Origin of the sequence: Rhizobacter terrae (assembly GCF_003852895.1) — a bacterium.
GTDB lineage: Bacteria > Pseudomonadota > Gammaproteobacteria > Burkholderiales > Burkholderiaceae_C > Albitalea > Albitalea terrae.
Genome location: NZ_QUSW01000011.1, coordinates 1 through 115,343, shown reverse-complemented (window position 1 = coordinate 115,343; position 115,343 = coordinate 1). Strand labels below are relative to the sequence as shown.

94 protein-coding genes are annotated in these 115,343 nt (G+C 66.3%); 48 read left to right on the top strand and 46 right to left on the bottom strand.

The features are described 5' to 3' along the window. Positions 1-4 precede the first annotated feature (4 nt). Positions 5-1,834 (bottom strand): ABCB family ABC transporter ATP-binding protein/permease, encoded by a 1,830-nt coding sequence (locus tag DZC73_RS28245; RefSeq protein ID WP_124543740.1) that lies wholly within the window; start codon positions 1,832-1,834, stop codon positions 5-7. A 41-nt stretch (positions 1,835-1,875) separates the two neighbouring features. Between DZC73_RS28245 and DZC73_RS28240 the strand changes: the two genes are divergently transcribed. Together DZC73_RS28240 and DZC73_RS28235 are read left to right on the top strand one after the other, a co-directional pair. After that, positions 1,876-2,313 carry an acyl-CoA thioesterase gene (locus DZC73_RS28240; protein ID WP_198415028.1) on the top strand — a complete coding sequence of 146 codons (438 nt, stop codon included), beginning with the start codon at positions 1,876-1,878 and terminating at the stop codon, positions 2,311-2,313. Between the two features lie 47 nt (positions 2,314-2,360). Next, a complete protein-coding gene (locus DZC73_RS28235) occupies positions 2,361-3,005 on the top strand; it encodes a phosphoribosyltransferase (RefSeq protein WP_124543739.1) in 645 nt (214 codons plus the stop codon). A 4-nt stretch (positions 3,006-3,009) separates the two neighbouring features. Here the strand turns inward: DZC73_RS28235 and DZC73_RS28230 are convergent, their stop codons facing one another. The 9 genes from DZC73_RS28230 to DZC73_RS28190 all read right to left on the bottom strand — a co-directional run bounded on the left by DZC73_RS28230 (position 3,010) and on the right by DZC73_RS28190 (position 13,005). Beyond that, the gene (locus DZC73_RS28230; RefSeq protein ID WP_124543738.1) at positions 3,010-3,846 is read right to left on the bottom strand and encodes an SDR family oxidoreductase; all 837 of its coding nucleotides are present in this window, start codon (positions 3,844-3,846) and stop codon (positions 3,010-3,012) included. Beyond that, on the bottom strand, positions 3,843-4,559 hold the full coding sequence (locus DZC73_RS28225) for an SGNH/GDSL hydrolase family protein (RefSeq protein ID WP_124543737.1): 717 nt from the start codon (positions 4,557-4,559) through the stop codon (positions 3,843-3,845). Before DZC73_RS28225 ends, DZC73_RS28230 begins: the two co-directional genes overlap by 4 nt. Before the next feature lie 13 nt (positions 4,560-4,572). Then, entirely contained in the window at positions 4,573-5,337 is a 765-nt protein-coding gene (locus DZC73_RS28220; protein ID WP_124543736.1) for an enoyl-CoA hydratase, read from the bottom strand. Beyond that, entirely contained in the window at positions 5,334-6,209 is an 876-nt protein-coding gene (locus DZC73_RS28215; RefSeq protein ID WP_124543735.1) for an alpha/beta hydrolase family protein, read from the bottom strand. Before DZC73_RS28215 ends, DZC73_RS28220 begins: the two co-directional genes overlap by 4 nt. Before the next feature lie 129 nt (positions 6,210-6,338). Further along, the gene (locus DZC73_RS28210) at positions 6,339-7,535 is read right to left on the bottom strand and encodes an acetyl-CoA C-acyltransferase (RefSeq protein WP_124543734.1); all 1,197 of its coding nucleotides are present in this window, start codon (positions 7,533-7,535) and stop codon (positions 6,339-6,341) included. A 26-nt stretch (positions 7,536-7,561) separates the two neighbouring features. Next, the gene (locus DZC73_RS28205) at positions 7,562-9,946 is read right to left on the bottom strand and encodes a 3-hydroxyacyl-CoA dehydrogenase/enoyl-CoA hydratase family protein (RefSeq protein ID WP_124543733.1); all 2,385 of its coding nucleotides are present in this window, start codon (positions 9,944-9,946) and stop codon (positions 7,562-7,564) included. 36 nt (positions 9,947-9,982) lie between these two features. Next, positions 9,983-10,414 carry a DUF2147 domain-containing protein gene (locus tag DZC73_RS28200; RefSeq protein ID WP_198415026.1) on the bottom strand — a complete coding sequence of 144 codons (432 nt, stop codon included), beginning with the start codon at positions 10,412-10,414 and terminating at the stop codon, positions 9,983-9,985. 34 nt (positions 10,415-10,448) lie between these two features. Further along, entirely contained in the window at positions 10,449-12,239 is a 1,791-nt protein-coding gene (locus tag DZC73_RS28195; protein WP_124543732.1) for an acyl-CoA dehydrogenase C-terminal domain-containing protein, read from the bottom strand. 52 nt (positions 12,240-12,291) lie between these two features. Next, on the bottom strand, positions 12,292-13,005 hold the full coding sequence (locus DZC73_RS28190) for a TetR/AcrR family transcriptional regulator (protein ID WP_235835321.1): 714 nt from the start codon (positions 13,003-13,005) through the stop codon (positions 12,292-12,294). A gap of 280 nt (positions 13,006-13,285) precedes the next feature. On the opposite strand from DZC73_RS28190, the gene DZC73_RS28185 reads away from it, so the two are divergent. The 3 genes from DZC73_RS28185 (at position 13,286) to DZC73_RS28175 (ending at position 20,820) form a co-directional block, all read left to right on the top strand. Beyond that, on the top strand, positions 13,286-13,843 hold the full coding sequence (locus DZC73_RS28185; RefSeq protein ID WP_124543731.1) for an HNH endonuclease: 558 nt from the start codon (positions 13,286-13,288) through the stop codon (positions 13,841-13,843). 73 nt (positions 13,844-13,916) lie between these two features. Further along, positions 13,917-14,393, top strand: a complete 477-nt coding sequence (locus tag DZC73_RS28180) for an outer membrane lipoprotein (RefSeq protein ID WP_124543730.1) — start codon at positions 13,917-13,919, stop codon at positions 14,391-14,393. Between the two features lie 454 nt (positions 14,394-14,847). Next, the gene (locus DZC73_RS28175) at positions 14,848-20,820 is read left to right on the top strand and encodes a DUF7379 domain-containing protein (RefSeq protein ID WP_124543729.1); all 5,973 of its coding nucleotides are present in this window, start codon (positions 14,848-14,850) and stop codon (positions 20,818-20,820) included. A gap of 12 nt (positions 20,821-20,832) precedes the next feature. On the opposite strand, the gene DZC73_RS28170 is transcribed toward DZC73_RS28175, so the two are convergent. The 4 genes from DZC73_RS28170 to DZC73_RS28155 all read right to left on the bottom strand — a co-directional run bounded on the left by DZC73_RS28170 (position 20,833) and on the right by DZC73_RS28155 (position 25,334). Then, entirely contained in the window at positions 20,833-21,315 is a 483-nt protein-coding gene (locus DZC73_RS28170; protein ID WP_407924137.1) for an FxDxF family PEP-CTERM protein, read from the bottom strand. Between the two features lie 152 nt (positions 21,316-21,467). Then, complete coding sequence (locus DZC73_RS28165; protein WP_124543728.1) at positions 21,468-22,262, bottom strand: SDR family NAD(P)-dependent oxidoreductase; 795 nt, start codon at positions 22,260-22,262, stop codon at positions 21,468-21,470. A gap of 37 nt (positions 22,263-22,299) precedes the next feature. After that, the gene (locus DZC73_RS28160) at positions 22,300-24,681 is read right to left on the bottom strand and encodes a penicillin-binding protein 1A (RefSeq protein ID WP_124543727.1); all 2,382 of its coding nucleotides are present in this window, start codon (positions 24,679-24,681) and stop codon (positions 22,300-22,302) included. An 80-nt stretch (positions 24,682-24,761) separates the two neighbouring features. Then, the gene (locus DZC73_RS28155; RefSeq protein ID WP_124543726.1) at positions 24,762-25,334 is read right to left on the bottom strand and encodes a flavin reductase family protein; all 573 of its coding nucleotides are present in this window, start codon (positions 25,332-25,334) and stop codon (positions 24,762-24,764) included. Positions 25,335-25,393: 59 nt separating this feature from the next. Between DZC73_RS28155 and DZC73_RS28150 the strand changes: the two genes are divergently transcribed. Further along, entirely contained in the window at positions 25,394-26,173 is a 780-nt protein-coding gene (locus DZC73_RS28150; protein WP_124543725.1) for a crotonase/enoyl-CoA hydratase family protein, read from the top strand. 12 nt (positions 26,174-26,185) lie between these two features. Here DZC73_RS28150 and DZC73_RS28145 read toward each other — a convergent pair whose 3' ends face one another. Further along, positions 26,186-26,857 (bottom strand): pyridoxamine 5'-phosphate oxidase family protein, encoded by a 672-nt coding sequence (locus DZC73_RS28145; RefSeq protein ID WP_124543724.1) that lies wholly within the window; start codon positions 26,855-26,857, stop codon positions 26,186-26,188. Between the two features lie 95 nt (positions 26,858-26,952). Between DZC73_RS28145 and pdxR the strand changes: the two genes are divergently transcribed. Continuing rightward, on the top strand, positions 26,953-28,428 hold the full coding sequence (gene pdxR, locus DZC73_RS28140) for a MocR-like pyridoxine biosynthesis transcription factor PdxR (RefSeq protein ID WP_124543723.1): 1,476 nt from the start codon (positions 26,953-26,955) through the stop codon (positions 28,426-28,428). Here the strand turns inward: pdxR and DZC73_RS28135 are convergent. Further along, complete coding sequence (locus DZC73_RS28135) at positions 28,410-29,597, bottom strand: diguanylate cyclase domain-containing protein (protein ID WP_124543722.1); 1,188 nt, start codon at positions 29,595-29,597, stop codon at positions 28,410-28,412. The two genes, pdxR and DZC73_RS28135, sit on opposite strands and share 19 nt — an antisense overlap. 159 nt (positions 29,598-29,756) lie before the next feature. Further along, positions 29,757-32,969, bottom strand: a complete 3,213-nt coding sequence (locus DZC73_RS28130) for a glycoside hydrolase family 3 N-terminal domain-containing protein (RefSeq protein ID WP_124543721.1) — start codon at positions 32,967-32,969, stop codon at positions 29,757-29,759. A gap of 293 nt (positions 32,970-33,262) precedes the next feature. Here DZC73_RS28130 and DZC73_RS28125 point away from each other — a divergent pair, with 293 nt between their 5' ends. The 7 genes from DZC73_RS28125 to DZC73_RS30410 all read left to right on the top strand — a co-directional run bounded on the left by DZC73_RS28125 (position 33,263) and on the right by DZC73_RS30410 (position 40,804). Further along, positions 33,263-34,570, top strand: coding sequence for a GH1 family beta-glucosidase (locus DZC73_RS28125; protein ID WP_124543720.1), 1,308 nt, complete (start codon positions 33,263-33,265; stop codon positions 34,568-34,570). Positions 34,571-34,607: 37 nt separating this feature from the next. Beyond that, positions 34,608-35,837 (top strand): ABC transporter substrate-binding protein, encoded by a 1,230-nt coding sequence (locus DZC73_RS28120; RefSeq protein WP_124543719.1) that lies wholly within the window; start codon positions 34,608-34,610, stop codon positions 35,835-35,837. A 15-nt stretch (positions 35,838-35,852) separates the two neighbouring features. Continuing rightward, on the top strand, positions 35,853-36,752 hold the full coding sequence (locus tag DZC73_RS28115; RefSeq protein WP_124543718.1) for a carbohydrate ABC transporter permease: 900 nt from the start codon (positions 35,853-35,855) through the stop codon (positions 36,750-36,752). A gap of 85 nt (positions 36,753-36,837) precedes the next feature. Further along, positions 36,838-37,722, top strand: coding sequence for a carbohydrate ABC transporter permease (locus tag DZC73_RS28110; protein ID WP_235835320.1), 885 nt, complete (start codon positions 36,838-36,840; stop codon positions 37,720-37,722). A 42-nt stretch (positions 37,723-37,764) separates the two neighbouring features. Beyond that, complete coding sequence (locus tag DZC73_RS28105; protein ID WP_235835325.1) at positions 37,765-38,811, top strand: ABC transporter ATP-binding protein; 1,047 nt, start codon at positions 37,765-37,767, stop codon at positions 38,809-38,811. A 60-nt stretch (positions 38,812-38,871) separates the two neighbouring features. After that, a complete protein-coding gene (locus tag DZC73_RS28100) occupies positions 38,872-39,894 on the top strand; it encodes a LacI family DNA-binding transcriptional regulator (RefSeq protein WP_124543715.1) in 1,023 nt (340 codons plus the stop codon). Positions 39,895-40,021: 127 nt separating this feature from the next. Then, positions 40,022-40,804 carry a PEPxxWA-CTERM sorting domain-containing protein gene (locus tag DZC73_RS30410; protein WP_235835319.1) on the top strand — a complete coding sequence of 261 codons (783 nt, stop codon included), beginning with the start codon at positions 40,022-40,024 and terminating at the stop codon, positions 40,802-40,804. Positions 40,805-40,808: 4 nt separating this feature from the next. Here DZC73_RS30410 and DZC73_RS28090 read toward each other — a convergent pair whose 3' ends face one another. Next, a complete protein-coding gene (locus DZC73_RS28090) occupies positions 40,809-42,206 on the bottom strand; it encodes an aminotransferase-like domain-containing protein (protein ID WP_124543714.1) in 1,398 nt (465 codons plus the stop codon). Positions 42,207-42,390: 184 nt separating this feature from the next. Between DZC73_RS28090 and glyA the strand changes: the two genes are divergently transcribed. From glyA to DZC73_RS28055, 7 genes are all read left to right on the top strand, one after another. Beyond that, positions 42,391-43,638, top strand: a complete 1,248-nt coding sequence (gene glyA / locus DZC73_RS28085) for a serine hydroxymethyltransferase (protein WP_124543713.1) — start codon at positions 42,391-42,393, stop codon at positions 43,636-43,638. A gap of 10 nt (positions 43,639-43,648) precedes the next feature. Next, complete coding sequence (locus DZC73_RS28080) at positions 43,649-44,866, top strand: benzoate/H(+) symporter BenE family transporter (protein WP_133309069.1); 1,218 nt, start codon at positions 43,649-43,651, stop codon at positions 44,864-44,866. Between the two features lie 26 nt (positions 44,867-44,892). Next, the gene (locus DZC73_RS28075; RefSeq protein ID WP_124543712.1) at positions 44,893-46,050 is read left to right on the top strand and encodes an NAD(P)/FAD-dependent oxidoreductase; all 1,158 of its coding nucleotides are present in this window, start codon (positions 44,893-44,895) and stop codon (positions 46,048-46,050) included. Between the two features lie 106 nt (positions 46,051-46,156). Beyond that, positions 46,157-46,609: a Rid family detoxifying hydrolase gene (locus DZC73_RS28070; RefSeq protein ID WP_124543711.1), complete on the top strand. Its 453-nt coding sequence runs from the start codon at positions 46,157-46,159 to the stop codon at positions 46,607-46,609. Positions 46,610-46,776: 167 nt separating this feature from the next. Continuing rightward, positions 46,777-47,955 carry a threonine synthase gene (thrC, locus tag DZC73_RS28065; RefSeq protein WP_161974789.1) on the top strand — a complete coding sequence of 393 codons (1,179 nt, stop codon included), beginning with the start codon at positions 46,777-46,779 and terminating at the stop codon, positions 47,953-47,955. 171 nt (positions 47,956-48,126) lie between these two features. After that, positions 48,127-48,369: a hypothetical protein gene (locus tag DZC73_RS28060; RefSeq protein ID WP_124543709.1), complete on the top strand. Its 243-nt coding sequence runs from the start codon at positions 48,127-48,129 to the stop codon at positions 48,367-48,369. A 66-nt stretch (positions 48,370-48,435) separates the two neighbouring features. Next, entirely contained in the window at positions 48,436-48,786 is a 351-nt protein-coding gene (locus DZC73_RS28055) for a nucleotide pyrophosphohydrolase (protein WP_124543708.1), read from the top strand. 13 nt (positions 48,787-48,799) lie between these two features. Here DZC73_RS28055 and DZC73_RS28050 read toward each other — a convergent pair whose 3' ends face one another. Continuing rightward, positions 48,800-49,639, bottom strand: coding sequence for a MipA/OmpV family protein (locus tag DZC73_RS28050; RefSeq protein ID WP_124543707.1), 840 nt, complete (start codon positions 49,637-49,639; stop codon positions 48,800-48,802). A 280-nt stretch (positions 49,640-49,919) separates the two neighbouring features. Between DZC73_RS28050 and DZC73_RS28045 the strand changes: the two genes are divergently transcribed. After that, positions 49,920-51,056, top strand: a complete 1,137-nt coding sequence (locus tag DZC73_RS28045; protein WP_124543706.1) for an ABC transporter substrate-binding protein — start codon at positions 49,920-49,922, stop codon at positions 51,054-51,056. A gap of 15 nt (positions 51,057-51,071) precedes the next feature. On the opposite strand, the gene DZC73_RS28040 is transcribed toward DZC73_RS28045, so the two are convergent. Next, positions 51,072-51,980 (bottom strand): LysR family transcriptional regulator, encoded by a 909-nt coding sequence (locus DZC73_RS28040; RefSeq protein ID WP_124543705.1) that lies wholly within the window; start codon positions 51,978-51,980, stop codon positions 51,072-51,074. A 134-nt stretch (positions 51,981-52,114) separates the two neighbouring features. On the opposite strand from DZC73_RS28040, the gene DZC73_RS28035 reads away from it, so the two are divergent. The 4 genes from DZC73_RS28035 (at position 52,115) to DZC73_RS28020 (ending at position 56,723) form a co-directional block, all read left to right on the top strand. Beyond that, positions 52,115-53,113 carry a zinc-dependent alcohol dehydrogenase family protein gene (locus DZC73_RS28035; protein WP_198415020.1) on the top strand — a complete coding sequence of 333 codons (999 nt, stop codon included), beginning with the start codon at positions 52,115-52,117 and terminating at the stop codon, positions 53,111-53,113. A 78-nt stretch (positions 53,114-53,191) separates the two neighbouring features. Beyond that, a complete protein-coding gene (locus DZC73_RS28030) occupies positions 53,192-54,301 on the top strand; it encodes an S-(hydroxymethyl)glutathione dehydrogenase/class III alcohol dehydrogenase (RefSeq protein ID WP_124543704.1) in 1,110 nt (369 codons plus the stop codon). A 7-nt stretch (positions 54,302-54,308) separates the two neighbouring features. After that, positions 54,309-55,148 (top strand): S-formylglutathione hydrolase, encoded by an 840-nt coding sequence (gene fghA / locus DZC73_RS28025; RefSeq protein ID WP_124543703.1) that lies wholly within the window; start codon positions 54,309-54,311, stop codon positions 55,146-55,148. 63 nt (positions 55,149-55,211) lie between these two features. After that, entirely contained in the window at positions 55,212-56,723 is a 1,512-nt protein-coding gene (locus tag DZC73_RS28020; protein WP_235835318.1) for an alkaline phosphatase family protein, read from the top strand. A gap of 10 nt (positions 56,724-56,733) precedes the next feature. On the opposite strand, the gene DZC73_RS28015 is transcribed toward DZC73_RS28020, so the two are convergent. Beyond that, a complete protein-coding gene (locus DZC73_RS28015; protein WP_124543702.1) occupies positions 56,734-57,966 on the bottom strand; it encodes a hypothetical protein in 1,233 nt (410 codons plus the stop codon). Between the two features lie 225 nt (positions 57,967-58,191). Here DZC73_RS28015 and prpC point away from each other — a divergent pair, with 225 nt between their 5' ends. The 6 genes from prpC to DZC73_RS27985 all read left to right on the top strand — a co-directional run bounded on the left by prpC (position 58,192) and on the right by DZC73_RS27985 (position 66,347). Then, on the top strand, positions 58,192-59,346 hold the full coding sequence (gene prpC, locus DZC73_RS28010; protein WP_124543701.1) for a bifunctional 2-methylcitrate synthase/citrate synthase: 1,155 nt from the start codon (positions 58,192-58,194) through the stop codon (positions 59,344-59,346). Between the two features lie 34 nt (positions 59,347-59,380). Continuing rightward, entirely contained in the window at positions 59,381-62,011 is a 2,631-nt protein-coding gene (acnD, locus tag DZC73_RS28005; protein WP_124543700.1) for a Fe/S-dependent 2-methylisocitrate dehydratase AcnD, read from the top strand. Beyond that, positions 62,008-63,201 (top strand): 2-methylaconitate cis-trans isomerase PrpF, encoded by a 1,194-nt coding sequence (gene prpF / locus DZC73_RS28000; protein WP_124543699.1) that lies wholly within the window; start codon positions 62,008-62,010, stop codon positions 63,199-63,201. Before acnD ends, prpF begins: the two co-directional genes overlap by 4 nt. 44 nt (positions 63,202-63,245) lie before the next feature. Further along, positions 63,246-64,121 (top strand): isocitrate lyase/PEP mutase family protein, encoded by an 876-nt coding sequence (locus tag DZC73_RS27995; protein WP_124543698.1) that lies wholly within the window; start codon positions 63,246-63,248, stop codon positions 64,119-64,121. A gap of 313 nt (positions 64,122-64,434) precedes the next feature. Further along, a complete protein-coding gene (locus tag DZC73_RS27990; protein WP_124543697.1) occupies positions 64,435-65,451 on the top strand; it encodes a sensor histidine kinase in 1,017 nt (338 codons plus the stop codon). A gap of 329 nt (positions 65,452-65,780) precedes the next feature. Beyond that, the gene (locus DZC73_RS27985; protein WP_124543696.1) at positions 65,781-66,347 is read left to right on the top strand and encodes a DUF3459 domain-containing protein; all 567 of its coding nucleotides are present in this window, start codon (positions 65,781-65,783) and stop codon (positions 66,345-66,347) included. Positions 66,348-66,372: 25 nt separating this feature from the next. On the opposite strand, the gene DZC73_RS27980 is transcribed toward DZC73_RS27985, so the two are convergent. The 18 genes from DZC73_RS27980 to DZC73_RS27900 all read right to left on the bottom strand — a co-directional run bounded on the left by DZC73_RS27980 (position 66,373) and on the right by DZC73_RS27900 (position 80,710). Beyond that, entirely contained in the window at positions 66,373-67,041 is a 669-nt protein-coding gene (locus DZC73_RS27980; protein WP_198415018.1) for a lytic transglycosylase domain-containing protein, read from the bottom strand. Then, positions 67,038-67,688 (bottom strand): type III secretion system export apparatus subunit SctR, encoded by a 651-nt coding sequence (sctR, locus tag DZC73_RS27975; RefSeq protein ID WP_407924134.1) that lies wholly within the window; start codon positions 67,686-67,688, stop codon positions 67,038-67,040. Before sctR ends, DZC73_RS27980 begins: the two co-directional genes overlap by 4 nt. A gap of 9 nt (positions 67,689-67,697) precedes the next feature. After that, a complete protein-coding gene (locus tag DZC73_RS27970; RefSeq protein ID WP_124543694.1) occupies positions 67,698-68,846 on the bottom strand; it encodes a FliM/FliN family flagellar motor switch protein in 1,149 nt (382 codons plus the stop codon). After that, positions 68,843-69,406 carry a type III secretion HpaP family protein gene (locus DZC73_RS27965; RefSeq protein WP_124543693.1) on the bottom strand — a complete coding sequence of 188 codons (564 nt, stop codon included), beginning with the start codon at positions 69,404-69,406 and terminating at the stop codon, positions 68,843-68,845. Before DZC73_RS27965 ends, DZC73_RS27970 begins: the two co-directional genes overlap by 4 nt. After that, positions 69,403-69,894, bottom strand: coding sequence for a hypothetical protein (locus DZC73_RS27960; RefSeq protein WP_124543692.1), 492 nt, complete (start codon positions 69,892-69,894; stop codon positions 69,403-69,405). The genes DZC73_RS27965 and DZC73_RS27960 overlap by 4 nt, the downstream gene beginning before the upstream one ends. After that, a complete protein-coding gene (locus tag DZC73_RS27955) occupies positions 69,891-71,240 on the bottom strand; it encodes a FliI/YscN family ATPase (RefSeq protein ID WP_407924133.1) in 1,350 nt (449 codons plus the stop codon). The genes DZC73_RS27960 and DZC73_RS27955 overlap by 4 nt, the downstream gene beginning before the upstream one ends. Next, entirely contained in the window at positions 71,237-71,905 is a 669-nt protein-coding gene (locus DZC73_RS27950) for a FliH/SctL family protein (RefSeq protein WP_124543691.1), read from the bottom strand. Before DZC73_RS27950 ends, DZC73_RS27955 begins: the two co-directional genes overlap by 4 nt. Next, positions 71,887-72,564: a SctK family type III secretion system sorting platform protein gene (locus tag DZC73_RS27945; RefSeq protein WP_124543690.1), complete on the bottom strand. Its 678-nt coding sequence runs from the start codon at positions 72,562-72,564 to the stop codon at positions 71,887-71,889. Before DZC73_RS27945 ends, DZC73_RS27950 begins: the two co-directional genes overlap by 19 nt. Next, a complete protein-coding gene (sctJ, locus tag DZC73_RS27940; RefSeq protein ID WP_124543689.1) occupies positions 72,561-73,409 on the bottom strand; it encodes a type III secretion system inner membrane ring lipoprotein SctJ in 849 nt (282 codons plus the stop codon). The genes DZC73_RS27945 and sctJ overlap by 4 nt, the downstream gene beginning before the upstream one ends. A gap of 5 nt (positions 73,410-73,414) precedes the next feature. Beyond that, positions 73,415-73,813: a hypothetical protein gene (locus DZC73_RS27935; RefSeq protein ID WP_124543688.1), complete on the bottom strand. Its 399-nt coding sequence runs from the start codon at positions 73,811-73,813 to the stop codon at positions 73,415-73,417. Positions 73,814-73,836: 23 nt separating this feature from the next. Beyond that, a complete protein-coding gene (locus DZC73_RS27930; protein ID WP_124543687.1) occupies positions 73,837-74,283 on the bottom strand; it encodes an HrpB1 family type III secretion system apparatus protein in 447 nt (148 codons plus the stop codon). Between the two features lie 18 nt (positions 74,284-74,301). Beyond that, positions 74,302-74,457, bottom strand: coding sequence for a hypothetical protein (locus DZC73_RS29870; protein WP_161974788.1), 156 nt, complete (start codon positions 74,455-74,457; stop codon positions 74,302-74,304). A 154-nt stretch (positions 74,458-74,611) separates the two neighbouring features. After that, complete coding sequence (locus DZC73_RS27925) at positions 74,612-75,058, bottom strand: HrpB1 family type III secretion system apparatus protein (RefSeq protein ID WP_124543686.1); 447 nt, start codon at positions 75,056-75,058, stop codon at positions 74,612-74,614. A gap of 95 nt (positions 75,059-75,153) precedes the next feature. Continuing rightward, positions 75,154-75,315, bottom strand: coding sequence for a hypothetical protein (locus DZC73_RS29865; protein ID WP_161974787.1), 162 nt, complete (start codon positions 75,313-75,315; stop codon positions 75,154-75,156). 308 nt (positions 75,316-75,623) lie between these two features. Beyond that, on the bottom strand, positions 75,624-76,742 hold the full coding sequence (locus DZC73_RS27915) for an FHA domain-containing protein (RefSeq protein ID WP_161974786.1): 1,119 nt from the start codon (positions 76,740-76,742) through the stop codon (positions 75,624-75,626). Beyond that, complete coding sequence (gene sctC, locus DZC73_RS27910) at positions 76,739-78,415, bottom strand: type III secretion system outer membrane ring subunit SctC (RefSeq protein WP_124543683.1); 1,677 nt, start codon at positions 78,413-78,415, stop codon at positions 76,739-76,741. Before sctC ends, DZC73_RS27915 begins: the two co-directional genes overlap by 4 nt. 11 nt (positions 78,416-78,426) lie before the next feature. Further along, positions 78,427-78,708 (bottom strand): type III secretion system export apparatus subunit SctS, encoded by a 282-nt coding sequence (sctS, locus tag DZC73_RS27905; protein ID WP_161974785.1) that lies wholly within the window; start codon positions 78,706-78,708, stop codon positions 78,427-78,429. A 4-nt stretch (positions 78,709-78,712) separates the two neighbouring features. Continuing rightward, positions 78,713-80,710 (bottom strand): flagellar biosynthesis protein FlhA, encoded by a 1,998-nt coding sequence (locus tag DZC73_RS27900; RefSeq protein ID WP_161974784.1) that lies wholly within the window; start codon positions 80,708-80,710, stop codon positions 78,713-78,715. A 357-nt stretch (positions 80,711-81,067) separates the two neighbouring features. Here DZC73_RS27900 and DZC73_RS27895 point away from each other — a divergent pair, with 357 nt between their 5' ends. Both DZC73_RS27895 and DZC73_RS27890 read left to right on the top strand, forming a co-directional pair. Continuing rightward, a complete protein-coding gene (locus DZC73_RS27895; RefSeq protein WP_235835317.1) occupies positions 81,068-81,757 on the top strand; it encodes a response regulator transcription factor in 690 nt (229 codons plus the stop codon). Then, positions 81,757-82,629 carry a sensor histidine kinase gene (locus DZC73_RS27890; RefSeq protein ID WP_124543680.1) on the top strand — a complete coding sequence of 291 codons (873 nt, stop codon included), beginning with the start codon at positions 81,757-81,759 and terminating at the stop codon, positions 82,627-82,629. Before DZC73_RS27895 ends, DZC73_RS27890 begins: the two co-directional genes overlap by 1 nt. A gap of 37 nt (positions 82,630-82,666) precedes the next feature. On the opposite strand, the gene DZC73_RS27885 is transcribed toward DZC73_RS27890, so the two are convergent. Together DZC73_RS27885 and DZC73_RS27880 are read right to left on the bottom strand one after the other, a co-directional pair. Beyond that, positions 82,667-87,568: a hypothetical protein gene (locus DZC73_RS27885; protein ID WP_124543679.1), complete on the bottom strand. Its 4,902-nt coding sequence runs from the start codon at positions 87,566-87,568 to the stop codon at positions 82,667-82,669. A gap of 106 nt (positions 87,569-87,674) precedes the next feature. Further along, positions 87,675-88,748: a sigma-70 family RNA polymerase sigma factor gene (locus DZC73_RS27880; RefSeq protein WP_161974782.1), complete on the bottom strand. Its 1,074-nt coding sequence runs from the start codon at positions 88,746-88,748 to the stop codon at positions 87,675-87,677. Positions 88,749-88,972: 224 nt separating this feature from the next. Here DZC73_RS27880 and DZC73_RS29860 point away from each other — a divergent pair, with 224 nt between their 5' ends. The 3 genes from DZC73_RS29860 to DZC73_RS27870 are packed head-to-tail and all read left to right on the top strand — an operon-like array spanning position 88,973 to position 91,754. After that, positions 88,973-89,875: a hypothetical protein gene (locus DZC73_RS29860; protein WP_161974781.1), complete on the top strand. Its 903-nt coding sequence runs from the start codon at positions 88,973-88,975 to the stop codon at positions 89,873-89,875. After that, entirely contained in the window at positions 89,872-90,678 is an 807-nt protein-coding gene (sctT, locus tag DZC73_RS29855) for a type III secretion system export apparatus subunit SctT (RefSeq protein ID WP_161974780.1), read from the top strand. Before DZC73_RS29860 ends, sctT begins: the two co-directional genes overlap by 4 nt. Before the next feature lie 11 nt (positions 90,679-90,689). Beyond that, positions 90,690-91,754 (top strand): EscU/YscU/HrcU family type III secretion system export apparatus switch protein, encoded by a 1,065-nt coding sequence (locus tag DZC73_RS27870; RefSeq protein ID WP_124543676.1) that lies wholly within the window; start codon positions 90,690-90,692, stop codon positions 91,752-91,754. A gap of 39 nt (positions 91,755-91,793) precedes the next feature. On the opposite strand, the gene DZC73_RS27865 is transcribed toward DZC73_RS27870, so the two are convergent. Further along, a complete protein-coding gene (locus DZC73_RS27865) occupies positions 91,794-92,564 on the bottom strand; it encodes a sensor histidine kinase (RefSeq protein WP_161974779.1) in 771 nt (256 codons plus the stop codon). A gap of 454 nt (positions 92,565-93,018) precedes the next feature. On the opposite strand from DZC73_RS27865, the gene DZC73_RS27860 reads away from it, so the two are divergent. The 4 genes from DZC73_RS27860 to DZC73_RS27845 all read left to right on the top strand — a co-directional run bounded on the left by DZC73_RS27860 (position 93,019) and on the right by DZC73_RS27845 (position 99,215). Further along, positions 93,019-93,576 carry an ECF-type sigma factor gene (locus DZC73_RS27860; protein ID WP_161974778.1) on the top strand — a complete coding sequence of 186 codons (558 nt, stop codon included), beginning with the start codon at positions 93,019-93,021 and terminating at the stop codon, positions 93,574-93,576. 16 nt (positions 93,577-93,592) lie between these two features. After that, a complete protein-coding gene (locus tag DZC73_RS27855) occupies positions 93,593-96,613 on the top strand; it encodes a serine/threonine-protein kinase (protein ID WP_124543673.1) in 3,021 nt (1,006 codons plus the stop codon). Between the two features lie 233 nt (positions 96,614-96,846). Beyond that, positions 96,847-98,238, top strand: a complete 1,392-nt coding sequence (locus DZC73_RS27850; RefSeq protein ID WP_124543672.1) for a tyrosine-type recombinase/integrase — start codon at positions 96,847-96,849, stop codon at positions 98,236-98,238. 236 nt (positions 98,239-98,474) lie between these two features. Next, on the top strand, positions 98,475-99,215 hold the full coding sequence (locus DZC73_RS27845; RefSeq protein WP_124543671.1) for a PEP-CTERM sorting domain-containing protein: 741 nt from the start codon (positions 98,475-98,477) through the stop codon (positions 99,213-99,215). Positions 99,216-99,305: 90 nt separating this feature from the next. Here DZC73_RS27845 and DZC73_RS27840 read toward each other — a convergent pair whose 3' ends face one another. Then, the gene (locus DZC73_RS27840; protein ID WP_124543670.1) at positions 99,306-100,604 is read right to left on the bottom strand and encodes a hypothetical protein; all 1,299 of its coding nucleotides are present in this window, start codon (positions 100,602-100,604) and stop codon (positions 99,306-99,308) included. 22 nt (positions 100,605-100,626) lie between these two features. After that, positions 100,627-103,785 (bottom strand): hypothetical protein, encoded by a 3,159-nt coding sequence (locus DZC73_RS27835; RefSeq protein WP_124543669.1) that lies wholly within the window; start codon positions 103,783-103,785, stop codon positions 100,627-100,629. Between the two features lie 203 nt (positions 103,786-103,988). Here DZC73_RS27835 and DZC73_RS27830 point away from each other — a divergent pair, with 203 nt between their 5' ends. Beyond that, on the top strand, positions 103,989-106,493 hold the full coding sequence (locus DZC73_RS27830; RefSeq protein ID WP_124543668.1) for an ATP-binding protein: 2,505 nt from the start codon (positions 103,989-103,991) through the stop codon (positions 106,491-106,493). A gap of 188 nt (positions 106,494-106,681) precedes the next feature. Here DZC73_RS27830 and DZC73_RS27825 read toward each other — a convergent pair whose 3' ends face one another. Then, positions 106,682-106,906: a hypothetical protein gene (locus DZC73_RS27825; RefSeq protein WP_161974777.1), complete on the bottom strand. Its 225-nt coding sequence runs from the start codon at positions 106,904-106,906 to the stop codon at positions 106,682-106,684. On the opposite strand from DZC73_RS27825, the gene DZC73_RS30750 reads away from it, so the two are divergent. The 6 genes from DZC73_RS30750 to DZC73_RS27795 all read left to right on the top strand — a co-directional run bounded on the left by DZC73_RS30750 (position 106,857) and on the right by DZC73_RS27795 (position 114,543). Next, positions 106,857-107,213, top strand: coding sequence for an SEC-C metal-binding domain-containing protein (locus tag DZC73_RS30750; RefSeq protein ID WP_124543666.1), 357 nt, complete (start codon positions 106,857-106,859; stop codon positions 107,211-107,213). The two genes, DZC73_RS27825 and DZC73_RS30750, sit on opposite strands and share 50 nt — an antisense overlap. Before the next feature lie 104 nt (positions 107,214-107,317). Continuing rightward, complete coding sequence (locus DZC73_RS27815) at positions 107,318-107,653, top strand: hypothetical protein (protein WP_124543665.1); 336 nt, start codon at positions 107,318-107,320, stop codon at positions 107,651-107,653. Between the two features lie 287 nt (positions 107,654-107,940). Then, complete coding sequence (locus tag DZC73_RS27810) at positions 107,941-109,668, top strand: adenylate/guanylate cyclase domain-containing protein (RefSeq protein ID WP_161974775.1); 1,728 nt, start codon at positions 107,941-107,943, stop codon at positions 109,666-109,668. Positions 109,669-109,723: 55 nt separating this feature from the next. After that, positions 109,724-110,836, top strand: a complete 1,113-nt coding sequence (locus DZC73_RS27805; RefSeq protein ID WP_124543663.1) for a phosphatase PAP2 family protein — start codon at positions 109,724-109,726, stop codon at positions 110,834-110,836. Positions 110,837-110,862: 26 nt separating this feature from the next. Further along, positions 110,863-112,821, top strand: a complete 1,959-nt coding sequence (locus tag DZC73_RS27800; protein WP_161974774.1) for a S8 family serine peptidase — start codon at positions 110,863-110,865, stop codon at positions 112,819-112,821. A 720-nt stretch (positions 112,822-113,541) separates the two neighbouring features. Continuing rightward, entirely contained in the window at positions 113,542-114,543 is a 1,002-nt protein-coding gene (locus DZC73_RS27795; protein ID WP_124543816.1) for an IS110 family RNA-guided transposase, read from the top strand. Between the two features lie 306 nt (positions 114,544-114,849). On the opposite strand, the gene DZC73_RS27790 is transcribed toward DZC73_RS27795, so the two are convergent. Next, positions 114,850-115,191, bottom strand: coding sequence for a hypothetical protein (locus DZC73_RS27790; RefSeq protein ID WP_198415016.1), 342 nt, complete (start codon positions 115,189-115,191; stop codon positions 114,850-114,852). Positions 115,192-115,343 lie beyond the last annotated feature (152 nt).

Here is a 115,343-nt window from a genome sequence, read left to right as displayed (position 1 = left end):
CAACTCACCCGGCGTCATCCCCCGCCTGCTGCAAGCGCCACATGTCAGCATAGCGCCCGTTGAGCGCCAGCAGTTCGGCATGCGTGCCGCGCTCGATGATCCGCCCCAACTCCATCACGAGAATCTGGTGCGCGTCGACCACGGTGGACAGCCGGTGGGCGATGACCAGCGCCGTCTTGTTGCGCGCCACGCCCTGCAGCTCGGCCTGGATGGCACGCTCGTTGGCCGAGTCCAGCGCCGAGGTGGCCTCGTCGAAGATCATGATGGGCGGGTTCTTCAAGAGCGTGCGGGCGATGGCCACTCGCTGCTTCTCGCCGCCTGACAGCTTGAGCCCGCGCTCGCCCACCATGGTCTCGTAGCCTTTTGGCGTGGCGGTGATGAAGTCGTGGATGCGCGCCGCCTTGGCCGCCGCCTCGACCTCGTCCTGCGAGGCCCCGGCCCGGCCGTAGGCGATGTTGTAGGCCACCGTGTCGTTGAAGAGCACCGTGTCCTGCGGGACGATGCCGATGGACTGCCGCAGGCTGGCCTGCGTCACCTGCCGGATGTCCTGCCCGTCGATGCGCAGCGCGCCGCCGGTCACGTCGTAGAAGCGGTACATCAGCCGCGCCAGCGTGCTCTTGCCGGCGCCCGACGGCCCCACCACCGCCACCGTCTTGCCGGGCGGGATCTCGAAGCTGAGGTCATGCAGGATGGGCCGCGCCGGGTCGTAGGCAAAGCTGACGTGGTCGAAGGTGACGCGGCCTGCGCTGACCTCCAGCGGCTTGGCATCGGGCGCGTCGTCCACCTCGCGCTCGCGCTCCATCAGCGTGAACATCTTGTCCAGGTCGGTCAGCGACTGCTTGATCTCGCGGTAGATCACGCCCAGGAAATTGAGCGGGATGTACAGCTGGATCATGAAGGCGTTGATCATCACCAGGTCGCCCAGCGTCATGTGGCCGGCCACCACGCCGTTCGTGGCGCGCCACAGCATGAGCACCAGCCCGCCGGCAATGATGAGTTGCTGGCCGGTATTGAGGATGCTCAGCGTGGTCTGCGACTTCAGCGCCGCCTTTCGCAGCCGCTCCAGGCTCTCGTCGTAGCGCCTGGCCTCGTAGGCCTCGTTGTTGAAGTACTTGACCGTCTCGTAGTTCAGGAGCGAGTCGATGGCCTTGGAATGCGCCGTCGAGTCGAACTCGTTCATCTGCTTGCGGAACTGCGTGCGCCAGTTGGTCACCGTCACGGTGAAGGTGATGTAGATCACCAGCGCGCCCAGGGTGATCCAGGCGAACCACGGGTCGAACTTCACGCCCAGCAGCGTGAGCACGATGCCCACCTCGATGAGCGTGGGGATGATGCTGTACAGCGAGTACGAGATGAGCGACTGCACGCCTCGGGTGCCACGCTCGATGTCGCGCGTCATGCCGCCGGTCTGGCGTTCGAGGTGGAAGCGCAGGCTGAGCGAATGCAGGTGCCTGAAGACCTCCAGCGAGATGCTGCGCGCCGCGCCTTCAGTCGCCTTGGCGAAGACCAGTTCGCGCAGCTCGGTGAAGAGCGAGGTCGACAGCCGCAAGCCGCCGTAGGCCACCAGCAGCCCGATGGGCACGACCAGCACGGCGCGAACATCGCCCGGCGGAATCGTCAGGTTGTCCACCAGCTTCTTGAGCAGCAGCGGCACGCCCACGTTGGCCAGCTTGGCACCCACCATGAAGGCCAGCGCCAGGATGACCCGCACCCGGTAGCGCCACAGGTAGGGCACCAGCTTGCGCAGGGTCTGCCCATCGGTGTGGGCGCGCGCGGGCGCGGCAGCCGCCGGGGCGGCGGCGATGGAAGAAGAATCGGCTGTGGCGCGGCGCATCGTGAAAGAATCGGGCAGGTTTCCGAGCCCAAGTGAAGCACATGTCCGAGATTACAAGCCCTGCCCCCAACCTCGTCCCCGACTCGCTGGCGCCGCTGAAGCTGCCCGACGACCGCGAGCTGGTCATGCGCGTCATGCCCATGCCGGCGGATGCCAACGGCAACGGCGACATCTTCGGCGGCTGGATCATGGCCCAGGTCGACCTGGCCGGCTCCGTGCTGCCGGCACGCATCGCCAAGGGGCGCATCACCACGGTGGCTGTGAACCAGTTCGTGTTCAAGCAGCCGGTGTCGGTGGGCGACCTGCTCAGCTTCTACGCCAAGGTCGAGCGCATTGGCCGCACCTCGGTGACCGTGCATGTGGAGGTCTACGCCGAGCGCAACCCGGCCAACCTGCACGTGGTGAAGGTGACCGAAGCCAACCTCACCTTCGTGGCCATCGACAAGGACGGCCAGCCGCGCACGATCCCGCGCTCCTGACAGGGCGACTCCGCGGCCGCAGAATGGGCCCGTCGCGGGAGACAGCGATGGACCTACCGATCTCCACCCGAGAGGACGCCGGCCGGCAACTGGCCGCACGGCTGGAAAGCCACCGCGGGCGCGATGCGGTGGTGCTGGCGCTGCCGCGTGGCGGCGTGCCGGTGGGCGCCGAGATCGCCCGCGCGCTGGACCTGCCGCTGGACCTGCTGTTCGTTCGCAAGATCGGCCTGCCCTGGCAGCCGGAGCTGGCCTATGCCGCCGTGGTGGACGGGAATCCGCCGGAGGTGGTGATCAACGAGGACGTGGCCCGCATCGATCCGATGAGCTCGACCGAACTGGCCTCGGCGATGCAGCGGGAAGTGGCGGAAATCGAGCGGCGGCGGACCGTGTACATGAATGGCCGGGCGCCGATGGAGGTGACCGGGCGCGAGGTCATCCTGGTGGACGACGGCCTGGCCACGGGCACCACCGCCAAGGCCGCACTGGTGGCGCTGCGTCGGCGGGCGCCGTCCACGCTCATCCTCGCGGTGCCGGTGGCACCGGAGGACACGGTCAACGAGATGCGATCGCTGGTGGACGTGGTGGTGTGCCTGGCGATGCCGGAGCCCTTCCACGCCATCGGCATCCACTACCGGGACTTTCACCAACTGGAGGACGACGAAGTGCTCGGCATCCTCGCAGCAGTCGCCTGAGTGCTCAATCCACGAAGAAGTCGGGAATGAAGTCCTTCGTGCCCGGCACGACGCTGTACTTGTCCAGGTCGGTCACGCCATGCGAGGCGAGCACCTCGTCGTCGATGAAGAAGTTGCCCGTCGTGGCCTTCGCGTCACTGGTGAGGATGAGGTAGGCCGCATCCGACAGGATCTCCGCCGTGCGGCACTTGTTGACATCCACACCCGGGATCATCTGCAAGGCCGCCGTCGCAATCGCGGTGCGCGGCCACAGCGAGTTCACCGCGATGCCCAGCGGCTTGAACTCGCCCGAATGCCCGAGCGTGCATTCGCTCATGCCGTACTTGGCCATCGTGTAGGCCACGTGGTTCTTGAACCAGTGCTGCTTCATCGACAGCGGCGGCGACATGTTCAGCACATGCGGGTTGCGTCCGGCCTGTGCCGCCTTGACGAGGTGCGGCAGGCAGGTCTGCGTGCACAGGTAGGTGCCGCGCACGTTCACGCCGAACATCAGGTCGAAACGCTTCATGGGCGTGTCGGTCGTGGGCGTGAGGCTGATCGCGCTGGCGTTGTTCACCAGGATGTCGATGCCACCGAACTCCGCCACCGCCTGCGCCACGGCCGCATGCACGCTGGCCTCGTCGCGGATGTCGGTCTGGATGGGCAGGGCCTTTCCGCCGGCAGCCACGATCTCGGCCGCCGCCGAATGGATGGTGCCTGGCAGCTTCGGGTTGGCATCGGTGGTCTTGGCCGCGATGACGATGTTGGCGCCGTCCTGCGCAGCCCGCTTGGCGATCGCCAGTCCGATGCCGCGCGAGGCACCCGTGATGAAGAGGGTCTTGCCCGAAAGGGTGTTGCTCATGTCGTCTCCAGTCTTGTCGTGGCGATGTGTCGGGCGAGTGCCTCGCCGCAGGTGCGGTACACCGGCTCGCCCGGATGGAACCCGTCGGACGCCATGCAGCCCGCGTCCAGTCTCAACTCGATGGGCACGTGCGCGACGTCGCGCCGCGTGGCCGCCCAGCGCGCCATGGCCTGGTCATGCCGGCGCGCATCGCTGCCCATGATCCACCTCAGGGGCTGGGGCAGCAAGGGAAACTGATGCACCGGCGGCAAGGGTGCGAAGGCCACGTGCTTCACACCGGTGTGGGCCAGCAGCCAGTCGGCGAGCGCCTCGCGATGCTGCACGGCACGGTGCGACGGCACCTGGTCGATGACGTCGTTCACGCCGAGCACGACCACGGCCACGTCGGCCGGGCCAGGCTTTTCCTGCCGGACCAGATCGAGCGCCTGCGCCGAGGTGATGCCCGACTTGGCGACCAGGTGCCAATGCACCTCGGCGCTCGCCGCCTCGGCCAGCGTGCGCGTGAGGTGGCCGGCCAGTGCGATGTCCTGCGTATCGACCCCGACGCCGGCACCGGAGGAATCGCCCACGATGAGCACACGCAGCACCGGCCCCTGGCCGAACACGCCGCGGCGCTCGCCCGCCGCTTCCGGCAAGGTCGGCGCGCGGCGCCGCGTCATCACGGCCTGCACGATGAGCAGGGGCGACAGCAGCAGCTTCGCGACCAGGCTCATCAATGGGCCTGCATCAGGAGAACTGCGAGAAATCAGGCTTGCGCTTCTGGAAGAAGGCCGTGAAGGCCTCGCGCGCCTCGGGGCTCGTGAGCCGCTCCTGGAACACGCCGCCTTCGACGGCGATGGTCTCCAGCACCGCGGCCGAGCTCGCACGGCGCATGAGCTTCTTGCTTTCGCGCACGGCGCCCGGCGGCAGCGCGTTGAAACGCTCGGCCATGCGGCGCGCGTGGTTCACCACCTCGGTAGCAGGCAGCACGGCATTGGCCAGGCCCAGGTCGACGGCGTCCTGCGCGGTGAACGGATCGCCCAGCAGCAGCTTTTCGGCCGCCTTCACGTGGCCGACGAGCTGCGGCAGCACGAGGCTGGAGGCGAACTCCGGCACCAGGCCCAGGCTGGTGAAGGGCATGGCCAGGCGCGCTTCATCCGACACATAGACCAGGTCGCAATGCAGCAGCAGCGTGGTGCCGATGCCGATGGCCGCGCCCGTCACGGCCGCCACCACCGGCTTCTCGCTGGTGGTCAGGGCCTTCATGAACTGGAACACCGGCGAGTCCATGCCCTGCTTGGGGCGGTGCATGAAGTCTTCGAGGTCGTTGCCCGAAGTGAAGATGCCGGGCTGGCCGGTGATGAGCACCGCGCGCACGGCGGCATCGCTGTTGGCGCTGCGCAGGGCCTGTGCCATGGCGGCGTACATGTCGACGGTGATCGCGTTCTTCTTTTCCGGCCGCGCGATCTCGATGGTGGTGACGCCATTCAGGGTGGCGGTCTTGATGCTCATGCTGCTGTCTCCTGCGAAAGTTGGAATCCCTGGAGCAGCGCCAGCGTGCGCGTCCAGAGCGATGTCTTGAATTGGTCCCTGAAGAATCCGAAGTGCCCGATGCGCCTGGCCTGCACGTCCGCCGGCGCGATGCGTTCGACCCGGCGCGGCGCGTTGGCGTAGCAGTCCACGAGCACGCGGGTGCCGCGTTCGGTCATGAGCTCGTCGTCGGTGATGGACAGTGCAACGAGCGGGAAGCGGGCGGACTCGAACTTCTCGCGCACTGCATCGCCTTCGGCGCCCACGTGGTAGCGCGGGTTCAGGCACCACTTGCGCCATTGCATCACGACCCCGGCCGGAAGATTGCCCACCTTGCGGAATCTGCGCCCCGGGAAGTAGCCGAAGAGGCGGGTGGCCAGCGGAACCAGCACGTACCAGAAGTACAGCACCATGCGCTTGAGTTGCGGCGCGTTGTCGCGCCAGTAGCCGCTGCCTGCTGCAATGGACACGAGTCCCGCGATGCGGTCGCGGTGCTTGAGCATGCCCGGCAGTTGCGCGCCCAGGCTGTGGCCGATGACGTAGACCGGCAAGCCATGCGCGCGGCGCACGGTCTCGGCGATCACCGCGTCAAAGTCGTCGGCCCAGTCGAAGAGATCGGCCTGCAACCTGTTCAGCGGCGTGCGCTGCGAGTCGCCCATGCCGCGGTAGTCGAAGCTCGCGACGAGGTAACCCTGCGAGGCGAGCCACTGCGCGAAGGCCGCGTAGTAGTCCTGCTTCACGCCCATGGCGCCGCCGATCACGACCGCGGCGCGCGGCGTGTCCAGCGGCTCATAGAAGCGGGTGGCGACGAGGGCGTCGCCCGTGGAGGCAAGGTCAAGCTGGCGCGCACGCATGGCTACTCCTTCCACCAAAGCCGAAAACGCGAAGGGCGCCACGTTTCACATTTCACCCTTCACGTTCCACGCAAATAGAGGCCGCTTGTGGCGGCCGGCAAGGCCGCGTTGGTAGCGACCCTGCGTAACTCAGACGCGTTCGAAGATGCCCGCCGCGCCCTGGCCGGTGCCGACGCACATCGTCACCATGCCGTACTTCAGGTTGTGGCGGCGCAGGGCGTGCACCACCGTGGCCGCGCGGATCGCGCCGGTCGCGCCCAGCGGGTGGCCCAGGGCGATCGCGCCGCCCATCGGGTTCACCTTGGCCGGGTTCAGGCCGATGCTGTTGATCACCGCGAGGGACTGCGCCGCGAAGGCTTCGTTCAGCTCGATCCAGTCGATCTGGTCCTGCGTGAGGCCGGCGTACTTCAGCGCCGCGGGAATCGCCTCGATCGGGCCGATGCCCATGATCTCCGGCGGCACGCCGCGGGCGGCGAAGCTCACGAAACGGGCCAGCGGCTTCAGGTCGTACTGCTTGATGGCCTTCTCGCTGGCCAGGATGAGCGCACCGGCGCCATCGCTGGTCTGCGAGCTGTTGCCGGCGGTGACGCTGCCCTTGGCGGCGAACACCGGCTTGAGCTTGGCCAGGCCTTCGAGCGAAGTGTCCTTGCGGGGACCTTCGTCGAGGTTGACGGTGCGGGTCTTGGTGATCTGCTCACCGGTCTCCAGGTTCGGGAAGCGGTCCACCACGTCGATCGGCGTGATCTCGTCGGTGAACTCGCCAGCCGCCTGCGCCTTCAGGGCGCGCAGATGCGACTCGAGGGCGAAGGCATCTTGCGCTTCGCGCGAGACCTTCCACTTCTCGGCGACCTTCTCGGCCGTCAGGCCCATGCCGTAGGCGATGCCCACGTTCTCGTCCTTGGCGAACACCTCGGGGTTGAACGACGGCTTGTTGCCGCCCATGGGCACGAGGCTCATGGACTCGGCGCCACCGGCGATCAGCACGTCGGCCTCGCCCACGCGGATGCGGTCGGCGGCCATCTGGATGGCGGTCACGCCCGAGGCGCAGAAGCGGTTCACGGTCACGCCGCCCACGGGGTGCTGGAAGGCCAGCGCCATCGCGATGCGGGCCATGTTCATGCCCTGCTCGCCCTCGGGGAAGGAGCAGCCGATGATCGCGTCCTCGATGGCCTTGGGGTCCAGCGAGGGCACTTGCAGCATCGCGCTCTTCACCGCGGCGACCAGCAGGTCGTCGGGGCGCGTGTTCTTGAAGTAGCCGCGGCCGGAGCGGCCGATGGGCGTGCGGGTGGCGGCGACGATGTAGGCGTCTTGAACTTGCTTGCTCATTGCTTTGTTTCCTTCAAAGTGCCGAATCAGTTGCGCACCGGCTTGCCGGTCTGCAGCATGCCCATGATCCGTTCCTGGGTCTTGGGGTTGTCCAGCAGCGCGCAGAAGTGCTTGCGTTCCAGCGCCATCAGGTATTCCTCGCTCACCAGCGAGCCGGCGTCCACGTCGCCGCCGGTCACGACGTCGGCGATCAGCGTGCTGATGTGGAAGTCGTGCTGGCTGATGAAGCCGCCGTCGCGCATGTTGGCCAGCTGGCCCATGACGGTCGCCTTGGCGTTGCGGCCGGCCACGGGGAACAGCTTCTTGTGCGGTGCGCGGTAGCCGGCGTCGTACATGGCCTTCGCTTCGGTGATCGCGACGTACAGCAGCTCGTCCTTGTTGGCGACGATGGTGTCGCTATCGAGGATGTAGCCCAGCTTGCGCGACTCGATGGCGCTGGTGCCCACCTTGGCCATGGCAGCGTTGGTGAAGCCGTCCTTCAGGAAGGCGAAGATGTCGGCGTTGGCATTGCCGGCCGCGGCCATTTCAGCGGCGCGGCGGGCGATGTAGGTCAGGCCGCCGCCACCGGGGATCAGGCCCACGCCGACTTCGACCAGGCCCACGTAGGTTTCCATCGCCGCGACGCGCTTGGCCGAGTGCACCGAGATCTCGCAGCCGCCGCCCAGCGCGATGCCGCGCATGGCCGAGACCACCGGCACCGTCGCGTAGCGCAGGCGCAGGAAGGCGTCCTGCAGCTTCTTGACCTCGGGCAGGATGCCCTTGCCGCCCGACTTCATGAAGACGGGCATCAGCGCCTCGAGGTTGGCGCCGGCGGAGAACACGTCGTCCGGCGACCAGATCACCACGCCCTTGTAGGACTTCTCGGCGATCTCGACGGCCTTGAGCAGGCCCTCGGTGACCAGCGGGCTGATCAGGTGCAGCTTGGCGGTGATGCTGGCGATGACGACTTCATTGTCCAGCGTCCACACGCGCACTTCGTCGTTCTTGAAGAGCTCGGTGCCCGACTTCAGCGGCTCGACCGAGCCGTCGCCCACGAGGGACTCGGGGAAGAACTGGCGCGCGTACACCGGCAGCTTGCTGCGCGGGATGTACTTGCCTTGCGATGCGCTCCACGAGCCTTCGGCAGTGTGGACACCGTCGCGGCCGTCGAACACCCAGGCGGGCAGCGGAGCCTCGGAGAGCGCCTTTCCGGCATCGATGTCGGCCTTGACCCACTCGGCCACCTGCTTCCAGCCGGCTTGCTGCCACAGCTCGAAGGGGCCTTGGCTGGTGCCGAAGCCCCAGCGCATGGCGAAGTCCACCTCGCGGGCGGATTCGGCGATGTCGGCCAGGTGCACGGCGGCGTAGTGGAAGCCGTCGCGCAGGATGGCCCACAGGAACTGCGCCTGCGGGTTGGTCGATTCACGCAGCAGCTTCAGGCGCTCGGCCGGGGCCTTCTTGAGCATGCGGGCGACGATCTCGTCGGCCTTCTTGCCGGCGGGCACGTAGTCGCCGGTGGCGGCGTCGAAACGCTGGATGTCCTTGCCGACCTTCTTGTAGAAGCCCGCGCCGCTCTTCTGGCCCAGCGCTCCCGCGCCGATCAGCTTGGTGACCACGGCCGGCGTCGCGTACGACGGGAAGAACGGGTCATCGGCCAGGTTGTCCTGCAGCGTCTTGATGACGTGCGCCATCGTGTCCAGGCCCACCACGTCGGCGGTGCGGAAGGTGCCCGAGCTGGCGCGGCCCAGCTTCTTGCCGGTCAGGTCGTCCACCACGTCGTAGCTGAGGCCGAAGGTCTCGGCTTCCTTCATCGTGGCCAGCATGCCGGCGATGCCCACGCGGTTGGCAACGAAGTTCGGCGTGTCCTTGGCGCGCACCACGCCCTTGCCCACGGCGCTGGTCACGAAGGCTTCGAGCTGGTCGATGACTTCAGGCTGGGTGGTCGGCGTGGCGATCAGCTCGACCAGGTACATGTAGCGCGGCGGGTTGAAGAAGTGGATGCCGCAAAAACGCGGCTTGATCTCTTCAGGCAGCACTTCCGACAGCTTGGTGATCGACAGGCCCGAGGTGTTGGATGCGACGATCGCGTGCGGCGCGAGGCTCGGAGCGATCTTCTTGTACAGGTCCAGCTTCCAGTCCATGCGCTCGGCAATGGCCTCGATCACGAGGTCGCAATCCTTGAGCAGGTCCAGGTGTTCTTCGTAGTTCGCCTGCTGGATCAACGCCGCGTCTTCGGGCACACCCAGGGGAGACGGCTTGAGCTTCTTCAGGCCATCGACCGCCTTCGTGACGATGGCGTTCTTCGGACCTTCCTTGGCGGGCAGGTCGAACAGCACCACGGGCACCTTGACGTTGACGAGGTGGGCGGCGATCTGCGCGCCCATCACGCCGGCGCCGAGAACGGCCACCTTGCGCACGGGGAATCGGGTCATGGTCTTTCCTTGGTTGAATTTATGAAGGCTTTCGGGTCACTCGACCCGAATCCACGTTTGCGTTCTGTAGAAGGGGCCGATGTAGCCGCGCATCTGCAACTGCTTGCCGCCTTCGAGCGTGCGGACCTTGGCGCGATAGACCTTGCCGTTCTTCGGGTCGGTCACGTCGCCGCCTTCGTACCACTCCTCATCGCCCTTCTTGAGGTTGCGCAGGATGGTCAGGCCCACGAGCGGCTTGCCGGCGCGCTCGTCCTTGCACTCGTCACACACGGCGTTGGGCTTGGCGCTGGGGTCGAGGATCTTCTCGATCTTGCCCGTGAGCACGCCAGCGGTCTCGCTGATGCGCACCAGCGACTTCTCGGTCTTGCCGTCGTCGTCGATGGTCTTCCACAGGCCCACCGGCGTCGCCTGGGCGAACGCCAGCGAGTGGGCCACGAATGCAACTGTTGCGAGCGCGATCTTCAGCATGCTGTGCCTCCTGTTGTCGGATCGGCGCATTGCATCAGAACAGGGATTCCTCAACGTCCATCATGGGCTTGGCGCCAGCGCGGGCCGTGCGGATGAGCGTCGCGGTCTCGGGCAGCAGCTTGGCGAAGTAGAAGCGCGCCGTGTGCAGCTTGGCCTTGTAGAACGGGTCGCCGCCGTCCACCTTGGCCAGCGCGATCTTGGCCATGCGGGCCCAGAAGTAGCCGAACACCAGGTGGCCGCAGACGCGCAGGTAGTCAACAGCCGCAGCGCCCACTTCGTCGGGGTTCTGGAAGGCCTTCATGCCGATCTCGGTGGTCAGCTTGGTGACCTTCTCGCCCAGCTCGGCCAGCGGGTTCACGAATTCCTGCATGGCTTCGTTCGTGCCTTCTTCTTCCACGAAGTCGCGAACGATCTTGCCGAACTTCTTCAGCTTGGCGCCGTTGTCGGCGAGCACCTTGCGGCCCAGCAGGTCCAGCGACTGGATGGTGTTGGTGCCTTCGTAGATCATGTTGATGCGGGCGTCGCGCACGAACTGCTCCATGCCCCACTCGGCAATGTAGCCGTGGCCGCCGAACACCTGCATGCAATGCGAGGTGGAGATCCAGGCGTTGTCGGTGAGGAAGGCCTTGACGATCGGGGTCAGCAGGGCCACGAGGTCGGCAGCATCCTTGCGCTCGTCCTCGTCCTCCGAGGACAGTTCCTTGTCCAGCAGCAGCGTGGTCCAGATTGACAGCGCACGGCCGCCTTCGGCGTAGGCGCGGGCGGTCAGCAGCATCTTGCGCACATCGGGGTGCACGATGATGGGGTCGGCCGGCTTGTCGGCCGCCTTCACGCCCGACAACGAACGCATCTGGATGCGGTCCTTCGCATAGGCCACGGCGTTCTGGTAGGCCACTTCGGTCAGGCCCAGGCCCTGCATGCCCACGCCCAGCCGGGCGGCGTTCATCATCACGAACATCGCGGCCAGGCCCTTGTTGGGCTCGCCCACCAGGGTGCCGACGGCGCCGTCGAGCACCATCTGCGCGGTGGCGTTGCCGTGGATGCCCATCTTGTGCTCCAGGCCGCCGCAGTAGATGCCGTTGCGCGAGCCGATCTTGCCTTCGGGCGTCACGTTGTACTTGGGCACCACGAAGAGCGAAATGCCCTTGGAGCCTTGCGGTGCATCCGGCAGGCGGGCCAGCACCAGGTGAACGATGTTCTCGCTCATGTCGTGCTCGCCGGCGGAGATGAAGATCTTGTTGCCGGTGATCTTGTAGGTGCCGTCCGCTTGCGGTTCAGCCTTCGTGCGCAGCAGGCCGAGGTCGGTGCCGCAATGCGGCTCGGTCAGGCACATCGTGCCGGTCCACTGGCCGCTGGTGAGCTTGGGCAGGTACAGCTTCTTCTGCTCGTCGGTGCCATGCGCATGCAATGCCTCGTAGGCGCCGTGCGAGAGGCCCGGGTACATGGTCCAGGCCTGGTTGGCCGAGTTCATCATCTCGTACATGCACTGGTTCACCACGTGCGGCAGGCCCTGGCCGCCGAAGGCCGGGTCGCAGCTCAGCGCGGGCCAGCCGCCTTCGACGTACTGCAGGTAGGCTTCCTTGAAGCCCTTGGCGGTGGTCACCTCGTGCGTGGCCTTGTCGAGCTTGCAGCCTTCCTGGTCGCCGATCTGGTTCAGCGGGGCGATGACCTGCGAGGCGAACTTGCCACCTTCCTCCAGCACCGCGTTGATGGTGTCGGCATCGACATCGGCATGCGCGGGCAGCTGCTTGAGTTCGTCCACGACGTTGAGAAGCTCGTGCAGCACGAATTGCATGTCGCGCAGCGGAGGGGTGTACTGGGCCATCGTGAAACTCCTTCAGTGGAATCGAGGTGCGTGAATCGTTGTGGACTGCCGGTCAGCCGCGTGCCTTGGCACGGGTTGCCCGAGGGGGAGCGCTCTTCGCGCCATGGAGGATCTGTTGGCCGACCGGCGTGGCGTAGTGCCCCACCAGCCGTTCGAATGCGGTGCGCACGCGCTCAAGGGCGCCCGGGTTGCGCAGGAATCGCGCATCGTGGTGAAGCGCGAGGATGAGGCCGTGCAGCTCGAACACGAGCTGCAGCGGATCGATGTCTTGTTGCAGGTGGCCTTCGTCGACGGCGATGCGAACCGACTTCTCGAGCGCCGACTGCCAGGCCAGGACCATCACCGCCAGCGCGTCGCGCACGGGGCCGGGACGGTCGTCGAACTCCACCGCGCCGCTGATGTAGATGCAGCCCGAGTCCAGCTCCATGGACACGCGGTGCACCCAGCGCTGGAACAGCGCACGCAGGCGAGGCAGGCCGCGGGCTTCACGCATGGCCGGAAAGAACACTTCTTCCTCGAACTTGCTGTGATACTCGCGGATGACGGAGATCTGGAGTTCCTCGCGGGAGCCGAAGTGGGCGAAGACGCCCGACTTGCTCATCTGCGTGACTTCGGCGAGCGCGCCGATGGACAATCCCTCCAGCCCCATGTTGGCGGCCAGCGCCAGGGCGGCATCGAGGATCGCGGCGCGCGTCTGCTGGCCCTTGAGCAGCGTGCGCTGCGGGGCGGCGGATTCGCGGATCGGTGATACGTTGCTGTCTGACACGGCGTTGGGTGGTTGTCTCGGGCCACGGAATCGAACGGTCGTTCTATTTTGCAGATTTCCGAGGGAGACGGGGTGGCCGTGCGAGCCTTTTTCTAGGCTGTTGCGCCTAGACCCCGCAACATCGCGATATCCGTCACGGGTTTTCCCGTGGGTCGGACACACATCCAAGCACGTTGAAACGACGCCGAGATGACGTCGTGGCGGGCGCGCCTCTGCAAGCTTCGCGCCTATTGAGTCATTCCCCTGGATTGGCTAATCTCCCAGGAAGGAGTGTTTTCGCGTGGAAGTGCTTCAACTCGACGTTTCCGGCCGGCCTCAATCCTGGATTTCCGCAAAGGAAGCTGCCTGCATCTATGCCAGCGATGGCGTCGCCTGGACGCTGGGGGCGCCCTTTCACGTCATGCGAGGCGGCATGCAGCGCACCACCGGGCTGCAGTCGCGCATCGAGGTCCACCCGATCATCGCCGTGCGCGGCGCGGTGCCCAGCCGGGCCTGGCGCCAGACGCCGGCGCTGTCCAACCCCAAGCTTTTCGTGCGCGACCGCCACGTCTGTGCGTACTGCGGCGGCAACTTCCACGCCGACGACCTGACCCGCGAGCACATCACGCCCACCTCGCGCGGCGGCCACGACACCTGGATGAATTGCATCACCGCCTGCCGGGGCTGCAACGGCCGCAAGGGAAACCGCCTGCCCGAAGAGGCGCACATGTCGCTCATGTACCTGCCCTACGTGCCGAGCCTGCACGAGGACATGATTCTTCGCGGCCGGCGCATCCTGGCCGACCAGATGGAATTCCTCCTGGCCAGCGTGCCCCGGCACAGCCGGTTGCACGGCTGAGGTTGCCACTGGGTAAAGTTCGGAACTTACGAGGCGTTGTGCGACTCCGCAGAACGCTGATCCTGGAGCCAACATGAAACACTCTTTACTCGTCCTCTCACTCGTCGCGGCCCTGTCCGCCTGCACCACCACCAGCCCTGACGTGATCCAGAAAGGCGACGCGCAGCGCCTGTCGCAGGTGCAGGACGGGACGGTGCTGTCGGTGCGCCCCGTCGTGGTGGAAGGCAACCAGAGCGGCGTCGGCGCGGCCGCCGGCGGCGTGGTCGGCGGTGTCGCCGGCTCCACGGTGGGCGGCCACCGCGAAGGTGCCGTCGTGGGCGTGCTGGGCGCGGTTGCCGGCGCTGTCGTGGGCAATGCGGTCGAGCGCATGAGCACCCGCGAAGAGGCCGTCGAAATCCTGCTGCAGCTTCGCAATGGCGAACGGCGCGCCATTGTTCAAGCCAAGGGCAACGAGAACCTGGTGGCTGGCGATCCGGTCATCCTCGTCACCACGGGTGGCAAGACACGGGTGACTCGGGCGCCGGCGGTTCAAGCTGCACCGAAGAGCTGAGTCTCTCTGTCGTTCCTTTCAAAAGCGCGCTCCTTGGGGCGCGCTTTTGTTTTTGGGATGACGCCGTTGGGGTGGGGCAAAGGCGTGGGTTTTCTCGTCGAGCCAGCCCCACGCCACTTGAGCGGCAGGCGGCATGGGCCAGGGGCTGCGTCTGTGGCGGCGAGCAGCGCAGCACCGAGGGGTGGCGTGCGCAGCACGCTTCGTCTTCTGACTCACGGGGACTGTTTGACCATAGCGCACCGCAGGGGCGCGGAGGGAGTTTCCCCGTGCACCCCTCGGTGCGAGCAGCACAGCGCAGTCGGCCGCAGGCCGACCGCCACAGCCGCAGCCCCTGGCCCATGCCGCCTGCCGCGGAACCACCCGACACTCAGCAATCCTGGGGATTGAGCCCCACCCACCCCTGTGCTGTACTGGCGCGCGTCCCAAGAGCAACGCGGCCCAGCCGGGAGACAACATGGCAGACCCCGTGACCCTGAAGCTGCGCGGCGCGCCCCTGCCGCCGGAGCGCCTGCCTCGTGTCTTCGAAAGCAGCCAGCGATCGGCCACCGTCGCACAGGACGATCCCTTCCTGCCGCGCGGCCTGCTCAAGGTGGACCGGGCCTACGACCTCTCCACCAGCGCACGTTCCAGCGAGGCCGGCCACGTGCCTCGCGACGTGCCGTCCACCGCCAACCAGGTGGTGGTCATGGAACTCCCCGAGGGCGTCACCGTCATCACCCATGCGCAGAACCTGCGCGACACCCTGAAGCGGGTCGATCCCAATGCCATCGATGCCGATGGCGCCATCGTCTTCGACACCGCCTTGCGCGAACGCGGCGCGTCCATGCGAGGCGCACTGGGCGATGCGATGGCCGAGGGCCTGAACTCCATCGTCTCGCAGATCTACACCGTGACCGTCGGCCATGCCGCCGACCCCATCATCGACGCGGCCAAGCGCAAGGCCTGCGAATGGCTGGGGCAGAAGGCGGAAGACAAGATCGAGCAGTACGCCGAGCTGGGCGTGAGCTGGCTGGGCACCAAGGCGCTGATGTGGGCCATCGAAAGCCGGCTCAAGCGTGAGCCCGGCCTGTACCGCTGGGTCAACGGCGAGCTGGTGCAGCGCTTCGAATCCGGCGATCGGCAACTGGCTGCCCTGGCACCTGCCGGGCCCTTCCTGGTGATGATCCATGGCACCGGCTCCAGCACCAGCGGAAGCTTCGATGCGCTGCAAGGCGCATCACCGGCCTATTGGCGCAACTTCGAGGACCGCTACGGCGACCGGGTGCTGGCCTTCGAGCACCGGACGCTGTCGGAGAGTCCGGCCGAAAACGCGCTGCAGCTGGCACGCGCACTGCCCGAAGGCGCCAAGCTGCACATCGTCACCCACTCGCGCGGCGGGCTGGTCGGCGACCTGATGTGCCTCGATCACTTCGATGACCTGATCGACGGCTACGCGCTGGACAACGCCCAGCTGGGCGAAGCCGACCCCGCCGAGCGCGAACGCCTGCGCACCGAGCTGACCCGCGCCTACGCCGAGCAACGCAGCGCCCTGCACGAGCTGGCGGCGGAACTGGCTCGCAAGAAGATCCGCGTCGAGCGCTACGTACGCGTGGCCTCGCCTGCGCGGGGCACGCGGCTGGCCAGCGGCAACTTCGATGTGTTCCTGTCGTCGCTGCTGTCGCTCATGGGCTGGGTGCCGGCGTTCAAGGGAAACCCCATCTACTCGGCCTTCAAGCGCGTGGTGCTGGAGGTCGCGAAGAACCGCACCAAGCCCAACCTCGTGCCGGGCATCGAGGCGATGCTGCCGGGTTCGCCGATGGCGCGCTTCCTCGCCCGCGCGACGCCGCAGGACGGCATCAAGCTGGCGGTCATCAGCGGTGACATCGAGGGCGGCGGCTGGCTCAAGCGGCTGGGCGTGCTGTTCACCGACTTCACCTTCTTCGGCAATGTCGACAACGACCTGGTGGTCGACACCGATGCCATGACCGCCGGCATCGCGCGGCCCGAAACCACCCGCGTGCTCTTCGACCAGGGGCCGGAGGTCAACCACTTCCGCTACTTCACCAACGATGCGACGCGCAATGCATTGCGCAGCTGGCTGCTGGAGCCTTCGGTCGACTCGGTGGAAGCCTTCCGGCCTCTGCGCGGCGTGGACGACAGCGTCGCCGCGCCCGTGCGTGCACGCGGCGCGCTGCCGCCCACCGCGCCCATGCCGGTCACCATTCTGCTGCCGGGCATCATGGGCACGCACCTGCGCCTGGCGGGCCGCGAACGGGTGTGGTTCAACATCGCCTCGCTGGCCGTGGGCGGGCTGGCCAAGCTGCAGACCGTGGGCAGCAAGAAGGACACGGTGGAAGCCGAAGCCCTCTTCGCGCAGTTCTACGGCGACCTGCAGAAGTACCTCGAAGGCAGCCAGCGCGTCGTGCCCTTCCCCTACGACTGGCGCCAGCCGATGGACGTGCTGGCCGACCGGCTCGCCGCCGTGCTGCGCCAGCAGCTGGACGCCACCAAGGCGCCGATGCAGCCGGTGCGCCTGCTGGCCCACAGCATGGGCGGGTTGGTGGTGCGCGCGCTGATCCACAAATACCCCGAGCTCTGGGATGAAGTGATGGGCCGCGACGGAGCGCGGCTGGTGATGCTGGGCACGCCCCACCAAGGCTCGCACCTGATGGTGGAGGCGCTGATCGGCAAGTCCGAGACCGTGCGCAAGCTGGGCATCCTGGACACCGCGCACGACCTGCAGGAGGTGGTGGACATCATCGCCAGCTTCCCCGGCGCCTTGCAGCTGCTGCCCAAGCCGGGCTTCAAGGACACGGGCAACGACAGCACGCCGGAATACTTCGAGCCCGCCACCTGGGGCAGCTTCAAGAAGGACATGCGCGACTTCTGGTTCGGCGACGGCATCGGCGCGCTGCCCTCGGCCGCAATGCTCAAGCAGGGCCAGTGGCTGTGGCTGCAGGACCGGCGCGTGCCGCCCGCGCTGCCCACCAAGCATGAGAAGAAGGTGGCCTACGTCTTCGGCTGCGCGGCCAAGACGCCTTGTGGCGTCGTGCGCGAAGGCGACCGATGGAAGATGCTCGGCACGCCGCACGGCGACGGATCCGTCACCTGGGATTCGGGCCGCATCGACGGCATCGGCCAGTTCTTCTACATGCCGGCGGAACACGGCGCGCTGGCCGACACCGAGGAATACTTCGAGTCCATCGCCAGCCTGGTGGACCACGGGGAAGGCGGGCAGCTGATGACCACGCCACCCGCGGTGCGCGGCGCCGATGCCGCGCCCACCGTGGCCTCCTACGACGCCGGCCCCACGCCCTACCCCACCGACAGCGAAGCCGCGGCCGGCCTCTTCGGCGCCGGCAAGCGGGTGCGTTCGCGCGCCCGCCGCCAGGACGTGCTGGGCGTGCGCGTGCGCGCCATGGACCTGCGCCAGGTGACGCAGCCCTTGATGGTCGGCCACTACGAGCAGGATGCGATCTCGGGCCCCGAGGCGCTGATCGACAAGAACCTCGTGCACGGCGAGCTCACCGTGCGGCACCACCTGGGCCTGTATGCCGGCGCCATTGGCACGGCGAGCTGCGTGATGATGCACAGCAGCGCCCAGGAGAAGCAGCGCGGCAGCATGCGCGGCGCCGTGGTGGCCGGCCTGGGCAAGTACGACGGCTCGCTCACGGTGGGCAGCCTCACAGAGGCCCTGCGCACCGCCTGCCTGCGCTACCTGGTGCATGTGATGGACAGCGGCGCAGTGGCCGCGGGCACCGAGAAGGCCGAGGGCGTGAAGCTCGCGAGCCTGCTCATCGGCTACAACTCCTCGGCCAACCTCACCATCGCTGATTCGGTGCTGGCGCTGATCCGCGCCACCGTCGAGGCCAACCAGCATTTCGCGCAGACCACCGGCTCCAAGCTGCGCATCGCCTGCCTGGAGATCGTGGAGGTCTACCTCGACTCGGCCATCACCGCCACGTACTCGGCACGCGAGATCGCGCAGACGCTGAATGCGGACAAGCGCCTGTCGTGCCGCATCGTGGTGGACCCGCTGCTGCACCAGGGCGAGGGCATGCGCCAGCGGCTGTTCGACGGCCGCGGCGGCACCTACTGGCCGCGGCTGATGATCACCGACGCCGACCGCAAGGAAGACGATCCCATCGTCCCACGGCCCGGCGATGCACCCCAGGCACGCACTGCTCTCGCCGACCGCCTGCACTACCTCTACGTCGGCCAGCGCGCCCGCGCGGAATCCATCGTCCAGCAGCGCCAGCCCGGCCTGGTGGAGACGCTGGTCGAGCGGCAGATCATGTCCATGGCCTACGACCCGGACTTCAGCCGCACGCTGTTCCAGCTGCTCGTGCCGCACGACTTCAAGGACGCCGCGCGGCAGATGCAGCAGATGGTCTTCGTGCTGGACGGCTACACCGCCAACTTCCCCTGGGAGCTGATGCTGGCCGACGACCAGCCGCTGGCCACGCGCACGGCGATGATCCGCCAGCTCTCGTCGACGAAGTTCCGCACCCGGGTGAACCAGACCATGGAGCGGCGCGCCTACGTGGTGGGCAACCCCTCCACCGCTGGCTTCTTCTCGCACTGGCCAGACTCCCAGTCGCACGACCCCGATTCCCTGGACGACCTGCCCGCCGCCGAGAAGGAAGCCACCACCGTCACCGATTCACTGGCGCGCCACGGCTTCGACGTGGAGCGCACCATCGGCAGCCACCAGCGGGCCATCGAGGTGGTGAACCGGCTGTACAAGCATCCGTACCGCATCGTGCACATCGCCGGCCACGGCATGTACACCGACAGCACCGACGGCCGCGCGCGCTGCGGCGTGGTGCTGTCCGACGGGCTGATGATCACCGCCGCCGAGATCGATGCGATGGAGGTCGTGCCCGACCTGGTGTTCCTCAACTGCTGCCACCTGGGCAAGATCGACCGCGCACCGGTGGCCTTCAACAAGCTGGCCTACAGCGTGGCGCGGCAGCTCATCGACATCGGCGTGCGCGCGGTGGTGGTGGCGGGCTGGGCGGTGGAAGACGCGGCGGCCAGCCTCTTTGCCGAAACCTTCTACGAACGCCTGCTGGCCGACAACCTGAGCTTCGGCGAATCGGTGTTCATCGCGCGCCGCACGACCTGGGAGCAATACCCCGCGAGCATCACCTGGGGCGCCTACCAGGCGTACGGCGACCCCGGCTGGCGGGTGGACCCCAGGACCGAGGTCGCGCTGGCGCGGCTGCAGCCCGCCTGGGGTGGCGTGGCGCCGGAGGAGTTGCTGGACAAGCTGGAAAGCGAGAAGCAGGTCATCCAGCGCAGCGGCGAGACCATCTCGCGCATGGAGGCGCAGCGGGTGGCCGAGCGCGTGGGCCAGTGGCTGGCCGCCGCCCCGCCGGACTGGGCCAAGCGCCCCGACCTGTGGAGCGCCGCGGGCGACGTGTACGGCGACCTGGGCCCAGGCTACTTCGACAAGGCACGCGAGCAGTACCTGCGCGCGATCGCAGCGGCCGACTACGACGGCAAGGTGCCGCTGCGTGCCATCGAACAGCTCGCCAATGTCGAGACCCGGCTGGGCGAGGACAGCCACGATCCGGAGATGGTGGCCTCGGGCATCCACCGGCTGGAGAACCTGGTGCGGCTCACCGGCGGCGTCGTGCCTGGCGATGAACCCACGGCCGCCGCGAGGGCGGAGCGCGCGGGCAGTGCCGAGCGCTCCGCGCTGCTGGGCAGCGCGTACAAGCGAAAGGCGGCCGTGCACGCCATCGCCTACCTCGAACCCCAGGGCAAGGCGGCCGACTTCGACGCCATGCGCGATGCACTGCAGCGCAGCAGCGCCAGCTACGAGGCCATGGCCAGCAAGCTGGAAGACAAGATCGTCCGCCCCTACCCGACGCTGAACTGGCTGTTCCTGTGGTCGCTCACCGCCCGGCCACAGGAGCGCCGCGCCTACCTGGCGCACGTGCAGCGCTGCGCGGCGGCGGCCAACGCCGCTTTCGCCGACGACCCCGAGGCCTACAACTCCACGATGGTGCCGGACGCGCAGCTGCTCACCGCCTTGCTCAACGATTCGCTGGTCGATGCCTCCGAAAGCAGCGCGGCCACGCTGGATGCGCTGGTGAATGCCTACGAGGAAGCGCTGGCCACGTCGTTCGTGACACCCAAGGAACGCGACACCGTCGTCAAGCAGATCCGCAAGATGGCGCTGTTCCACCGTGCCTACGAGAAGCGCGACAAGGTGCCACCGCTGCGCTCGGTGGGCGCGCGCATCGAGATGCTGGCCAGCCGCCTGAACCTCGTGACACCACCGGATGAAGAGCCGGTGCGGGTGGACGACATGGCCATGGACGTGGCGACGCAGGTGGCGGTGCCCCCAGCGCCTCGCAAGCGCGCGGGCAAAGCGAAGCCGGTTGCGGCTGCCAAAAAGGCAACGCCGTCCAGGAAGACGGCGCGCAAGAAGAAGTGACGCCGGGACCGGTCAGTCCGCGCGGCGGCGGCGGGCGATGAAGCCCATCACGCCCAGGCCGGCGAGGATCATCGCGTAGCTCTCGGGCTCGGGCACGGCGCTCACCTTGGTGGTGGACCAGTGCACGTCCGAGTAGTCGGTGCCGCCGACCTGCACGCCGAAGTCGCCGTAGATCCATACGCCGTTGCTGAAGTCGGTGCCGCCGGTGAAGCCGAAGCCGCCGACCACGGTGGGCAGGGTGCCGGTGCTGTCGAAGATCGTGCCTTCGCTGCCGGGCCCGAGCGTGGTCACGTGCAGGTGGGTCAGCGGGTCGGTGAAGTCCAGGCCGATGAGGCTGGTGTTGAAGACGAACTGGAAGCTGTTGCTGCTGTCGAAGACCGATGCGTCGGCATCGAGGGTGCCCAGCGTTCCGGCGGAGTCGCTGGTGGCGGTGAAGCGCAGGGTGTCGGCTTGCGCGCCGGACACGGCGGCCAGGGCGACCGCGGCAGCGGCCATCAGTTTTGCGATCTTCATGTCACCCCAACGACTTGTTTCTGGATGTAGCGAGTCTCGGTTCACCAGGGTGTCGCGGGCAAGGCCCCTCCCCCGTGGCTCGGGGGGAGGAAACGACCCCTCGATCGCGGGGTCCGGGCGGTCAGCGGGGCGGGTCAGCCACCCTGGGCGTTGCGCCGCAGCGTGGGCAGGCCCACCCCGGCCGCATCGAAACCGCCGTCGGCAGCCAGCACCTGGCCATTGACGTAGCCGGCTGCCGGGCTGCACAGGAAGCCCACCACCTCGGCGATCTCCTCGGTGGTGCCGTAGCGGTTCAGCGGGATGGCGTCGTAGTAGTCCGAGCGGATCGCCACGCTGTGGACCAGCTTGGCCATCTCGGTGTCCACCGGTCCGGGCGCCACGCAATTCACGCGGATGCCCACGTTGCCCAGTTCCACCGCCTGCTGCTTGGTGAGGTGGATGAGCGCGCCCTTGCTGGTGCCGTACGCCACGCGCAAGGTACTCGCCCGCAGGCCGGAGATGGAGGCGATGTTCACCACCGCCCCGCCACCCGTGCGCAGCATCACCGGCGCGCAGGCCTGCGTGCACAGGAAGGCGCCGTCCAGGTTGGTGGACATCACGTGCCGCCAGTCCTCGAAGCTCACCTGAGCGATCGGCTTGAAGACGGCCACGCCGGCGTTGTTCACCAGCGCATCGATGCGCCCGAAGTGCCCGGCCACCTGGTTGACGGCCGCGTCGACCTGGTCAGGCTGGGACACGTCGCAGTGAATCGACAGGACGCGGCCCGCATCCGCCAGCGCCGCGTCGGTCCGGCGCAATGTCTCCTGGTCGATGTCCAGCAGTGCGACGCGGTGCCCATGCGCCAGGAACCATCGCGCGATGGCCAGTCCGATGCCGCGCGCGCCGCCCGTGACCACGGCGACGGGAAGCTGGATGAGGTCGGTGGTCATGCGCGTCTCCTGATGGCGGCACTTGGCCCTGGAACAATCAGCCCTTGAACAGATCGAGGATGCTCTTCTTCTCCGGCTCCGGCGGCGTGGCCGGCTTGCCTTCTTCCAGTCCGATGGTGGAGATGCCATTGGCCGGGGTGTTCTCCTCGAAGTACCACTCGCCCTTGATGCGCACCACGCCCTCGGGTGGTGTCGCCTCGTAGACCGGCACCTTCTTCAGCGCCGTGGACATGAAGTCCAGCCACACCGGCAGCGACAGGCCGCCGCCGCTTTCGCGGTCGCCGAGCTTGCGCGGGCTGTCGTAGCCCATCCACACCACGGCCACCAGCGAGTGCTGGAAGCCGGCGAACCAGGCGTCCACCGCATCGTTGGTGGTGCCGGTCTTGCCGCCGATGTCGGGTCGCTTGAGCGTGGCCTGCGCCCGCGCGGCGGTGCCGGTGCGCGTCACCTCCTGCAGCAGGTCGGTCACGATGAAGGCGTTGCGCTCGTCGATGGCGCGCATGGAGTCATCCACCACCGGCGGCTTCCACTCGGCCAGCTTGTGCCCGCGGCCGTCGCTGAGGGACTGCACGAGGAAGGGGTCGAGCCGGTAGCCGCCGTTGGCGAAGACCGAATAAGCCGACGCCACCTGCATGGGCGTGGCCGAGCCCGCGCCCAGCGCCATCGTGAGGTAGGGCGGGTGCTTGTCCGCATCGAAGCCGAAGCGCGTGAGCCACTCCTGCGCGAAGGGCGTGCCCATGGTCTGCAGGATGCGGATGGACACCATGTTCTTGGACGCCGCCAGCGCATTGCGCAAGGTCATGGGGCCGTCGAACTTGCCGTCGGAGTTCTTCGGCTCCCAAGCCTGCCCGCCGTTGGCATCGGCTTCCCACACCAGCGGCGCGTCGTTGATGAGCGTCGAGGGCGTCATGCCCTTTTCCAGCGCCGCGGAGTAGATGAAGGGCTTGATGCTGGAGCCCGGCTGCCGCCAGGCCTGGGTGACGTGGTTGAACTGGTTCTTCGCGTGGTCGAAGCCACCCACCATCGCGCGGATGGCACCGGTCGCCGGGTCCACGGCCACGAAGGCACCTTCGACCTCCGGCAGGTGCGTGATCGCCCAGTCGTCCTTCGGGCCCTTGATGAGGCGGATCACCGACCCCGGCTTGATGCGCAGGCGGGCCGGCGCCTTGGCCGACAGCGCGTACGACACCTGCCGCAGGCCCTCGCCGGTCACCTCCACGGTGTCGCCGTCGTCGAGCTGCGCTTCCACCTTGCGCGGTTCAGCCTTCAGCACGACCGCCGATTTCAGCTCGTCGTTGTCCGGATGCTCGGCCAGCACTTCGGCGATGCGTGCGTCCTGCTCGGCGTCGTCGGCCGGCAAGTCGATGTGCGCCTCCGGCCCGCGGTAGGGCTGGCGGCGTTCGAAGTCCATGATGCCCTTGCGCAGCGCGCGGTAGGCCGCCAGCTGCTGCGCGCCGTCCACCGTCAGCGTCACGTCCAGGCCCCGCGAGTAGGCCGCTTCGCCGTATTGCTCGTAGATGAGCTGGCGCGCCGTCTCGGCCACGTATTCGGCATGCAGCGGCACGTCGCGCGTCTTGCGGAACCTCAGCGGCTCCTTCAGCGCCTGCTCGGCCTGCGCGGTGGTGATGAAGCCGGCGTTGACCATGCGCTCGAGCACGTGCTTTTGCCGTGCCACCGCCCGCTTGCGGTTGGCGATCGGGTTGCCGTGCGTGGGCGACTGCGGCAGCACCGCCAGCATGGCCGCCTCGGCCAGGGTGACCTGTGCGATCGGCTTGCCCAGGTAGATCTCGCTGGCCGCCGCGAAGCCGTGCGCGCGCTGGCCAAGGAAGATCTGGTTCATGTAGACCTCGAGGATCTGCTCCTTGCTCAGCTCGCGCTCGATCTTCAGCGCGAGCAGCATCTCGTAGACCTTGCGGACATAGTCCTTCTTGGTCGGCAGGTAGAAGTTGCGCGCCACCTGCATGGTGATGGTGGAGGCGCCCTGGCTCTTGGGCCGCACGAGGCTGGCCAGGCCGGCGCGGATCACGCCCTTGACGTCCACGCCCGGGTGGTTGCGGAAGTTCGCATCCTCCACCGCGAGGATCGCGTCCTGCATCACCTTCGGAATCTCGGCGATGGGCGTGAAATGCCGCCGCTCTTCGCCGAATTCGCCCAGCAGCACGCCGTCGGCGGAGAAGATGCGCATGGGCAGCTTGGGGCGGTAGTCGGTGAGGCTGCCGATGTCCGGCAGGTTGGGCTCCATCACGAAGACGATGGTGAGTGCCGCGACGATGCCCGAAGACAGCCCGGCCCCCAGCGTGAAGCCCAATGCGATCTTCACCCAATGCCAGATGCGCTGGCCGCGGGGCGACAGGTTGAGCAGGGAAGGACGCGCAGGATCCGAGCCTGACGGCTGCTCGGCGGAATCGGTGGAACTCATGCCCGGATGTTAGGCCGGGACGATGGCACGGCCGTCACAAAGTGCAGGCACTCCCCCTCTTTGGGGATGCCCGATGGCTTTCAGGCGGCCACGTTCCTGGCCTGCACGACCTGATCGGCACAGGCGAAGTTGCCCGCTCCCAGGTGATGCAGCGAATGCAGGTCCACGTTGTCTTCGCGGAACGACCACCGGCCATTGACGAAGATGCGGTCGTCCGCCCAGGCGGCTGTGACTTCGCAGAAGCAGGTGTCGTAGGCGTCCTCCGAATGCGGCTCGCGGATGAGGCGGCATTCGAGCCACGCAGAGCATCCGTCGATGAGCGGCAGGCCCGGCATGGCGCCTTCGAAGGACGCGATGCGGAAGTGCTCGAACTTGTCGACCTCGCGACCCGACACGCTGCCCACGGCGAAGGTGAGATCGGCCAGCGCGCGGCCGGGGATGTTGACCGCGAAGCGTCCGCTGGCCACGGCCATCTCGCGGGTCAGCGTCTTCTTGTCGATGACCACCGCCAGGCGCGGCGGCGTGAACTCCACCGGCATCGACCAGGCCGCGGCCATCACGTTGCGGCGCCCTTCATGCGCCGTGGTGATGAGCACTGTGGGACCATGGTTGACCAGTCGGCTGGCATGTGAAAGTGCGACGGATTGCTTCATGCGGAGCAGTCTATCGGCACGGCCTTGACCTTGCCTCGCCGAAGCCCGAAGGAGACAACATGGATGCGAGCAGCGTGCACTTCGACAGCGACGGCCCGGTCGCGACCATCAGCCTGGACCGGCCGGACAAGCGCAATGCGGTGGATGGCCCGACGGCGTCCGCGCTGCTCGCGGCCTTCGAGCGATTCGAAGGCGATGCCTCGCTCAAGGTCGCGGTGCTGACGGGACGCGGCGGCCACTTCTGCGCCGGTGCGGACCTGGCGGCCATGGCCGACCCCGCCACGCGAAACACCATCGAATCCACAGGAGCAGCCGCGGGGCCGATGGGTCCGACGCGGATGAGCCTGAGCAAGCCCGTCATCGCCGCGGTGGAAGGCTACGCGGTCGCGGGCGGCCTGGAACTCGCCCTGATGTGCGACCTGCGTGTCGCCGCCCGCAGCGCCGTCTTCGGCGTGTTCTGCCGCCGCTGGGGCGTGCCGCTGATCGACGGCGGCACGGTGCGGCTGCCGCGCCTGGTGGGCATGGGGCGGGCGCTGGACCTGATCCTCACCGGCCGCGCGGTGGACGCGCAGGAAGCGTTGGCGATGGGCCTCGTGAACCGCGTCGTGGACGACGGCGGCGCCTTGCAGCAAGCCCAGGCGCTGGCGGCGCAGATCGCCGCCTTTCCGCAGGCCTGCATGCTGGCCGACCGCGCCTCGGCCTACGCGCAGTGGGACCTGGCCATGACCGCTGCGCTGCAACAGGAAGGCGCCCGAGGCTTCCACGTCGTCGAGGCCGAAGGGCTGGCCGGCGCGGCCCGGTTCGCGGCCGGTGCGGGCCGGCATGGCGCCGCCCGCTGAAGCCTGCGCGATTCAGGCGATCGGGACCCGCGCCGCCTTCGCCACGCCGCCCGCCCACTGCTGCACGTAGTCCGGCACCGGCCGCTCGGCGCCATCCGGCTGCGGCGAGCCGCCCACCATCGTCAGCGGCAGGACGCCCGCCCACACCTCGCGCGACATGTCCGCCGCATCGTCCTTGGGGCCACCGGTGCGGATCTTGGCTGACGACTCGGCCAACGGGATGCGCAGCAGGGTGGTGGCCGCCAGCTCGTTCGCATCGCCCGGACGCGCCTCGTGGCGGCGGCCTTCGGCGATGTGGTCCATGAAGCGGTTCATCGACTCGGCCTTGTGCTCGGCAGGCACCACCTCGAAACGGCCGTGCACGACCACCGAGCGGTAGTTCATCGAGTGGTGGAAGGCCGAGCGCGCCAGCACCAGGCCATCCAGGTGGGTGATGGTCACGCAGGCGCCCTGCCCGGTCAGCGCCTTGAGCATGCGACTGCCGTTGGAGCCGTGGATGTAGAGGTATTCACCCTCGCGCCAGCAGGCCGTGGGAATGCAGTGCACACCATGCTCGTCGGCAAACGCGACGTGGCAGAGGTAGGCGGCGTCGACGATGGAGTGGACAGTCTCGTGGTCATAGCGCCCGCGGTCGGCGACGCGGCGCACGCGGCTGCGGTCGGAGGGCGGCAAGTTCTGGCTCATGGTTCGGGCAGGCAGTGAATGGATCGATGCCTGTAGCGTAGGATGATCGTGGCTCCTTCCATAGAGCCACAATCCACAAATCAGATGGAGCCACGATGATCGACCTGGCCTTGCTGCTCAAGCCGAAGCTGGCCCACGGCAACACGGGCACGCTGCGCCGGCAGCTGTGCGATGCGCTCAAGGCCGCCGTGCTCGACGGCACGCTCAAGGCCGGCAGCGTGCTGCCCGCCTCGCGCGTGCTGGCGCGCGAGCTGCGCTGCGGCCGCAACACGGTGCTGCACGCCTACGAAGAACTCGCCACCGAAGGCTATGTGCTGGCCGACCGGCAAGGCACGGTCGTGAGCCACCTGCCCGCGGCGGCTCGGCATGCGTCGTCCAGGGCCGCAGCGTCGGCACTGCCGCCGCTGTCACGCCGCGGCACGCCGCATCGGCCGGGTCCCGACGGCCATGCCGAGAACCAGGCACCGTTCATGCCCGGCGAGCCGGCGCTGGAAGAATTCCCGCTGGCACGCTGGCAGCGCCGCATCGTGCAGGCCTGGAAATCCGTGGACACCGGCACGCTGAGCGGCAACCCGTCGTCCGGCGAGCCGGTGCTGCGCGCGGCGATTGCGGCCTACCTGCACGCCTCGCGGGGGGTGCACTGCGATGCCGAACAGGTGGTGATCACCAGCGGCACCAGCGAGAGCCTGGCGCTGTGCGCGCACCTGCTGGCCGAGCGCGGCGAACGGGTGTGGATGGAGCATCCGGGCTACATGGGCGCACGGGCAGCGTTCATGGACGCCGGGCTCTCGCTCGTCCCCGTGCCGGTGGATGCCCATGGCATCGCGCCGCCCGATGCGCTGTGGAAGCGCAGCCCGCCTCGACTGGTCTATGCCACTCCGTCGCACCAGTACCCGCTGGGCGTGGTGCTCTCCCTGCCGAGGCGGCTCTCGCTCATCGAGAACGCCCGCTCGGCCGGCGCCTGGGTGCTGGAAGACGACTACGACAGCGAGTTCTGCCGCGGGGTGCCGCTCGCTGCCATGCATGGGCTCGCGCCGGATGCGCCGGTGATCTACATGGGCACCTTCAGCAAGACGCTGTTCCCCGCGCTGAGGCTGGGCTTCATGGTGCTGCCGCAGGCCGCCTTGCCGCAGGTGCTGCCCGCGCTGGGCCGTCGGCTGGTGCTGGGCCGGCCTGCCGATCAGGAGGCGCTGGCTGCATTCATCCAGGAAGGCGACTACACCAGCCACCTGCGCCGCATGCGCGGGCTGTACGCCGAGCGCGAGCACGCCTTGCGCGAGGCGCTGGAACGCCATTGGCCGTTGCCCCTGATGCTCTCGCCCGGCCACGGCGGCATGCACCTCGCGCTGGCCCTGCCGCAGGCGGTGCCGGATCAGGCCGTGGTGCAGGCCGCGTGGCGAGCCGGCCTGGCGCCGCGGGCCTTGTCGAACTATGCGGTGGGCCACGCGCGGCCGCTGAACGGGTTGGTGCTGGGCTATGGCCGGCTCGCATCCGAAGACGCCGACCGGTGCGTGCGCGAACTGGCCGCCGTCGTGAAGGCGACCGCCGGTGCTCAGGCTCGCACCAGCTGAGGCAGTTCGCCGTGGTGCTCCACCCGCGCCACACGCCCCTTGCCCTGGCGCTTGGCGCGGTACATCGCCGCGTCCGCCTCGCTGAGCAAGGCCGTGCCGTCCACCGCATCCACCGGGTAGAAGGCCAGCCCGATGCTCGCGGAGATCCGCTGGTCCTCGTGGCCTTCGATCAGCGGCACCGACACCGTCGCGATCAGGCGCTGCGCCAGTTGCTCTAGGGAATCGCAGTTGCTCGCATCGGCGATCACCGCGAACTCGTCGCCGCCCAGCCGTGCCACCAGGTCGGACTTGCGCAGGCTGCCCTCGAACTGGTGCGCCACGTGCTTGAGCAGTTCGTCGCCGGTGTGGTGCCCCAGGTCGTCGTTGATGCGCTTGAAGCCGTCCAGGTCGATGAAGAGGATGGCCAGCATGTGCCCGCTGCGCTGGGCACGCGACAGCGCACGATCCAGCTCGTGCATGAAGGAACGGCGGTTGGGCAGGCCGGTCAGCGCGTCGTGCGTGGCCTCGTGCTCCAGCTTCTCCGAGAGATCGCGGCGTTGCCGCACCTCGCGCTTGAGCGACACATGGGTCAGGGCGCCGCACAGCACGGCCAGCAGGAACACGCCCGCCGCCGCCGACAGCAACTGCATGTGCTGGCGGCCGATGAGCTGGTTGGTGGCTTCTGCGGCCTCCACGTCGCGCTGCTTCAGGTGCTCGATGAGGATGCGGATGCCCACGCCGAAGTCGTCGTTGTTGCGCGACATGAACATGGCACGCGCCACGTCGAAGCCGCTGTCGCGCTGCAGCTCGGTCGCCGCAAGCAGTTCCTTCACCTTGAGGCCGTAGAGGCGCTTGAGCTCGCGAATGACGCGGGCGTTGTGCTCGTCATCGCCGGCATACAGCCGTTCCAGCTGTGCCACGTTCTGCGCCAGCTGCTCGCGCGACTGGTCGAACATCTCGCGGTAGGCTTCCTTGCCAGTGATGAGGTAAGACCCCTGGTGGATGCGCACGTCCTGCAGGCTGGTCAGGGTTTCTTCCAGGGCCAGCATGCGCCGAGCCGACACATGCCGGCTTTCTTCGGCCATGTCGTTGAGCAATTGAAGGTAGAAGCCGCCGCCCAGCGCAGCGAGCAGCAGCAGGCCGCATCCGAGGAGGATGAAGCCGACCTTGTTTTCGTGCAGGAACTTCACACAATGAACAAGTAACGGGGATTGGTTCGGTTATCGGCAAGCCCGCACCGTTCTGAAGCGCGGAAATGAAAAAAGAGGCACCGGCGCCCGCAGCGCTCGGTGCCTCATCAACGAGACACGCACGGAAACAAGAGATTCAGTGCGCTCTCCTGGCCATGCTCATTGCAATAGCTGAACGTTCTTCACCTGGAAGTTCACGCCCTGCTGGTCGTCCCACACCGGGAAGATGCCGAACGGGATCACGATGTTCTCCAGCGTGAAACATGCCGCGTTTTTCGTGCCCGCCACGTCGGCCACGTTCAGCGTGACGGTGTGGAATTGCCCGTCGGCCGGCGGCTTTTGCGCATCGGGAATGACGTAGTCCACGTTGCGGCAGCCGTCGCCCGGGCTCTCCATCTTGATCGCCAGGCCCTTGGTGTTGGTGCCGTAACTGCTCACCGCCACGTCGAACTGCAGCTTGCCCGCGGCATAGTTGCTCAGGTTGATGGCACTGCCGCGCAAGGTGAAGATGCCGTTGCCGCCGTCGGCCGCGAACTGCAGGTCGGCCACGCCGTTGGCGACGTTGGCGGTGACGTGCGTGCCGTTGCTCGACCAGGTGCCCGCTGCCAGGTCGGCGAACAGGCCGGAGGATCCCAGCAAAGTGACGCTCGGGCCCGGCAACGGGTCGATGGCCGGTGGGGGCGGCGGCACGAATTCCGCGCAGGTGTGCGTGTCGGAATCACCCGTGGCACCGACCACCCAGCGAATGCGGGCGAAGCTGGCGCTGAAGGGCTTGTCCGTCTGCACCAGGAACGCCGTGTCGATGGCAGAGAAGTCCGCCCCGGCATCGGCGAAGCACGACAGCGGGATCTTCACCGTCGTCTTCGTGTTGGCGGGTAGCGCGCTCAGCACCGCGGTACCGTCCAGTTCCCCGCGGCAGGGGTAGCCGCAGTCGACGCGGATCTTCACGCTGCCCGCGGGCGCCTGGTGCACCACCACGTCGAAGGCGAGCACGGCCTTGGCGTCGGGGTGGACGTAGCTTTCCAGGTTCTGCGGGAACTTCGTGCTGGTCGAGGCCGGGTCGGCGGCCATGGCCTTGAACTCGGCCAGGCCCGTCCAGGTGACCTTCTTCGCGTCCTGCTGCACGTTGACCTGGGTGGTCTCCAGCGTCAGGGTGCTGTCTTGCGTCGTCAGCACGGCGTTCAGGTCCGAGCCCACCGGGATCATCCAGTTCGGCGAGGAACCGATGAACAGCGGGAAGGTCGGGTTCTCGACCTGCGTGAACACCTCCAGCGGATCGGTGGCAGCCGGACCGGTGTTGGCGCTCTGGCCGCAGCCCAGCGTCGGTGCGGTCTCGTCCAGCGCGTTGCCCACGGTGGTGCCGGGGGTGGCGTAGGTCAGGCCGTAGCCGTAGGCGAACAGCGGGTCGTAGCTGGCGTCTCCCTTGTTGAGCGGCACCTGGCAGGCGGACTTCGGCCACGAGTAGGACAGCTTGCCCTGGAAGTCGTTGTTCACCGTGCCGTCGGCCTTGCGGAACAGCACGTCGGCCACGCCCTTGCCTTCGGTGCCCGGCAGGAAGGCCGCGACGAAGGCATCGCTGCGGTTGATCTCGCGGTTGACCCACAGCGGGCGGCCGCTCATCAGCACCGTCACCACCGGCACGCCCTTGCCCTTGAGGGATTCGAGCAGCGCCAGGTCGGCGGGGTAGCGCTTGGCATGCTCCAGCGTGCCGGTCTTGCCGATGTCGCCGGCGCCCTCGGCATAAGGCGTCTCGCCGATCACCGCGATCACCGCCTTGTAGTCGGTGAGCGTGGCGTTGCTGGCATCCAGCGCATAGGTGACGTTGGCGTCGCCGGCCGCTTCCTTGATGCCGGCCAGCACCGTGTCGCCGTTCGGGAAGTCGGCGTTGGTGTTGGACGTGCCTTGCCAGGTGAGCGACCAGCCGCCCGTCTGGTTGGACATGCTGTCGGCGCTGCGTCCCACGACGAGGATCTTCTCGCCACGCTTGAGCGGAAGCACGCCGCCGTCGTTCTTCAGCAGAACGAGGGACTTGCGCACGGCCTCGCGGGCCAGCTCGCGGTGCACGAGGGCGGTGGCATCGCCTGCGCCCGGGCGCAGCGAGGGCTTCACCGACACGCTCGCACCGCCCTCCACCGTGAACAGACCGGCACGCAGCTTCACGCGCAGGATGCGCGTCACTGCGTCGTCGATGCGCGACATCGGGATCTCACCGGCATTCACCGACGCGATGGTGTTCGTGATGAACGCCTTCCAGTCGTCGGGCACCATGATGAGGTCCACGCCGGCATTGATGGACGGCGGGCACGAGGAGTTCGTGCACTGCTTGGTCGCGCCGGTGGAGTCCTTGTACTTCACCTGGCCGATGCCGTTCCAGTCCGACACCACCAGGCCGTCGAAGCCCATCTTGCCCTTGAGCACGTCGGTCAGCAGGTACTGGTTCCCGTGCATCTTGGCGTTGTCGAAGTCCAGCGACACGCCGTCCTTGGTGGTGCCCTTGAAGGTCCAGCTGTTGAAGGACGCCATCACCGTCTGCGCACCCGCGGCCAGCGCGCTGTAGTAGCCCGCGCCATGGATGTTCATCATGTCGTTCAGGCTGGACTTGTTCTCGCCCTGGTCCTTGCCCTGGTCGGTGCCGCCGTCGCCCATGAAGTGCTTGGCGGTGGCGACCACCGTGGGCCGGCCCGATGCCGCGAAATTGCCCTGCAGGCCCGTGGTGTAGCGACCACCGTAGCTGCCGACGATCTCAGGGTCCTCCGAGAAGCCTTCGTAGGTGCGGCCCCAGCGGTCGTCGCGGACCACGGCCAGCGTGGGCGCGAAGGTCCAGTCGATGCCGGTGGACACCACCTGCTTGGCCACCGCCGCGCCGATGCGCTCGACCAGGTCCGGGTCATTCGCCGCGCCCAGGCCGATGTTGTGCGGGAAGAGCGTCGCGCCGTAGACGTTGCCGTGCCCGTGCACGGCGTCCGTGCCCCAGATGACGGGAATCTTCACCGCCATGTCGGAGTCCATGGACGCCTGCCAGTAGGCGTCCGCCAGGGCCAGCCAGTCGGCCACGCTCGCGTTCTTCTTGTTGCCCGGCCAGGCGCCGCCGCCGTTGAGCACCGAGCCGATGTAGTACTGCTTGACCTGGTCCGGCGTGATGCTGCGGATGTCGGGCTGGGTCATCTGCCCGACCTTCTGCGCCAGCGTCATGTTGGCCACGATGCTCTTGATCTGCGACTCCTGCGAGCTGTCCTGCGCGATCGAGCTTTTCACGCGCGGCCAGTCGTCCAGCGCCGTCGGCTTGGCGGGCTCGGGATCCTTGTCGCTGCCGCCGCATCCATGCAGCGCCAGCACCAGGCCCGCGGCACCCAGTGTCAGCCACTTCTTCATGTCGTCTCCTCTCTCGTTGTCGGGGTGTGCCGGCACATGGAACCGATTCCATGCGCGGAGCGCGCACTCTAGGAGACCTTATCAATTCCTTTCCACTAGGTTAAATACTCATTAAAGTTGGCGCTGCAATTGCTATCCGAGAGTCTTAACAAAACGTGAACAAATCCAAGGGTTATTCCCGATCCGGGCTGCCGGTGCACTCAGGACAATTCAACTGGATTGGAAACGGTTCCAGAAAGGCTCCTGCTTTGTCCTCAGATGTACAGCTCGTCGCCCCGCCGGCCGGATCGGCCATGTGGCGCAAGGATTTCCTCTTCGGCGCCGCCACGGCGTCGTTCCAGATCGAGGGTGCCTCGAAGGTGGATGGCCGCCTGCCCTGCATTTGGGACACCTACTGCGCCACCCCCGGGCGCGTGGCCAACGGCGACACCGGCGAGGTCGCCTGCGACCACTACCACCGCTACGCGTCGGACTTCGCCACGCTGTCCAACCTGGGCTTCGGCGCCTACCGCTTCTCCATTGCCTGGCCACGCGTCATGGACGAGCACGGCCACATCAACCCGCGCGGCGTGGACTTCTACCGCCGCCTGCTGGACACGCTGGATGAACTGAGGATCCAGCCCTACGCCACCCTCTACCACTGGGACTTGCCGCAGCACCTCCAGGACCGCGGCGGCTGGCTCAACCGCGACACCGCCTACCGCTTCGCCGACTATGCCGACCGCATGAGCCGGCTCTTCGCCGGCCGCATCCGCGGCTGGATGACGCTCAACGAGCCCTATTGCTCCGCCTACCTGGGTTACGCCGAGGGACGCCACGCCCCGGGCCTGACCAACACCAGCTACGCGGTGGAAGCCATGCACCACTTGCTGCTGGGCCACGGCCTGGCGGTGTCCGCGCTGCGCGCCAACGACCGTGCGCCGGTGGGCCTGGTGGCCAACGTGAACGCGGTGACGCCGGCCTCGAACAGCGCCGCCGACCTGAACGCCGCGCGGCTGGCCCATGCCAACGGCAACCTCTGGGTGCTGGACCCGCTGTTCAAGGGCGAATACCCGGTGGAGCTGGAGCAGCTGTGGCCCCAGGCCAAGGCGCCCATCCGCGTCGGCGACATGGACATCATCCGCGCGCCGATGGACTTCGTCGGCATCAACTACTACTTCCGCCAGGTGGTGGAGGCCGACGCGCAGCGCGGCTTCAAGGAAAAGCCGCTGCCGAACGTGGAACGCACGCAGATGGGCTGGGAGGTCTACCCCGACGGCCTGCGCGACCTGCTGGTGGAATTCAAGAACCGCTACCCCGAGCTGCCGCCCATCTACATCACCGAGAACGGCATGGCCAGCGACGACCGGGTGACCGAAGGCCGCGTGCGCGACGAGCAGCGCATGCGCTACCTGGGCCGGCATTTCGCGGCCATCGACGAGGCGATGAAGCAAGGCGTGGACGTGCGCGGCTATTTCGTGTGGTCGCTGATGGACAACTTCGAGTGGGCCTATGGCTACGAGAAGCGCTTCGGCATCGTTCACGTCGATTACGGCACGCAAGTGCGCACCTTGAAGGACAGCGCACTCGCGCTGAAGGAATTTCTCGCACAGCGCGACTGAACGCGCATGACACACTGACCAAGACCAGGAGACAGACATGAAGCAACGCACCGCCATCGCCCTCGGCCTGGCCCTCGCATTCGGCACGGGAGCCGCATTTGCGCAGAAAGCAGAAGTGATCCACTGGTGGACCTCGGGTGGCGAATCGGCCGCCGTGAAGGAACTCGCCAACGCCTACAAGGCCGCAGGCGGCACCTGGGTGGACAGCGCCATCGCCGGCGGCGAGGCGGCGCGCTCCACCGCCATCAACCGCATCGTGGGCGGCACGCCCTCCACCGCGGCGCAGTTCAATACCTCCAAGCAGTTCCACGACATCATCGACGCGGGCCTGCTCAACAACGTGGACGAGGTGGCGCAGAAGAACGGCTGGGACAAGTGGCTGCCCGCGCCCATCCTGAACTCCGTCAAGGTCAAGGGCCACTTCTACGCGGTGCCGGTGAACATCCACATGCCGGCGTGGTTCTGGTACTCGAAGGCGGCCTTCGCCAAGGCCGGCATCACCGCCGAACCCAAGTCGGCCGATGAGTTCTTCGCCGCGCTGGACAAGCTCAAGGCCGCCGGCGTGGTGCCGCTGGCCCAGGGCGGCCAGCCCTGGCAGGAAAAGATCCTCTTCGACGCCTGGCTCGCGCACGTGGGCGGCTCGGAGATGTACCTGAAGATCTACCGCGACCGCGATGCGGCCACGCTGCAGAGCCCCGCCTTCAAGAGCCTGCTGGTGTCGTACAAGAAGCTCAAGAGCTACACCGACGCCGGCTCGCCGGGCCGCAACTGGAACGACGCGACTTCGATGGTCATCTCCGGCAAGGCCGGCGTGCAGATCATGGGCGACTGGGCCAAGGGCGAATTCCAGGCGGCCAACCAGACGGCCGGCAAGGAGTTCGGCTGCTTCGCCGGCTTCGGCCCGAAGTCGCCCTACATCATCGCAGGCGACGTGTTCGTGTTCCCCAAGACGACCGACCCGGCGCAGATCAAGGCGCAGCACCTGCTGGCCGACACCTTCACCTCGCCGGCGACGCAGGTGGCCTTCAACAACAAGAAGGGCTCCATCCCGATCCGCACGGACGTGGACGCCAAGGGCATGGACATCTGCGCGCAGATGGGCATCCAGATCATGAAGGACACTTCGCGCCATCTGCCCAATCCAGAGATGCTGATCTCGCCTGACGTCTCCGGCGTCATGCAGGACATCGTCACCAAGTACTGGAACACCAACCAGAGCGCGGACGACGCGGTCAAGGCCCTGGTGCTCGCAGTCAAGGGCGGCTGAACCTCGGAGCCTTCCATGTCGTCTTCGCGACGCAGCCATGGGCTGCGCCACGCCGCGGCCTATGCCGCGCTGCTGCCCATGGCGGCCACCGTGCTTCTCGCCTACCTCGGCACGGTGGCCTGGTCGGTGCGCGTGAGCTTCAGCGGCTCGCGCACCCTGCCCATCAACGACTTCGTCGGCCTCGCCCAGTACACGCGCCTGTTCAACAGCGAGCGCTGGATGCTCTCGCTGGAGAACATGGCGCTGTTCGGCGCGCTGTTCATCGTCGGGTGCATGGTGCTGGGCTTCCTCCTGGCGGTGTTCATCGACCAGCGGGTGAAGGGTGAAGGCATCCTGCGCACGGTGTTCCTCTATCCGTATGCCATGTCTTTCGTCGCCACCGGGCTGGTGTGGCAGTGGTTGCTGAATCCGGAGCTGGGCCTGCAGTCGACCATCCGGGGCCTGGGCTTCGACAGCTTCACGCTGGACTGGATCGTGCGGCAGGAGGCGGTGATGTATGCCATCGCGCTGGCCGCCGTCTGGCAGGGGTCGGGCGTGGTCATGGCGCTGATGCTCGCTGGCCTGCGCGGCGTGGACGACAGCATCTGGAAGGCGGCGCGCATCGACGGCATCCCGACCTGGCGGGTGTACCTGAGCGTGGTGCTGCCGATGATGGGTCCCTCGATCGGCACCGCGCTGGTGCTGCTCTCCGTGGGCGTGGTGAAGGTGTTCGACGTGGTGGTGGCAATGACGCAAGGCGGCCCCGGGCTCGCGAGTGAAGTGCCGGCGAAGTTCATCATCGACAACCTGTTCGGGCGGGCCAACATCGGCCTGGCGTCGGCGGCGTCGACGGTGCTGCTCATCACCGTGCTGGCGGTGCTCGCTCCTTGGCTCTACGCCCGCCAACGCAAGGGTTCGAGCGGAGCGCACGCATGAGCGCCGCTCGGCCGCCCGAAGGCGCTCGCACCGCAGCGCGCAGCGCGGAGGTTACAAAATGAGCGCCGTGATTCAAACTTCGGCGATGCCTATTGCCATCGCCAAGCGACCTTCGCGCGTCCTGCCCCGGCCGGCGCGCATCGGCATCTATGCATTCCTCTTCACCGCGGCCGCGTTCTTCCTGCTGCCGCTGTACGTGATGCTCGTCACCTCCGTCAAGCCGATGGAGGAGATCCGCCTGGCCCACCTCTTCGCCTTGCCGATGAAGATGACGCTGGAGCCCTGGGCGCAGGCCTGGACTTCGGTGTGCACCGGCTTGCAATGCGAAGGCATCCGCGGCGGCTTCTGGAACTCGGTGTCCATCGTGGTGCCCAGCACCATCGTGTCCATCTTCTTCGGCGCGCTCAACGGCTATGCGCTGAGCTTCTGGCGGCCGAAGTACGGCAACGGCCTGTTCCTCGTGCTGCTGATGGGCGCCTTCGTGCCCTACCAGGTGGTGATGTTCCCGCTGGTTCGCGCCTTCGCCAGCATGAGCCTGTTCGGCACGCTGCCTGGCATCGTGCTCATCCACACCATCTTCGGCATGCCGGTGATGACGCTGCTGTTCCGCAACTACTACACCACGGTGCCGCGCGAGCTCTTCATGGCAGCGCGCATCGACGGCGGCGGGTTCTGGCGCATCTTCATGCAGCTCATGCTGCCCATGAGCCTGCCCATCATCGTGGTGGCGGTGATCATGCAGGTCACCGGCATCTGGAATGACTTCATCCTGGGCCTCGTGTTCGCCGGGCGCGAGCACCTGCCCATGACGGTGCAGCTCAACAACGTCATCAACACCACCACGGGCGAGCGCCTGTACAACGTCAACATGGCGGCCACCTTGCTCACCTCGCTGGTGCCGCTCGTCATCTACCTCGTGTCCGGCCGCTGGTTCGTTCGCGGCATCGCCGCCGGCGCGGTCAAAGGCTGATCCAAAGTGTCCAGCGTTTCCATTCAGCAACTGGGCGTGCGCATGGGCGCCGCCAACATCCTCGAACAGCTCGACCTGTCGGTGCACGAAGGCGAGTTCCTCGTGCTGCTGGGGCCTTCGGGCTGTGGCAAGAGCACGCTGCTGCACAGCATCGCGGGGCTCATCGACGTGGACGCGGGCAGCATCCACATCGGCGGGCGCGACGTCACCTGGGTCGATCCGAAGGACCGCTCCATCGGCATGGTGTTCCAGTCGTATGCGCTGTACCCGACGATGAATGTCGAGCGCAACATGAGCTTCGGCCTGCGCGTGGCGGGCATGCCCAGGCAGGAGATCGCCAGGCGCGTGGAGCGTGCATCGAAGATGCTGCAGCTCGATGCGCTGCTCAACCGCAAGCCGTCGCAGCTCTCGGGCGGCCAGCGCCAGCGCGTGGCCATCGGGCGGGCGCTGGTGCGCGAGGCGCAGGTGTTCCTCTTCGACGAGCCGCTGTCCAACCTGGATGCGAAGCTGCGCACCGAGCTGCGCCGCGAGCTCAAGCAACTGCACCAGGAACTGGGCACGACCATGATCTACGTGACCCACGACCAGGTGGAGGCCATGACGCTGGCCACCCGCGTCGCGGTGATGCGTGGCGGACGCATCCAGCAGATCGGCGCGCCGGGCGAGGTCTATGCGCGGCCGGCCAACATGTTCGTGGCGGGCTTCCTGGGCTCGCCCAGCATGAACTTCATCACCGGGCGGCTGGGCGAAGTCACCAGCCGGCACGTCCAGTTCACGGCCGGCGCCTTCGAGGGGTCGGTGCCGCACGAGGCCTTCCTGGGCTGGCCGCCGCTGAATGCGCAAGCGGTGCTGGGCGTGCGGCCCGAGCACATCACGCTCGTGCCGCCAGGCGAAACCCATATGCCTGCCCAGGTGACTTTGGTCGAACCCATGGGCTCGCACCAGGTGGTGTGGCTGGACATGCAGGGCCAGCGCGTCGCCGCCAGCATCAACAGCCCGCAGCCGCCCGAGGTGGGCGACAAGGTCGGCGTGGACATGGATCTCGCACGCGCGTGCCTGTTCGACCCCACGAGTGAAGAGCGACTCTGACAGGCGGACCTCTTATCATCCCGCCCGGTGCGTCAAGCATGTGACAAAGCCGGGAGGGCGATGGCAACGATCAAAGATGTGGCACGGCTGGCAGGTGTGGGCGTAGGCACCGCCTCCCGGGTGATCAGCGGCAAGGGCTCGTTCTCGCAGGACGCAGCGGAGCGCGTGGGCCTGGCAGTGCAGCAGCTGGGCTTCCGGCCCAGCGCGACGGCGCGGGCGCTGTCCCTGCGCAGCACCAGCACCATCGGCGTGTTCATTCCCAACTTCCAGGGCCCGTTCTATGGGCCGCTGCTGCACGCCATCGACACCGAACTGCGCCAGTACGACCGCCACATGGTGGTGGCCAACGGCTGCGGCCATGAAGACCCGCGGCAGCAGGCGCTGGACGGCGCACGCTTCCTGATCGACCGCGAGTGCGACGGCATCATCATCACCAGCAACGCCCTCAAGGACGTGGACTTCCTGGCGCTGCGCGAGCAGTTCCCCCACATTGCGGTGGTGAACCGCGACGTGAAAGGCATGAAGAGCCAGTGCTTCACGGTGGACCACAAGGCCGCAGGCCGCCTGGCGGCGCAGGCCCTCCTGGACCAGGGGCACAAGCGCATCGCCGTCATCTCCGGCCTGAGCAGCGCCGGCGACAACAAGCAGCGCCTGCAAGGCTTCTTCGACCGGCTGGGCGAAGGCGGCATTGAACCGTCGACCGTGCAGGTCGAGGAAGGCGAGTTCACCGCGGGCTCGGGCTGGGCCGCGGTCGAACGGCTGCTGGCCGGCAAGAAGCGCATGACGGCCCTCTTCTGCGCCAACGACCAGATGGCCATGGGCGCCTTGAGCTGCCTGCAGCACGCCGGCCTGTCGGTGCCCGGCGACGTCTCGGTCGTGGGCTACGACGACACCGACGTGGCCGCGTTCCTGTCGCCACGGCTGACCAGCGTGCACATCCCCATCGCCGAGATGGGCCTGAACGCCTGCCGCATGCTGCTGAACGCCTGCTACGACATGAACCTGAAAGTGTCCAAGGAGTTCATGCCGACGGTGTCGCTGCGCGATTCGGTGGGGCGTGCTGGAGCCGGATCCAGGCAGTAGGAACTCCGAGGTGCGATAGGCGCCAGGCCACCCCGCGAACAGGTGCCGTTTCCCGAATTTCCATTGCCGATAATTCGGCGCCGCTCGACCAGCGGCCCATTCGACACCACAACGTTCGGGAGCCTTCATGACCATCGGCGCGACACTTCGCCTCGCCTCCATCGCCCTCGCTTCGACCATGGCTGCCGCCTCCAGCTGGGCCGTCCCGATGGCCCATGCCCAGCTCGATCTGAGCACGCTGAAGGTCAGCTTCACCGACAACGACGCAGCCGACGGCATCAATGCCTCCGTGGAGCTGCTGTGGAGCGCGTCCTACTCCGAGACCTGTGTCACCGCCGACGGCGACGGCACCTGTGCCTGGGGCGGCGGCGGCGGGCAGTTCCAATGGGTGGACAACCTGGTGGATCCCGTCGCGACTTCCGATTCCGCGCCCGGCCTGAGCGGCAGCGCCACCATCCAGGCGGGCGCTGGCCTGCTTGACGCGACGATGGTCGGCGTCTCCCCGGCGGGTGAACGCAGCGCCAATGCCGAGCGCTACGGCGTCATCACCTCGCACGGCGCGGGCCACCTCCACTTCTCGATCGACTACAGCCTGTTCGCTGACGCCGGTGGCGCGCCCTCCTTCCAGGATGCCCTGGCCTGGACGGGCATCGTCGTCTCGCCCGACCTGGACTACTGGGGCAAGCACTTCCAGTTCGACGCCTTGCTGCATCGCCCTGCCACCGGCTTCGCCAGCAGCACCGGCACGATCACCGGTGACTTCGACCTGGACGATGGCCGACAGTACCTGCTCGAAGCCCGGGTGCATGCGGACGTGGACAACATCCCCGCCGTGCCCGAGCCTGAGACCTGGGCGCTGATGCTCGCGGGCCTGGGTGCCCTCGGCCTGGCCGCACGCCGCCGCGCCTGAGGCTTCAAAGCCACGCCGAATCCGGCGTGTCCAGCAAGCCCCTGAGCTTGGTCAGCACGAAGCGCATCTGCTCGCGGGTGGATGCCATCAGCGCGATGCGCACGTGCTGGCGGCCTTCGCCGTCGCGGTTGACGGAGAAGGCATCGCCGCCCGACAGCAGCAGCTGATGCCCGCGCGCCAGGGCGGCGAACTGGTCGCCGCTGGTCCAGCGGGCGGGCAGCTTCAGCCACACATGGAAGGCCGTGGACTGCGAGCGGTACTCGAACTGCCCCAGCAGTTCCTTCGCCATGAGCTGGCGCGCCTGCGCCTCGCTGCGCTGGGCCTGGGCCATCTCGTGCGCCTTGCCGCTGGTGATGAGGTTGGTGGCCAGCTGCGCCGCCAGGGGCGACACCATCCACACGCTCGTGCGCACGCTGGCGGCCAGCCGTGCCAGCCATTCGGGTGGCCCGTGCAGGTAGCCCAGCCGCACCGTCGACGCCACTGACTTCGACAGGCTCGTGAGGTAGAGCGTGCGCTCGGGCGCGAAGCTGGCCAGCGGGGGCACGGGTGTGGGCGCGAGGAAGCCGTACAGGTCGTCGTCCACGAGGATCACGTCGAACTCCCGCGCGATCTCGGCGATCTCGCTGCGGCGCGCGGCCGACATCACCGCCGTGGTCGGGTTCTGGCAGGTGGCGATGCAGATGACCATCGCCGGGCGCTCCTGCTTGCACACGTCGCGCAGGTTGGTCGGGTCCATGCCCTGCTCGTCCATGCGCACGCCGCGCAGGCGGCGCCCCAGGCTGAGCACCACCGAGGCCACGCCCGGGTAGCACAGCGATTCGCACAGCACCAGGTCGCCCGGCTTGGTGAGCGCACTCACCGAGACCAGCAGGCCGTGCTGCGCACCGGCCGTCAACAGTACCTGTTCCGACTTGGCCGGCAGGCCGGTGTGATGCATCCAGCTCGCGCCCGCCTGGCGGTGCAGCGGGTGGCCGCCGTCGGGCGTGTAGTCGAGCATCTCCGTGAGGGTGGGCGACTGTGCCAGCTCCAGCATGGCCGCGCGGACGTACGGCTCCTGGATGGCCATGTTGGGCTTGACGATGGACAGGTCCACCCATTCGCTCGATGCCTCCGGCAAGGAGGCGAAGGGCGGCGCCGGCGGCACGGCAGGCACGGCCTTCTCGCCATGCCCGCGCACGAAGGTGCCCCGCCCCACCTCGCCTTCCACCAGGCCGCGCCGCTGCGCCAGCTCATAGGCCCGGTTCACCGTGCCCGGCGTGACGCCCAGCGCGGCGGCCAGTTCCTTGAGCGTGGGCAAGCGGCTGCCCACGGACAGCAGCCCGGAGCGGATGTCGCGCTCCAGCGCCGCGGCAATCCGCTCGTAGATGGGCCCATCGGACGCCTGAAGGTTTGGAGACCACATGATTTGTTCTGCTTGCATCGATTCAATCGCCTTATCTCATGACTTTATTACACCTTTGCCTCAATGTCCCATGGGGAAATACGGCATTACATGAGTTCTTGACGCGGTTAATCGGTGCATTTAGAGTTATTACACCGATTCAATTTCGATTGAATTGATTCAATGAATTCAGGAGAAGCGCGCCGTGTTTGACCGCCAGACCCACACCATCGAACGCATCGACCCCGAAATCTGGGACGTGATCCGGCGCGAGAACCAGCGCCAGGAAGAGCACATCGAGCTCATCGCGTCCGAGAACTACACCTCGCCCGCCGTGCTGCAGGCCGTGGGCTCGCAGCTCACCAACAAGTACGCCGAGGGCTACCCGGGCAAGCGCTACTACGGCGGCTGCGAGGTGATCGACGAGGCCGAGCGCCTGGCCATTCGCCGCGTGAAGGACCTGTTCGGCGCCGAGTCGGCCAACGTGCAGCCGCACTCCGGCTCGCAGGCCAACCAGGCGGTGTTCTTCGCCCTGCTGCAGCCGGGCGACACCATCCTCGGCATGAGCCTGGCCGAGGGCGGCCACCTCACGCACGGCATGCCGCTGAACATCAGCGGCAAGTGGTTCAAGGTGCACAGCTACGGCCTGAACGAGCGCGAGGAGATCGACTACGACGCGATGGAGCGCATCGCGCACGAGACGCGGCCGAAGATGATCATCGCTGGTGCCTCGGCCTATTCGCTGCGCATCGACTTCGAGCGCTTCGCCCGTGTGGCGCGCGACGTCGGCGCGTATTTCATGGTGGACATGGCGCACTACTCCGGCCTCGTCGCCGGCGGCGTCTACCCCAACCCCGTGCCGCATGCGGACGTCGTCACCACCACCACGCACAAGGGCCTGCGCGGCCCGCGCGGCGGCGTCATCCTGATGAAGGAGCAGCACGAGAAGGCGATCAACTCCGCCATCTTCCCCGGCACGCAGGGCGGGCCGCTGGTGCACGTCATCGCCGGCAAGGCGGTCGCCTTCAAGGAAGCGCTGACGCCCGAATTCAAGCAGTACCAGCAGCAGGTGCTGGACAACGCCGCCGCGATGGCTGACGCCCTCGTCAAGCGCGGTCTGCGCCTCGTGTCCAACCGCACCGAGAGCCACATGATGCTGGTGGACCTGCGCGGCCACAACATCACCGGCCGTGATGCGGAGCGCGTGCTGGGCGAGGTCTGCATCACCTGCAACAAGAACGCGATTCCCAACGATCCGCAGAAGCCGGTGATCACCAGCGGCATCCGCCTGGGCAGCCCGGCCATCACCACCCGCGGCTTCGGCGTGGCCGAGGCGCGCCAGGTGGGCGAGCTGGTGGCCGACGTGGTCCAGGCCTGGACCGACACCGCCCACCTCGCCGCCGTGCGCGAACAGGTGCGCGCGCTGTGCAACCGCTTCCCGGTCTACCGCTGAAAGGCCAGCCATGATCCCGACCTTCCGACAAGTCCGCGACGACTTCTCGCTCTCCGCCCTGGTGGCCGGCTTCCTGGCCGTGCTCATCTCCTACGCCGGCCCGCTGGTCATCGTGTTCCAGGCCGCCAAGCTGGCCAACCTGTCCACCGAGCTGACGTCCTCATGGATCTGGGCCGTGTCCATCGGCAGCGGGCTCACCGGGCTCATCCTGAGCTGGCGGCTGAAGACGCCCATCATCACCGCGTGGTCCACGCCCGGTGCGGCGCTGCTGGTGGTGATGCTGCCCGGCATGCCGCTGCCGCAGGCCATCGGTGCCTACATCGTCGCTTCGCTGGCCATCACCGCCATCGGCCTGTCGGGCGCGTTCGACAAGCTGATCGAACGCATCCCCAAGGGCATCGCCGCGGCCATGCTTGCGGGCATCCTCTTCCACTTCGGCACCAACGTGTTCAGCTCCATCAACGCGAGCCCGGCGCTGGTGCTGCTGATGGTCGCGACCTTCCTCGTCTTCAAGCGGCTGCAGCCGCGCTACGCCATCGCGTCGGTGATGCTGGTGGGCATTGCCTTCGCCATCGCCACCGGTCACACCAATCTGTCGCAGGTGCAGCTGGCCATCGTGCGTCCGGTGTTCGTCACGCCGGAATGGTCGTGGCACGCGGTGCTGAGCCTGGGACTGCCGCTGGCGCTGGTGACGCTGACCGGCCAGTACGTGCCGGGCATGGCCGTGCTGCGCACCTCGGGCTACAAGGTGGGCGCGGGCAGCATCGTGAGCACCACCGGCATCGCCTCGCTGCTGCTGGCGCCCTTCGGCTCGCACGGCGTGAACCTCGCTGCCATCACCGCGGCCATCTGCACCGGAAAGGAAGCGCATGAAGACGCCGACAAGCGCTACGTGGCGGGCATTGCCTGCGGCCTGATCTACATCGTGATCGGCACCTTCGGCGGGGCGCTGGCCCTGCTGTTCTCCTCGCTGCCCAAGGAGCTGATCGCTGCGTTGGCGGGCCTGGCGCTGATCGGCGCCATCACCACCGGCATGGTGGGCGTGGTCAATGACGAGAAGAACCGCGACGCCAGCGTCGTCACCTTCCTCGTCACCGCCTCGGGCATGAGCTTCCTGGGGCTGGGCGCCGCCTTCTGGGGCCTGGTGATCGGCGGGCTGGCCTACCTGGTGCTGCACAAGTCCTGGCAGCGTCCGGCACTGGTGATGCCCAAGCTGGACAAGGCCTGATCCATCGTCAAAGGGAGAACCACAACATGAACCAGAACTACGATTTCCTGGTGGTCGGCGGCGGCATCGCCGGCGTGGCGGTCGGCTCGGAGCTGGCCCTGCACGGCAGCGTGCTGCTGATCGACCGCGAGAGCAGCCTGTCGTACCACACCACCGGACGCTCGGCGGCCATCTCGATGGAGAGCTACGGCAACGCGCTCATCCGCCAGCTCACCTGCGCCTCGCGCGGCTTCTTCGAGAACCCGCCGTCGGAGCTGACCGATGACGCGCTGTCTTCGCCGCGCGGCGCGCTCATCGTGGGCGACGACGCCCATTGGGGCAAGCTCAATGCGCGCTACCAGGCCGTGGTGCAGCAGGTGCCCAGCGCGCAATGGCTGGACCGCAAGGCCGTGGCCGAGATGGCGCCCTTCCTCGGCGAACAGTGGATCGCCGGCATCCACGAGCCCAGCGCCTTCGACCTGGACGTGCACGCGATCCACGGGGCCTTCCTTCGCGGCATCCGGCTGCGCGGCGGCCTGGTTCGCACCGAGGCGGAGATCGCCCATGCACGGCGCACCGGCTCGGCCTGGACGGTCAAGCTCATGAACGGCGACACCGTGCAGGCCGGCACCATCGTCAACGCCAGCGGCGCCTGGGCCGACGTGGTGGCCGAGCGCTGCGGCGCGACGCGGCTGGGCATCCAGCCGCTGCTGCGCACCGTGGTCGTGGTCGACCCGGAGCGCGACGTCACGCGCTGCCCCTACATCGGCACCGTCGACGAGCAGCTCTTCATCAAGCCCGACGTGGGCCGTCTCATGGTCTCGCCCTGCGACGAGACGCCGTCCGAGCCCTGCGACGCGCTGCCCGACGAGCTCGGCGTGGCCATCGCCATGGACCGGCTGGAGAACGCCACCACGCTGCGCCCCAGGCGCGTGCTCAACCGCTGGGCCGGCCTGCGCATCTTCGTGCCCGATCGCTCGCCGCTGATCGGCGCGGACCCGGCCCATGAATCGTTCATCTGGTGCGCCGCGCTGGGCGGCTACGGCATCCAGACGGCGCCTGCGATGGCGCGCCTGTGCGCCGCGCTCGCCACGCACCAGGCGCTTCCCGCCGACCTGCGCGGCGTCCATGCCGAAGACACCGCGCCGCTGCGCGTGGTGGGCAGGGCGCGGCAAGGCGTCGTCGCGGTGGCCGAACTCAAATAATTTCCATCCAAGGCTGTCATCACATTCAAGCTCTCGTCACAAGAAGAGCCTCACACCACGGCCGGCAACGGCCACTACTACTTCCAAAACACAGGGAACAATGAACATGACGCAAGTCGCTGAACGCTCCGAAGTCCAAGCCGCGCAGGCGAAGAACAAGCCGGCCGAGACCTCCGACCGCAGCATCATCTACACCGACAAGGCACCGGTGCCGCTGGGCACCTACTCGCAGGGCGTGAAGGTCGGCAACATGATCTTCCTGGCCGCGCAGACGCCGGTGGTGCCGGGCACCAACGACATCGCCGAAGGCGGCTTCGAGGGCCAGGTGCGCCAGACCTTCAGCAACCTCAAGACCATGGCCGAAGCCTGCGGCGGCACGCTGGCCGACGTGGTGCAGGTCACCGTCTACATCACCGACATCTCCAAGTTCACGACCATGAACGCCATCATGGCCGAGTACTTCACCCAGCCCTACCCTGCCCGCACCACCGTGGGCGCAGCCCAGCTGGCCCGCAACACCCTGGTCGCCATCGACGCGATCATGGTCACGCGCAGCTGACGCCAGCCGGCGCGCTGCATGCGCGCCTTCGTCCCGACACGTTCCGGCCCGCCGCTGCTTCTTCTGTCCGAGGAGGCGGCGCGGCGCGTTCCACGTGCCGTTCGGGCCGGTTTCGCATCGCCAATTGAACAGGGGTCACCATGAATCTTGGTGGGAGTTCCTTTGCCTTGCGTTGCCTGCACTGCGACGCCATCTACCTGCCCGACCAGGTCAGCTACTACTGCCCGAGCTGCGAGCTCGACGGTGCGCTGGATCTGGTCTACGACTACGCCGAACTGAGCCGCGGCTTCGTGCAAGGCGTGCAGTCCAGCGACTACTTCGACATGTGGCGCTACACCAGCGTGCTGCCCACGTCGCTCGAGTTCACGCCGCACCTGCACACCGGCGGCTCGCCGCTGTACAAGCTCAAGCACAGCGGCCCCGGCCGCGTCTTCATCAAGGACGACAGCCGCAATCCCAGCGGTTCTCTGAAGGACCGCGCCAGCGCACTGGCCGTCGCGCTGGCGGCCGAGATGGGCGTGAAGACCATCGCCGCGGCCAGCACCGGCAATGCCGCAGCGGCGCTGGCGTGCATGAGCGCGGGCAGCGGCATCCGCTGCGTCATCTTCGCGCCCACCAGCGCGGCGCGCGAGAAGCTCGCGCAGATCCGGGCCTACGGCGCGGAGGTGGTGGAGGTCGAAGGCGGCTACGACGAAGCCTTCGCCGCCTGCCACGCCGCATGCAAGGAGCACGGTTGGTACAACCGCAGCACCGGCATCAACTCGTACATGTCCGAAGGCAAGAAGACCGTGGCCTTCGAGATCTGCGAGCAGATGCAGTGGCGCGTGCCCGACCGCATCTTTGTGCCGGTGGGCAACGGCTGCATCGTGGGGGCGGTCTACAAGGGCTTCCATGAGCTCATGCTCATGGGCATCACCGAGCGCATGCCGAAGATCATGGGCGTGCAGGCCAGCGGCAGCGACTTCATGTACCGAGCCTGGAAGGCCGGCGACGGGCCGCACGCGCCGCAGGCGCTGCCCTCGGCCACCTCGGCCAGCAGCATCAGCGTGGCCCTGCCACGCGATCGCATCAAGGCCTTGCGTGCCGTGGAGGCGAGCGGCGGCGAGTACGTGGTGGTCAACGACGCGCAGATCTTCCAGGCCATTCTCGACCTTGCGCGCAGCGGCGGCGTCTTTGCCGAGCCCGGCGCGGCGGCCGCCTACGCTGGCTTGCGCCAGTGGGGTGCATTGCAGCCTGACGAGACAGCCGTGGTGCTCGTCACCGGCAGCGGCCTGAAGGACATCGGCGGCCTGCTGGGAAGCGGCGTGCTCGATGCCGCGAAGTCGCCGCTTCGCCAGCACGCCTGATGGGACGCGGTGCACGGTTCGTGCACCGCGTCACGTCGACATGGGGTTCCCCCTTGCCGCAGATGAGGGGGGTCCGGCCGGTGCACCACTCATCCTAGGGGAGCGGGCGGCTTGAAGCCCGCTCTGCCCAGGTCCAAACTGCAATCGCAGCACAGGACACGGGGTGACAAGATGGACAAGCGCGATGCAGTGGTGAGCCGGCCGATGAGCATCTGGCTGTCGGAAGCGGCCAGCCAGTCCGGCGGCCGGGTCGAAGCGCAGTCCACCTGGTCGCACCACGCCGAGCGCGTGCATCCGGGCGCCACGATGTCCTCCATCTCATCAATCGAGCTGCACGAAGGGCTGGACGTCGCCGACTTCAGCGATTCCATCCCGCCGGAACTGTTCGAGCAGCTGTTCCCGCGCACCCACTGATCCCGCCCCGTCAAAGGCCGCGCAATGCGCGGCGGTACGATGGCCGCCACACGCCCCGGAGCCATCGTGACCCACCCTCTCGACGACCTCGTCCACGCCCTGCGCCAGTTCGCCCAGGAGCGCGACTGGGAGCAGTTTCATTCACCCAAGAACCTCGCAGCATCGGTGTCCATCGAGGCTGCCGAGTTGCTGGAGCATTTCCAGTGGCTCACCGAGGAACAGAGCCGGCGCCTGCCCGACGCCCGCAAGCAGGACGTCGCGCTGGAGATGGCCGACGTGCTGCTGTACCTGCTGCAGCTGTCCGACAAGCTCGGCATCGACCTGCTGGAGGCGGCCAAGGCCAAGCTCAAGCTCAACGCGGCACGATTCCCTGTCGAGCAGGCCCGGCGCATGGCGCGCCAGGTGTCGGACTCCTGAGCAGGCCGCCGGATCAGAAACGGTAAGCCACCACCAGCCCGGTGCCGACCTGCGTCTTGCGTTCCACGATGGGGCTCCTGGCAGCATCGCCCATCAGGCGCTCGACCTTCACCTGCCCTTGCAGCTGCCAGTTCTTCGCGAGCTCCACCTCGGCGCCGAAGGCCAGTTCCGCGCCCTTGAGGCCCGCGCCCGCGTTGTAGGCCTTGAACCCCGTGCGGGCGGCCTGCTCGGCGGTCACGCCGAAGTACGCCTGGTTGTAGCGGCTGTCCGCCCAGGTGAGGCTGGGCGACAGGCTCAGCGTGGTGCGCGGATTCACCCGCCACGGGATGGCCGTTGCAAGGTCCAGCAAGGTGCCCTTGTGGCTGCCCGTGGCCTGCCGCAGGCTCGCGCTCAGCGGCAGGCCGCCCAGCTTGACCGAACCGAACACGGCCAGTACCGGCGTGGACGCGATGGTGCCCATGCCCGCCAGGCGCGCACTGCCCGGCCGCTTGCCCGCGAGGCCGGAGGAGCGGTCATCGCTGTCGACCCGGCCCGCATCGCCGCTCAGCGCGATGCCGAAGCTGGTGTCCTGAGAGTCCACGCTCCAGCCCAGGCCGTGGTTGCCCAAGCCGAAGGTGCCGTGCTCGCGGGTGCGGTAGCTCGCCATGCCGCCAAGGACGAGTTCGGTGTGTGAGGTGCGGCTGCCCTCGAAATCGGGCCGGCTGGCGATGCCGCCGATGACCGCGCGGGTCCAGCCGTAGGCGGGTGTGTCGGACGGCGTCTCTGCCTTGTCTTCGGCATGAACCAGCGACGGGCTGGTGGCCGTGAGGGCGAGGGCAATGGCTGCGAACGTGCGCATGTTGAGGGTTGTCATGGTGGAGGTCGATGGTTTCGAGGGATGCCGAATGGCGGAACGCGGCGCAGTGTCTTGGCTCGTGCCCACCGGCACCAGCCGCGCACGCAAAGACTCGATCTCCAGCCGGGCCGGGGGCGGAATCCGATACCTTTTGTCTCGATGACGCGCAGATCGCCCAGCGGTGATTCACGATCGACGCAACAGAGCCCCCCACCACGCAGCAAGGATTAGCCGATGCACGGGGAAACGCGCTCCTAGAATCTGCCGCCTTGCATGGGACAAGCGGAGAAGAACTTCAATGAAGCGCCGTCTATGGGTCCAGTCTGCCGCTGCCGCCTGCATCGCCAGCCCCAGCTTTTGGGCGCGGGCGCAGCCCGGTTCCGCCGGCAAGAAGATCGTTCTCGGACAGTCCGCGGCCTTCAGTGGCCCGGCCAGCGCCCTGGGAGAGAAGTTCAAGCAGGGCGCCATGCTCCAGTTCGACAAGGCCAACGCCCATGGCGGCGTGGGCGGCCGGCTCATCGAGCTCAAGAGCCTGGACGATGGCTATGAACCGGACCGGTGCGCGGCCAACACCAAGGCATTCATCGAGCAGGGCGTGAGCGCCCTGTTCGGCTACATCGGCACGCCCACGAGCCTCGCCGCCCTGCCCCTGGCCACCGCCGCCAAGCTGCCCTTCATCGCACCGTTCACAGGCGCGGAGGCCTTGCGCACACCGTTCAACCGGCAGGTCTTCCACGTCCGCGCGTCCTACTTCGACGAGACCGCCGAGATCGTGAAGCAGCTGCTGGCCGTGGGCATCAAGCGCATCGCCGTCTTCCATCAGAACGACAGCTATGGCAAGGCGGGCCTGGAAGGCGTCACCCGTGCGCTGAAGCCGCACGACCTCGCACCGACGGGGCTGGGCACCGTCGAGCGCAACACCACGGCCATCGAGGCGGCCGTGGCGTCCATCATGGCCAGCAAGCCCGATGCGATCGTGCAGATCAGTGCGTACAAGTCGTGCGCCGCGTTCATCCGTGCCGCCCGCAAGGCTGGGTTCGGAGGCACCTTCTACAACGTGTCCTTCGTCGGAACGCAGGCATTGGCCCAGGAACTCGGCGCCGACGCACGCGGCGTGGTGGTCAGCCAGGTGATGCCGTTTCCCTTCACGCCCGTGACCATCCTGTCTGGCGAATACCTGGCCGCCGGGCATGCCGCCCAAGGCGACAAGTTCGAGCCCAACTACAGCAGCATGGAAGGCTACGTGGCCGCGAAGGTGCTGCTGGAAGCCCTGCACCGCGGCGGCCAGGGGTCCGATGCGTTGATCCAAGGCCTGGAGGCGATGCACGACTTCAACGCCGGGGGCTTCTTCGTGGACTTCAATCCGCAGAAGCACACCGGATCGAAGTTCGTCGAACTCACGATCCTGCAGGAAGACGGCCGGGTCCGCCGCTGAGGCGACTGCGCGGGCTCACACGTCCGCGCCCGCCAGCCTCTCCATCAGGAACTCCACCGCCACCCGCACCTTCGGGATGCGGTAGCGCGTCTGCAGGTACAGCAGGTAGATGCCCGCCTCGCCGCCGCGGTTGACGGACACCGGCTGGTCCATCGTGACCTGGACCAGCTCGCCGCGGTCGAGATAGGGCTTCAGCCCCCATTCGGACAGCAGCACGATGCCGCGGTGCCTGCGCGCCATGGCGATCAGGCTGGCGCCATCGTTGCTGATGAAGGCGGGCGCGATGGAGACCTCGTGCCAGCCGTCCTCGTCCAGCCCCTGCCACTTGATGACCGCATTGGGGCCTCGGTACATCAGCGCACGGTGGGCCTGCAGGTCGTCCAGCGTCCGCGGCGTGCCCTTCTCGGCCAGGTACTGCGGCGAGGCCGCGAGGATGAACCGGTTCGGGTCGAGCTTGCGCGCCACCACCCGGTCCTGCGGCTGGCGGCCGCCGCGGATGGCGATGTCGACCTGGTCGCGGCCCAGGTCCACCAGCGCGTCGCTCAGGTGCACGTCCAGCACGATGTCCGGGTAGCGTTCGCTGAAGTCCTGCAGCGCCGGCATCAGCAGCAGCTGGCCGTAGCTGGGCATGGTGCTGATGCGCAGGGTGCCGCCCGGCGTGCTGCTGCGCTGGCCCACCAGTTCCTCGGCGTCGTCCAACTGGGCGAGGCCCGCGCGCACCTGCTCCAGGTACAGCGCGCCGATCTCGGTGAGCCGCACCGTGCGCGTCGTGCGGTGCAGCAGCTCCACGCCCAGCTCGGTCTCCAAGTCCGAGATGCGCCGCGAGATGGACGACGCCGGGACGTTGAATGCCCGGGCAGCCCGGGAGAAGCTCAGGGTGTCGGCCACCTTGAGCAGGTATTGCATGGCGCGCAGCTTGTCCATGGGCGAGCCTCCGTCCGCGGTTGATCTTTGCCGTTCAGGCAAAAGATTTTGCGCAATACGACGGATTCCGTCTTGACTGAGTTTTCCCTAGCATCCCTCCATCGCAAGCCAACCGCCGGCAACGGCCACCCGCCATGACCACCATGCTCAAAGCCCAGTACACCGAACGCGGCCCCGTGCCGCAGGCCGTCATCCAGGCCGTGCCCTTCGACCGCCCCGTGCTCGCACCGGGCCAGGCGCTGGTGGCCGTGCTGGCCGCACCCATCAACCCGAGCGACGTGCTGACGCTCACCGGGCAATACGGCATGCTGCCGCCCCTGCCTGCGGTGGGCGGCAGCGAGGGTGTGGGACGCGTGGTCGAACTCGGCCCGGACACGCAAGGCCCCGCCGTGGGACAGACGGTGCTGCTGCCGGCCGGCTGCGGCACCTGGGCCACGCACGTGGTGGTGCCCGCGGCGCGCCTCCTGCCGCTGCCTGCCGGCGCAGATCCGAAGCAGCTGGCCATGCTCACCGTGAACCCGCCCACCGCCTCGCTGCTGCTCAGCGACTTTGCCGACCTGCAGCCGGGCGACTGGGTCATCCAGAACGGCGCGAACTCCGGCGTGGGCAGCTACGTGGTGCAGCTCGCCAAGCTGCGCGGCTTCAAGACGGTGAGCATCGTGCGCCGCGAGTCGGCCGTGGCCGGCGTCAAGGCGCAAGGCGGCGACGTCGTGCTGGTCGATGGCGATGACCTCGCCGAACGCGTGAAGGCCGCCACTGGCGGTGCGGCCATCAAGCTGGGCATCGATGCCGTGGGCGGCAAGGCCACGATGCGGCTGGCCGCCACGCTGGCCGAGAGCGCTGCCATCGTCAACTACGGCGCGCTCAGCGGCGAGCCGTGCATCGTGTCGCCGCGCGAGCTGGTGTTCCGCGACGTGACGCTCAAGGGCTTCTGGCTGGCGCGCTGGTTCCGCACCACGCCGCAGCCCAAGCAGCTCGCGCTGCTCACGGAGCTGGCGGGCCTGATCGCCACGGGCAAGCTGAGCACGCCGATCCAGGCGACGTATGACGTGAGCCAGATCAAGGAAGCGGTGGCCGCTGCCGCAGCAGGCGAGCGCCAGGGCAAGATCCTCATCGTGCCGACCGAAGGCTGAGCGGCGGCCAGGGTCGCCTTCGGAGGCGGTATCGTCGCGGGTCCGCGGATTCGCGAACCCGCCCCGAAGGAGAGCCCCATGAAATCACGTGCCGCCGTCGCCTTCGAGGCCGGCAAGCCGCTGCAGGTCGTCGAGATCGACGTGGCACCGCCGCGCCAAGGCGAGGTGCTGCTGCGCATCACCCACACCGGCGTGTGCCACACCGACGCCTTCACGCTCAGCGGCGACGATCCGGAAGGGCTCTTCCCCGTGGTGCTCGGCCACGAAGGTGCGGGTGTCGTCGTCGAGGTCGGTGAGGGCGTGACGAGCGTGAAGCCGGGTGACCACGTCATTCCGCTGTACACGGCCGAGTGCGGTCAATGCCTCTTCTGCAAGTCCGGCAAGACCAACCTGTGCGTGGCCGTTCGCGCCACCCAGGGCAAGGGCGTGATGCCCGACGGCACGACGCGCTTCTCCTGCAACGGGCAGCCGGTCCACCACTACATGGGCTGCTCGACCTTCAGCGAGTACACCGTGGTGGCCGAGGTGTCGCTCGCGAAGATCAACCCCGAGGCCAACCCCGAGCAGGTGTGCCTGCTGGGCTGCGGCGTCACCACCGGACTGGGTGCGGTGAAGAACACGGCGAAGGTGCAGGCCGGCGACACGGTGGCAGTGTTCGGCCTGGGCGGCATTGGCCTGGCGGTGATCCATGGCGCGCAACTGGCGCAGGCCGGGCGCATCATCGCCATCGACACCAATCCGACGAAGTTCGAGCTGGCGCGCACCTTCGGCGCCACCGACTGCATCAACCCCGAGGACCACGACAAGCCCATCCAGCAGGTGGTCGTGGAGATGACCGGCTGGGGCGTGGACCATTCCTTCGAGTGCATCGGCAACGTGGGCGTGATGCGCGCCGCGCTGGAGTGCGCGCACCGCGGCTGGGGCCAGTCCATCATCATCGGCGTGGCCGGCGCGGGGCAGGAGATCTCCACCCGCCCCTTCCAGCTCGTGACCGGACGCACCTGGAAGGGCACCGCGTTCGGCGGCGTGAAGGGCCGGTCTCAGCTCCCGGGCATGGTCGAGGATGCGATGCAGGGCCGCATACGCCTCGCGCCGTTCGTGACGCAAACGATGCCGCTCGCCGACATCAACCAGGCCTTCGACCTGATGCATAAGGGCAAGTCCATCCGCTCGGTCGTGCACTACTGACCTGGCGATGGAACGCGTCGAGCAACACGCCAGCTTCGGCGGCCGCCAGGAGGTGTGGCGGCATGAGTCCCGCACCCTGGGCTGCACCATGAAGGTCGGCATCTACCTGCCGCCCGCGGCGCTTCGCGGCGAGCGCTGCCCGGTGGTGTACTGGCTGTCGGGCCTCACCTGCACGGAGCAGAACTTCATCACCAAGGCCGGCGCGCAGCAGCATGCGGCGCAGCACGGGTTGATCGTGGTGGTGCCTGACACCAGCCCGCGTGGAGACGGCGTGGCCGACGATCCCTCCTACGACCTGGGCCAGGGCGCCGGGTTCTACCTGAACGCCACGCAAGCCCCCTGGGCAGCGCACTTCCGCATGGAAGACTACGTGGTGCATGAGCTCTCGGCGTGGGTGGAGCAGCACTTCCCCACCAATGCACGTCGAAGCATCTTCGGCCATTCGATGGGAGGGCATGGCGCGCTGACCCTGGCGCTGCGCCACCCGGGCCGCTATGCCAGCGTGTCCGCCTTCTCGCCCATCGTGGCGCCGAGCCAGGTGCCTTGGGGCCGCAAGGCATTCGCGGCGTATCTTGGGGAAGACCAAGGCGCCTGGGCGGCGCACGATGCGGTGTCGCTGATTGCGACGGCATCCGAACGCCTGCCCTTGCTGGTGGACCAGGGCGAGGCCGATGAATTCCTGGCCACCCAGTTGAAGCCCGAATTGCTTCAGGCGGCTTGCGATGCGGTGGGACATCCGCTCACGCTGCGCATGCACCCCGGGCATGACCACAGCTACTACTTCATCGCGAGCTTCATTGGGGAGCACCTTGCTTTCCATGCGGATGCGTTGAAGGCCAGGGCGTGACACGCCGCTGACACACAGCCGCGCCAAGCTCCCGCGCTCATCCAGCAGCCGGGAGTCCCCTTCATGATGTCGAGACTGACCACCTTGGCGGCAAGCGCGTTCGTGTTCGCCTTGTCCGCATCCGCCGCCAATGCGCAGAGCCAGTTCCGGCACTGGCCCCACGGCTCCGAAATTCGCCACGTGCTGCTGATCAGCATCGACGGCATGCATGCGCTGGACCTGGAGCGTCAGGTCCAGTTGCATCCGGAGTCGGCGCTGGCTGAATTGAGCCGGCACGGCGTGCGCTACACCGCAGCGTCGTCGTCCAGGCCGTCGGACTCATTCCCCGGCCTGCTCGCGATGGTCACCGGCGGCTCGCCCGCCTCCACCGGTGTGTTCTACGACGACAGCTACGACCGCGGCTTCTTCCCGCCGGGCACCACCAACTGCAGCGGCGCGCCGGGTGCCGAAGTGGTGTTCGACGAGAGCATCGACGACGCGACACACCTGGCCATCAACCCCGCGCTGCTGCCCATCGGCCCGGACTGCAAGCCGGTCTATCCGCACCAGTTCCTGAAGGTCAACACCGTGTTCGAGGTCGTCAAGCGCAGCGGCCGGCGCACCGCCTGGGCCGACAAGCACCCAGCCTACGAACTGGTGAACGGCCCCTCCGGCAAGGGCGTGGACGATCTCTACACGCCGGAAATCACGATCGTGGATGGGGCCGATGCGACGACCAGCGTCGTCACCACGGCGGACAACGACGCGCTGAAGGTCGAAGCCGTCATCAACCAGCTCAAGGGGCGCGAGCACACCGGCACGCGCTACGTGGGCGTGCCCGCGGTGCTCGGCATGAACTTCCAGGCAGTGAGCGTTGGGCAGAAGCTCGCGATGGATGCGCTCAAGGCGCAAGCCGGCGGCTACAAGGATGCCGACGGCACGCCGTCCGCCGTGCTCGCCTACGGGCTGGAGCGCACCGACGCAGCACTCGCCCGCATGATCGCCACGCTCAAGTCGACCGGCCTCTACGACTCGACACTCGTCATCGTGAGCGCCAAGCACGGCCAGTCGCCCATCGACCCTGCACGCTCGTCCAAGCCGGGCAAGCTGTCGCAAAAGCTCGCCGCCACGCCGCTGGCCTCTGCCATCGCGCAAGTCACCGAAGACGACGTGGCGCTGATCTGGTTGAAGGATTCATCCAAGACGAAGGCCGTCGCCGATCTGCTGCGGGCCAACCAATCGGCGTGGAACATCCAGGACGTGCTGTCGGGTCCGACCCTCACGCTGCGCTTCAACGATCCGGCACGCGACACGCGCACGCCGGACATCATCGTGCTGCCGAACCCCGGCACCATCTTCACCTCATCGGGCAAGAAGATCGCGGAGCACGGCGGGTTCAGCGACGCGGACACCAACGTCGCCTTGCTGGTGTCCAACCCGGGCCTGCCCGTGCGGGTGATCAAGTCCGCGGTGCAGACGACGCAGATCGCGCCCACCATTCTCGAAGCGCTGGGGTTGGAACCGCGCGAGCTGACGGCGGTGCGGCGCGAACACACGACCGTGTTGCCGGGCCTGCGCCTGGACGACGCGGAGTGACCCGCCCACCTCAATTCAAGCTGGCCCGGTTCTGCCGGGCCAGGTAGCTGCAGTATTTGCTGTTGCCGCCTGGCGATCCGTACACGCGAAGTGCTTTCACGTGGCGGTCGCCAAGCGCCACCTCATCGAGCATTGCGCGTTCGATCTCATCAATGGCGCGATGCGGCGCGGTGAAATCGGAGCTGCCTTTTTCGAGCGCGAGAGTCCAGGCATGCGTGTCCAGGCCGAGAGTGGTCTCGGCCATGAAGCGCAGCCTCTTCAGCGAGTCGGCATCGTCAATCGAAGACGCCAACGCCAGTCCGCGCAGGCGAGAACCGGGCAGCAGCCTGTCCCGCTTGGATTCGAGCTGCCGGGTGTTGATCGCGTCGGACAAATCAGAGAATTCCCGCAAGCGCTGCCTGATCGCAGCACGGAGGTCGTCAGGGAAGAACTCTTCCATGTCGATGCAATCACGGCTGGCAGCGGCCAGCAACGCGTACCTGTGTGTCGCAAACGCCTCCTGCCGCACGATCTCCGCGGCGATGCTCTGCGCATTGAGTCGGTTCAGGAACACCGACAACTCCTCGTTGGGGCTTTCGACCTGAACGGCGTCGTACTTCTCGCGGGCCGTGGGGCTGAATCGGTAGCGATAGGCAAATGCCTGGACGCCCATCAGGTGGCGGTAGCGCGGATGCGCGGGTTGCTGCCGAAGGAAGCCTTCGAAGCCCTCGATCTCCGCAGCAGATGGGCGCTCCTGATGCACCTCACCATAGGCGCCGGGCCACAGCGGGTAGGTGTCCCAGACCGGTCGGGAAACCTTTCCATGACATCCCACGCATTTTTCTGGATTGATGGCGGAAAACTCCGCGCTGCTCTCGCCATCAGGTGACGCTCGAAAGGTCAGTTCCTGCAGGGCGAACTGCCGGGCGGAGGGGTCGAACTCCAGCATCTCGACCGACTCGACCCCCCGGTCCTGGGCGTTTCCATTGAACGTCAGGATGAACTGGGCGTCAGCACCGTACAGGATGACCCGAGGATTCTCGAAGCTCGCCCCTTGAAGGCTTCGGCTCGCGAACACAAGGGTGAAGCGGGACCGGTACTGCGTCGGCAGTTGCGACAGCAGTTCCTCGACGGAGCTGACCTTCCGCTCAGTGACCAACTGATGAATGGCGGACAGGCCAAGAGGAGCGTCCGAGCAAAGCGCGGACTGCCACAGGCCTACGAGCAGGAGCAGGGACAAGATGCGGCAGGTCGCAGCCGGCATGGTGCTGACTCGCTTCGTCCAAGCGCTTCCTGGTCGCATGGGTCACCTCCCGCAAAGGATCATGAGTCAGGGCTCAGGACTCGGACTCCCTGCCCAGTGCGTTGCTCCGGGAATTCGCAAACTTTGCAAACTTGCAAATACTGCTTCGCAACTCTTCGCCTTGCCAAGTATTGTGCCCAGCATATCGGAAAGCGAAGATTGCAAACACACAGCCTGGAGACCCTGATGACCGACGCTGCCGCAACGAACTTCAAGCCCAAAAAATCCGTGGCGCTGTCCGGCGTCACAGCGGGCAATACCGCGCTGTGCACGGTGGGGCGCACCGGCAACGACCTGCACTACCGCGGCTACGACATCCTCGACATCGCTGAAGTCTGCGAGTTCGAGGAGATCGCACACTTGCTGGTGCACGGGAAGCTGCCCACGCACGCGGAACTCAAGGCCTACAAGTCCAGGCTGAAGGCCATGCGCGGGCTTCCGGCCAGTGTGAAGGAGGCCCTCGAAAGACTTCCGGCCAGCGCTCATCCGATGGATGTGATGCGCACCGGCGTGTCAGCCATGGGCTGCATCCTGCCCGAGAAGGACGATCACAACCTGCCGGGCGCACGCGACATCGCCGACCGACTGATGGCTTCACTCGGCTCCGTGCTGCTGTACTGGTACCACTGGAGCACGCAGGGCAAGCGGATCGAGGTGGAAACCGACGACGACTCCATCGGCGGCCATTTCCTTCACCTGCTGCACGGCACCAGGCCCTGCGCCACCTGGGTGCATGCGATGCACACGTCGCTGAACCTGTACGCCGAGCATGAGTTCAACGCCAGCACCTTCACGGCACGCGTGATTGCCGGGACCGGCAGCGACATGTACTCGGCCATCTCGGGCGCCATCGGCGCGCTGCGCGGACCCAAGCACGGCGGCGCCAACGAGGTGGCCTTCGAGACCCAGAAGCGCTACGACAACCCCAACGAGGCTGAGGCTGACATTCGCCGCCGCGTCGAGGCGAAAGAGGTGGTGATCGGCTTCGGCCACCCGGTCTACACCGTCAGTGACCCGCGCAACGTCGTCATCAAGGGCGTGGCCAGGCGCTTGTCCGAAGAGGCGGGGTCGACCAAGATGTTCGACATCGCCGAGCGGCTCGAAAAGGTGATGTGGGATGCCAAGAAGATGTTTCCGAACCTCGACTGGTTCAGCGCCGTGAGCTATCACATGATGGGTGTTCCGACAGCGATGTTCACGCCTCTGTTCGTCATTGCACGCACCAGCGGCTGGGCAGCGCATGTGATCGAGCAGCGCATCGACAACAAGATCATCCGGCCGAGCGCGAACTACACCGGTCCGGAAGACTTGAAGTTCGTTCCCATCCAGGAACGCACCTGAACCGTGTGGCCGCTCGACAGGCGCATTGACTCCGATGAATACGCTCCACCGCAAGAACCTGCCCGGCACCGCACTGGACTACTACGACGCCCGCGCTGCCGTCGATGCCATCCGCCCCGGCGCATGGGACACGCTGCCCTACACGGCCCGGGTGCATGCAGAGAACATCGTCCGCCGGGCGGATCCTCAACGCATCCAGGCCTACCTCAGGCAACTGATCGAGCGCTGCCGCGATCTCGACTTCCCGTGGTTTCCTGCACGCGTGGTCTGCCACGACATCCTCGGCCAGACCGCCCTGGTGGATCTGGCCGGCCTGCGCGATGCCATCGCGGCGGCAGGTGGTGATCCGGCCCAGGTGAATCCCGTCGTGCCGGTGCAGCTCATCGTGGACCACTCGCTCGCGGTGGAGTGCGGCGGCTTCGATCCGCAGGCCTTCTCGAAGAACCGCGCGATCGAGGATCGGCGCAATGAAGACAGGTTCCACTTCATCGACTGGACCCAGCGGGCGTTCAAGAACGTCGACGTGATCCCGCCGGGCAACGGCATCATGCATCAGATCAACCTGGAGAAAATGTCCCCGGTGATCCATGCGTGCGATGGCGTGGCGTTCCCGGACACCTGCGTGGGCACCGACAGCCACACGCCGCATGTCGATGCCCTGGGCGTGATCGCCATCGGCGTGGGCGGACTGGAAGCGGAAAACGTCATGCTGGGCCGTGCCTCGTGGATGCGCGTGCCCGACATCGTGGGCGTCGAGCTTCATGGGCGCCCTGGGCCTGGCATCACCGCCACCGACGTGGTGCTGTCCTTGACCGAGTTCCTGCGCAAGGAGAAGGTCGTCGGCGCCTACCTCGAATTCTTCGGTGAGGGCGCCGCGGCATTGACCATCGGCGACCGCGCCACCATTGCCAACATGTGTCCGGAATACGGCGCGACCGCAGCGCTCTTCTTCATCGACGAGCAGACCCTGAGCTACCTGCGCCTCACCGGCCGCGATGATGCGCAGGTCCAGCTGGTCGAAACCTATGCCAGGACGGCCGGCCTGTGGGCCACCGACCTGAAGACAGCGCAGTACGAGCGCTTGCTGCGGTTCGACTTGTCTTCGGTGGTGCGCAGCGTGGCGGGGCCATCCAATCCACACCGGCGCGTGCCGACCTCCAGCCTTGCCCAGCAAGGCATCGCGCAAGGGCTGGACACGGCTCTGGCGCAAGAAGCCGCGGGCCTGCTGCCGGACGGCGCGGTCATCATTGCCGCCATCACCAGTTGCACCAACACCAGCAACCCGCGCAACGTCATTGCCGCGGGCCTGCTGGCCCGCAACGCCAATGCGCGCGGACTGGTGCGCAAGCCCTGGGTCAAAAGCTCGCTGGCGCCCGGCTCGCGTGCGGTGGAGCTGTACCTCCAGGAGGCCGGCCTGCTCGCTGAACTGGAGAAGCTGGGCTTCGGCATCGTCGCCTTCGCCTGCACCACCTGCAACGGCATGAGCGGCGCGCTGGACCCGAAGATCCAGCAGGAAATCACCGAGCGCGACCTGTACGCAATCGCCGTCCTCTCGGGGAACCGCAACTTCGACGGCCGCATCCACCCGCATGCCAAGCAGGCGTTCCTCGCCTCCCCGCCCCTGGTCATCGCCTACGCCATCGCCGGCACCATTCGCTTCGACATCGAAAAGGACGTCCTGGGAACCGATCTCCATGGCCGGCCCGTTCGCCTGAGCGACATCTGGCCGAGCGACGAGGAGATCGACGCTGTCGTGCGCGAGAGCGTGCGGCCGAGCCAGTTCCGCCAGGTCTATGAGCCCATGTTCAAGCTCACGCCGCACACGGGGGATGCGGCATCGCCTCTGTACGACTGGCGCGAGCGAAGCACCTACATCCGCCGTCCGCCGTATTGGGATCGCAAGGGCGTGGGCGCACTGGCCGCCAGCCCGCGAACGCTGACCGGCATGCGTGCGCTGGCTGTGCTGCCGGACAACATCACCACCGATCACCTGTCGCCGTCCAACGCCATCCTGCCGGACAGCGCGGCAGGCGAATACCTTGAGAAGATGGGCGTGCCGGAGGAAGACTTCAACTCGTATGCCACGCACCGCGGTGATCACCTGACGGCCATGCGGGCCACCTTCGCCAACCCCCAGCTGGTCAACGAGATGGCCGTGGTGAACGGCGTGCAGAAGAAGGGCTCGCTCGCTCGCGTCGAACCCGAGGGACGCATCACGCGCATGTGGGAAGCCATCGAGACCTACCTGGAGCGTCGGCAGCCGCTGGTCATCATCGCCGGGGCCGACTACGGACAGGGCAGCTCGCGCGACTGGGCCGCCAAGGGAGTGCGGCTGGCCGGCGTCGAGGCCATCGTCGCGGAAGGGTTCGAGCGCATCCATCGCACCAACCTGATCGGAATGGGCGTGTTGCCGCTGGAGTTCCTGCCAGGCATGACGCGCAAGATACTTCGCATCGACGGGACCGAAACGTACGACGTGATCGGCGAATGCCGGCCGCGGGCGACACTGGCCCTGGCCATCCACCGCCGCGATGGCACCATCGTGGAAGTGCCGGTGTTGTGCAGGTTGGACTCCGACGAGGAGGCTTCCATCTACGAAGCTGGCGGTGTGTTGCAACGCTTCGCCCAGGACTTCCTGGCGTCCGCGCCCAAGGTGCCCGCATGAGCATGGCTTCTCAAATCAAGGTCCCCGCCGCCTACATGCGCGGCGGCACGAGCAAGGGCGTGTTCTTCCGCCTGCAGGACCTGCCTGAAGCGGCACAACGGCCCGGGCCGTCCCGGGACAGGTTCTTGCTGCGGGTGATCGGCAGCCCCGACCCGTATGGCAAGCAGATCGACGGCATGGGCGCCGCCAGCTCCTCCACCTCCAAGGCCGTGATCCTGTCGTCCTCGGCACGGGCTGACCATGATGTGGACTACCTCTTCGGCCAGGTCTCCATCGACAGTGCCTTCGTCGACTGGTCGGGCAACTGCGGCAACCTCTCGGCGGCCGTGGGGCCGTTCGCCATCGCCAACGGCCTGGTGCCTGCGTCGCGTATCCCTGCCGACGGCTTGTGCACGGTTCGCATCTGGCAGGCGAACATCGGCAAGACCATCCTGGCGCACGTGCCGATCGTCAATGCACAGGTGCAGGAGACCGGCGACTTCGAGCTCGACGGCGTGACGTTTCCGGCCGCGGAGGTGCAGTTGGAGTTTGTCGACCCGGCCGACGAAGGCGACGCCGGCGGCGGCAGCGCCATGTTCCCGACAGGCCATCTCGTCGACGACCTGGACGTGCCCGGTGTCGGCAGGCTCCAGGCCACCCTGATCAACGCCGGGATTCCCACCATCTTCGTCAATGCAGCCGACGTCGGCTGCACCGGCACGGAGTTGCAGGATGCCATCAACGGCGATGCCAAGGCGCTGGCGATGTTCGAGGCGATCCGGGCACACGGCGCCGTGCGGATGGGGCTGATCGACGAACTTGGCCAAGCGTCCAGCCGCCAGCACACGCCCAAGGTGGCCTTCGTCGCCGGGCCGAGCGGCTATCTGGCCTCCAGCGGCAAGCGAGTCGAGGCCGAGGATGTGGACCTGCTGGTTCGTGCACTGTCGATGGGCAAGCTCCACCACGCAATGATGGGCACCGCGGCCGTGGCCATCGGCACGGCCGCGGCCATTCCCGGCACGCTGGTCAACCTGGCGGCGGGCGGCGGCGAACGGCAGACTGTGCGCTTCGGCCACCCGTCCGGCACGTTGCGGGTGGGCGCGCAGGCCCGCTTGGTCAATGGTCAATGGACCGTCACCAAGGCCATCATGAGCCGCAGCGCGCGGGTGCTGATGGAAGGCTGGGTGCGTGTGCCCGCCGACAGTTTCTGAAGCATCCCGTCGGACCCACAACGCAGACTCTGGAGCGATCCACCATGTCCACCCGACAACAACTCAAGGCACTGGCCGAGGCGCGTCGCGGCGTCATCGTGCCCGGAGCATTCAATGCGCTTTCCGCCAAGGTCATCGAGGATCTCGGGTATGACGCGATCTACGTGACCGGAGCCGGCGTCACCAACATGTGGTTCGCCCTGCCGGACCAGGGGTTCATGGGCCTGCATGAGATCGCCGACCACACGGCACGCATCCGCGATGCGGTGAAGCTGCCGCTGATCGTCGACGCCGACACCGGCTTCGGCAACGCGCTCAACGTGGTCCACTCGGTCCGCGTGCTGGAACGAGCGGGCGCCGATTGCATCCAGCTCGAAGACCAGGTCGCGCCCAAGCGCTGCGGCCACTTCGCCGGCAAGGACGTCATCCCGCTGGCCGAGGCCGTCGACAAGATCAAGGCGGCGGTGGATGCGCGACGCGACACCAACCTGCTCGTCATGGCGCGCACCGATGCCGCTGCGACCCAGGGTTTCGAGGCCGCCATCGAACGCGCGCAGCGCTTTTCCGAGGCCGGCGCAGACATTCTCTTCGTCGAAGCCGTCACGACCGCGGATGAAGTTCGAGCCCTTGCGCAGCGGCTGGCCAAGCCGCAGCTGATGAACATGGTGATCGGCGGGAAGACGCCCATCATCGGCGCCGACGAGCTTGCACAGCTGGGATTCGGATTCGTTCTCTACGCCAACGCCGCCTTGCAAGGCGCGGTGGCGGGCATGCAGCGCGTGTTGCGCTCGCTTCGCGACGACGGCCGCGTGGATGAGGATCCGGCCATCGTCGCGCCCTTTGCGGAGCGGCAGCGGCTTGTGGGCAAGCCGGCATGGGACGAACTGGAGCGGCGCTACGCCACTCATCGCGAAAACTGAACCAACGCTTGGCAGGCCGTGCATTGGAAATCAGGCTGGAGATGCCGGGTGGCCGCTTGGAATTCACTGGCGGTTCACATCGCGCATTCGGTCGGCTTGGGTGGGGAGAACAACGAGGTAGGTCTCTGGTGACCTCCCATCCAGTTGCCAGCTCGCGGTTCAAGGTTCGCTCTGCCAAAGCACGGCGACGCCCACATCAGCGGCGAAGAATCGCCTATGCATATTTCGCATCACGCGGCAGGTAAACAGCATTGGCCGTGCGGGCGGCGCTCTCCTACATTCGCGGCTCATCAGCGAGACAGTCCCCAGGCCCATGACCGCAGACCACGATCATTGCCCGCCAATTGAACACAAATCCATGCCGGACGCTGCGGCCAGCGGATGGGTACGCGCCAAGGCGCAGCCCTCGCTGGCAACGCTGTTGTCGCGGGTTGGCCCTTGGGCCAAGAGCGACGGGTTTGCATCCATGCCTGCGTTCTCTCGCCAACGCGAAGCCTGGAGCGAGCATTCGTGCTTTCAGGATTCAATGCCGGACGCAGAATCGATCCATGCGGCCGACACCATTCCCGCCTTGCGCAAACTCCTGATGGAGGTGCAGCGTCGCCAGACCGAGATGGTCAGTCAGGCCGCCCATGAGTTGCGAACACCGCTGACTGCACAGCGTTGCATCGCCGAGAAGGCCTTGCTCAAAGGTGCCCAGGCAGATCAACTCGAAGGAGCGGTGGTGGCCATGCTCGAAGAGAGCCGCCACATGCAGCACCTGATCGACAGCCTGCTGCTGGTGGCCCAGGCCGATGGGGGCATGCTGGGTACGCCCCGCACCCCGGTCGATGCCTCGCGCGTCGCGGCCGATGCGGTGCAGTCCATCGAACCGCTCGCTGAAGTGCGCGAGCACCCGATCTCTTTGCGGTTGCAAGGACCGCATTTCATCGTGGCCGATCCAGCACTGTTGCGGCAAGCCTTGCTCAATCTCATTCACAACGCCATCACGCACACCCCCAGCGGCACACGCATTCACGTTCTGGTGCAAGGCGAGAACCTGGGCGAAGTGGTGATATCGGTGGTCGACAACGGCCCCGGCATGCCCAAGCAAGAAGCCGGCACGGGCACGCATCGGTACGCGCGGCGCAGCGAAGACCGTGGCACGCACATCTCGCTCGGCCTGGGCCTCATGATTGCCAAGTCGCTCGTGCGCTCGCAAGGCGGCAAGACCCGGATCTTCAGCACTCCGGGGCAGGGAACGGCCATTCGCCTGCACTTCCCAGCCTCGAGCGCTTGCCTGGAACCGGCGCCATCCGCCAACTTGAAACGTCGCAAGGATGACCGCTGAGGACGGGAACAGGCTTGATGGCAAGCGGCACCCAATGCGGGGCAAGAAAAACGCTGGTCACTGGCCGTCGTAACGTCCTAAACTCGTGGGTTTCGGGCACTCGACCACCGTGTGCCGGTTCGACCGAGGCATGAAAGGGTCAGCCACGGCGCCGTACGACGATGAGCTTCTTTCGCCAGCATCCCTCTGGAACTGCACATGGTGACCCGCTTTCGGGTGCCTCGATCGACAGTGCCTGTGTTGCGGCGGTCCGCGAAGGACTCTCTTCCACTGATTTCTGCCGCCATATCCTCGGTGCTGCCAAAGGCGAGCTTCACTCCATCGAGGCATTGGCCACGTACTTTGAGCACGAACCCGAAGGCATCTGCACACCGCTGCGTCCTGAAGACAGCTTTGCCGGGGCGCGGGTGTTCGGGTTGTTCGGTGACGACCTCCCCGGCTACCGCCTGGCCATGGTCACGCTGTTGGCACTGCCCACCTTGCCGCCGAGCATGAACATCGCTGCGCTGAGTCTGCAGCGCTCCGGTGATGCGTCCAATGCGCCGTCGGCAACCCTCGCCAGCCAGGCCACGGCGCACACCCGGACCGGCTCGCTGCGCTCGTTCTACCAGGAGCTGATGCGGCTGCGGTCGGGCGATGGCGCGCTGGCCTCGCTCGGCTACGACAGCGCAAGCCTGCGCGACAAGGTGCTGTCATTCGTTCGCCGCAATGGCAAGGCCCGCGCCCTGGTGGTGCTGAACTATGGCGACGCCGCGTCCGCCTCGCTCACGGACTTGCCGCCTCGCACCACCTTCACCCCCTTGCTGGGCGCCACTTCCGACGTCTTCGTGAGCGATGCTGCCGGCCAACTCGGCCTGCCCATGCCGGCACGCAGCGTGGCGATCTACGCTTGCTGACCGGCACGGGCCGCGCCCGTCGCTATCAGCGGGGCAGGCGCCTGCTGTACTCGGCGTAGAGTCCCATGACCAGCGGCACGTAGTGGCGTGTTTCGTCGTAAGGCGGAATGCGCCGGCCATGCTTGATCACCGCGCCCTCGCCGGCGTTGTAGGCGGCCAGCGCCAGTTCCGTGTCGCCCCCGAACATGACCAACAGGTCCTTCAGGTAGCGCGCGCCCACGTCGATGTTGTTCTGCGGATCGGCCAACCGATGGCGCACGCCGTAGCGTTCGCCGGTGCCGGGCATGATTTGCATCAGTCCCACGGCACCGGCGGGCGAACGCGCGGCAGGGTTGAAGCTCGATTCCACATGCATCACCGCAAGCAGCAAGGCGTCAGGCACGCCATAGGCACGCGAGGCCGCATCCACCAGCTGGCGCAGGCTGGGCGAGGCCAGTGCCGCATAGGCACTGGGCACGGCCGGGCGAGGGTTCAAGGCCGAAGACGACAGGCGCTGGCGCGGCCGCGGCGGTGGCTCCGCCAATGTCATGTGCAACTGGCTGTTCACACCCTCGGGCTCGTTCGAATACGAAGGCAACCCACCCGGAACGGTCGACACGTAGATGTGCGTGGTGGCCTGCGCCGGCAGGCTCAGGCTCAGGCTCAGGACGAGCCCCGAGAAGATCCAGGCCTGCGCGGCCGCGCGCGGTCTCATTGGTACCCCAGCACCAGCCCTTGCAGCAGCCTCGCCCAGCCGTCCAGCATCACGAAGAGCAAGAGCTTGAACGGCACCGAAATGATGGTGGGCGACACCATGGACATGCCCAGGGCCAGCAAGATGTTGGCCACCACCAGGTCGATGATCAGGAACGCCACGAAGAGCACGAAGCCGATGCGAAACGCCTCACCCAGTTCGGTCACGGTGAAGGCAGGAACCAGGACCAGCATGTCGTCTTCCTTCAGGTTGCGCGCGCGCTCCTCGGGCCACAAGCGTGCTGCGGTGCGAAGAAAGAACTTGCGATCACGTGCTTCGGCGTGCTTTTGCAGGAACGCCCGCAGCGGCGTTGCCACCGCGTCGTAACCCACACCGATGTCGTCCACCGTCTTGAACGACGACAGGCCATGCCCCTCGGCGCGAAGCCGGTCGCTCGCCTCCATCACCACCGGCGCCATCACGTAGACCGTCAATACCAGCGCGATGCCGTTGAGCACCATGTTGGGCGGCACCTGCTGCAGGCCCAAGGCCTGGCGAAGCAAGCCCAGCACGATGACGATCTTGGCAAAGCTCGTGACCATCAACGCCACGAACGGCAACAGCGCCAAGGCGCCGATGGCGATGAGGATGGGCAGGTATTCGCTCACGAGCAGCGCTCACACCTGCGCCATGGCAGCGTGCTGCGGCCCCTGCGCCCGCGCGCATGCCTGCGTGGACTCAAGCGCCACCACGCGCACGCCGAGGTGGTCGCCGATCGCCACGAGTTGGCCCACGCCCAGGTGATGACCGCCACAAAAGATGTCGACGCAGTGGCCGTCGATGGCATGCTGGGTCTCCAGCACCTGGCCCGCAGCCAGCGTGCGCAACGCCGACATGGGCATGGACAGGCGTGCCACCTGGATCTCGACGTCCATGCGGATCGCATCCAGATCGTCGGCCATCCCGTGGGAATCATCGGGGACTGAAGGAAGAGCATGGGCAGAAGTCATCGGAGGCCTTTCGGTTCGAGACAAGGAAGAATTCGCTCGCGCCGGGCCTGCGTACGCAACCCGTTCAACGCGCAGCTTGCGGCCCTGCAGCACGGCATCGACGCCGGGCCATGCGCGGCCGCCCACGCACAGCCGCACCGGCAAGCGCTCGCGCTGCCGGGCGTTCGCCTTCAGCAGCAACACGTCGCCGGGCTCCATGTGGCGGATCTCGTTGACGCTGAGCGTGACCGGCTCGGTGCACACCGACACCACCAGCGGCCAACTGTTCGCGGCTTCGATGTCCTTCGTGCCCGACAGCCGCTGCGCGCGCGCCAAATGCTGCCACCCGTGCGGCTGCAGGGCACGAAGCAGCACCCCGGTTCGATGCGAGGAGGCGGCGGTCTGGCGGACGATCGTCATTCCCAGCGCGTCCCACGCTGACCAGGCCGCGCCTTCGCCGCGCAGGCCCGACAGTTCGAGCGGTGCCGGCAGCAAGGCCTGCACGGCCTGCCACAGCGGCTGCAAGGCATGCATCACGGCGGCGCGCTGCACGACCAGCGGCACCGTGGCCGACATCACCGCGCCGATGTCCGCCAGCGCGCCGGGCACGATCACCTGCGCCTCGAAGTCGAACCCGTTGCAGCGCAACTGCAATTGCAGCCCGCACATCGCGGCATGCACCTCGCCGAAGCGCACCACAAACGACTCCCGCCCCGCCGGCAGCATGAGCCCATCGCGTCCATACAGGCGCCGGGTCAAGCCGGCCAGGGCAGCGTCCATGGTCGGCAAGCGGCGGTGGACACCCAGCGCACTGATTGGCATGGTCGAGGCATTCATCGAAGTTCGTGCGGGTTGACCCAGAAGATGCCGGCGCAGTGACCCCCCAGTTGCCGCTGTGCCAGCGCGGCATTCAATGCCGGCAGGCCTTCCACGATCACGCGGTAGGACTGTTCGCTGGCGGTGCGCAGCACCACCGACAGTTCGCCACCCGTGCAGGCGATCTCGAGCTCGGTGTCCTCCAACACCTCGGGGCGCAGCCGGAACGACAGGCGCCACCGGTCGCCGGGCATGCGGCGGCCCACGCGCACGAAGTCCGCGATGTCGCGAAGCAAGCCCTCGATGCCATCGCCGCCGCGCCCGTCATCGTCAGGCACGTCGCGTTGCACCGATTGCCGCAAGACGTGCATCAGCACCTGAGGCGATGCGCTCATCGAGAGCTGGCGAACGCGGTGGGCATCCTGCCGCTGCGATCCCTGGCCGTCGTCATCGTCGGTCCCGTCGCCAGGATGCCGCCCCTGGCGCAAGGCGACCTCAAAGCGCCTCTGCGCCGTGACCGGGTCGTCTTGCGCAGCCTCGACCGGCCAGGCCCGCAGGTGTTCGCCATGAACGGGCCTCATGTGGACCTCCGCGGGATTTGACCCGCCTGCCAGGTCAGCATGTAGTCCTCGTCCGTCTGCTGCTCAAGCGCCTGTGCATGCCACGTCTGGTGCAGGGTGTCTTGGCGAGCGCAGGTCTCGCGCATCTTGTGGTTGTTGCGCACGGTGCTGGCATGGGCTCGACGAGCGTCCTGGACGGCGTCCAGCGCTTGCTGCGTCTTGGCTTGCGCGGCCTGCAGCTTCGCCAGTGCACGCGGCAGCTCGCGCTCGGCCAGCGCCGCCTGCTCGATCGCGGCATGGGCTTCGCCGGCGCGCATCATCCCGCCCTCGAGTGCCAGCGTCAGGGCCCGATGGATCGACTCCTCAAGTTCGGCCAAGGCCCTCAGCGCCAGTTGCTGCGCTGCCTGTGCACGATCATGGGCATCGCTGCGCTCATTCACTTCACGCTGGGCACGCCGCTCTCGCGCCGAATGCACGGGCAGCAAGCTGCGAAGCCGCGGGGCCTTCATGCGGCGAGCTCCAGCAATCGCCGCAGGCTCGCGTGGAAGTCCTGGGCGAGGTCGGCCGGCTGCTGCAAGAACTCATGAATCGCCGGCAATTTGGCAATGGCTTCGTCGGCCAACGGGTCGCTGCCCGACCGGTACTCGCCCACCTGGATCAGGAGTTCGACCTCGCGATGACGCGCCAGCAGCGAGCGCAGCTTGAGCGCCGCCGCGCGATGATCCGGTGTCGTCACGGCACCCATCAGGCGCGACAGACTGGCCAGCACATCGATGGCGGGGTAGATCGGTGTCTGCGCGATCGCGCGCGACAGCATGATGTGGCCGTCCAGGATCGAGCGCACTTCTTCGGCAATCGGATCGCCATCGTCCTGGCCTTCCATCAGCACCGTGTACAAGGCGGTGATGGAGCCCCGCTGCGCATTGCCGGCGCGTTCCAGGAGCCGCGGCAAGGCCGCGAACACCGACGGCGGGAAGCCGCGTCGTGTCGGGGGTTCGCCGCAGGCCAGACCGACCTCGCGCAGCGCACGGGCCAGGCGCGTCACCGAGTCCATCACCAGCAGCACCCGCATGCCGCGGTCGCGAAAACTCTCCGCGATGGTGGTGGCCACGAAGCCGGCCTTGACCCGCTCCGACGCCGAGCTGTCCGACGTGGCAGCGACCACCACCGAGCGTTTCATGCCCTGCGGGCCCAGCGTGTGGTTCACGAACTCGCCGACCTCGCGTCCGCGCTCGCCAACCAGCGCGACCACACACACATCGACCTCGCTGGCGCGCACCAGCATGCCCGCGAGCGTGCTCTTGCCCACACCCGCGGGCGCGAACACGCCGATGCGCTGGCCCTGGCCCAGCGTCATCAGCGCGTCGATCGCGCGCACACCTGTCGCAAAGGGCTTGACGACAGCGGCACGGCTGAGCGGTGCCGGCGAACCGGCTTGCACGGACATCCAGGCGGTTGCATTGAGCGGGCCGTTGCCGTCCACAGGCTCGCCGAATCCATTCAGAACGCGGCCCAGCAGCGCATCGCCCACGGCGACGCGGTGTCCGTGCCCCAGCGCCACCACGCGTGCGCCGAGCGAGAGTCCCTCCAGTTCGCCGAAAGGCATGAGCAATGCACAGTCATCCGCGAGGCCGGTGACCTCGGCACGGCGCAGCCCGCCGTCGGCGAGCCTGAACTCACACAGCTCGCCAATGCGCGCGTCGATGCCGGCCACGCGGATCAAGGTGCCCCGCGCCTCGACCACCCGGCCACACAGTGCGATGGGAGTCCTGTCACCCAAGGCGCGGGCCACGGCGCCGCGCAGCCCTCGGTCGGGCGCCGCCGCAACGCGGTCACCATCCAGCCCGATGCTCACAGGCCCTCCTGCGACAGCGCCTGCCCCGCGGCGCGCTGGGCCGACAGGTGCGCCACGGCCGACTCCACCGCGCTGCGGATGGCCGCGAGCTGCACGCCCAGGCTGGCGTCGGCAATGCCCACGTCGGTTTCAAAGATGCAATCGTCTTCGCCGAGCAAGGCATCGCCCACGAGCGTCACGAGTTCGCGGCCGGATCCAACGTGCCGGGCCACGTCATCCAGCGCTCGGCGGGCAGCAGCGAGCTGCGAGGGATGCAGCCTGAGCTTGGCCCAGCGCGCCTGCCTGAGCATGTCGTCTACAGCCTCCAGGGCGCTGGCGATCAGTTGCCGCCGGTCGGTGCGCCGCAGCACCAGACCAACTGCATCCGACACGATGTCGACCAGCGTGGGCGCCAGGTCCGTCAGGGCGATGTGCCGGGCGGCATGCGCCGCGGCCAGTCGCTCGGCCCACTCTTGCCGCGCCTGGGCTTCGCCAGCCACAAGGCCGCGTTGCTTGTGCGTCTCGTACGCCTGCTGCCATTGCGCCTGCATCTGGCGTTCCCGGGCACCCAGGCGCCCCAGCAGCTCGTCGGCTTGCGTGACAAGGTTCGCATCGGCGCGCTTGAGCAGGCGCCCCGGATGGGCGACAGTGAGATCGGGGCGGTCGATCAGAACAACCAGGTCCATGAGGGTGCCCAGCGGGGAATCAGGTGGGTGACGATGGCGCCGAACGCATGCGCCGCCTCGTCGGCCGGCAAGCGGGGCAGCAGGTTGGCCGCCACTTCGCGCGGCGCGCACAGCACCGCGCGCGAGGCCACGGCCTTCTGCGCCGGATCGCCTGCATCGACGAAGCGAAGCAGTTGCCGCATGCCTTCGCCGCGCAGCGTCTGCCGCAGCCGCGGTGCGTCCAGCGGTTCCCAGGAGATCGACAAAGGCCGCACGCTGCGCGGCACCGCTTCGGCCACCGGAAGCCACAAGGTGTCGAGCGCGTCGCCCAAGCTCGAGCGAAGGGCACCGAGCCGCGGCTTGAGCACCACCTGGCGCAGGCTGTCACGGTGTGCGGCGATGCCCACCGCAACCGACAGCGCCGCCAGCTCACGCGGCGCCAACATGAAGAAGCGGCCCGGGCCCTTGGGCATGTGCCAATCGAATGCGGTGTCCAACCCTCGATCGCGAAGCAGGTCGACGGACAAGGCTTCGATCACGGCGGGTGCCGCATCGGCGGCCCATCGCGGCAGCCACGAGGGATCTGCATACGAGGCCGGACTCAGGTTGAACCGCAGCAATGTCCGCACCCAGGCCGAGGAGGTCAGATCGCAGCCAACGGTCGCGCACGCGTCGGTCATCGCGTTTCGTCCATCGCCAAGGCGTCCGCCTGCCGGGCAGCGCCGCGTGTCGCCACCGTTCGCCCGGCCGCCGCGCCCGTGCTGCGCGGCGACGCAGCCCCCGACCGCTTCCACATCCGCCAACCCATCACGCCCCAAGTCAAGGCCAGGCAAGCTGCGAGCGACAAGACCAGGCCCCACAGCGCTGATTCATCAAGCCATGACGGGGGACGCGCCGGCGCCGTCTGGGAATCGGCGCGGGACGCCACGAATGTCAACGACACGTTCTCGACCTTGAGGCCTTCGATGCTGCGCGTGACCAGGTTCTTGATGGCCGGCGCCATCTGCTGCAGGTCGGCGTCCGGCAAGTGCTTGATGAACACAGCGGCAGAGGCAGGCTGGATCTTGTCGGACAAGGGATCGTTCACCGGGATGACCGGATGCACGCGCGCCGACACCACGCCGTCGATGTGCGACAGCGTGTTCGACAACTCCTGCGAGAGCGCAAAGATGTAGCGCATGCGCACCTCAGTGGGCGTGGAAACCAGGCCTTCCTTCTTGAACATGTCGCCCATGCTGGCGAAGCGCTCGCGCGGTACGCCGTGGTTGCGTGCCACCTGCAGCGCGCGTTGCTGGTCCTTGTCGTCGACCTCGATGCGCCAGAACTCGCCGTCGACCTGCGCCTTGCTGGCGGCGATGCCCTCGCTGTAGAGCACCATCATCACGGCATTGGCGTCGGACTCGTCGATGCGGCCGAACAACTCCGTCTTGCAGCCGGACAACAGGCCCACGCAAAGACACAGGCACAGCATCGCCAGCCGGCGACGCGGCGGCGTGGTGGCGACAGGCAGGGCCGTTGCATGCATGGCGATCACCCCTGTTGCTGGAACAGCGTGGTCACGCCCTGCTTGGTGGTGTTCATCACCTCCATCATCATCATCGTGCGCAAGATGCCGGCCTGGGCCACGAGGGCTTCATGCGCCGTGCGGCTGAACTCCGACTCCGGCTCGCCGGCGGGCTCGGCTGCGGCATCACTGCCGGGTGCAGTCTCGGGCGGCGTCAAGTCGAGCGACTGGAACTGCCGCATCATGTCCAGCACCGGTTGGGCCGCGGGTTCGGCGACGGGACCCTGAACATAGACATGATCCTGGAGCGGTTCCGAGGCGACCAGCTCGGCGAAGCGCCGACTCTGTGCGCTGTCGACGGCGCTGGCTCCGCCTGCGGCGCCTGTTGCGGGCGAGGCACATGCCGAGATGATCGAGCAGTCCATGTCAGCTCCTGGTGTGAAAGGTGTCAGACCCACATGGCATGCGCCGGCGCCGCGGGGGCCGGGGCCGCCATCAAGCTGCCGTCGTCGCGCCCCAGCAGAGCGCAGGCCATGTGCACGGCGTATTCATCACGGCCATCGTCGATGACCGATTCGAGCAAGGCCTGCCAGCCCTGCCGGCCGGTGTCTTGCATGCAGACCGCGAGCATGGCCTTGCAGAGCTGGCTGTCCGGGAAGCGCACCAGCGTGGTCTCCAGCTCGTGCACGCCAGCGTCCTTGCGTCCTGCGCAAAACTCGCTCATCGCGAGAACGATGCAGGCGTGCGGAAGATCCGGCCGCAGTGCCGCAAGGACTTCGGCGATCTCGATGGCCAGTGCCGACTCGGCCATCTCGGTCCCGAGCATGGCCACCTGCAGCAAGACCCGGTAGGCCTCGCCCGACACCGCACGATCTGGCGCGTCGTGATTCTTCATGTATGACGCTTTCGATGCCTAGCGGCCGGCGACCTTGCCGGAAATGCCCACCGCCATTTGCAGCCAGGCCATGGCGGTGTTGAACTTGAGCGACTCGGCCAGCAGTTGCTGCTGCGAGTCGAGCGCCGATCCCGTGGCATTGCCGGAGGCATCCGGTGCAGGGAGCGACAGCACTTCGAGCCTCGACGGCGCGCAGACGGGGCCGTTTCCCAATCGCGAGAACCGCCCATGTGCATGAGACCGGTGGTGGCCGTGGTGCCCGACGTGGCACGGGTGTGAATCAGGATGCGAGCAACAGTTCATGGTTGACTCTCCCGGCGTGTCGGGCCTACACCCACATGGCGAAGGCCGGTGTTGCTTGCGGGCCGATGGGTTGGCCTGCGGCCGGCAGTTCCTGAGTGCGGCCCAGGAGCGAGCAGGCCATGCCTGTCGCGTGTTCATCGCGGCCCTCGTCGATGACCGATTCGAGCAGCGACTGCCAGCCGGCTCGGCCGGTGTCCTGGAGGCACACCGCCAGCATCGCCTTGCTCAATGCATCGTCGGGGAACTGCCGCACCTGGACTTCGAGCCGCTGCAGCCCGTCATCCTTGCGGCCCGCGCAGAACTCGCTCATGGCCAGCACGATCGGTGCATGCGGCAAGTCAGGCCGCAGCTCGGCCAGCGCCTCGGCCACGTCGATGGCCAGGGAGATTTCGCCCATCTGGGTTCCCAGCATCGCAGCCTGCAAGAGCAGGCGGTAGGTGTCTTCGCTGACTGCAGTTTCCGGAGGATTCATGCCCGAACCTTTCAGCAAGCACGCGCCGAGCGGCGTGGCGGTGGATTTGAAAAGAGGTGCCGCGCGAGGCGGCGCCTCTTTGGTCTAGCGCCGGATCAACGGCCGGAGATCTTGCCGACGATGCCCAAGGCCATTTGCAGCCAGGCCATCGCGGTGTTGAGCGCCAGCGACTTGTCCAGCATCGCCTGCTGCGATGCCAGCGCCTGGTCGGATGCGGTGGTGGAAGCGGTTTGCTGCGGAGATACGGGATCGGACATTTCAGGCTCCTGGTTTCGATGGATGAAGTTGCTTAAGCCCGCCGCTGCCTGGCTGCCTGAGCAAGACTCAGGATTCGCTCGGCTGCGTCGAACGCCGTGAGCAGTTGTCGCTGCGCTTCAACGGATCTGCCTGGGCTGACCGCACCTGCGGCGGCAGCCACCGGGCACGCCGCCTCCTTCGCCTTTGTGAGGTTCTGTCGAAGCAGGCCGAGCGATTCGCCCGAGGGTTCGGTCAACATGTCCGAGGCAGGTGTCGTGAAGCTCATCGAAGACTGTCTTGGTGCTGAATACATACTGAGGCTCCTTCGTCATTTCAAGGGGTAGATGACGGCGCGGCCCGCCACCGAGAACTCGATGCCGTCCTTGCGGATGGCCACCACTTCGGCGCCATCGGGCAACACGCCACCCACGAAGTAGCGCGCGCCGCTGCCGTTGCTGAAGCTGCCGTTCTCGCCGGGAACGACGTCCACGATGCGCACCGGCAGCACGTGCTCGCGCGGCGCGGCTTCGGCGGGCTCGATGAAGGCCACGCGGTTGTCAACCTTCACCACGCCGGCGAGGTCGAGCGTGAGCCGATGCAGCTGGTCGCGCAGCGCCGTGCTCTCGGAGCTTCCCTGGATGCGCACCGTGCCGCCACCGGTGTAGTCCACCGTCAAGGCCGCGTCCGACAAGGCCTCCTGCACGCGCGCGGCCAGCTCCGTTCCCACGCGAACCTGCACACGGGCCGTTCCGAGGCCAGGACTCTTCTGCAACCACCGCTGCAAGCGTGCGAGCGCCTTGGGGTCATCCACATAGCCTGAGAGCTGCATGGCGCCGCCATCGCCGGCGATCAGTCGGACATCAGGGAAGCCTTCGGCCGACAGCGTGCGTGCACCTGTCGCCGTTTGCGCCGACACCGGTTGGACGAGCTGGACGATCACCACCGACCCGAGTGCAACGGCCATCACCAGCAGCGCCGGGCCCAGGTTTCGTGCGATGGCTTGCCTGAACTTGCGGCGCGCCGCGCGTGCCGGTCGTGCCTGGGTGAACACCAGCTCGGAGGCCCCAAGGCCATAGCGCCGCCGTTCATAGAGTCCATGCATCGCGATCTCGATGGGTTGCACGGCCCGTCCGTCTTCCAGGTCGAACAGGCCCCACAGGCCGTCAACGCGCCGAAGCTCGGCGTGGCGGGCACGTACGCCTGGGTCACGCAAGACGATTTCGTTGCTCGCGTCACTGCCCAGCGTGACAGGCCCACGCAAACGCAGGTTCGCTCCCTGGTGCAGGCCGCGCGTGATGCGCACTGCGCACGGTGCCGGCGCGCCCGCACCATGGTTGAAATGACTCTGCTGGGGGCGCTCCATCAGCCAGGCAAAACGCGCGGCCGCACGACGAGGCGTCTCGCCCAGCCCGTCCTGAAGCTTGCCGAACCACAGGTGCGATGTCATGACGGGGCCACCACCTTGGGCGTCAACAGGTAGAGGCGTTCGACACGCTTCCTGGTCTTGCTGGACGACTTGAACAGCCATCCCGCCACCGGGATGGACGACAGCCCCGGCACGCCGGTCTGGCCGGCGCTGTCGCTTTCTTGCGTATAGCCGGCAATCAGCAGGGACTGGCCATCGGCGATGAATGACTGGGTGGTGATGGCGCTGCGTCGAACGACCGGAACCTGGTCGACGGTCTGCCCGGTGAGCGCACCGTCTTCGATGCGGACTGCGAGCTTGACCTGCTGGCGCTCGCCGGATTCGCTGACGATCAGCGGCGTGACGCGCAAGGAGGTTCCCACCGATACGTCGAACAGGTTCACCTCCAGGTTGCCCGCCACGCGCACAAAGAAAGTGTCGAGGTTCTCGATCACCGCTTCGACGTTGTCCAGCGTCAAGAGCTTGGGGCTGGAGAGCATGTTGGCTCGACCGTCCTGAGCGAGGGCACTGACGCGTGCGATCAGGAACTTGCCGGCATCACCCAGCACGGTGGTGAGCACTCCGGCCGCAGGTGAAGCCCCGGTGTTGTTGCCGTTGGGGCCGACCTGCGGGGCGCCATCGGCCAGTGCGGTGCCCCAGCTCAGCGTGGGCAGGTTGCCGCTGCCCACCTGGTAGTCATTGCGCTGGTCGCGAAAGCGCCAGTTGATGCCCAGCGACTCGGCGGCGTCCACGTTCACCTCGATGATGCGGACTTCGATTTCCACCAGGCCCGCCTTGACATCCAGCGCCTTGATGGCCGCCTCGTGGGCACGCATGCGCTCAGGCACATCGCGCACGATGACGGCATTCATGCGACCGTCAGCGCGGAACTGCGGCAAACCACCCTCGCTGCCGCGCGGAGCTGCCGCTTCCGGCGGCGGCGCATCGAGCGCGAGGCGGCCCTTGCCCACTGCACTCGTGGCGGTGCCCACCAGGCCCAGCGCACGCAGCGCATCGGCCGGCGTGCCCGCCCGAGCTGGTCGGGCAGCGGGCAACTGCACGCCAGTGTCGTTGCCGTACAGCTGTGACAGCACCGTGGCCACGCCGGGAATCCTCTCCTCGCGGTTGCCGTGCTTGAAGCTGGTGTCGGCAGCCCAGGCATATCGCAGCGGGAACACCCTCACCTCTGAGCCGGTGCCGATGTTGAGGTTCTGATCGACCGCCTTGGCCGTCTGCATCACGAGCTCGACATAGCGGCTCGGGCCCGAGACGATGGCGCTGTTCTGGCGTGCGTCGTACAGGATCGGGAAGCGGCGGTCCGGGATGTTGAGCTGCTCCAGCGCCTGGCGCAACCGCCCCACGCCGGTGTTGCTCATGTGCACGACATCGCTGCGCACGTCGCTGGCCGGTGTCACGTAGACCACGTTGCCTTCGGCGTGCCAGATGAACCCGAAGGACGCACTCAACAGCTCCATCAAACTGCCTGGCAGCAGGTTGAATTTGCCGTTCACGGTGCCATCAACCTCCTTGGCGACCACCACCATCAGGCCTTGGCTCGCACCGAACTCACGCAGGAATTCCTTGAGGTTCTTGCCCTTGGCGGCGTAGACGAACATCTCGTCCTTCCAGCGCGGTTCGCCAGCGTTGGCATGCGCTGCGAAGCAAGCCAGGGCCACGATCAGAGCGATTCGCGCGAAGCGGTGGGGCGCAATCATGTGCAGGCTCTCTAGAGGATGGGCGCAGGTGCGTGGAAGCCCGCTGCGCGGAGCATCTCGTCGGCAAAGCTCAACAGGCTCAGACCCACCCAGCGGGCGCTGACGGCCAGGACCGCACAGGCCACCACCAGCTTGAACACTTGTGATGCGGTCTGGTCTTGCAGTTGCGTGGTTGCCTGGACCACCGCCACCAGCACACCCACGGCTGCCGCCGCGACCACCGTGGGAAGCGATACCCACAGCGCGAGCAGCAGGCCGCGATGGGTGAACTCCAGCAAGGTGTTGGCGTCCATGGTGTCAGGCCCCCGCCACTCGGAGCGCTGATGGGCGCGGCAATGAAATGCGGCCCAGCGCGTGAATCTGCACATCGGCCGGCAGCTCGCCGTACGACAGGATGTTCAGCTGCGGCAATGGCTGCGCCAGCACCCGGCGCAGGAAGCGACGCGTCTCGGGCGTCGCCAGGAGCACCGGCGGCAGCTCTGCGGGCATGGCGGCCACCGCGGCCCCGGCCGAAGCCAGCAGCTCGCGAAGCACGTCAGGAGGCATGGCCAGGTAAGCCCCGTTGGCACCTTGCTGGATGGACGCCCGCACCTGCGTCTCGGCATGAGTGTCGAGGGTGATGGCACGCATGCCGCGTTCCGCATCGATGAAGCGGTGTGTGATGAAGCGCCCGAGGTCGATGCGCACGTATTCGCACAACATCGCGGTGTCTTTCTCGCGGGGCGCCCAGACCAGCAGGCTCTCGAAGATCTCGCGCAAGTAGCGCAACGACACCCCCTCCAGGGCGAGGCGGCGCAGCACGTCGGCCACGCGCTGCGTCGGCATGGTCCGCATGACCTCGTCATGCAGCTCGGGCAGTTGGGCCTGCGCGCGCTTGAGCAGGCCGCTGAGTTCCTGCGTGCCCACGAAGGCATCCGGGCGCAGCCGGACCAGGCGCGCCACATGGCGTGCCAATTCAGCCTCGACCACGCCGGGCAACGAGGCGTCGTCCGGCATGGACAGTTGGCCGCGGTGCGCCGGCACTTCCTGCACTTCGATCACGAAGCTGTCGTCGGGCAGTGCCGCGTCGAAGCGCGTGAGCAAGGCAGGGAACGAGAGGCCCAGGTCGTGCTGCAGCGAGGCGGTCTCCTGCTCGAGCGCGGCATCGAGCGCAGCCGCCGACAGCGTGCCTCGCAGGTTGCCCGCGACCGTGAGGATCAGCGGGAGCACCATCACGGACTGGTCGGCTGGCGACTGCGCCTGGGCGGGCCCGAGCGGCGCTGCGTCGACTGCAGCGCGGTGGAAGCTCGGCAGCACGCGCTGGCGCCGTTGCGCATGCCAGCCAGCGGCGGCCATGCCCAGGCCCAGCACCACGAAGGGCAGCCTGGGAAAGCCAGGCACCAGCAAGAAGCCGCACACGATGGCACTCGAGGCCATCAAGGCCATGGGCTGCGCAAAGACCTGACGGCCGATCTGCGCCGCCAGCGGGCGAGGGTTGCCCTCTTGCCCCGCCACGCGCGTGGTGAGGATGCCCGCAGCCACTGAGGTCAGCAAGGAGGGGATCTGCGACACCATGCCGTCGCCGATGCTCAGCAGCGTGTAGCGCGCCAGCGCGTCGCCAATGGGCATCCCCAGCATGCCTGCGCCGATGGAAATGCCACCAATGATGTTGACCAGCGCAATGAGAATCGCCGCCACCGCATCGCCCTTGACGAATTTCAATGCGCCGTCCATCGACCCGTGCATGTGGGACTCTTGCTCCAGCAGCGAACGAAGCCGGCGAGCCTCCTGCTTGTCGATGAATCCCCCGCGCAGGTCGGCCTCGATGCTCATCTGCTTGCCCGGCAAGGCGTCGAGCGTGAAGCGCGCGCCGACCTCGGCCACGCGCTCGGCCCCCTTGGAAATCACGATGAACTGGACGACCGCGATCACCGAGAACACCACCAGACCCACCACCACCTGGCCGCCCATCACCATGCGTCCGAAGGTTTCGATGATGTGGCCTGCATGCGCATGCAGCAGGATCTGCTTGGTCGACGCGATGTTGAGCGACAGCCGCAGGATGGTCGTCAACACGATCAAGGACGGAAAGGTCGACATGCCCAGCGCGCCGGGGATGTACATCGCCAGCATGAGCAGCAGCACGCTGAACGAGATGTTGAATGCGATCAACATGTCCAGCGCCGCAGGCGACACCGGCAGCACCATCATGGCCACCACGCCCGTGACCATCAGTGCCAGCGCCAGGTGGCTGTGCTGGGCGATCACGCGCACGGCCTTCTCGATGACTGGCTCTGGAGAAGGATTGGCAGCCATGGATTCAGTTGGATTGACCACGTGCAGTCGACTTCGCATTGACAACGGGCATGCGCCTTGGCACTGCTGCGCCCGGGTAGCGCTTCAGCGAGTGGCACGGTCCGATTATTGAAGTCGCCGGAGTGCTGCCGCGGCTTCCTGAACGAGTCTTCAGGAAGACTTCATCTCACCCGTCCGGCAGTGCGATTCGCAAGTGGTTTTTTTGTGTGGCTGGGAGCATCCACCTTGTCGAGAAGGCCCTCTTGGGGCATAAGTGGAACCGCACTCCATGACCGGATTCCAGCGGCGCGCCCCAAGGGCGTGCATTGGTGACGGGTCACTGACACAGCCCACGAGCAAGTTCGTTTCAACGCAGCCATGAGCATTCAGGTATTGGTAGTGGATGACGATGCGACCATCAGCCGCAGCGTCAGCGAGAAATTGACCGGAGCAGGCTACGCGGTGAGCGTGGCCTGCAGCGGAGAAGAGGCCTTCTTCATGGCCTCGTCGCAGTCCTTCGACCTGATGGTGCTGGACCTCGGACTGCCCGGCCGCGACGGCCGCGAAGTGCTGAGCGCCTTGAGGCGAAATGGAAAGGCGCTTCCCGTGCTGATCTTGTCGGCGCAATCGGAAATCGAAACCCGCGTCGATGCGCTGCGCACGGGCGCGGACGACTTCCTCACCAAGCCGTTTTCGCTGCTCGAGCTCGAGGCGCGCCTGCAGGCCTTGCTGCGGCGCGGCCGGCCCGAACACGATCTGCGCCTGATCGTGCACGACCTGACGCTGGACATCGCTTTGCGCCGCGTGGAAAGGGGCGAGCACGTGATCGAACTCACCGGCCTGGAGTTCGACATCCTCGAGCTGCTGATGCGCCATGCCAACCAGGTGGTGTCGCGCGAGATGCTGGCGCGCGCGGTCTGGAAAGAGGTGCAGCGCGCCACGCCCATCGACAACCTGATCGACGTGCACATCGGCCGCTTGCGCAAGAAGGTCGATGTGGCCGGCATGCGGCCATTGATCCATACGAAGCGCGGCGTCGGCTTCACACTTTCGGACAGGGCGCTGTGATGAGCAAGGCGCAGGCACCGCGCGGACTGCACGGCATCTCGCCATCTGGCTCGCCATTCCATTTTTCGGAGTTCGACGACGAGGGCTGTCATGCCGCCGGCCTCGACGCGGGGCAGAAGGCTCTCCTGGACACAATGCGGCAGGGACATGCCCGGCTTGCTGCACAGGCCGCTCACGAATTGATGGCGCCATTGGCTGCGCAGCGCATGGCCGCTGAAGCCGCCCTGCGCGATGGCGCCGCGCTCGAGCACCTGGAGAATGCGGTGGTGGCGATGCTGGAAGAAGGCCGTCGCATGCAGCAACTCATCGACGACCTGCTGCTGATGGCCCAGGCCGACGGTGGCATGCTGGGCACGCCGCACACCATCATTGATGCCTGCGGCGTCGCGGCCGAGGCGGTGCAATGCATCGAGCCTCTGGCCGAGACGCGCAAGCAGTGCCTGGCCCTGCATGTGCACGGCTTCCAGTTCATCAAGGCCGATGCGGCCGTGCTGCGCCAGGTCTTGCTCAACCTCATCCACGACACCACGGCCCATGCACCGACCGGCTCGCGCATCGTCATCTCGGTGACGGCAAGTACCCTCGGGGAGGTTGAAATTTCCGTCGTCCGTGATGGCACCGGACCCGAGTGTCGCGACCCCATCAGTGCGCCGCCGCAAGGGCAGCCCTGGCCTGGGAATCGAAGCGGCAGGGTATCCACGGGCTTGGGCCTCGCCATCGCCAAGTCGCTGGTTCGTTCGCAAGGCGGCACCTGCGCGGTCGCCAGCACGCCAGGCCGTGGAACGGCCGTGCGGCTGGGCTTTCCGGCCTGCGAAGCACCGCTTCCAGAGGGGGAACCACCTCGATGGAAGCGCCGCGCCAGCGATCGTTGACTCGAGGCACGCGTTCGGCGCCCCCGTCGGCATCCGATCAACCGGCCAGCGGCGGCGAGTCGTCGGAAACCGGCGGCTGCTTGGTCTTGTCGTTCGAATGGTGCAGGCCGCGGTTCAGGCGGTTGTTGGAGGACCCGCCCGAACCTGGGGTCGCCTGGAAGTAGGCCCATTCATCGGCCTGGGCGTCGAAGTAGTTCAATGACGGGTCGGTGTCTTCGTGGCCGTAGTGCGAGTAGGCGTAGCGCAGGAACTCCAGCCGGTCGCCCCAGTCGTCGACTGCAACGCCGTCGTCATGCGCCTGCGCGAAGAAGGCGCCTTGCTCGTCCGTCAGGGCGTGCCACTCGTTGGCCTGCTTGATCGAATTGGCAATCTCGACAAAGCCGAATGCCAGGAGGCCCACGACAGCCGCGCCCAGGAACAGCGGGCCCGCCAGTCCCGCAAACACACCGACCGAGCCGAACAACTCGAGCGTGCCGATGATGGCTGCACCGGTGCCAAGCAACCCGCTGGTCACCTGCAGCGTGCCGCCGGCGATGGCGATGCCGTCGTGGTCCTTGATGCCCTTGTCGATGCCCATTCCGCCCAGGACGATGTCGGCGATGCTCGCAAAATCAGTCACGGTGCCGAAGACCTTCAGCACCGACACGCCGATGCGCTGTGCGACCGAGCCCAGCGGTTTGACGACGCTGGTGTCGAAGTGCGACATGAGGTTGCCGACCGCCACCATGTCGTCGGCCGTCAGGGCCGCGCCCAGAGGGACGTCCGTGAGCGTGCGAAGCCCGTCGAAGGCCGTGTCGAGCAGCTCGGACGGCAGCCCGCCGCCGCCGGGCCAGGTCTTGCCACCCGGCAAGAAGCTGGACTTGCCCCAGACCTCCGGCAATGTGCGGTCCAGGCCCAGGAACTTCCAGGTTGATCCGGCGTCCTTGCTGTCGAGCTTGCGCATCCAGTCCACGAAAGATGCAAAGCTCTTCGACATGTGGCCCGACACCGACAGGAAGGAGATCAGGTCGCGTGCCGCGCCCCAGCGTTCCAGTGGCGTGCTGTTGGGACCGAAGGCACCGTTCTTTCCAACCTTGTAGCCGAACGAGGCCAGCGCGGCCCCGCCCGCGATCGTTCCCCAAACGCCCATCTTCTGCGTTTCGTGGAAGAACTCGGTGATCTTGCCCCGTTGGTCGCCGGAGACAACGCCATCCATGGCCTTTTCAAGATCTGCATCGGTCATGGCCGAAAGATCCTTGCCACCGACCATCAGCTTCTTGATGACCAGCGACAGGTCGTTGACATTGGCGCCGCTTTGCTCGAACTTCTCCAGATAGCTGATGAAGTTGAGTTGGGACTGCGACAAATGGCGGGTGATCCCCGAGCCGCTGCGAAGCGATTGGATGAGGACCTCGATGCTGTCCTTGGTCGCCAGCTTGATCGCGTTCGGATCAATCCGCTCGGGGTGATCCATGAGGTTCTGGAAGTCGGCCTCGTTGGCGTTGATCAACACCTGCTGGCCGGCATCCTGTGCCAGTGCGGGATCCAGCATGGTGAGGCTGGCAAGGTCACGCTGGAGCATCTGCTCGGCCTGGTCGTTCAGGCCCGCGTCGCGCAGTTCCTGGATGGCCGCGGTGTACTCCTCGCTCGTGAGGGAGTCGTGCAGCTTGTTGGCCATCGCATCGCGCACGCCGGGGGGCAAGGTCGCCAGCAGGTCCTTGGTTCTCTTCTGAAGGTCTGCGCTGACATCCTTGTCGCCCAGCAACGCCTGGAATTCCTTGTTGACCTTGCCCTCGCTGAAGATGGCATGCATCGTGGCCGGGGAGATCGGCTCGGCCTCCGGCTTGCCGTTCGGGTAGGTGCGGACGGTGCCGAAAAGCGATGGCTCCTCGGTATAGGGAATCAGCTGGTAGCCCTGAGAGAGCGCCACCTTGTAGTCGAAGTAGCGCACCAGCTTGGCCTGAGGGCTGTCCTTCGAATACTTGTTGTCCTTCACGCCTTGGCGGTACTCATCGATCATGTCGATGAAGGCCTGGTCTTCGATCGAATACTTGCCCTTCGAATGGTCGTTGGGGTCCTTCCACCGCGTGCCGTCCTGGGTCAGGGGAGACACGTCGCTCAGAGGCGGCAGGCCGTGGGCGGCGCGCACCTGGTTCACCTTGTCTTTCGCATCGGCGGCAGCCTTGGCCGCAATGTTCCCGTAGAGCGACGGGTTCGTGGCGTTGCGCACCACGTGGACCTGGCCGTTGACGGTGTAGGTGTACAAGCCGCCGGCGACGTTGTAGTGCTTGATGTCGGTGACATCCTTGGATTGCACCGTGGCAATGTCGTTGTCGATGACAGGCGCCGTCGCCGAGGTCGCCAGGGTGGACAGGCTGTTGAAGTCCGTCGGAGCCAGCGTCGCAATCTCGTTGATGTCGACACCCAGCTTCTTGTGGATGGCGATGACCTTGGCCGGATCCATCGAATTGAGAGCGTCCAACTGTTCGGGGCTGAGTTTGGCGAGATCGTTGAGGAGCGGCTTGTCGCCAGGGTTCGCCATCACGTCGATCCCGCCATGCAGCTTGTCCCATACGCTCTTGAGCGTGGCTGGATCGAAAGCCAGCAAGTTCGTGATCTGCTGCGGATTGCGGTCTCCGACCTCGTGTTCATCGGGGCCCAGGACCACACCCAGGCGCTGAGCCAGCAGGTGCCGGCGAGCTGCATCGAAGCGTTGCTCGACCGTCGCACCATTGGCGGGGTTGGCCACGTCAGCGACAAAGGCCGGACTCGCCAGTTCTTCGGGGGTGGCCACCATCGCCGTGCGAGCCCACTGGATGGCCTCCTCGCCGGACGTGCCACCGGCCAGACGACGCTGGAGTTCGGCCTGGAACTTCGGGTCCTCGATCTCGGCCAGTGTGACGCCGCCGGCAGCACGGGCCGCCTCGTCGGGCTTCATGCCTGCAGCGAGCAGGAGCTTTTCAATGTCGGCGGCATGGCCAAGCTTGGCCTTGGCGATGTAGTCCGCGTCGTCCACATTGGCCTGCGTGGCGCCGCCGCGCGCCAGGGTCACTGCATCCATGGCCTGCACGCCCTTGCCGACCAGGCCTGCCACCACATTCCTTTGCTCCGGCGTGAGCGTTCCAACGGCAGCCAGCAGCGCGGCCATGTCCTCGGGCTTGACGTTCGCGATGTCAGCCAGCTTGAAGCTCGCGTTGTGCAACGCCATGACCTGCGCCGGATCGACATTCACCAGCGCCGCCATTTGATCCGGGGCGAGCTCCGACATCTCTGCCAGCAGCGCACTTTCCGATCCGGCGAAGTCCTTTTGCAAGTGAGTAAACAGTGCACCCGCACTGCCCTTGTCCGCGCTCAGCAGCTTGTTCACCTGTGCCGACGACAGGCCGGTCGTGTACTTGGCATCGAGACCGAGATTGCGAGCCAGGAGGTGCGCACGTGCCGCGTCGAACCTGGCCGCCAGCGTGTCCCCGTTGGCCTTGTCGGCCACGTCGGCGGCAAACGTCGTGTCGGCAAGCACATCAGGGCCCGCCAACGCCGCGGTCCGCGCCCATTGAATGGCCTCGTCGGCTGGCGTTTTCTTGGCCAATTGCGCCTTGAGCACCGCCATGAAGTTTGGATTCGCCGCCTCGTCGGCCGTGATGGAACCCGCGTAGACCAGCGCGTCGCCGCGGGTGACACCCGCATCGACCAGCGTCTGAACGACAGCGCGGTCGACCTTCTTGAGATCGGTGAAGAACGCGTCGTCCTTGAGCTTGGCCGGGTCGAGATGGCCTGCCTTCACGGCCGACAGCAGCGCCACGGCGTCTTGCAGCGACAGGCCGCGGTTCATCAATGCCGGGACGCTGACGCCGTCGGGCAAGGGCGCTCCTCCCAAGGTGGCGAATGCGTCCGGGATGAGCGCATCGAGGTCCTTGTCGGAGAGCTTGCTGAGCGCCGTCAATTGATCCTTGATCGAACCGGAGAAGCCTTGCTGAACCATCGATGCCAAGAAGGCAAATCCCTTGTTGAGCGACGCCGGTGATGCCTTGAGCAGTTTCTGAATGGTGGCGTCGTCCAGCTCCTGCAGTTGAGCCAAGGTGATGAACGGCTCGGCCGATGGATTCGCCGCCTTCAACTGGTCGAACAAGGCTTGCGCATGGGCGTGATGCACCAGGTCTTCGAACTTCGGCGTGTCCATGGCGGCGATGGAAGCCAGGTTCTGCCCTGCCTTGTGCAGCAACACGACACCGGCCGGATCGCGCGTGCCCATGATCCTGAGCTGATCGGGCGTCAACGCCGAAAGCTCGCTGAGCAAGGCGTTGTCGTTGCCGCCAAAGTCCTTCTGCAACGCAGTGAACACGCTCTTGAGCGCGTCCTTGTCACCCCCGAGCAGGCGCACGACCTGGTCGGGCGGCAAGCCCTTGACGTACTTCTCGTCGACGCCCAGTTCGCGCTCAAGCAGATGCTCGCGCGCCACGGCGAACCGGGCCTCGGGCGTGCTGCCATTGGCCGTGTTGGCCACATCGGCAGCGAAGGCCGGGTCATAGAGCGCATCGGGAGCAACCATCGCGGTGCGCGCCCATTCAATGGCTTCGACCGGCGAGCCGCTCCAGTCCAGGCGCTCCTTGAGCGCTTTCACAAAGGCCGGATCCTTGGCCTCGGCCGCACTGACCCTGGGCGACAGCGCAATCACGTCGTCCGCTTTCATGCCCGCCTGGATGAGCACGGGCACCGATTCGGGATTCTTGTTCAGGGTGTCCAGCAGGTCCAGTGCCTGTTGGTCCGTCAGCTTGTCGATCCATTGCGGGTCGACGGCCTTGCCGAGCTTGTCCTTGAGTTGCTGGCGTGCACCGTCCGCACCACTGTGGACGATCGAGGCCCACAGCGTTCCGAACCACGTGGCGGGATTGGCGATGAGGTTCAGGTTCGTGCCGTCAGGGGTGACGACGGCCTGTCCGGTGACCGGATCGGTTTGCGTCATGGTCGCTGTGCTCCGCATCTTGGGGGCCGGACGACCCGGCCCCGTCTTTCCCTTGACATACCGAGCCGGGCCCCGGATTTCAAGGGGCACGCGGCATGCGTGGCCATCAAAGCAGGGTCTGCGCGCACTCGCCGGCCTCACCGAGCGCCCGTTGGAGCTTGCCCAGTGCAGCCTTTTCGACCTGCCGGATGCGTTCGATGGAGACCATGAATTCGCGCGCCAACTCGTCCAGCGTGCATGCCTGCTCGCACGTCAGCGCGAAGCGCTTGTCGATGATGGTGCGGTCACGTTCGGGCAGGCCGTCGAGCACGCGCCGGACCAGCGCTGTGCGCTGGGCGGTCATCAACTGTTCCTGCGGCTCGTGCTCCTCGGGCATTGCCATGGTGCTCAGGACGTCTTCGTCGTCCATGGGGAGGCCGGGGCAGGCACAAGGACGGCCCGCGGCTGCCGGCATGGGTGCCCCGTGCACGGGGCGTGCCGTGTCGACGTCCGCGGCCATTTGGAGGTCGGTCGTGCGGTCTTCCAGGGAATCGTCACCCTCCACCGCGAGGACGGCCACGTCCTCGCCGGACTGTTCAACTTCCCCGGGGTCCGCGCGGTCGCGTCGGCCACCCACGGCAGACGTTGCGGCCGGCATCCGCACGACGCCCGTCAATTTCAGCACGGCGCCGTGCATGGCCCGCATCACCCACCACTTGGCATAGGTGGCGAAGCGCACGCCGCGCTCGGGGTCAAAGCGCTGGGCCGCCGACAGAAGGCCGAAGTTGCCTTCGGCCACCAGGTCGAGCATGGGCAGGCCCGGCCGCTGGTATCGACGCGCGAACATCACCACCAGGCCCAGGTTGGCCTCCACCAGCGCATTGCGGGCACCCAGGTCGCCAGACCGCATTCGGGCCGCCAGCCCGTACTCTTCGCGGCTTGTGAGCCGGGGCCGCTGCGCGACTTCGATGAGATAGCGCGCTTCGGCGTCACACGACGAAACCGCCGCGCCGTCGATCGGGTGCTGCGCGCCCGGCGCATGCTCACCCGCGATGCGGCCGGCAGGCTGTGGCAGCGCGCGCCGCGCGGCATCGTGGCGCTCGGCCACCACGCGACGGCTGTTGCGGTGCCCCTGCCCTGCCGACAGGTAGTCGTTGTGCAGGCACAGGCTCAAGAAGCGATGGGCAATCGCCAGAGGCATGGATGAAGCGGCCGAGGTGGAAGCATCCAACATGGTCGAGAGCTGCGTTCGAGACAGGCGACATTGCCGGGGAGCGCGGGTGAACCCAAAGCGGATTCAGTATCCGGTCGTGCTTCGCTGCCACGGAGCAGACTGAACCAAAGTTCAGAAAGTCTTCATGCGCCGCCGCCGAAGCCGAGACTACGATCCATCGGCCGGGCACGAGGTGTGTTCGTGCCGCTGCCATGAGCCCCTCATTCATGCCGTGCCGCTTGCTGACCATTCTTGCCCTGCTCTGCGCTGCAGTCCTGTTGGGTGCGTGCGCGGCTTCGGCGCCCAAGCCGGCCGCGCCCAAGCTCAGCGGTGGGCTGCTGGTGCTCCGGCTGGAGGGCCGCTTCGACGCGCCGTCTGCGCTGGCGATCGACATTGCCTCAGCAGGCGGCGACAGCACCTTCTTCAGCGGAAAGCTTCAACGCAACGTGCCGGGCCTGTACGCCGACTATCTCGTGGCCTTGGCACTCCCCGCGAGGGCATACCGCATCACGGCGCTGCGCGAGTCTGCCGATGCGGGCGAGCCCATGCTCTTGCTCGACGTGCCCTTGACCGTGCGCGACGGTGCACCCGATTACCTGGGCCGACTGGTGGTGAAGGCACAAGCCGGGGGCGGTGGCGGTGGCGTTCGCATCGAAGACCAATACGACGAAGACACGCTGTTGTTCCGCACCTCGCTGGCCGAGCTTCGCACGGCCGCGATTGGCCGCGCCGTGCTCAGCGCCCAGGCGCTGGCGCGGGCCACTCGGCCTGCGAGCGCAGCCGGCGCGGGCGCCATGCAGCTGGGTGCCATCGGCGATGCCGGCGCCTTGCTGGCACCCACGTCGCGCGAGCCGTTTGCGCGCTTCTTGCGTCTGAAGCCGCCGCGGGCCTTCGCCATCAGCGACAACGGTGCCCACGGCTTTGCAAGTGGGCCGCAATCGGTGGAGCGCTCGCTGCGAGCGTGCGCCGACCGCGCCAAGGCTTCGGGCTGCCGCCTCTTTGCCGTGGACGACACATTGATTGCCCAAGACTCGTGCGGCGCGGTGATGCAGGCTGGTTCCACCGGTCCCAATATGAAGGCCGGCTGCAAGCCTTCCATCAAGAAGCAGCCATGAGCCTCGCCGCCGGCCTGGGCGACTACACCCAGCTGATCACGCTGCTGCATCCGGTGCTGGCCACGTTCCCGCGCTTCATGACAGCGTTCGCGGTGATGCCCTTGCTCACCCGGGTGGCCGTGCCCATGCAGATCCGCGTGGCCCTTCTGCTGTGCCTGGTGTCGGTGGCCTACCCCGGCATGGCCGCGAGCCTGGCGACCACCGACTGGGGCATGTGGCACTGGATCGGGTTCGTCGTCAAGGAGATGTTCATCGGCGGCATGGTCGGCTATGCGGTCGGGATGATCCTGTGGATGCTCACGGCCCTGGGCGACCTCATCGACGTGCAGGCGGGTTTGACCAACGCCCAGATCTTCGATCCCTTCGGCGGCCACCCGGGTGGGCCGATGTCGGTCTTGCTCAGCCAGCTTGGTGCTCTGATGTTCCTCGGGTTCGGCGGCCTGCAGGTCTTCATGCAGTTGCTGTACGAGTCGCTTGTGCTGTGGCCGCCAGGGGCCTTCACGCCGGACTTGACTCATGCGTTTCGCGACTTCTCGATCGCCACTTCGGGCTCACTGCTCGAAGGGGCCACCCGGCTGGCAGCCCCGGTGGTCGGCGCGCTCCTGATCGTGGAACTGGGCATTGGCTTGATCAACCGCGCAGCGCCGCAGCTCAACACCTTCTACTTCTCGATGCCCATCAAGTCAGCCGCTGCGCTCCTGGTGCTGGCGCTGCTGCTGGCCCATCTGGCCGATACGGTGCGCCAGTCCATCGCCAGCGCCGCACACCTGCTGCCCGAGATCGACCGCCTGTGGCGGCACTGACGACTTCAGTCATGTCCAGCGAAGAAAAGACCGAGAAGGCCACGCCCCACAAACTGCGTGAGGCGCGCAAGCGCGGCGAGGCGGCGGTCAGCAAGGACTTGAGCAGTGCCGTGGTGTTTGCCGCCGTGCTGGGCCTGCTGTGGTTCGGCAGCGGAGCCAGCCAAAGGCACTTGCAGCGCATGCTGCTGGCGGCCCTGGATGTCGTGTCATCGGGCGGACACGGCCCGCAAATGGCTGCCGCGCTGGAGCAGATGCTGGAGGCCGCGCTGCACGTGATCGTGCCGTATCTGCTGCTCGCCGCCTTGGTGTCGATCGTGATTGGCGTCGTGCAGACGAGGGGGGTGTTTTCCACCGAGCCCATCAAGATCAAGTTCGACCGCCTCAATCCGGCCGAGTCGCTGAAGCAACTCTTCTCGACCCGGCAGCTCGGTGTGCTGGTGCAGATGCTGTTGAAGCTCGCTTTGCTGGGCGTCGTCCTGGTGTGGACCGTGCAGTCGTTCCTCGGGCCGATGGTGCAGGCACTTCACGGCAGCGCGGCTGATGGGTGGAGCGTCGGCGACTCGGCGCTGCGCATCCTGTTTGCCGGCGCCGCGGCCGTGTTCCTGTTCCTGGGCCTGGTCGACTTCCTGCATCAGCACTTCGAATACCTCAAGCGCAACCGCATGTCGAAGACGGAGCGCAAGCAAGAGCGCAAGAACACCGACGGCAGCCCGGAGGTCAAGGCGGAACAACGCGCCCGGCGCCGCGAGCTCATGTCGGCGCCGGTTCCCATGGGCGTGGCCGGCGCAAGCGTCGTCGTCACCAATCCCACGCACTTCGCCGTGGCCCTCTACTACGAACCCGGCGTCGTCGATCTGCCGGTGGTGGTGGCCAAAGGACACGACGCGCAGGCCATGGCCATCCGTGCCGATGCGGGCCGGCATGACGTTCCGATCATGGAGAACCCACCCCTGGCGCGCGCCTTGTTCAGCAGCATCGAACTGGGCGAACGCATCGGTGACGAGCACATCGATGCCGTGGCGGAGGTGTTTCGCTGGGTCCAGCGCTTCAAGGCGGCCCGTCATGCGCCGCATTGAGCAGGGCCTCGGACGAAATCACGGTCCCACTTCCTGCCTTCAAGCATCGATCGGTTCGGACGCGGCCGCGAAGACCAGGCACACCGCCGTGCCCGCGCCCGGCTTGCTGACGATCCTCGTCCTGCCGCCTTGCGAGCGCACCAGCCACTTGGCGATGGTGAGGCCCAGTCCGAGCGAGACATGGGCGTCGCGGTCTTCGCGGCGCCTGGCGAATCGCGGCGCTGCCTGCCCCGGCTCGCAGGTGCTCATGCCCGGACCATCGTCGACCACCGCCAGCACGACCTGCCCTTGTGGACGGGCTTGCACCGACACCTGGATGCGCGTGCCCACCGGCGTGTGCAAGATGGCGTTGTGGATCAGATTGAGCAAGACCTGCCGAAGCAGCACGGCATCGGCCACGATGAACTGCGCGCCAGTCAAGCGCACCGAGATCGGGTGCTGGTGCTGACATGCCACAGGTTCGATGCTGCGCACCGCGTCAACGGCAACACGGGAGGCGTCGATGGTGGTGCACGGTGCCTCCAGCAGGCCACCGTTGGCCTGAGCCACCAGCAGCAGTGTCTCGATCAGCTGCTCCATGTGGCGGCTCTCTTCCAGCATGGCCACGATGGCCGCTTCGAGTTGCTCGGCCGTGGCACCTTCGAGCAACACCTTCTCTGCGATGCAGCGTTGCGCCGTCAACGGGGTCCTCAATTCATGGGCCGCCTGGCACGCCAACTGTGCATGTCGGCGCTGCACCTTGAGCAAGAGTTGGCGAAGTGATGGCACGCTGTCTGCTGCCGGCGGGGTGTCGACGTCGAGCAGTGACATCGGCCAATCCAGGGCATCGGCTGGCCCTTGCGCGTCGGTGGGTGGCATTCGGCCAGGTGCGATTCGGTTGGCCGGCATCCACGGCCCGAGATGCGACGGCAAGTCTGCGAGCAACGGCGATTTGTTGGTGCTGATCAAGCTGCAGGCCCCTGGGTGACCAAGACGTCATCACGATCGAAGCGCTCGTCGTGACACGCCGTCCTTGAAGTCGTTTCGCGGCGCACCGTCCTTACGACGATGGTGCCGTCGGCGCATCCTTGTTGGGCGGACGGCGCGCCGCACGCGCAAGGATGGCGACCTCATAAAGAACCAAACGCAGGCCGGGTCGCAATCCGGACAAATCTTTACAACCCGCTTCGCTTTGCCTGCACACCTTGAGCAAACAACCCTTACGATTCCAACGTCACACGTTTCATTCGTGAGGGTGTGCACCCCAACCGCAACGAGTTCCGTCGTGGATGACATCTCTGACGCATCGCGCCAAGCTGTACCGCCCTCGCCGGCCATCGAGCGTTTCTTCGCGACCGAATATGAAGGGCTGCGGCGTGTCGCCCATGCACGGCTGCGCCGTTCCGAGAGCGTGACCTTGCTGGACACCACATCGCTGGTGCACGAGTGCTATTTGCGCTTTCTGCAAGCCGGCCAAGGCAGCCTGGAGCAACCCACCGAATTCGTGGCCTACGCCTCGCGGGTGATGCGCTCGATCATCGTCGACTTCATCCGCCGACGCCGAGCCGATCGCCGCGGCGGCGACGCAGAGCACATCTCCTTGGACTCCACCGCCGCGCAAGCTGTTCGCGACCCCGAGCAGGAAATCCTGGAAGTGAGCGAAGCACTCGACCTGCTCGCCGCGTGCGAGCCGCGGCTGGCGCAGGTTGTCGAGATGCGCTACTTCGGCGGGCTCACGGAGCCGGAGATCGCGCAGTGCCTCGGCGTGACCGACCGTACCGTGCGTCGCGACTGGGAGAAAGCCCGCCAGTTGCTGCGCGTGGCCATGACCCCCAGCACCTGAAGGCCGGAGATCAGCCATGTCGCGTGAACTGAGCGTTGCCCAACTGGCGGCCTTGTCCCGCTTGTGGGATGAGGCCCAGGCCCTGTCGGAGCAGGAGCGCGCCGCATGGCTCGCAGCGATGGAAGGCGAAGACGCCGGTCTGCGTCCCATGCTGGAGCGCATGCTGGCTGCCGCGAGCGCTGACGACACGTCCGCCTTCTTGCACACCTTGCCCAAGGTCATCGACCCGGACCATGCCGCAAGCCGCGGCGCCGGCCCCGCTGAAGGCCGCAGCGTGGGCGGCTATCGCTTGCTCAGGCGCCTTGGCGCCGGTGGCATGGGCGCGGTGTGGCTGGCCGAGCGCAGCGATGGCCTGATCAAGCGCCCGGTGGCCTTGAAGCTGCCTCATCCCTGGCTTGTCGACACGCAGTCCAGCGAGCACTTCAAACGTGAGTGCGAGATTCTCGCGGCACTCACCCATCCGCACATCGCCCGCCTGTATGACGCGGGCATCGATGCCTCGGGCCAGACCTACCTGGCGCTCGAATACGTGGAGGGCAAGACGCTCACCGAGCGCTGCAACGCCGATGCACTGACGATCAGGCAACGACTGGAACTCTTCCTGGATGTGCTCGAGGCCGTGGGCCATGCGCATGCACAGCGCATCGTCCATCGCGACCTCAAGCCCTCGAACATCCTGGTCACGCCCGACGGCCAGGTGCGCTTGCTCGACTTCGGCATTGCCAAGCTGCTCAAGGACGACGGCAACGAGACCGCGACCACCCAGACCGCATTCGCCGCGCTGACGCCCAGCTACGCCTCGCCCGAGCAAATCACCGGGCAGCCCACCCGCACGTCGGCCGACATCTATTCGCTGGGCGTGATCCTCTACGAGATGCTCGCCGGGCAAGGGCCTTACCGGGTGAAGAACCCCACGCGCGCCAGCGTCGAAGCGGCCATCCTGGGCGGCGACATCGAGCCGCCCAGCCGCAACACCACGGCCGAACATGCACGCCATTGCGCCACCCCGCCGGCGAAGCTCTCATCCGAGCTGCGTGGCGACCTGGACACCATCGTGCTGACCGCTCTCAAGAGAGCGCCGCACGAGCGCTACGTGAGCGTGCAGGCCCTGGCCGACGACATCGCCCGCTACCTGCGCGGCGAACCCGTGCTCGCCCGCCCCGATGGCATGCTCTACCGCTACGGCAAGCTGCTCAGCAAGCACCGTGTCGAAGCCGGCGCGCTCGCCGCGGTGTTCCTGAGCTTGACCATCGGCCTCGTGGCGGCGCTGTGGCAGGCGGAGCAAGCCCGTCAACAGAGCCGCATTGCGCAACAGCAAAGCGACACCGCCGAGGCCGCGCTGAAGTTCCTGGAAGACATCTTCGGCGCCAACTCGAAGGACCAGCCCGACCCTGCGAAGGCCCGCACCACCACGGCGCGTGAGCTGCTGGACGCCGGTGCGCGTCGCATCGACAGCTCGCTCAACGACACGCCCGAAGCCAAGCGGCGCTTGCTGGGCACGCTGTCTCACATGTACAACGAGCTGGAACTGCCTGACGAGGCTGCAGCGCTGTTTCGCAAGCGCCTGGAACTCACCAAGTCGCTCTATCCGAGCGGCGACCCCGCGGTGCTCGATGAGCAAATCCAGCTGGCCTACATGTCGATCGGCGCGACCGGCCAGGACCAGGCTCGGCCCATGCTGAGCGATGCGTTGAAGACGCTCGACCAGAAAGGCGACCGGACCTCGTCAACGCGGGCGCGGCTGGAACTTGCACTCGCCGTGCTGCTCAAGCTCGAGGCGGCGCCCGGCGACCTCGACGAAGCGGTCGCCCACGCCGATGCGGCGGTGCGAATCCTCAAGGCTCAGAAGCCCTCGACCGACCTGGCCGAAACCTTGCTGGAGCAGGGCAACGTCTTGTATGCGATGGGCCGCTACACGAGTGCCCGTGCCAGCCTGATCGAGGGTGTGCAAGTGGCGCAAAGCCTGGACATGAACCCTGCCGACGTGGCCGACATCCAGATGCAGTTGTGCCTGGTCGAAGCGGATCTCGGCAACGCCGCTGCCGCGGAGCCGCTGTGTCGTCAAGCGATCACCACCCATCTCGCCAAAGGTGCGGGCGACGACGTGGCCATGCTCGACAACGCCCAGTTCGCCGGCGTGTTGTTCAACTCGGCCCGGCTTCGAGAAGGCCTTGCGCTGATGAAGGGCCTGCATGTCGGGCAGGGCAAGGCACCGCCCGCCACTCCCTTCGGCTACTCGGCCGAAGCGCGGGCCCGGCTCGGCGACGGCTTGACCCGCTTCGGAGACATCGACGAGGCCCTGGAGAACCTGCAGGCTGCGGACAAGATGGACGTCGTCGCGTGGAAGCGCCCGCGCGTGCAGCGCTTCGTGCTGCCGCGCCTGGCTGCCTGCTACGCTGAACTGGGTCGGTTCACCCAGGCTGCCGACACGCTTCAGCAGGCCGAGACACGCCTGTCCTGGGGGGCCAAGCGCAACTCGCCGTCTTACAACACATTGATGATGGTGCGTGCGCAACTGGCCCTCGCCCAGGGCCAGGCGGCCGAGGCCACTGCCGCAGCCGCGGCCTTCCAACTGCCGGAAGGTGAAACCACGGTCACCTCACCCGATGCGCTCGAGCAACTGACCCTGCTGGCCGAGGCCGACGTGGCCAGTCAGCGCTTTGAACAGGCGCTGTCCAGGAGCCGCCAATTGCAGGAGCGCGTGCGGGCCAGTGCGCATCCGCAGCACAGTGCCGCATGGGTGCAGCGCATGGCCCTTGTCGAAGGCCGCGCCCTGTTGCAAAGCGGGCAAGTCGCGCAGGCGATCGAGCCGCTGCAACGCGCGCTGCAAATGGGCCAGCAATTGCTGGGCGCCAACAGCCCATGGCTGGCCGATGCCCATGTGTGGTTGGGCCTTGCCCAGTTCAAGCACGGTGAGCGCAACATGGCGTTGAATCAGGTGGCGGCGGCTGCGGCCATCCACGCCGCACACAAGGAACTGGGGTTCCACCACCGCAGCCTTCTGGCGCAACTGCAACACGAAGTCGATCACCGCTGAACACGGTGAAGAGAACCTTCTGCCACTGGCGGTGGAATCTGCGCCAACACTTGGTAGGCCGTGCTGGACTTGAACCAGCGACCAAAGGATTATGAGAGCCCGCACATGTCTCACAAACCGATTCTGCCATGACTCATCTGGTGTCATGCTGGCTCACGATGTCTCATGCGGATTCAAGCCATTTCTCGACAGTTCAGGCCTCTGCCTAGCACTTTCGCGACCGTTGCCCTACATTGAAGTTGCATGTGGCAACGCTTTGTCACTGCCATGGCAACGTCAATGTGAAGACTTTTGAACCCCTCTCAGCATCCCGAATCAAGCAGGCAGCCTTCATTGCAGCGCGGGATGGCCGAGACGTTTGGCTGAGCGACAACTGTGGCGCCCGTGGTCCTGGCCGCTTGCTATTGCGAATAACGGCCAACGGTGTCAAGCGGTTCTACTTTCGGTACTCCATTGCTGGCAATCGAAAGACCGCATCGTTGGGTTTGTATTCGCGCATCAGACGAGACCGCTTCCTGACCATCGCGCAGGCACGGAGCGCAGTCAATCAACTATTGGTCGCATCCGCTGCGGCGCAGTTTCGCGGAGTCGCTGCCCCCACCACGTCGATTGCGGCCCAACAACCTGCATTGGCAGTCCCGCCCTCGACGGGACCGATCCGTTGTGTCACCGTGATGGAGGTTTGCAATGCGTATGTCTCGCACCTGAAATCGCTGAAGAAGATCTCCGCCGGAGAAGTGGAGAACACGTTCTCGCGCTACATTCGACCATCCTCCGTTGCATCTGTAGAAGCCTGCGAAGCGACTGCAGATCAGTTCTCGGAGATCCTGCGGGAGATCATCAAAGCGGGGCATGGGGTCACTGCGGCAAAACTTCGAGCGGAACTGCATGCGGCTTACGCCCAGGCGATCAAAGCCAAGCTCAATCCATCAGTTGTCGCATTTCCGGTGGATCCGCGAATCCGAACGAATCCCATCAAGGAGATTGCATCGCTCAGTGCCTACAACGCACCCGGTGAACGCTTCCTAGACAAAGCAGAGTTGGCTGAATTTTGGCGCCTTCTGGTGGACAAACAACAGGAGCACTTGAGGTCAGCCAAGCGCTTTGTACGCCTAACGTTGCTGCTTGGAGGGCAGCGAGCCCAGCAATTGCTGCGCGTGCAGATTAAGGACGTTGATCTCGCTCAGGGTTTGATTCGGTTGCTGGATCCGAAAGGCGCTCGGGTACGACCGCGAGAGCACCTACTACCCGCAGGTCCAACCGCCATGACCGAGTTGGCATCGCTGGTTAGCCACGCCAGAGACATTGGGTCTCCTATGCTTTTTCCCGGGTCGCAGGGTGGCGAGCACCTGAGTGATGGCACCATTTCCAACGAAGTGCGCACTTTGAGTGCAGAGTTGATGCGGGCAGGTCGTATCCATCGACCGTTCAAGTATGCTGACCTGAGACGGACTATCGAAACAACGCTGGCATCGCTGGGCGTTAGCAAGGATGTACGGGCGCAGATCCAGTCTCACGGACTTTCCGGGATCCAGACCCGCCACTATGATCGATACGACTACATCAACGAGAAGAGGAACGCTCTACTGCTCTGGGAGCACTTTCTTGAATCACTTCTGAATTGAAGGTGAACGCGACCGCGATTGGCAGTTTGGTCCGTTGAACTTGCTATGGCGATAAGAATACTTATCGCCATAGCAGCGTTCTTTCAACCATTTTGGCATGAGGGCAATTCAAACACTACGCGTTGGGCGGCCACTCGCAAGAGGCACTCCTGGCAACTACCCCCTGTCTTGGGGGATGGACATACTCGGACTCAACCACGGAGGATGCTCCCCACTTCAAATCAACAAGACACGCCATGCGTAAAACCCTGCTGATTGCGCCGCTTGCCACGTTTGCATTGATTGCCACTCCGTCTCGAGCGGAGATCGTGACGTTCAATCACGACTGGACGGTCCAAAACGTCTGGGGCGCTGAAGGATCAGCGCCACCTCCTCCGAAGTTGGATGGAGTGGTCAAGGTTGGCGACGTGGTCCACGTGAGTGCTTGGTACGACAGTGCTCTGGCCGCCTTGACCACGCCCCCAGGATCTGAGTCGCAGCAATACATCTTGCCGACCGCAGCCGCAGGGATGACATTCACTGTAAATGGTTATGTGTGGCGCACTTCAGGCTATTTTCACTACGACGTGATGCCCTCGATGTTTGAGGCGATGGATGGCCACTATGTCGGTGAAATTGATTGGTACGCGCAAAGCTGGCCGCGGCACGATGTGACAGTGGAAACGCCGTTTGGCCCGCAGAACTACGATGCATTCATGGCCGTCATCACCCAATACGACGCCAAGGCATTCGTCGCGCCTGGCCTACCCACCTATCTCAAGGACTCAGACATCGCGTTGCGTCCAGTGACCGGAGCGGTGTACGGTGGTGACTACTTCTTCAATTTCGGCGACAACGGGGCGACATATCCCTCACCAATTCCGGAACCATCGGCGTGGACGCTAATCGCTATTGGATTGGGAGCTCTGATCGCCGGGAGTAGGCGCTCGCGGCGTGCAAGGCACGATAGTTCGGTAGCACCTTCCACTCCGAAATAGCTGGCCCGACTGGGTCAAAGCCGCGGACTCGGGCAAGAGGAGAGTTGCGAAGACCTTTCCACTACATCGCATCCCGCCGCTTTGAATGACTCAGGCCGGCCTATCCCATACGGCCAGTCCCGCGATGCGATAGACCGTGCCATCAATCTTTCGTTCCTCGCCGATCTCAGCCTTCGGGGCCTCTGCGGGCGTGAGTTCGAGATAGAGCGGCGAGTAGGCCGAAAGCGACACCGGCGTGGAAGGGTCACGCGGGGTAGCTCGCGGCACAATGAAGACTGGCAGTTCAGCCGCGCCTGCGCTGCGTGCACCGAGCATCGTCAGCCCGGAAACTGACGCACCGAAGGTTTGAAGGACAGCGGGCGCTCGCGCCAAGTTGGCAACTGCGGCTGACGCCGACTGCCGCAGCACCGCGACTGTGAGGCCTATCGCCCCAATCTCCAACAACTGCGCGAGCGCCCAATTGGCATAGATCACCATTCCGACCAGCCCTTGCCCAGCGCTTGCACCCTGCAGCAGCATCAAGACCTCGCGGTACAACCGAGCGGTAGGGTCCGTGCGTGGTTGCATCAGTTCCTTCGTGCGTTGCATGCGCGGCTGACTCTCCACGGCTTCGTAGATATCCGTCGGGATCAGCACCGCGACCGCGCCACCCTCGGGCAGTCGAACACAGCACAAGCTGCGAATGGATCTGAGGAGGACATCGGCCAAGCGGGCCAGCGCGGGAATGAGAGCGCCGCCGCGGGCAAAGGTGGGCGGGCGATATTTCACCGGCTCCCATTTTTCTTTGCCGTTGTTGTTCCCCGGCCGGCCCGGCAGGGGTGCGCCTGCCCCCTTCGGCGGGTACAGCTGCCCGACCACGACGTCGCGAAGCCCCAGAGACATCCAGATGTCTTCACGCACAATGTTCTCTACCTTCTTGCCGTTGATCCGCCAGTAGTAAAGCACCGCGCCTGCGCGGGCCTGGTAGGCGAAGAGTTCGGCACGATTGCCACCGCTTTCCACAAACCACACCCGGCCTGTGCCGTCGCGCGTGGAGTAGCTCGTCCCCAGGCGCCACTGGGGTCCGCATTGCACCTTGGCGTGCAGTACGTACCATGATGCCTCTTTGGATGCGAGTTCTTCGGCCGCCTCTCGGCTCGCACCCTCCGGCTTGATCTCCCAAATTTCCTGACTGGCCGCGGCGACGATGTCGGCAAATCCCTCCGCAGGCTCCATCTCACCAGGCAATCGGCGGCGCCCAATCCAAGTCTTGCTAGCGCCAGGAATCGAGAACTCCGCCAGCCCCACCCGCGCGTACTGGGCTACAAAGTCGCGCTGAACTAGCAGATGCTCCACCTGACCGTAGCGCACTGCCAGCTGCGCCGGGTCGGGCTTCTGCCACGAGTTCACAAGACCACAAGGCATGACGGCCTCAGGCGATGGTGGCCAGGTTGCTGGTCACGGCGATGTCGGTGCCGGAACTGGGCGTGTACTCGTTCCACTCTGCCATCAACACACCTGACTCGCCCGGCTGCACGACCGCGTAGCGGCTGCCGTGCGCACCATGCTCGTAGTTCAAAGGTCCGACGGTGATGGTGCGACCAGAGATCGCGAGCAGCGTGGTGCTCTCTTGCCAGCCCGACGTGTGCATTAAATCGAGATGCACTCCAGAGTCGATGAGCAGCCGCGAGCCCACCACGAGGCCGTCGGTCGAGTCGACGTCGAGTTGAACGTTGACGTTGCCACCACCCGGCACTGGGCTCGATGAGACTGTCACCACCGACTCCTGCAGGCGCACGTTGGACCGGCCGGTATTGGCTGGCGGGATGCCAGGGTAGTTGCGGTCGTCGTAAGCCGCGATCTCCTGGGCGATCGACATGAACGGGATCGGGTTGCCAGAGGGATCGTTAGCCGAGGTGGAATACGGAACACCGGTATGAACGAAAGCTGTCCACATCTGCTCCCAGCCCTTGCGCACTGTGAGCACCACGCGCGCACTGCCGGCGCGCAAGAAGGCCTGCCTGGTGGGGTCGGGATGTTGCAGGTTGCGCACGAAGTTCCAGCTCTGCGGCTCATCCCAGCAGTAGCCGTAGAGGAAGCTCACCACGTTCTCCCACTCGATCGCCTGGTTCATGAATCGAACCGTCATCTCATTTCGATCGACCAGCGGAAGCAGCCAGAACACCTCGGCATCAGCGACGCGGGTAAAGGCCGCTCCCAGTGGGCGCGGATCAACCTTGGGACCTGGCGAGAAGGGCCGTAGCGGATCTGCCAGCGGCGGCCAACCGTTCGCCTTCTCAGACAGATTTGCCAGCTCGGCGTAGACATCTTCGTTCCTCCAGAAGGTGGATGTAGCATCGCCCGGCATCGTTGCGAGCGCCAGCTTCATGATCTCCTCGCTCTCCTCACGACGAAGGGTGAGCGTGTCCACGCCGAACAGGCGGTCCTGGAGCTGGGCGACACGCGCTGCAATGTCTTGCTGCTGCACGAAGTACTTCGCCTGGGCGCCGTTGTACAGGGCCTGCCACGCGTCCGCTAGCCACTTGTCCAACGTGGCATCGGTGGGCGAGAAGACAGCCGTGCCCTCGATGAAAGAGTTCTCGCAATCGTGGCTGCTAACGTAGACACTGAACGCGCCTCCCTGGTGGTACCCCAATCCAAACAGAGTCAGGTCGATCGGGCCTCTGTTGACGCCACCGCCGTCCGCGTTGTCGTCCTCCTGTTCGGGCAGACTGCAGAAAAGAATGCGTGCCTTGCCGTGGTTGCGCAGGCGAAGATTCATCATCAAGTGTTCGATCCAGTACCCTTCCGGCACATTGATGGGATCGGTGTGATCGTCCACGATTGCGTTGGCGATATCGCTCTTGGATAGTTGCTTCACCACCGTGATAGAGGCTGGTGGCTCGGGAAAAGGCGGAAGCTGCGCGCCGTTGTCGTCGGCGAGCTTCAAGATCGCCGTGTAGTTGTCGTCAGAGATCTTGCGCACATGCCCCGGCGGGAAATGAGGGACAAGGAACTCGAACGGCCCGAGCTGGCCTTGCAGGTGGGCCAAGTAGGCATGCGCCAGCCGGAACTGCCCGGCCGGCTCGGCGATCATCAAGTCGTAGGTCAGGCGCAAGCCATAGCGGTACAGGCGTACGCGCCATTGCCGCATCATCCGAAAGTAATCAATGCGCATCGGATTGACCGGATCTGGATTCTTCAGCGACCGGGTGGTCGTCTCCGACGACCCGGTCACTGTGGTCGTCGAGATCGTCACCTTGTGCTCTTTTTTCACGCGTGAAGAAGCCTTCTGAGTGATCGAGGACGAATGCTTGACGCTGGCAGTTGCAGTGGCGGATGAGGAGTCCTGCGCCGTGAAACCGGTGGAGGCAGAAGCGTCGAACACGTGGTCAACACCTCCGGACACTGTTCCAGTGATGTTGAACTGGTTGGAGTGCTGGCTCTGCGAGCTGGTCGCCTGGGCCAGCTCCGTGTTATCAGTGACCCCGGTCTCGCTCACGTTCTCCAGCGAGTCTGTGACGATGGAGGTGAACTCCTTGGAGGTCACGGACCACTCCTTCTGAATGACGGCCGTCTCCTCCAACGGGGCCAGTGGAATGGTGGCCACCAACTCGCCGCGCACGATGCCCGCTGGCGTCATCTCCAGGCGCTCCAGGTTCATGAAGCCAATGGGCTCGACGCCTCGGCCGATCGTCCCAAGCGCCAAGCCCTGAGTGGCATGCCGCGCCAAGCGCCGAAAGTCCGGAGCCGATGAAACATCGCCGGCTGGCGTGGCTTCGCGCTGCGAGACGAGCGCCTCACCGAGCGCGATGAGCGCCCCCAACGGTACGCTGGCGATTGCAGCCGTGATGACGCCGCCCGCCCCTGCCTCGAAGCTGGCCAGGGCCTTCCACGCGTCGGGTGACAATGCCTGCAGCGTCGAAGCACCGCTGGACGCGGTTGCCTGAATGCGCCCGATCTCGCCAGGTTGCAGTTGCAGTTGCCGTAAGAAGCGCATCTTGAGCAGCCCATCGCGCGACCCGGTCGCGGCCAGGCGTTCCTCAAGGGTCTCCTGCACCAGGAAACTGCCGATCGTCGCCTTGCGCAGGTTGCGCGCAGAGTGCTCCAGCAACGGTGCGGACGCGGGAACTGACGCGGTCGCGGCTGGCCCCGTGAGTAACTGTTGCAAGGCGGGCTCGCCCGCCTGAGTCGTCGCGAACGGTAGCAGTGACCACGGCCCCGCCATCGCGCGCTGGCGCGCCAACTGCACCGCGGTGAAGGCGTCAATCACCGATGGTGCGACCAGACTCAAGTAAACCGGGCCCTCGGACCCGCCGCTCACATCAAGGCTGACGCGCTGGAACGGTGATCCAGACGATCGTTCAAGTTGCATGCCCTGGAGGGCTGGCACGTTGGGCAGTGTGGCGGGATCCTGGATTGCGATGCGAGAGGAGAACAGGATGCCGAGTCGCAAACCGGGGTCGACGGGCAGCAGATTGACGATGGATGAGGTCCAGCTGACCGAATAGGTCCACAAGGAATGTTCGACGCCCTGGACGCTGCCGAAGGGTTCGTGGGCGACCAGGCTCAGTTCATAGACGACGCTCATGGCGGGCTCCCTGATTGTTTCAGTCTCACCACTTCCTGGTGGCGGATCGGCTCAGTGCAACTCAACGATTCAGATACATTGACATTGCGCTCGCGGCGCCTCATGGGCGGGCGCGATTCCTTGGGCTTCAATGTGCCGGCCAGCGTGGGGCAACGTCCTCAAACGATCTCAAACGTTGTCAATGCGAGGCACTGGTTTCACTCATGAGCTTTTCGCCATCCTCCTTGCGCTTCGGCCCCGCGGAACTCCGTGCCGCAGAGCGTCAGCTACTCGTCCACGGTCAGGCCGTGCCGCTTGGAGCGCGAGCCTGGGACGTTCTGCTGGTACTTGTCGAGCGCCGAGAGCGGGTCGTGAGTCGGAAGGAGCTGCTCGATCTGGTGTGGCCTAATGTGGCGGTCGAGGACCACAACCTCTCTGTGCAAGTGGCGCAGCTGCGCAGGTTCTTGGGTGCCGATGCCGTGTCTACCGTGCCAGGCCGTGGCTATCGCTTCACGATGCGCGCCGAAGATGGCGGTGCTGAACAGGTGAACTTGCCTACCGAATTGCGCTCCAGAGCCGGCACGGAACTGCCCCTCTCGGCCCCTCTATTCGGACGAGACGAAGATCTTGAGGCGCTGCTGCGCCTGATCACCAGTCATCGCCTCGTGACCGTTTCCGGGGCCAGCGGCGTGGGCAAAACATCCATTGCACTTGCAGCGGCCCGAGTTGCGGCGAAGACGTTTGGCGATGGATGCCGGTGGGTGGACCTCGCGCAAATTGCCGATCCCGCACTGATACTTGTTGCCATCGCTCAGGCATTGCATCTGCCAGTCGGGAGTGGGAACGCACCCCTCCCGGCGCTCTTGGCCGGATTGAGGCCACTTCACGTTCTACTCATCCTCGACAACGCTGAGCACCTACTGGAAGCGGTCGCGAATCTTGCCGGGGCGGTAGTCGCTGGCACGCCGGGTGTCTGTTTGTTGATCACCAGCCAAGCCAGGTTGCGGGTCGAGGGCGAACGCCTTTTCCGGCTCGAGCCATTGCCTGTGGCACCGCAGGGGACTCGTGTGAACGATGCGATGTCCTACGGGGCCGTGGCCTTGTTTGTTGACCAGGCTCAGGCGTTGGATCACCGGTTCGAACTGACTGACTCCAATGTGGACATCGTGGCGAACGTCTGTCGTCAACTCGACGGCATCGCCTTGGCGCTCAAACTGGCCGCAGCACGAATGCCCCTGCTTGGTTTGCATGGAATCGAATCGCGCTTGGCAGATCGCCTGCAGCTGCTAGGTGGACACAAGCACGATGCGCCAACGCGTCAGCAGACTTTGCGTGCCGCCCTCGACTGGACATACGGCCTGCTGGCCCCTCAGGAACAAGCTGCATTCTGTCAGCTGGGCGTGTTTGTCGGCGGCTTCTCGCTTGAGTTGGCGGCAACCGTGGTGCGCGACGGAACAGAGGACGAGGCCTTGCTCATCGACTCCATGGAGAGTCTGGTCGACCGATCGTTGGTGGTGGCATCCGACGCTCACACGCCTCGATATCGGCTGCTCGAAAGTGCACGCGAGTACGCGTTGTTCGAGCTCGGCAGGAAGGGCGAACTGCATGCTGCTAGGCGAGCGCACGCCCATGCACTCCTTGGGCTCTTCCGGTATGCAGACGAAAGGCAATGGGTGGATCAAGACGAGCTCATCCTCTCGATGGTTGCGCCCGAACTTGACAATCTGCGAGCCGCTCTCGACTGGGGAACTCACAACGAACCACAACTATCCGTCGCAATGCTCGCCTTCGCTTCACGCGTATTTGTGATGTTGGGGTTGTCGCACGAACACCGACGCCGATGTGCTGCGCTCGAAGCGCAGCTATCGAGCGTGACCGACGTGGCGATCGAAGCAAAGTTCTGGCTGGAGAGAGCCAGGACACAGGCATGGTCTGCCTACGGGGAAATGTACGGCTTCGCCAGGAGGGCCGAGACTCTGTATCGGTCACTCAGTGACGCCAAGGGAATCTACATGTCCCTGGGCTATGTTGTGTCAAGTGGACTTGCATCCGCGGAGGCAAACCAGAGGGCAGTCGAAGAAATGGCTTCGCTGGAGCATCCTGAGTGGCCGTTGCGGGTACGCATGTTTCTTCGGGTCGCGGCCCTCTATCGGGCGGACCCGGCAAGTGCATTAGATGCAGCGCAGGCGGCGCTCGCGCATGCTCGTGCAGTCGGCGCCGAGCAATGGACCGCGATGCTGGAGCTTTGGGTGGTCAACTCGGAGCTGAACCTTGGGCATCTGGATGCTGCATTGATGCACTGTGAGGAGATGTTGGATCGCGAGCGGCACCGCCCGGCCAGCCAGCTCATCATCCCCCTGGCTTTTCTTGCACGCATTCTGTTGCTACAAGGCAAGCTGGCCAATGCCCGTGCCGCCCTGCACGAATTCTCAAATGTCTGTCGCATGTCGGAATGGGACGGACACAGAGACTTCGCGGGTCTCTATGTACACCTCGCGGTGCTGGAGCAGCGCTACGATGCTGCGGCACGGCTAGTCGGCTTCGCCGACAAGGCGTGGCGGCATCTTGGTCGGCTGTCGCGATTCAGTCGGCAGGTGCGAGACATCGCTCACGTCAAACTCGAGGAGCATATGGACACACCAACACGTGACAGGCTTATGGCTGAGGGCGAACGCATGGACGAGGAGGCAATGGTCGCGCGGGCTCTGGCGATCAACGATGCGGCCTGAGAAAGCTGATCAAGGCAGCCAGGCGATCTCGCTGGCGTTGCGGATATTGGTCGATATGAACGGTCAGTTTGATAGCAAGACCAGGAGATATTCGCCCGAAAAGGGAACAAGTCAGTGAAGGACCACCTAGTCGGCCTGGACATCGCGGTTGGAGATCGTGAGCGGACCTAAGCCAGTGGTACGGCATTTCAGCTGGGACGCTCACTCACGATCGGCAAGCCAATCGTGACCAACGCAGTACCGACCACCATTACCACAGCAGCGGGCAATAGCGTAGAGACCAGATGCTCACGAAGTTGATCGGGCTCCTTGAGGCGATCTGGAACACCAAACACGGGAATATTTGGAACCGCCACGAAGAAGATGATGACCAAGCCACCAATGGTTAGTGCCCACAGCAAAGCTTTTGACATGGTCGACACCGCCGCCGCGAGGGACGTTCTCCGCAGTCATTGCGAGAGAAGGAAGTATCGACAGAAGGTGCCAGGGTGGTACGGCATCTCGGTCGACACAGGCGCCAACCTGCAGTTCGGAGCGGCGCTCGACTTCCCCTGGGTTCGGTCAGACGAGATGGACGAGGCCACGCGCGACATGCCGGAGCCCCAGCCGGTGGAAAAGGTACTTGGGCCGCGGCGACGCCCGGTCAAAGAGAAGATTGGGCGGAACGCTCCCTGTCACTGCAGGAGCGGCACGAAATACAAGAAGTGCCATGGTCGTTAGTCAGGAGCCAAAACGTCGAGCTCTTTCCGTTTCCATGGAAGTCAGATCTATTGCCACCCGACTTACGACTACTCGGCAATGACCACGGGCTGTTTGACGGCCTCTTGGAGATCCAGCAACGGCTGTCCGGACTTCAAGCTGAGGCCGCCGCGGCCCCGTCCTGCCGAGGGCATGGCGGCGAGCTGGGCGAGACTGCCTTGGTGACGATGAAACTGGACGCAGGGGCCATCGCCACGCCTTTCGATGACGAGCCTGGCCTCCCCTCGCAAGCTGACGTTCAGGCGCTGAATGACGCCAGGTTCGTCGAACCCGATATGCCGCGCGTCAACGCCAAGCCACCCGCCCGCGGCCGCTGGTGGCGGCAGATCTTCACGTTTGACCAGGCGGTGAACGTCTTCTCCGTGATGGTGTCCGTGTTTCTCGGCGTGGTGTGGGTGTAGCACGCCAACCCGACCTGGGGAGGACTGTCCGATTGGCTCGCAGCCTTCCTCTGGGGCCTGGGCGTGCACCAGGTCTCCGGCTATACCTTCGACGGTGTGCTCGGCTTGCGCGACAAGCTCACCTCATGACTGTGCCGGGCGCCTCTGCCCTGGCTGGCGCCTTGCTGGTTGCACGTCCGTCCCACACAATGTGGAGGACAGCAACGACAACAAGGCGCACGATGCCATCGACCGCGACGCCAGGGAGGCCATGGCCCGAAGTGCAAAGGGCTCGACGAGCCATCGTCGTGGTGGATGTTGCCGAATCGGTGCGGCTCATGCAGCTCGACGAGGCGGGCGTGATCGCCCGCTGGCGGCAACTGGTCGAGGAGATTCGCCGGTTCGAGCTGCTTGCGCAGGGCGGCCGGCTGGTCAAGAGCCTCGGCGATGGTCTGCTGCTGGAGTTCGAGAACGTGCCCACCGCTGTGCAAACCGCCTTCGGCATCCAGGATCGGGTCCCGGCCATTAATGCCGGCATCGGACCTGAACGCGCGATGCATCTGCGCATCGGCATGCACGTCGCCGACATCGTCGTCGACGACCTTGACATCTACGGAGCGGGCGTCAACCTCGCCGCCCGCCTGGCCGCGCTGGCGCGCCCGGGCGAGATCGTCGTGTCGGCGCAGGTCCGGGACCAGTTGGTCCCGGACCTGGACGGCGAGCTCGAGGACATGGGCGACTGCTGGATGAAGCACCTGAGCGAGCCGGTGCGGGCCTTCCGCCTCGGACCTGCCTCGGCGCCGGCCTCGCCATGGACCGGCCCACCGGTGCGCGGCGCCCGCGACACGGTCGGGGTGGCTGTCCTGCCCTTCGAAGCCCTGGGCGATGCAACGCATGCTGACCCCCTGGGCCACCTGCTGGCCGACGACGCCATCGCGCGGCTGTCGCGCGTTGCGCAGCTACGCGTCATCTCGCGCATGTCCAGTTCCGCCTTCCAGAACCGTCAGATCACCTTGTCGGCCGTGGCGCAGGCGCTGGACGTCGACTATGTCGTGCACGGCGCCTTCGTGCGCAGTGGCGGCAGTGTTCGCCTACAGGTGCACTTGGTGGAGGCCTTGCAGGACAGCGTGCTGTGGTCCGACACCGTGCGAGGCAACGAGACCGCGCTGATCCACGGCGACGATCCACTCATCGAGCGACTTGTGGAAGGCATTTGTGCCGCCATTGTCGGCCATCAGGTGCGGCGCGCAGGCAGCTCGGCGCTGCCCACGCTGTCAAGCTACACCATCCTGCTGGGCGCGGTGTCCTTGCTGCACAGTCTGTCGCTGCGCGACTTCGAACGATCGCGTGAAATGCTTGCCTACCTCATCGAACGGCATCCGCGGTTGGCCGCGCCGAGAGCGTGGCTCGGGCTGTGGCATGTGATGCGCGTGGGACAGGGCTGGTCCGCCCAGCCCCAGGTGGATGCCGACGTGGCGCGCTCATTCATTGCGACCGCTCTGGACCTGGAGCCCACCCACTCCCTCAGCCTGGCCGTGGACGGCCTGGTCTGCGCTTATGTGCACAAGGACATCGCTACGGCCATGGCGCGTTATGACGCGGCGCTGCAGTCCAACCCCAACGAGGCATTGGCCTGGCTGTACCGTTCGGCGTGCCTGGCCTACCGGGAGCAAGGCGAGGAGGCGGTGAGCGACGCGCTGCGGGCGCAGAGCCTGTCGCCGCTGGATCCGATGAAGTACTACTACGACAACTTCACCTCGACGGCCATGCTGGCACGCGGCGACCTCGACGGTGCGGTCCGCTATGGCACCCGCTCGCTGCGCGCCAACCGGATGCACGGACCGACGCTGCGCATCCTGGCCATCGCGCATTCGCTGCAAGGCGAGATGCCGGCGGCCAGGCAGGCCGTCCAGGAGATGCTGCAGCTCGAGCCCGGCTTCTCGGTGAGCAGGTTCCGGGCGCGCTATCCGGGCCAGGGCACGCAGCAGGTGGAGCGCTACGCCCGGGCACTCGCCGAGGCGGGCTTGCCACCGTGATCGCGCAAGGACCGCGCACCACCGGGCGTCCAAATCATCTCCAGGAGGATCTCTCATGAGCTTGTCAACTTCCGCCACGTCGGCCACTTCAGCCACGTCAGCAACTTCCGCGACCTCGGCCACCTCGGCCGCGGCCAACGGAGTGCCCGGGTATTCCGGCGCGTTGCCGAACCCGATGATGCCCATGGTGCTGGACGCCGCCCGCGGCACGGCGGCAGGCGTCCCCTACGATGTGGCGACTGCCTGGGGGCCGGCCTATCCGGCCGCAGCCTTCGATGGCACCGCGAAGGACAAGCCTGCCGATCTCGCCAGATGGCAGCCTGAAGTGAGGTTGGCCGTGGTGGGTTGGGACCTGCGCGAAGGACTCGTGGTCACTGCGGGCGGCAGGCAGGCGACGCTGTCGGTGCAGGGGAAGGCGGCCGTTGCATTGACATCTCCGAACCTGGGTGTCCTGCAGGAGCAGGCGGGCATCGTCTTGTCCCAGCAGATGCGTTTCCGCGGCGAGGACGACTTTGATGTGCATCAATTGCGCCAGGCCGAGATCCTGATGCAGGTCACGCCGCCGATGGCGTTCTGGAGCGCCCTGCTCCCTCTGCATCCCGACCGCACGCCAAGCACTTACGAGCTCATGCAGGCCGTCCTGGGCTTTGCATCGGACGTGGTGCTGCGGGTCAAGCAGGCTATCGCCTGTCCGAGGCCGTACGAGATGCACCCGGACATCCTGCCCATGGTCCTCACCCCCGGACACGGCAGCTTTCCCAGCGGTCACGCCACCGAAGCCACGGCGGTATCCATTGTCCTCGCGCACCTGCTCTCGGCAGATCCTGCCGCCGAACACCCGCAGCATCGCAACCCGCTTCGCGAACTGGCGTGGCGCATCGCGCGGAACCGCGTCATTGCTGGCCTTCACTTTCCGATCGACAGCACCGCCGGCCACCTGCTCGGCGAGTTCCTCGCGAAGTATGTGGTGGGCTGCGCGATCGGCCGCGATGCTGAAACCGGAAGCTTCGATGCGTCCACGGCGGTGGCCGCCGGTATCCGGTCCACAGACCCACTCTCACCGGCATCCCAACAACCGGAATGCCAAGCCACCGGCGCGCTTGCCGTTGCTGTCAGGCCCAACGTCCAATGGCTATGGAGCAAGGCCCGCACGGAGTGGGGTTACTGAAGGCGAAAGCGCCAGGAGGGCTTGCAATGACGTGGGAAGCTGCAGCACCGGCATTCAACGGGACCCTGGTGGTCGGCCGCGATCCGCTCTCGGCATGGCGTGACCTGCGTCCACTGCCGCCATCGACACGGCGTGTGCTCGTGCCGGTCAAGGACCATCCGCAGGAGGTGGAGAAGCTGCTCTCGGCTAGTGGCTTCGAGCTGGTTCCGATCTACCGGACGGCGGGAACGTCCTTCTGGACCGCAGCCCGCCGGGCGGGCGGCAAGGAGCCTGCCAATGCGAACGGTGAAGTGGCTCTCCAGCTCGGGGGAGTGGAAGCCGACGAGCAGTTTTTCAAGCTGAATGTCGATCTGCATGTACACATCGAGAACCTCTCTGCGGCAGGCCAGTCCGCGCCGCAGCCACCCGTGCTGGGTGTCATCGACGACCGAATCGGCTTTCTGCATTCACAGTTCTGCAAAGCAGCCGCCGGGGAGGACGCTCGGCACACGAGGTTCATCGCCGTGTGGGACCAGACGGAAATCAACGATGCTGCCTTGGTGGCGCCATGGCAGCGTCCCGGGAAACTGAGCTATGGACGCGAGCTCATCCGCGACCGGATCGACGAGGTGCTGGCCTCCGCACCGGCCAACGGGCGCTGGCAGGAGTCCGCCTATCAGCGGCTGGGCCTGGCCCTGCCCTTTGGCGTGACGCCTTGGTCGCATGGCACGCACGTGCTTGGCATCGCAGGCGGTCTGGCCGACCCGTTCTCGCCTGGTGTGTCGGACGCCGCAGCGGCCATGGACCTCATCGCCGTCCAGCTGCCTTCGTCTGCCGTGGAGAAAACACATGGCGCATGGTTGAACGCCTACGTGCTCGACGGACTCCACTACATCCTCGACCGCGCGCCTTCGTCCAGTCCGGTGGTCGTTAATGTCAGCCTGGGGGGCAGCCTCGGACCACGCGATGGAAGCAGCCTGCTCGAGCGTGCCATCCAGGAATTGATCGTTCTGTCCAAGGGGCGCCTAACGGTCGTGCTGGCGGCGGGCAACTCCCGTCAGGAAAAGCTGCATGCCCATCGGTTGCTTGAGCCCGCGGAAAGTGCCAGCTTCGTGGTCGAGGTCGCCGATGACGATCCGACGCCGAACATGGTCGAGTTCTGGATGAACGGCATCGAGGTGCCCGACGCCACCATTGCCGTGTCCCGCATGAGCGCGGCCGGCGGCGTGGCGGAGACATCGGGCCCGGTCTCCAACGGCCAAGCGAAAGTGCGCACGCAAGGCGATGGACTCGCCAGCGGGCTGGTGACGGTGTCCAGCCCGGCGGCCGCACCCAATGGCGTTGGCGTGCAGGCATTCATCGGCCTCGGGCAGACGGCATTCCATCAGCCCAACGCGAGGTCCGAGGCCGGCCGCTGGCAGGTGGAGGTGACCAACCGCCGCCAGATTCAGCCAGGCCAGGACAACCGGCTGCGCGTGCATGCGTGGATCGTCCGCGACGACATTCCCGCCGGCCACGTGGTCACGCCGGCGCCACAGCAGATCGTCTTCACCGGCGCCAGCCCGGTGGAGGTGCGTGCCACCGTCAGCAGCATGGCTGGAACGCGCGGGGCAATCGTCGTGGGCGGCTATGTGCTGTCCTCCGTCGGCCAGCACGGCATGTTCGCTGGCAGCGGGCAAGGCCACACGCCCGCCGGCGGCGAGCCGGGACCAGTCATTTCCGGTCCGGATTTGTGCGGGCCGGCCGCCGTGGACGGACGCGGCGTGCCGGATGTGTGGTTTCTCTCCGATGTCCCGCAGAACCCCGATCCGCTGGAGACACGGCGCAAGCAGGGCACCTCCATGGCTGCGCCCTATGTGGCCCGGCGTCTGGCCAATGCGATCGCAGGGCTCGGCACGCCACCGGCTGACAAGAAAGGCCTTCTCGGTGCGCTGCTGGCGACGGTGCCACAGATGGGGCCGCCCGCAGGTGCTGATCCGACCTGGACGTCGACGGTCTGGATCTGAAAGGAATCGGCGCAAATAAACGGCTTGCCGAGGCAAGCCGTTCGTTCAGGCATGCAGGCGCTTATGCACCGTCTGCGGCCTCACGGATTCGTCACAAGGGGATCGGGCGACGCAGCGCGTCCTCCGCCGCCCATCGACTGGTTCACCTCGTACAGCGGTCTGTCGCAGCCATTCCGGAGCTCAGACCCAGCGACCGCTTGGTAGCAGACAGCGTGAGTAGAGCCTGCGCACCCGACGGACCGCAACCGCTGCACAGCGGTTCCTATCCGATCAATCTCAGCATTAGACTGGACACGGTCATTCGAGCACGCTGGCCGAACGTCAGCACCGCCGCGAGACCAGTCGCTCGACGACGCTCGCGTCCAGCGACTGCTGGACTCTCAAAGCGAACCTTCGAGGCCGCGCGGGCAGTTGCCACTGGCCGGATGACTGCTTGCACTTCAGCCGAGCTCAACAAACCGACCCACAGCGGAAGTTGAATTGCCAAAGCGCGCCGCCCGAAAGCAGCCGCTCAACGCTCGACATGAGGGGCACGGTGCAGACGGCGAAGCTGGCTGGAAGTTGCCTCGGGCAAGTGGAAGTGTCAACGAAACCGAGACAAGCTCCCCGTCCGCTCGATGGGGAATGCGAAGGGACTTCCCACCTTCCTGCAACGGCGTCAAAGCGCCAAGATTGGTGGTGTTCAAAGTCATCAATCTGAAGCGTGGAAAGGGGAAGCCCATGACAGAGGTTATCCGAGAAGGGTCCGTTCGAGTAGGGGTGGATCTGGCCAAGCGCGTGATCCAGGTTCATGCCGTGGACGCACACGAACGAGTGGTGACCAGCAAGGCGCTGCGGCGCGAGCAGTTCCTGGCGTGGTGCGCTCGGTTGCCCGAAGGCAGCCTGGTGGTGATGGAAGCCAGTTCCAGCGCGCACCATTGGTGTCGCCGGCTCATTGCCATGGGGTTGGATGCGCGCATCATCACGGCACAACTGGCTGCGCCGTACCGCCAGGAAGGTCGCAGCGGCAAGAACGACGCCAACGATGCGGCCGCGATCTGCGAGGCGGGCGGGCGACCACGCATGCGCTTCGTGCCCGTGAAGTCCGTGCAGCAGCAGAGCATGCTGTGCGTGCACAAGCTGCGCGAAGGGTTCAAGGAAGAACGCACGGCCTGCATCAATCGCATCCGAGGCCTGCTGGCCGAGTTCGGCTTGGTGTTCGCGCAAAGCCCTGATGCCCTGCGCACGGCACTGCCCGAGGCGCTGGAAGATGCGAGCAACGAGTTGGGCCCCTTGGCACGCATTGCGCTTGATCGCGCTGTGCTTCATTGGCGCGAACTCGATGAGCACCTGGCATGCTGCGACCAGCGCATAGCACAGCACCACCGCGACGACGTCGACGTGCACCGCGCCGCGCAGCTCATCGGTGTGGGTCCAGTCACCGCCTCGGTCGGCCTGGTGCCGCGGCAACGCTCCAGCGGCGGCAAGAACCACCTGGGCGGCATCACCAAACACGGGCAGACCTACTTGCGAACGTTGTTGATCCAGGCCGCCAAGTCAGCGGTCATGACCGCCCACCGGCGCAACGATCCGATCTCACGCTGGGTGCTGGCGCTGCGCGAGCGCTCGGGATGGCAGAAGGCCGTCGTCGCCCTGGCCAACAAGAACGCGCGCATCCTGTGGGCAGTCATGACTCGCGGCGAACAGTTCGATGCCAGTCACGTGAGCATCAAGCCTGCCTAGGACGCCAGCCCAATCCTCTTCCCTGCACGACGTGACAATGAAGACGCACTGAACAGGTCAGACCGGCAGCGGGCAAGCTCGACTAACCCTTGGTGGCCTGCATCACCTTGAGGTCCACGCGATAGGAATGGAGCCCCGCTGAGCGGTTCGCATCTGGGTCCGCATCGCCGCGCATACGCGCTCGATGCAACAAGACCGTCTGTAGAGTGGCAGTCTGTTCTCTGTCTCAGCCGCCTTCGTCGCCGCGTCCACTCGTCAACAAGGAAACAGCAATGCGTTGACTACTTCGGAAGTCCCTGTAAAGGGTTAGGCGACATGGCGACCGCGCGACAGACTGTACTCAGGACTGATCACTCGATATGCCTTGTGATGATCGTATGCCACTGCCACGAGCCAAACAGCAGCAATAGCGAGCCACAGGTAGAGCGTTGAAGGCTCGCGTGTTTTCCGCAGACGCAGGAGGATCACGACGAGCGCCCCCAAATTGAGCAATAGAAAGAATGCTGCGATGGGAACCTGTGTAAGGATCCAGTAGAACGCGTCGCCTGGTCCGCCTGGCAGCCCTTCCTCGCCCGGCTGCACCCACAGCGCCATGCCGAAGTGGATATACAACCCGATGCCTGCAACATTCAAGGCAGCCCAGAACAAGGAGCGACGGAGACGGTGCACTGTTGTGGCGCCTAACGTTTGACATGGGCGGCGGTTGGAAGCGGGCACCGCCCGCTGGAAACCGTCCGCTCGATGGATGGGTTAGGCCGCATTTTGAGGCACACGCTAAGGGAATGCTGGCCAGTTGACGG

Excerpts from the sequence above, each read along its gene's own strand:
- DZC73_RS28245 (WP_124543740.1), bottom strand. The coding sequence starts at position 1,834 with ATGCGCCGCGCCACAGCCGATTCTTCTTCCATCGCCGCCGCCCCGGCG.
- DZC73_RS28240 (WP_198415028.1), top strand. The coding sequence starts at position 1,876 with ATGTCCGAGATTACAAGCCCTGCCCCCAACCTCGTCCCCGACTCGCTG.
- DZC73_RS28235 (WP_124543739.1), top strand. The coding sequence starts at position 2,361 with ATGGACCTACCGATCTCCACCCGAGAGGACGCCGGCCGGCAACTGGCC.
- DZC73_RS28230 (WP_124543738.1), bottom strand. The coding sequence starts at position 3,846 with ATGAGCAACACCCTTTCGGGCAAGACCCTCTTCATCACGGGTGCCTCG.
- DZC73_RS28225 (WP_124543737.1), bottom strand. The coding sequence starts at position 4,559 with ATGAGCCTGGTCGCGAAGCTGCTGCTGTCGCCCCTGCTCATCGTGCAG.
- DZC73_RS28220 (WP_124543736.1), bottom strand. The coding sequence starts at position 5,337 with ATGAGCATCAAGACCGCCACCCTGAATGGCGTCACCACCATCGAGATC.
- DZC73_RS28215 (WP_124543735.1), bottom strand. The coding sequence starts at position 6,209 with ATGCGTGCGCGCCAGCTTGACCTTGCCTCCACGGGCGACGCCCTCGTC.
- DZC73_RS28210 (WP_124543734.1), bottom strand. The coding sequence starts at position 7,535 with ATGAGCAAGCAAGTTCAAGACGCCTACATCGTCGCCGCCACCCGCACG.
- DZC73_RS28205 (WP_124543733.1), bottom strand. The coding sequence starts at position 9,946 with ATGACCCGATTCCCCGTGCGCAAGGTGGCCGTTCTCGGCGCCGGCGTG.
- DZC73_RS28200 (WP_198415026.1), bottom strand. The coding sequence starts at position 10,414 with ATGCTGAAGATCGCGCTCGCAACAGTTGCATTCGTGGCCCACTCGCTG.
- DZC73_RS28195 (WP_124543732.1), bottom strand. The coding sequence starts at position 12,239 with ATGGCCCAGTACACCCCTCCGCTGCGCGACATGCAATTCGTGCTGCAC.
- DZC73_RS28180 (WP_124543730.1), top strand. The coding sequence starts at position 13,917 with ATGAAACACTCTTTACTCGTCCTCTCACTCGTCGCGGCCCTGTCCGCC.
- DZC73_RS28175 (WP_124543729.1), top strand. The coding sequence starts at position 14,848 with ATGGCAGACCCCGTGACCCTGAAGCTGCGCGGCGCGCCCCTGCCGCCG.
- DZC73_RS28170 (WP_407924137.1), bottom strand. The coding sequence starts at position 21,315 with ATGGCCGCTGCCGCGGTCGCCCTGGCCGCCGTGTCCGGCGCGCAAGCC.
- DZC73_RS28165 (WP_124543728.1), bottom strand. The coding sequence starts at position 22,262 with ATGACCACCGACCTCATCCAGCTTCCCGTCGCCGTGGTCACGGGCGGC.
- DZC73_RS28160 (WP_124543727.1), bottom strand. The coding sequence starts at position 24,681 with ATGAGTTCCACCGATTCCGCCGAGCAGCCGTCAGGCTCGGATCCTGCG.
- DZC73_RS28155 (WP_124543726.1), bottom strand. The coding sequence starts at position 25,334 with ATGAAGCAATCCGTCGCACTTTCACATGCCAGCCGACTGGTCAACCAT.
- DZC73_RS28150 (WP_124543725.1), top strand. The coding sequence starts at position 25,394 with ATGGATGCGAGCAGCGTGCACTTCGACAGCGACGGCCCGGTCGCGACC.
- DZC73_RS28145 (WP_124543724.1), bottom strand. The coding sequence starts at position 26,857 with ATGAGCCAGAACTTGCCGCCCTCCGACCGCAGCCGCGTGCGCCGCGTC.
- pdxR (WP_124543723.1), top strand. The coding sequence starts at position 26,953 with ATGATCGACCTGGCCTTGCTGCTCAAGCCGAAGCTGGCCCACGGCAAC.
- DZC73_RS28130 (WP_124543721.1), bottom strand. The coding sequence starts at position 32,969 with ATGAAGAAGTGGCTGACACTGGGTGCCGCGGGCCTGGTGCTGGCGCTG.
- DZC73_RS28125 (WP_124543720.1), top strand. The coding sequence starts at position 33,263 with ATGTGGCGCAAGGATTTCCTCTTCGGCGCCGCCACGGCGTCGTTCCAG.
- DZC73_RS28120 (WP_124543719.1), top strand. The coding sequence starts at position 34,608 with ATGAAGCAACGCACCGCCATCGCCCTCGGCCTGGCCCTCGCATTCGGC.
- DZC73_RS28115 (WP_124543718.1), top strand. The coding sequence starts at position 35,853 with ATGTCGTCTTCGCGACGCAGCCATGGGCTGCGCCACGCCGCGGCCTAT.
- DZC73_RS28110 (WP_235835320.1), top strand. The coding sequence starts at position 36,838 with ATGCCTATTGCCATCGCCAAGCGACCTTCGCGCGTCCTGCCCCGGCCG.
- DZC73_RS28105 (WP_235835325.1), top strand. The coding sequence starts at position 37,765 with ATGGGCGCCGCCAACATCCTCGAACAGCTCGACCTGTCGGTGCACGAA.
- DZC73_RS28100 (WP_124543715.1), top strand. The coding sequence starts at position 38,872 with ATGGCAACGATCAAAGATGTGGCACGGCTGGCAGGTGTGGGCGTAGGC.
- DZC73_RS30410 (WP_235835319.1), top strand. The coding sequence starts at position 40,022 with ATGACCATCGGCGCGACACTTCGCCTCGCCTCCATCGCCCTCGCTTCG.
- DZC73_RS28090 (WP_124543714.1), bottom strand. The coding sequence starts at position 42,206 with ATGTGGTCTCCAAACCTTCAGGCGTCCGATGGGCCCATCTACGAGCGG.
- DZC73_RS28080 (WP_133309069.1), top strand. The coding sequence starts at position 43,649 with ATGATCCCGACCTTCCGACAAGTCCGCGACGACTTCTCGCTCTCCGCC.
- DZC73_RS28075 (WP_124543712.1), top strand. The coding sequence starts at position 44,893 with ATGAACCAGAACTACGATTTCCTGGTGGTCGGCGGCGGCATCGCCGGC.
- DZC73_RS28070 (WP_124543711.1), top strand. The coding sequence starts at position 46,157 with ATGACGCAAGTCGCTGAACGCTCCGAAGTCCAAGCCGCGCAGGCGAAG.
- DZC73_RS28060 (WP_124543709.1), top strand. The coding sequence starts at position 48,127 with ATGGACAAGCGCGATGCAGTGGTGAGCCGGCCGATGAGCATCTGGCTG.
- DZC73_RS28050 (WP_124543707.1), bottom strand. The coding sequence starts at position 49,639 with ATGACAACCCTCAACATGCGCACGTTCGCAGCCATTGCCCTCGCCCTC.
- DZC73_RS28045 (WP_124543706.1), top strand. The coding sequence starts at position 49,920 with ATGAAGCGCCGTCTATGGGTCCAGTCTGCCGCTGCCGCCTGCATCGCC.
- DZC73_RS28040 (WP_124543705.1), bottom strand. The coding sequence starts at position 51,980 with ATGGACAAGCTGCGCGCCATGCAATACCTGCTCAAGGTGGCCGACACC.
- DZC73_RS28035 (WP_198415020.1), top strand. The coding sequence starts at position 52,115 with ATGACCACCATGCTCAAAGCCCAGTACACCGAACGCGGCCCCGTGCCG.
- DZC73_RS28030 (WP_124543704.1), top strand. The coding sequence starts at position 53,192 with ATGAAATCACGTGCCGCCGTCGCCTTCGAGGCCGGCAAGCCGCTGCAG.
- fghA (WP_124543703.1), top strand. The coding sequence starts at position 54,309 with ATGGAACGCGTCGAGCAACACGCCAGCTTCGGCGGCCGCCAGGAGGTG.
- DZC73_RS28020 (WP_235835318.1), top strand. The coding sequence starts at position 55,212 with ATGATGTCGAGACTGACCACCTTGGCGGCAAGCGCGTTCGTGTTCGCC.
- DZC73_RS28015 (WP_124543702.1), bottom strand. The coding sequence starts at position 57,966 with ATGCCGGCTGCGACCTGCCGCATCTTGTCCCTGCTCCTGCTCGTAGGC.
- prpC (WP_124543701.1), top strand. The coding sequence starts at position 58,192 with ATGACCGACGCTGCCGCAACGAACTTCAAGCCCAAAAAATCCGTGGCG.
- acnD (WP_124543700.1), top strand. The coding sequence starts at position 59,381 with ATGAATACGCTCCACCGCAAGAACCTGCCCGGCACCGCACTGGACTAC.
- prpF (WP_124543699.1), top strand. The coding sequence starts at position 62,008 with ATGAGCATGGCTTCTCAAATCAAGGTCCCCGCCGCCTACATGCGCGGC.
- DZC73_RS27995 (WP_124543698.1), top strand. The coding sequence starts at position 63,246 with ATGTCCACCCGACAACAACTCAAGGCACTGGCCGAGGCGCGTCGCGGC.
- DZC73_RS27990 (WP_124543697.1), top strand. The coding sequence starts at position 64,435 with ATGACCGCAGACCACGATCATTGCCCGCCAATTGAACACAAATCCATG.
- DZC73_RS27980 (WP_198415018.1), bottom strand. The coding sequence starts at position 67,041 with ATGAGACCGCGCGCGGCCGCGCAGGCCTGGATCTTCTCGGGGCTCGTC.
- DZC73_RS27970 (WP_124543694.1), bottom strand. The coding sequence starts at position 68,846 with ATGAATGCCTCGACCATGCCAATCAGTGCGCTGGGTGTCCACCGCCGC.
- DZC73_RS27965 (WP_124543693.1), bottom strand. The coding sequence starts at position 69,406 with ATGAGGCCCGTTCATGGCGAACACCTGCGGGCCTGGCCGGTCGAGGCT.
- DZC73_RS27960 (WP_124543692.1), bottom strand. The coding sequence starts at position 69,894 with ATGAAGGCCCCGCGGCTTCGCAGCTTGCTGCCCGTGCATTCGGCGCGA.
- DZC73_RS27950 (WP_124543691.1), bottom strand. The coding sequence starts at position 71,905 with ATGGACCTGGTTGTTCTGATCGACCGCCCCGATCTCACTGTCGCCCAT.
- DZC73_RS27945 (WP_124543690.1), bottom strand. The coding sequence starts at position 72,564 with ATGACCGACGCGTGCGCGACCGTTGGCTGCGATCTGACCTCCTCGGCC.
- sctJ (WP_124543689.1), bottom strand. The coding sequence starts at position 73,409 with ATGCATGCAACGGCCCTGCCTGTCGCCACCACGCCGCCGCGTCGCCGG.
- DZC73_RS27935 (WP_124543688.1), bottom strand. The coding sequence starts at position 73,813 with ATGGACTGCTCGATCATCTCGGCATGTGCCTCGCCCGCAACAGGCGCC.
- DZC73_RS27930 (WP_124543687.1), bottom strand. The coding sequence starts at position 74,283 with ATGAAGAATCACGACGCGCCAGATCGTGCGGTGTCGGGCGAGGCCTAC.
- DZC73_RS27925 (WP_124543686.1), bottom strand. The coding sequence starts at position 75,058 with ATGAATCCTCCGGAAACTGCAGTCAGCGAAGACACCTACCGCCTGCTC.
- DZC73_RS29865 (WP_161974787.1), bottom strand. The coding sequence starts at position 75,315 with ATGTCCGATCCCGTATCTCCGCAGCAAACCGCTTCCACCACCGCATCC.
- DZC73_RS27915 (WP_161974786.1), bottom strand. The coding sequence starts at position 76,742 with ATGACATCGCACCTGTGGTTCGGCAAGCTTCAGGACGGGCTGGGCGAG.
- sctC (WP_124543683.1), bottom strand. The coding sequence starts at position 78,415 with ATGATTGCGCCCCACCGCTTCGCGCGAATCGCTCTGATCGTGGCCCTG.
- sctS (WP_161974785.1), bottom strand. The coding sequence starts at position 78,708 with ATGGACGCCAACACCTTGCTGGAGTTCACCCATCGCGGCCTGCTGCTC.
- DZC73_RS27900 (WP_161974784.1), bottom strand. The coding sequence starts at position 80,710 with ATGGCTGCCAATCCTTCTCCAGAGCCAGTCATCGAGAAGGCCGTGCGC.
- DZC73_RS27895 (WP_235835317.1), top strand. The coding sequence starts at position 81,068 with ATGAGCATTCAGGTATTGGTAGTGGATGACGATGCGACCATCAGCCGC.
- DZC73_RS27890 (WP_124543680.1), top strand. The coding sequence starts at position 81,757 with ATGAGCAAGGCGCAGGCACCGCGCGGACTGCACGGCATCTCGCCATCT.
- DZC73_RS27885 (WP_124543679.1), bottom strand. The coding sequence starts at position 87,568 with ATGACGCAAACCGATCCGGTCACCGGACAGGCCGTCGTCACCCCTGAC.
- DZC73_RS27880 (WP_161974782.1), bottom strand. The coding sequence starts at position 88,748 with ATGCCTCTGGCGATTGCCCATCGCTTCTTGAGCCTGTGCCTGCACAAC.
- DZC73_RS29860 (WP_161974781.1), top strand. The coding sequence starts at position 88,973 with ATGAGCCCCTCATTCATGCCGTGCCGCTTGCTGACCATTCTTGCCCTG.
- sctT (WP_161974780.1), top strand. The coding sequence starts at position 89,872 with ATGAGCCTCGCCGCCGGCCTGGGCGACTACACCCAGCTGATCACGCTG.
- DZC73_RS27870 (WP_124543676.1), top strand. The coding sequence starts at position 90,690 with ATGTCCAGCGAAGAAAAGACCGAGAAGGCCACGCCCCACAAACTGCGT.
- DZC73_RS27865 (WP_161974779.1), bottom strand. The coding sequence starts at position 92,564 with ATGTCACTGCTCGACGTCGACACCCCGCCGGCAGCAGACAGCGTGCCA.
- DZC73_RS27855 (WP_124543673.1), top strand. The coding sequence starts at position 93,593 with ATGTCGCGTGAACTGAGCGTTGCCCAACTGGCGGCCTTGTCCCGCTTG.
- DZC73_RS27845 (WP_124543671.1), top strand. The coding sequence starts at position 98,475 with ATGCGTAAAACCCTGCTGATTGCGCCGCTTGCCACGTTTGCATTGATT.
- DZC73_RS27835 (WP_124543669.1), bottom strand. The coding sequence starts at position 103,785 with ATGAGCGTCGTCTATGAACTGAGCCTGGTCGCCCACGAACCCTTCGGC.
- DZC73_RS27830 (WP_124543668.1), top strand. The coding sequence starts at position 103,989 with ATGAGCTTTTCGCCATCCTCCTTGCGCTTCGGCCCCGCGGAACTCCGT.
- DZC73_RS30750 (WP_124543666.1), top strand. The coding sequence starts at position 106,857 with ATGATGACCAAGCCACCAATGGTTAGTGCCCACAGCAAAGCTTTTGAC.
- DZC73_RS27825 (WP_161974777.1), bottom strand. The coding sequence starts at position 106,906 with ATGTCAAAAGCTTTGCTGTGGGCACTAACCATTGGTGGCTTGGTCATC.
- DZC73_RS27805 (WP_124543663.1), top strand. The coding sequence starts at position 109,724 with ATGAGCTTGTCAACTTCCGCCACGTCGGCCACTTCAGCCACGTCAGCA.
- DZC73_RS27800 (WP_161974774.1), top strand. The coding sequence starts at position 110,863 with ATGACGTGGGAAGCTGCAGCACCGGCATTCAACGGGACCCTGGTGGTC.
- DZC73_RS27795 (WP_124543816.1), top strand. The coding sequence starts at position 113,542 with ATGACAGAGGTTATCCGAGAAGGGTCCGTTCGAGTAGGGGTGGATCTG.